The organism is Streptomyces sp. NPDC040622 (assembly GCF_055593965.1).
The window spans coordinates 27,558-137,848 of the sequence record NZ_JBVIXD010000008.1; the positions used below are offsets into that span (position 1 = coordinate 27,558).

Here is a 110,291-nt window from a genome sequence, read left to right on the forward strand (position 1 = left end):
CCAAAGCGCTGGGTGCGGGGGGGGAAAGAGGTTTGTAGGGGAGAAAGCGGAGGGGGGCGGGGGGGGGGGGAAGGCCTGGCCCCCGACCCCCGGGCCCCCGCGCCGAGAGCCGGCGCTCAGAGCTGCACGGCCTCCAGCGCCTCGGCGATCGCGATGTGGAAACGGGTGTGTTCCTGTGTGCTGGGCGGCAGTTCGGGGTTCCAGGGCAGGGCGGGGACGCCCGGCCCCAGGGCGTCGCCCAGCGGTTCGGCGTTGCTGCGGACGTCGATGAGGACGAGGTCCGGTTCCAGCGCGGCCGCCTCGGTCCAGGTCGTCGTGGCCCAGTTGGCACCCTGTCCCGGGGCCGGGTCGACCAGGCCGACGCCGAGGCCTGCGAGCGCGGCGAGGTCGGGCCAGGCGTACGGGCGCGCCAGATGGACGGAGTCGGGCCCGGCCGGGGAGAGGGCGAGGACGCGGGGCCGTACGGGTGCGGCAGCCGCGAGGGTCAACCGGGCCTCGGCGGCGACGAGTTCGGCATCCGCGTCGGGCGACGCGGGGGCGCCCAGGCTGTGGGCGAGGGCGGTGAGGCGGTCCCTGATGCCCGCGAGACTGCGGCCGCCGCCGACGTCCAGCACCACCAGGGGGACCTGTTCCTCCAGGTGCTTGGCGGCCTCCGGGTCGATGCCGTAGACCTGGCCGCCGCCGTAGGTGAGCGCCACGACCAGGTCGGGGCCGGACGCGAGAAGGGCGTCCAGGTCGAGTGCGGAACCGGCACCGAAGTAAGGGAGGTCCGCCGGAAGGGCGCCGGCCTTGGCGGGATCCGGCCGGGCCGGGTCGTCGTGCGCGGAGCCGAAGACACCAGCCGGGTGTATGCCGTGATCGTGCAGTGCCGCGCCGGTCGGCAAGTAGGCGACCGGCCGGGACGGGCGATGGGCGCTCCTCACCAGGTGATCCCGGTCGTCGGTGAACTCCCAGTCCCGGGCCGCGTCTTGTGCCATGATGTCCGACTCCTCCTCCTGCCGTGGCCTGCCCTGCCGTGGCCGTTCCGGTGCTACCTGCCCGGGCGCACCCCGGAGTACACGGGCCGATCACGCGCGCCGCCCACCCGGCCGCCCCCGCGGGGACCCGGGGTGCGGCCTGCGACCGTCCTGCGGGCGACGGTACGGAGGCGCTTACCGTCCGTGCATCTGCCGGACGACCGGGGCGGGCTCGGCCGGTCGTCCTAGTCCCTGCGCAGGTACCGATCCCGGTCGCGCGACAGATGCGGTGGCCGGGACCGTCCTCGTAGCTTCGTCGGTGCCGGAGGACGGCAACAACGAGCCGAGGAGACAGCCATGAGCGACGTCCAGCAGATCACCACCGCCGAGCGGGCCGACACGGGGCGCGGCCCGGCGAACGGCGAGCCCCTGAAGGTGGCCGTCATCGTCGCGAGCGTCCGGGAGGGCCGCTTCGCGCCCACCGTCGCCAGGTGGTTCACCGGGCAGGCCGCGCACCGCTCCGACCTGGACATCGACGTGATCGACCTGGCCGAAGCGCGCCTCTCGGACACGCTGTCCCAGCGCCTCGCCCCGCAGGCAGCCGGGATCACCTCGCGCATCGACGCCGCCGACGCGTTCGTCGTCATCACCCCCGAGTACAACCACAGCTTCCCCGCCTCGCTGAAGACCGCCATCGACTGGCACTACGCGGAATGGCGCGCGAAGCCAGTGGGCTTCGTCAGCTACGGCGGGCTCTCGGGCGGCCTGCGCGCCGTCGAGCACCTGCGGCAGGTCTTCGCGGAGCTGCACGCGGTGACGGTGCGGGACACCGTCAGCTTCCACGGCGCGAGTGCCTGCTTCGACGCGTCCGGCGAGCCGGCCGATCCGACGGGCCCGGAAGCCGCCGCCAAGACGATGCTCGACCAGCTCACCTGGTGGGGCCGCACCCTGCGCGAAGGCAAGGCGGCCCGCCCCTACGCCACCTGACCACCCGCCACTCCCCTGCCCCCCCGTACACACACATCAAGGAGTTGTCACCGCCATGCGTATGACCGCTGCCGCGCTGTCCGCCCATGGACCGCCCGAGGTGCTCCGGCCGACGGAACTCGACGTTCCGGAGCCGGGGCCCGGTGAGGTGCGCGTCCGGGTGAGGGCCGCCGGTGTGCAGCCGTTCGACCTGGGGGTCCGGGAGGGCCGGCTGCCGCCGGGGGCCGAGCCGGGGTTCCCTGTCGTTCCCGGCAACGAGTTCGCGGGCGTCGTGGACCGGATCGGCGACAGGGTGGGCGACTTCGCCACGGGCGACGAGGTGCTCGGCTACTCCCTGCTCGGCGGATACGCGCAGTACACAGTGGCGCGCGCCGAACAGCTGGTGCACAAGCCGGCCGCGATGCCGTGGACCGTGGCGGGCGGTTTCTCCGGGAACGGCCAGGGCGCCCATCTGGCCCTCACCCGGCTGCGCGTGCGCCCCGGGGACACTGTCCTCGTCGGCGCCGCGGCCGGAGCGTTCGGCACCTTCTCGGTGCAGCTGGCCCGGGCGTGGGGCGCCACCACCGTGATCGGTACGGCCAGCGAGCGCAACCACGACCACTTGCGGGCGCTCGGCGCGATCCCGGTGACGTACGGCGAAGGCCTCGTCGACCGGATCCGGGCCGTCGCTCCCGAAGGCGTCGACGCCGCGCTCGACGCGGCGGGCCCGGAGGGACTGCGGGCCGCGGTGGCCGTGGCCAAGGACCGCGACCGTGTCATCACGATGGTCGCCACGGAGGAGGCGGCCCGCCTCGGCCTGCCCGACTGGGGCGGCGCCCGGTCCGCGGCCCGCCTCGCCGAACTCACCGCGCTGTACGAGAAAGGGGCGGTGGACGTGCACCTGCGGGCCACGTTCCCCCTGGAACGCGCGGCGGACGCCCACCGCCTGGTGGCCACCGGGCACGGCCGCGGCAAGGTCGTCCTCACCGTCGGCTGACGGGCTCCGGTCGTCCCCGCCACCGTGGTGCGCTGACGACCCGAACCGAGCCCTGATGCCCGCTTGTCCGTCTTGCCGGCCTCTCGCGCGTCAGTCCGGCAGCCAGCGCAGCTCGTGCGCCAGGGCTTCGGCGACGGCACGCGTGCGATGGTGCAGCGGCGACTGCTCGCGTGGGAGGACCAGGTGGATCGTCAGGCCGGGCGCGCCCCGCAGCGGTCGCCAGGTGAGACCGGCCGGAGACGCCGCGAGCGCGGCTTCTCCGGCCGGGGCGAGGGTGACCCCGTCGCGCAGGTCGTGCTGAGACATGTCGAAAGAGACCGCGGGCGTGTGGAACCGGGGGTGTGGCCGGGTGTCTCGGAACAGTGCGGAAAGCTGATCGTGGATCACGGGGTTGGCCGCTCGGTCCGGGAGTCGCAGCGGATACGCGGCCGCGTCGGCGAGCTCGATCTCCGGGTGTTCGGCCAGCGGATGGTGCTGCGCCAACTGGACCCCGACGCGCATGCGTCGCAGCAGGAACCGGCGCACGCCACGGCCCGGCTGTTCACCGCGGGTGATCCCGGCATCGATGCGGCCGTCGGCGACCGCGGGGGAGATCTCCGGTGTCGCCATCGGGACCGCACCGACCTCAAGTCCGCTGTTTCCGCGCATCAGCCTGTCCACCAGGGCCGGTACCGTCTCGGCCCCGGTGCTGAGGCTGTGTCCGATACGCAGTGTGCCCAGTTCACCGGCCGCCGCGCTCCGGGCGGTGTCCCAGGCCCGGTCAAGTGCCGCCAGCGCGGGTGGCGCGGACTCCGCCAAAGCCGTACCAGCCGTGGTCAATACGACGCTGCGCGTGTTGCGGGCCAGCAGGGCCGTGCCGAGTTCCGCCTCCAATCGGCGCATCCGGGAGCTGAGCGCGGGCTGTGCGATGCCGATCCGTGCGGCGGCGCGGGTGAAGTTCAACTCCTGTGCCAGCACCAGGAAGTACCGCAGGCTCACCGTGTCCGGCGCCACGTGTCCTCCCTGCCGATTGATAACGATCCGTGCTGACCCTAGCCCGGACCGGTCTTTCCCTCGACCGCACATCAAGCTCTAACCTGCGCCTATGGCGGTTCAACCGGCCGCGGTACCCGTCGCCGGCAGCGATCGATCCGCGTGTCGATTCGAAGTCGGACGTGTCCGGCCCAACACAGGAGGTTTCCATGGCCAAGGGCTACTGGGTCAGCGTCTACCCCGCCAACTCCGGACCCGAGAACCTGACCGCCTACGACGAGTTGGCCGGTCCGGCTGTCCGGGCCGGGGGCGGGCGCGTCCTCTCCCGGATCCCGTCCCAGGGCGGTCGAGTCGTCGCCCACGAGGCCGGCATCACGCAACGCGTCGTTCTGATCGAGTTCGACAGCTTCGAACAGGCCGTCGCGGCCTACGAGAGCGAGGCGTACCGGAAGGCACTGGTGGCCCTCCCCGACGGCGTCGAACGCGACTTCCGCATCATCGACGGCATCGGCTGACGGACGGTCCCAGCCGTCACTGAGCATGCGCAAGCGGGCCGCCGAGCCACACCGCAGGCACGGCAGGCACCGCAGGAGCCGCAGGCGCTGCCCTCACCCGAAAGCTCGGGCAGGGCGTCGCCGTGCCCGCTCGTCGCACTCGGCCATGAGCCCGTGGTGGCTTCTTCGGTCTCGGAGGTTTCCATCGTCCCGCCGTCTGCGGCCGCGTGCTTCCGGCGCGACCGCGTCCGCGGTGAGTGGCCCGGCCCGGTGGACGGCCGCGAGTCCGTTGACTACGTGGTCGTACTCCATCTGCCGGGCCGGCAGCAACACCTCGATCAGAGCCCGGGTGGCCGCGGCCTCGCCGTGGGCCGCGCGGACGACAGCCCCCACTTGCCACGGGTCTCAGAGCCAGCGTTCCGCCGCCCCGACGCTGTCGGCGGCAGCGCTGTTGAACGCGATGGCCGCCTGCGGCGCGTGACGCCGGATCAGGTTCACGATCTGCTCGAAGAGCAGCAGCAGTTCCTCGGTCTTGCGGATGCCGCCGCCGACGACCACCACGTCCCAGGGTCGTTCGGTGAGCGACGCGACGAGCGTGGCCTCGGCCTCCCGGCCGAACGACACCACGGTGATCGCGGCATCGATGCCGCGCTCGCCAAACCGGCTCAACTCCTCGTCCAGGGCTGCCAGAACGACCTCGGCGTCGGTGCCGGGCAGGGCCTTGGGGTCGTACCCGACGACAAGTACGGAAGACATGCGCCTCAGCGTAACAACAGCAACAACAGCCTCCTCGCGCCCGCGCCGCGTCCGGCGACACCGAGGCGCGAGCGGCGGTCGGTTGCCTGGCCAACGCGCTGGGGCAGATGCCGACCGCGGCCTGCACCGCGGTCGACCCCGAACTGAGCTTTCTGGGTAGCTCGTTGGACGGCGACCCCGCACTCCTGGAGCTGATCCGCACGGCGGTGACGGACGCGGCTCCCACCGTGCACCGCTGAGGCTCCACCGCCGACCCGCCTCACATCAACGGCTCCGCATGCGCGCCTACTTCTTCTCGCAGAGGGCGTCGTCGATGAGCCGCTCGGTGCGTTCGTCGCGCCGCTCGTCGTTGAGGTTGGTCGAGCGCATCACGATGACCCCCTTCTTGCCCTTGTCCACGAAGCCGTTGGCGTTCAGGTGACCGAGCGTGGTCCCGCCGTGCCCCCAGTAGCCGCCTCCGCAGCTGAGCTCCGTCCGGAAGATGCCCAGGCCCGCCGACTCCTTGACCACCGTGCTGCCCTCTTCGGGGGCGGGCACCGTCTTGAGCATCTGGGCCATCTGCCGCGGCGCGAGCAGTTTGCCGCCGAGGAGCCCCTGCCAGAAGTGCGCGAGGTCGTTCGAGGTGGTCACGAGGTCCCCCGCCGAGCCGCCCCAGGTCATGCTGACCTCGGTGCTGTCGACCAGCCGGCCCCCGGGTTCGAACTGCTGGTAGGCCTTGGCGTGCGGCCGGGGCAGGCCGGTGCGCGATCCTGCGGAGAACGTGTGCTTGAGGCCGAGGGGTTCGATGACCCGGGTACGGACCTCGTCGCTCCAGTGATGTCCCGTCACCTTCTCGATGATCATCCCGGCGAGTATGTAACCGGTGTTGGAGTAGCCCCAGCCCTTGCCGGGCTCGAAGAGGGGGCGGTTCCGCAGGGCCAGGTCGACCAGTTCACGCGGCTCGTAGTGGTCCAGGCGGTGCTTCTGGAACTCGTCCTCGTCGAAGACGGGCAGGCTGTCGTCGTAGTCGGGCAGGCCGCTGGTGTGCTGCAGCAGCTGCCGCACGGTGATCCGCCTGCCGTCGTTGCCGTTGCCCTCGACCACGCCGGGCAGCCACCGGTCGACGGTGTCCTTGAGGCGTATGCGCCCCTCACCGACGAGTTGCAGCATGACGGTCGAGACGAAGGTCTTGGTGTTGCTGCCCATGCGGAAGTAGCCCTGCCGAGGCATCGGCCGGTCGGTGCCGAGTTCGGCGGTGCCGCTGCGCGCGGAGCGGCGTTCCTTGCCGTCGACCAACGTACCCTCGGCGCCCACGACTCCGCCCTTGTGGACGATGTCGTCCAGCCCCTTCTGGAGGTCGGACCGGCTGTACCCGGGCGGCACGGAACCGGACTGGGCCCACGCGGCGGAGACCGGCATCGCCAGTGTCGCCGTGACCGCGATCGCGGCCACGGCCCCCAGGGTGGCCCTGCGGCGCGTGAAAGCGGGGCGGGGGCGGTCGCCCCGGATGTCCCGACCGTCGGGGGTGTCACGGCTGTCAGGGGCGTCAGGGGTGTCAGGGGTGTCAGGGGTGTCAGGGGTGGCGTTTCGCAGCTGCGTCATGGTGGTTGCCTCACATCGCTGGAAGACGTCCGACCGCACCCAACCCCCCTGTGGGTCCGGGGCGTTGAGATGTCGACCGGATGGCCGGGCAGTGCGCCCGTCCCGTGATCATTGAGCCATGTGGAGACAGCGCCGGACCATGGAGAGGCCCCCCTGACGCGGGGTACGGACAACCCCACCTCGGCAGGGGGGGGCTCCCTGCGAGGAGGGCTCGGCGCACGGCTGCTGACGGCGGTCGGAGTTCCGCGTCTGCGTGCGCGACGAGGGAACGCGGCGCCCCGAAAGGGGCGCCGCGTCATGGAGGAGTTCAAGTTCGGGCCACGGGCCGCCGGTCGGCGGCCCGAGTCACCGGCGCAGCCAGGCTCCCGCGCCCCTCACCCACTCGGTGAACAGCACCTCGTCGCCCAGGACTTCGATGCCGTCGGCGGGGGTCGGGGTGCGGCGCCCGTAGAGGAGGAGGAGCATGTCCGTCAGCGGGCCGCGTACCGCGGTGGTCGCCTTCTTGTGCGCGTGGGTCCAGGTGACCGGCGCCTCGGTCAGGTCGATCAGCCACTCCCCCGCCCCCTCGGGGGCATCCGTCGCGTGGAAGTGGAGCGTGCGGTCGGGGGCGAGCAGCGTGCGGTACACGTCCTCCGACTCGTAGGCCTGGGGCAGGGTGCTGAACTCGATCCACTCGTCGAGGCCGTCGAGGGCGACGTCCGCGTCCAGGGTGTACGTCCCGCCGACGGCCGCCGTCGCGTCGAAGCGGTGGACGACGGTCTCGTACGTCATGCGACGGGCCCAGAAGAGCGGGGTGCCGCCGGGCGCGACGGTCCACACCGGGACCTCCGGCCCCGCTTCGCGCAGCGTGTCGGCGAAGCGGGCCGCTCCCTCCGTAAGCCAGGCGGAGAGCGCGGGAACGTCGTCGTCCGCCTGGGGCGTGACGAGGTTGACCTGCTCGTCCGGCACGGGGCCGGTGGCGCGGGTGCGGACCACCGTCTCGGCCCAACGGTGCGTGCCGCCGACGTGGCGCAGCAGGTGGGCGAGGGTCCAGCCGGGACAGCCCGGCACGGGGGCGGTGGCATCGGCGCCGGCGATGGACTCGGTCAACAGGGCTGTCTGGTCGATGATTCGGTCGGCAAATCGGTTGTGGACCGTGCTGCGGCTCGGGCTCGTCATGTCGTCACGGTAGACCACGTGACGCAAGGTACTGGGCACGAACCAGGGGCTGTTGAGGACGGACGGAGGGGGAGCGAAGCGGCCACCCGGGGCTCGCGACGCAACCGGCATCGAGGGCCGTGGCAGCGGGGGTGTCGGTCGCGGGGGTGTGAGTCGCTGAGGAGCCGGTCGCGGAGGAGCTGGTCGGGGAGGCGTGGGTCCGTCGGTCATGCCGACGTCGCCAGGAACTGGGTCGCCGCCAACTCGCCGTACAACGGATCCGCCGCCACCAGCTCTGCGTGCGTGCCCACCGCGCGCACCTTGCCCGCGTCCATCACCACGATCCGGTCCGCCAGCGTCACCGTCGACAGGCGGTGGGCGACGACGAGGACCGTGACCTCGCGGGACACCTCGGCCACCACGTCCCGCAGCGCGAGTTCGTTGACCGCGTCCAGCTGCGAGGTCGCCTCGTCGAGGAGCAGCAGCCGGGGCTTCCTGAGCAGCGCCCTGGCGATGGCCACGCGTTGCCGCTCGCCGCCGGACAGTTTGGATCCCCGGTGGCCGACCACCGTGTCCAGCCCCTCGGGCAGGCGCTCGACCACCGCGTCGAGCCGGGCGCGCGCGAGCACGTCCCGTATCTCGGCGTCGGTGGCACCGGGCGTCGCGAAGAGCAGGTTCTCGCGGAGCGTGCCCGCGAGTACGGGGGCGTCCTGCTCGACGTACCCGATGGCCGCCCGCAGCCGCGCCAGCGGCCACTCCCGCACGCCCTTGCCGTCGACGAGGACCCGGCCGCCCGTCGCCTCGTAGAACCGCTCGATCAGGGCGAACACCGTCGTCTTGCCCGCGCCCGAAGGCCCGACGAACGCGGTCATGCCCGGCCCCGGCACGTGGAAGCTCACGCCGTGGTGGACCGGGGGAAGGTCGTCGCGGTAGCGGAAGCTCACGTCGTCGAAGGTGACCGAGGCCGCGCCGGTCGCCGTGCGACCAGCCACGCCCGCCCCCGCTCCCTCGGTCGCGACTGTCGCACCTATCTCCTTCGTCTCCTCTGCCCCGTCCGTCTCCTCTGCCCCGTCCGTCTCCTCTGCCTCGCCCGTCTGTTCTGCCTCACCCGTCTCCCCCATCTCGCTCGTCTCCAGCTCCTCCGTCTCCAGGCGTTCCGCCTGCACGATCCGCGCGATCGCCGCCGACCCCACCTGGTACTGCGAGGCCGCCTCTACCAGGCGCGACACCGGGTCGATCAGATAGAAGAGGAAGAGCAGGTACGCCACGAGCGTCGAGACGGAGATGGCGCCCGACGCGACCCGCGCGCCACCGATCCCGAGCACCGCGAGGAACGACACCTGCACGGCGAGGCCGACCGAACTCCACGCCACCGACTGCCATTTCGCCGACCGCACGCCGTGCCGCCACGCCTCCTGCGCGGCGGCCTCCACCGCGGCCGACTCGCGCTGCTCGGCGCCGGAGGCCTTCAGCGTCCTGAAGGCGCCGAACGCCCGCTCCAGAGCGGTCGAGATCGTGCCCACCGCCTCCTGCGCCCGCTGCGTGGACCGTGCGATCTTCGGCATGACCAGCGCCACCGCGCTCCCGATCACCACGATCACGCCCAGCGTGACGCCGAGCAGCACCGGGTCCATCAGCCCCATCATCACGACCGTCGCGAGGAAGGTGAGACCGCCGGAGGCCGCGGAGACCACCGACTGCGTCGTCACGGCCCGCAGCAACGTCGTGTCCGAGGTGACACGCGACATGAGGTCGCCCGGCTGGGTCCGCTCCACCTCGGCGAGGCGCAACCGCAGCAGCCGACCGATCAGGGTGCGCCGGGCCGCGAGCACCACGGACTCGGCGGTGCGCTCGAGAACGTACGCGCCCACGGACTCGATCGCGGTGCCGAGTACCACCAGCGTGGTGAGGAGCAGCAGGACGCCGGTGATGGACTCGTCGCCGCCCAGCCGGTCCACGAGCGACTTGGCCGCCAGCGGCTGCGCGAGCCCGGTCGCCGAGCCGATCAGCGTCAGGAAGGCACCCAGGGCGACGACACCGCGGTGCGGGCGGAAGTGGCGGTAGAGAGCACGCCAGGTTTCCTTCGCGGGCAGCCGCTCGGGCTTGTCCGCGGCCTGGACCGCCTTGGCATCGGGGGCGGACCCGGCGGTGGTGGCGGTCCCGTCGGGAGTGGGTCTTGGAGAGGATCTTGGAGTGGGTCTTGAGGTGGGGGCTGCGTCGGTCACGTCTGGCAGGACGCAGTGCGGCGTGATCCACCTGACTGACGCGCCCGGGACCCGCACAGGGATGCGACGCGTAGCTGTCCCGCATGATTCGGCTCGACGCTTCACTACCCCGGGTGTCCCAGCGGAGTTAGCCGATCAGCCGCATGCGGTGCAGTGACGATTCTGCACCGGGTCGGCGGCACGGGGCGGGCGGCGAGGCTCGCGGTGGTGAGGCAGGCGAGCGGGAGCTGGTGGGTGTGCGAGTACGGGGTCACGCGGAGGCCACCGGGAGGCCGGAACGATCCGTTCAAGGGGCCGGGAGGCCGACTGCGGCAGGCTTGACGGCGGCCGGGCGGGGCGCCGGGGGCGGCATGGTCGGACGAGCGGATGAGCTGGCCGCACTCCGCAGGATGCTCGCCCAGGGCAGGTTGGTGACGGTGGTGGGCGGCGCGGGCGTCGGCAAGAGCCTGCTCGCGGAGCACGCGGCCGCCGCGGTGGCCGGGTCGATGCAGGACGGAGTGGTGCGGGTGCGCTGGTGGGACGGCGGCGCTCCGTCGCGGCGGCGGTCGGTCGTGCAGGCGGTGGTGGAGGCGATGGACGGCGAAGGTGTGGTGGGCGGGAGCGGGGCCGCGCACCCGGCGGTCCCCGCGGACCCGGCGGACCCGGCGGACCCGGCGGACGATGGCGGCAAGGGCGCCGACGCGTCGGACCACGCGGGCAACAGCCCCCACCCGGCGGTCGACGAGGGAAGAGCCACCAACCCCCCAGTGGGTGGCGGCCACAGCTCCCACCCAGCGGTCGACGCAGCCAGAGCCGCCAACTCGACGGGCGACGAGGGCAAGGCCATCGACCCGGCGGAGGAGGATGAAGGCAAGGGGCTCCACTCGTCGGACCACTCGGGCAACGGCCCCCACCCAGCAGCCGACGGGAGCCGAGCCGTCGATCGCCGGGTCGGCGGGAGCGGGGCCACCGACCCGGCGGTCGACGGAGGCAACGGCCCCCGCCCCGCGCCGGACGGCGTCGCGGAGCTCGCGGCTCGGCTGCGGTCGCGGCGGATGCTGGTGGTGCTCGACGACTTCGACCCGGTACGGGGCGAAGTCGTGCGGCTCGTCCGGGCGCTCCTCGAAGGGGCGCCGGAGGTCCGGGTCCTGACTACAGGACGTCATCCGCTGGGTCTCGGCCAGGAGGTGGTGCTGCGGCTGGGGCCGCTGGACGTCGGGGAGGGCGCGGGCCCGGACAGTGGCGAGGACGCCGACACAGGCACAGGCCCTAGCAGGGGCACAGGCACCAGCACCAACACCGGCCCCGGCAGGGACACGGGCACCGGCAGCGGCACCGGCACCGGCACCGGCACCGGCACCGGCACCGGCACCGGCACGGGGACGGGGACGGGCACCACCCCAGGCCCCGCCGTCACCCTCTTCCTGGACCGGGTACGTGCCGCTCGGCGCCGTGCGGGCGCCCGCGATCCGCTGCGCGGGCGTCACGACCCCACGCGCGGTGCGCACGCCGAGGAGCTGCGCCTCGCGCAGGTGATCTGCCGCAGGCTCGAAGGCGTGCCGTTGGCCGTCGAGTTGGCCGCGGCCCAGGCGGCGCAGTATCCGCTGGCGCAGCTCGCCCGCATGTTGGAATCGGGGCAGGGCTGGCTCGGTGTGGTGGACGCACCCCTGCGCAGGCACCGGTCGCTGCGCGCGGCCGTCGGCGCCGGGTACGCGCTGTGCGGCACGGCGGAACGAACCGTGTGGGCCCGGCTGAGCGTGTTCACCGGGTGCTTCGACCAGGAGGCCGCGGCCTATGTGTGCGCGGGCGGCGGGCTGGCCGCCCAGGACGTGCCGGCCGCGTTGGCCCGTCTGGTCCTCGCCTCGGTCGTGGAGCCGGTCCGCGATCCCGGCGGGGTTCTCCCTCCGCGCTACCGAATGCCCGCCGCGGTCCGCGGGTTCGGCGCCGAACGGCTGCAGTCCGCCGGGGAGACGGCCGCGGTCACCGGACGCCATCTGTACTGGTACGGCCATGTCGCCTCCACCGCCCACCACTTGTGGAGCACGGGGCTGCACGGGAGGGCCGCCTCGCTCGTCCGTGAGGAGGAGGCCAATCTGCGCGCCGCGGTGACCCGGGAGCCCGGCGACGCCGACCAGGCGTCGACTTCCCTCACGGTGGCGGTGGACCTGTGGTTCTGGTGGGCGGTGTGCGGTCGTGCCGAAGAGGGACGCGCCCTGCTCCACCGGCTGCTGCCGCTCGTTCGGCCCGAAGCCCGCGTGTGCGGGCAGGCACTGTGGCTGGCCGGCTGGCTCGCGGTGTGCACCGACTCCCCGGATGCCGCCGAACTCCTCGGCCGGGCCTGGCGCGTGGCGGTGCTGTCGGGCGACGACGCCACGGTCGGGCGGGTGTCGCACGTGCTGGGCGCACTCGCTTTGGAGGAGGGCAGGACGGAGCGGGCCATCGAGCATCTGCGGGAGGCGGCGGACACCATTCCCGTGCACGCGGAGCACGGTCCTCCGGTGGCCGTCAGCTGGGCGCTGCTGGCCGTGGCGCAGGTCAGGGTCAGACCCGCCGACGCGTGGCGCAGCGTCCGTCGCGCCTCGGCGGGACCGCACCCGCGGCACGACCTCTGGACGCGGTCGATGACGCAGTACGCGCAGGCACTCGTCGACCACTTGCGGGGGCGCCGGAGCCGGGCCTGGCGCCGGGCCCACAAAGCGCTCGCCGGAGCCGTCGGGGTGGCGGGCGCCGCACACGCCTCTGCCGTGTCCCTGTGCGCAACGGCGTTGCCCGGCGGAGATACCGCTGACTCCCCCGCGGTCACCCCCGTGGCCGGCCCGCCGGCCGCCGCACTCATTCATCAGCTGATCGCGGACATCGAGGCGGGCGCGCCTCCCCGCTAGTTCCTCCGTTCCGAGGGGTCAGCTGTCCTTTGCCGGTGCCGGCGAACCCGGTCGATGCCGCCCCGTCGCCCCGGCACACCCACGTGAGCGGAGCCGTCGACGCGGCTCCTCCGCAGCCTCCACGGCTGCCCCATTTGCCGCAAGAACCTGCTCAAGAAGCCACGCGGGCAGGGAAAATGCAATATCGACACGTCTCGCGGAGGCAGCTACCTTCATCTCGTCCCCGGTGGTCAGCCGCGGTGGCACGGGGGTTCCTTCAGACTGAGCCGGCCGTGACGGGACGAGTCGGTCACGCCCCACGCCTCCCCGCCCCCGCGCAAGCCACCGGACCGGGCCCACACCAAGCAGTCCCCACCAGGGAGAGACGCATGTCCCAGCTTGCTCTGTACACATTCGGCGTCCTGAAGTCACCCCTCGCCGATTCCACACCTCTCACGCGCGAGTTCTACGACATCGGTGGGGCCGTCTACCAGAAGATCAGTCAGCATCCCGGATACCTCGCTCATGCCGAAGCGGCGGACGGTGACCGGGGGCTGCTCTTCGAGGCGGACTGGGGTGCATGGGGAACGTTCGCCGTACCGGCCTGGTACGACAAGGGCCGCACGGTGGAAACCACCGCCCTGGCCGCGACCCTCTCCCTCTGGACCGGCGTGCGTCCCGCTTTCGACGCCATCTACACCGGTCTGCACCGCGAGGCACTCAACAGGCGTTACGACTGGTTCGAGAGGACAGGCAACCCGAATTACGTGTTCTGGTGGGTCGCCGACGGCGTGATACCCACCTGGCAGGACGGGGTCTCCAGACTGGAGCACCTCCGCGACCACGGCTCCACGCCGGACGCCTTCACCTTCCACCACTCGTTCGCCCCGGACGGAACTCCGGCCAGGGTCAAGGACATCGGGACCAAGAGCGACAAGGTTCGCTGACAAGGAAACCGGAGCGCGTGCGTCAGCGGTCCCGCCGCTGACGCACGACGACCACGGCGAGACAAATGACCACCACTGTCGCGGCCATGATCTGAGCCCACTGCGGAACCAGGCCCCACCCCTTGTACGCGATGACCACGACGCCTCCCTCGTCCGATGCCGACCGGTGCCGACCGGTGCCGACCGGTGCGCATCGTTTTCCCCCGGCGCAGACCGACATGCCACCGGACGCTCTCCGGCCTCCCCACCCCTGCGCCCGCGGCGCCCGGCCAGAGCTGGAGGTGGCGGCTCAGTTGCCGAAGCCGACGATCGCGGTGACGCGGATCTCCACCCGCATGGCGGCGAGGCCGAGGACCGTCACGCCGGTCTCGGTCCAGATCGGCGCACGGCCCTCCAGGCGATGGCGGAACTGCTCGGCCATGACCGCGTTGTGGTCGTCACCGATGGCCTCATCCCCCGGTGCGACCTTGTGGTACGAGTTGACGTGGATGACGTCCTTCCATGTCGCGCCGACCGTGGCGAGCGTGCGCTCCACGTTGTCGAAGGCCTGGATGATCTCGTCCTCCAGCGAGTCGGGGATGACCAGGTCGTCATCCACCCCCGCCTGGCCGGAGGTCTCGACCCGATCGCCGACGCGGACGGCCCCGCTGTATCCGAGGGCTTCGTGCAGCTTCTCGCCGAAGCCCGGCGTGATGCCGAAGGTGACGGTGCTCATGATGCTTCCTCTTCCCGTCCATAGGGGTGCGTGTCCTCATGCATGACTTCACGCGTAAAGTGAAACTAGCAAGCGATGACTTCAAGCGCAAAGCAATGGCGAGCTTCGCCGGACAGGCGGGAAGCTCCATGATCAGCACGGGAGGGCTCATGAGCGGCACGGGCGGACACACGGACGACGAGGAGCTGCGATGGCTCGACGAGCAGGAGAAGGCTGCGTGGACGGGGTTGATCTCCCTGGTCCTGCTGCTGCCCGCCAAGCTGGAGTCGCCACTGCGACAGGAGCACGGCCTGACCCTGTTCGAGTACCTCGTCCTCAGCCACCTCTCCGAGGCACCCCGGCACACGCTGCGGATGGGAGAGCTCGCCTTTCTCGCCAGCGGCTCGCTTTCCCGGCTGTCCAACGTCGTCAAACGCTGTGAACAGCGCGGCTGGGTCGCGCGGACACCCGACCCCGCCGACGGTCGTTACACCCTCGCCGAACTCACCGACGCCGGCTTCGACATCGTGCGTCTGGCGGCGCCCACCCACCTGGACGCCGTACGCCGCACCGTCCTCGACTCGCTCAACACCGCCGACCAGAAGGCCCTCGCCCGCATCGCGCAGAAGCTCCGCATCGTCCCCGACGACTTCGGCTGAGCCAACTGCCCGTCAGGGAACGTCCTGGCCGATCGCCCGGAGCACGTCGGCAAGCCACACCAAGTGGTGGCTGGCCCAGAGGTCCCCGTTGAGCGTCGCGGTCCGCCGACTGACGCCTCGACGTGCCGGGGTGCCGCGTCGAAGGCGCGACGGAGTTGATCGATCGGTATCTGCACGGGTTCGCCGGCCATGGACACCGTCTTCACGCAGTCACGCCGGCACCGAACCACCGGTCGGGCCCTTCACCGCGCCCCCCTCCCCTCCAACACCACCCGCCAGTCCGGCACCGTGGACGTCGACGACTCCGTGCCGGAGGGGGCGGTGCGGCGGCGGCCGCCGCGGGTGAAGAAGTCGGCGAGAGGCAGCGTCGCCGCGCCCACGGTGACCGCGTCCGGGCCGAGTTGGCCGAGGTCGACGACGGCGCGGGCGGCGGGGTGGCGCAGCGCGTACGCGTCGGCGTACTCCCGGATCGCGGGCAGCAGGTGCGGGCCCAGCTGGAGGCCGGCCCAGCCACCGACAAGGACGCGTTCGGGGCCGAAGAGGTTCACGAGGTCCGAGATGCCCGCGCCGAGGTATTCCGCGGTCTCGTCGAGCACGCGGACGGCGACCGGGTCGGGGGCGGCGCCCTCCTGCGGATGGGCGGCCGCGAGGAGGGCGCTGACCGCGGTCTCCTCGTCGGCGCCCGGCGGCACCTGCCCGCCCGCCTCCTGCCAGCGCGCGAGGAGCGCCTCGGCCCCCGCGTACGCCTCCAGGCAGCCCCGCGCCCCGCAGCGGCAGCGACGGCCGCGGATGCTGACGGTCAGGTGGCCCCATTCGGCGGGGCCGCCCCGCGCGCCGCCGTGGATGACGCCGCCGGTGACGACGCACGCGCCGACGCCGGAGCCGATGAGGACGATCGCCGCGTCGCGGGCCCCGCGCCCGCCGCCGAACCACATCTCGGCCTGGCCGAGGGCCCGTGCGCCGTTGTCGATGAAGTAGGCGGTGTCGGCGGGGAGTTCGACGGCCCCGCGCAGCATGTCCTCCAGCGGGACGGCGTCCCAGCCGATGGTCTGGCCGTGCACGACCGTGCCGCCCGTGTCGTCGCGGTCGACGATGCCGGGCACGCCCACGCCGACGCCGATCAGGGAGCCGTGCGGGGCGTCGGCCACGATGCCCGCCTCGGCCGTCACCTCCGCCACGCCCTCCTTGATGTGCCGGACGATCGTCGCCACGTCGTAGCCGGAGTCCGCCAACGGGCGTTCGGTGCGCGCGAGTTCCTTCATCCCCAGGTCGAAGGCCTCGACACGGACCCGGGTCTCCCCCACGTCCACGCCGATGAGCCGTCCACTGGAGGGGGCGACGCGCAGCAGGGTGCGCGGGCGGCCACCGTCGGACTCGACGCTGCCGGCTTCCTCCAGCACGCCGTCCGCGGTGAGTTCGGCGACGACGTTGCTCACAGAGCCTGAACTGAGCCCGGTCGCGGGGCCGAGCGCCTGCCGGCTCATCGGCCCGCCGAAATACAACCGTTGCAACACCGCGGCGCGGTTGCCCACCCGCAGGTCGCGCACCGTTCGACTGCCCCGCTCGGCCATGTGGCTCCTCTCCGATCGGCAACATACCCGTGCGCGACCCCTTGACGCGACTATCTCTCAGGTTTTAACTCACGTCCTAAATTAAGTCGTGAATCCGTTCGGACACCGAACTCGGCGCGCTCTCATGCCTGTTCTCATTCCCGTTCATCCACCACGAAAGGGACGGATCCGCCATGCGCAGACTCCGAACCGTGGCAGCTCTTGCCACCGTCACCGCTCTCACCGGCGCCGCAGCCACGGCATGCGGCGGCGGTAGCAGCACCGGGAGCGAGGGCAGCAACTCCTCCCCCAAGACGCTCACGTACTGGGCGTCCAACCAGGGTCCGAGCATCGAGGCGGACAAGAAGATCCTCACCCCCGAGCTGAAGAAGTTCGAGAAGCAGACGGGGATCAAGGTCAAGCTGGAGGTCGTGCCCTGGTCCGACCTGCTCAACCGGATCCTGGCGGCGACCACGTCGGGCCAGGGCCCCGACATCCTCAACATCGGCAACACCTGGTCGTCCTCGCTCCAGGCCAGCGGCGCCCTGCTCCCCTGGGACGCCAAGAACTTCAAGGCGATCGGCGGCAGGGACCGCTTCGTCGACGCCGCGCTCGGCTCGACCGGCACCGCGGGCAAGGACCCGGCGGCGGTCCCGCTGTACTCGCTCTCGTACGCCCTCTACTACAACAAGGCGATGTTCAAGGAGGCGGGCATCAGCAAGCCCCCGGCCACCTGGGACGAGCTGGTCGCCGACGGCAAGAAGATCTCCAAGGGCGGCAAGTGGGCGCTCGGGGCCGAGGGTTCGAACCTGGTCAACAACATCCACCAGGCCTTCGCCCTCGGCAAGCAGCACGGCGCCGACTTCTTCGACGCGCAGGGCAAGCCGACCTTCACCTCGAAGGGCGCCGTGGCCGCCGTGAAGCAGTACGTCGAGTTCATGGCCAAGGACAAGATCATCGCGCCGGGCAACGCCGAGTACGCGCAGAACCAGTCCCTGCGCGACTTCGCCCAGGGCAAGACCGCGATGGTGCTGTGGCAGGCCGCGGCGACCACGTTCGAGGCGCAGGGCATGAAGCCCGACGAGTGGGGCGTGGCCCCCGTGCCGGTGCCGTCGGGGAAGCCCGGCGCGGACCGGCAGGTCAACTCGATGGTCGCCGGCATCAACCTCGCCGTCTTCAAGAACACCGACAACATCGACGGCGCCCGCAAGTTCGTGAAGTTCATGACGAGCGACGCCGAGCAGGCCCACCTGAACAAGGCCTACGGGTCGATCCCGCCGGTCAGGACGGCCCAGGAGGACGCCGCCTTCGACCGGGCCGACACGGCCGTGCTGCGCGACACGCTCCGCAAGAGCGCGGCGCCACTCCCGCAGGTGGCCAACGAGTCGCAGTTCGAGACGTCGGTGGGCACGGCCATCAAGAAGCTCTTCGCCGACGCGGCGGCGGGCAGGCAGGTCACCACCGACTCCGTGACGGCCGAACTGTCCAAGGCCCAACAGCAGATGCCGAAGAGCTGAGAGCCTTTCCATGACCACCCTCACCACACCCCCCACCCCGAAGGAGCGGGCCGCGCCGCCCGACGGCGGGCGCCGCCGGCCGCGCCTGCGACTGCCCGCGCGCCTGCGCCGCGTCTCGCTCCCCTACCTGCTGCTGCTCCCCGCGCTGCTCCTCGAACTCGTCGTCCACCTCATCCCGATGGGCGTCGGCATCGTGATGAGCTTCAAGGAACTGACGCAGTTCTTCATCCGGGACTGGGGCGCCGCGCCCTGGACGGGCCTGGACAACTACAAGCTGTCGGTGGACTTCGACGCACCCGTCGGCGAGGCGCTGCTGCACTCGTTCTTCGTCACCGTCGCGTTCACCGTGCTGTCCGTGGGCCTGTGCTGGCTGATCGGCACGACAGCTGCGGTCTTCATGCAGGACAACTTCCGCGGCCGTGGGCTGCTGCGCGCCATCTTCCTGACGCCGTACGCGCTGCCGGTGTACGCGGCCGTCATCACCTGGTCGTTCATGTTCCAGCGCGACACGGGACTGATCAACCACGTCGTCCACGACCAGCTGGGACTCACCGACAGCCCGCCGTTCTGGCTCATCGGCGACAACAGCTTCATCGCCCTGCTCACGGTGTCGGTGTGGAAGGGCTGGCCGTTCGCCTTCCTGATCGTCATGGCGGGGCTGCAGAACATCCCCAAGGAGCTGTACGAGGCGGCGTCGATCGACGGCGCCGGGATGTGGCAGCAGGTGCGGCGCATCACGCTGCCGTCGCTGCGGCCGGTGAACCAGGTCCTGGTCCTGGTGCTCTTCCTGTGGACGTTCAACGACTTCAACACACCGTACGTCCTGTTCGGCAAGTCGGCGCCCGAGGCCGCGGACCTCATCTCCATCCACATCTACCAGTCGTCGTTCGTCACCTGGAACTTCGGTACGGGCTCCGCCATGTCGGTCCTGCTGCTGCTCTTCCTGCTCCTGGTGACGGCCGGCTATCTGCTGGTCACCTCGCGGGGAAGGAACACCGCCGATGTCTAAGACCCTTGCGGCGCCCGCCCGTTCGCTGCCGGCACGCTCGCCCAGCGCCCCGCCCCGCTCGTTCCTGTGGGCGCGCCGCGTGTTCCTGACCCTGCTGACCGGCTTCGTGCTGCTTCCCGTGTACGTGATGGTGAGCAGTTCCCTCAAGCCGCTGCAGGACGTGTCCGGCTCGTTCCGCTGGATGCCCAGCGGGTTCACCGTGCGGCCCTACATCGACATCTGGAAGACGGTGCCGCTGGCGGACTACTTCGTGAACTCGCTGATAGTGGCGGGCGCGGCGACGGTCTGTTCCGTGGTCATCGCGGTGTTCGCCGCGTACGCCGTCAGCCGCTACCGCTTCCGCGGGAAGCGCGTCTTCACCGTGACCGTCCTGTCGACGCAGATGTTCCCCGGCATCCTCTTCTTGCTGCCGCTCTTCCTCATCTACGTCAATGTCGGCAACGCCACCGGCATCGCGCTGTTCGGCTCGCGCTTCGGACTCATCCTCACCTACCTCACGTTCTCGCTGCCCTTCTCCATCTGGATGCTGATCGGCTACTTCGACTCCGTTCCGAGGGAACTGGACGAGGCGGCGCTGGTCGACGGGTGCGGGCCGCTGCGCGCGCTGTTCCGCGTCGTGGTGCCCGCCGCGATACCCGGCATCGTCGCGGTCGCCGTCTACGCCTTCATGACCGCCTGGGGAGAAGTGCTCTTCGCCTCGGTGATGACCAACGACGCCACCCGCACGCTCGCCGTGGGCCTGCAGGGCTACGCGACGCAGAACGACGTGTACTGGAACCAGGTCATGGCCGCCTCGCTCGTCGTGAGCATCCCCGTCGTCGCCGGCTTCCTGCTCCTGCAGCGCTATCTCGTCGCCGGGCTCACCGCGGGCGCCGTCAAGTGAGTCCGCACGCGCTCCTTCCCGACACGCACCCCTTTTCGAAAGGAACTCCGTGACCGACCCCTCCCCCACGACCGACCCCTCGTACCCGGACCTCTCCGCGCTCCCCCCGGACTTCACGTGGGGCGTGGCGACCTCGGCGTACCAGATCGAGGGCGCCGTCGACGAGGACGGCCGCACGCCGTCGATCTGGGACACCTTCGCGCGCACCCCGGGTGCGATCGACGGCGGTGACACCGGCGACGTGGCCTGCGACCACTACCACCGCTGGCCCGAGGACATCACCCTGATGCGGGAGCTCGGCGTCGACTCCTACCGGTTCTCGCTCGCCTGGCCGCGCGTCGTGCCCGGCGGCGACGGACCGGTCAACGCGGCGGGGCTCGACTTCTACGACCGGCTCGTCGACGGGCTCCTGGAAGCGGGCATCACCCCGAACGCGACCCTCTACCACTGGGATCTGCCCCAGGCGCTGCAGGACCGCGGCGGCTGGCCCGAGCGGGAGACCGCGGAGCACTTCGCCGCGTACGCCTCGGTGGCGGCCGAGCGGCTCGGCGACCGGGTCCCGTACTGGGCGACGCTGAACGAACCGCTCTGCTCCGCCTGGATCGGCCACCTGGAGGGCCGCATGGCGCCGGGCCTCACCGACCTGACGGCCGCCGTGCGCGCCTCCTACCACCTGCTGCTCGGGCACGGGCTCGCCACGCAGGCGATCCGGACCGCGGCGCCCCTCGCGCAGATCGGCGTCGTCAACAACCTCTCCCCGGTGGAGCCCGCCTCCGACCGGCCGGAGGACGTCGCCGCCGCACGGCGCGTCGACGGGCACACCAACCGCTGGTGGCTCGACCCGCTGCACGGGCGCGGGTTCCCCGCCGACATGCGGGAGGTGTACGGCGTGGACCTGCCGGAGCGGGCGGGCGACCTGGCGACGATCGCGCAGCCGCTGGACTGGCTGGGTCTCAACTACTACTTCCCCGCGATCGTCACCGACGACCCGGCGGGCCCGGCGCCGTTCGCCCGCCAGGTGTACCGCCCCGACGTGCCGCACACCGGCATGGACTGGGAGATCGACGCGAGCGGCATCGAGAGCCTGCTGATGCGGCTGACCGAGGAGTACGGGGCACGCAGGCTGTACGTCACCGAGAACGGCTCGGCCTACCCCGACGTGGTCCGCGCCGACGGGGCGATCGACGACGCGGAGCGCACCCAGTACCTGCGGGAGCATCTGGCCGCGTGCGCCCGCGCGGCCCGCAGGGGCGCCCCGCTGGCCGGGTACTACGCGTGGTCGCTCCTGGACAACTTCGAGTGGGCGTACGGCTACGACAAGCGCTTCGGCCTGGTCCACGTCGACTACGCGACGCAGCGCCGCACGGTCAAGGGCAGCGGCCGGTACTACGCGGACCTCGTCCGCACGTACCGCCACCGCTCGGCCCGGGCGGCCTGACGGCGTGCGCGGCGGATGCCGTCCGGCCTCAGCGGCGCAGGCCGGACAGCATCCGCACCTCCCCGATGCGCAGCACCCGCGCGAGGGCGAGATAGCCGACCGCCATCGTCACGGCCCCGGCCGTCAGGGCCGTCGCCGTCGCAGCGGTGCCGGCCGGTGACACCTCGGCGCCGGCGCGGGCGGCGCCCCAGCCGAGGGCTCCGGCGAGGGCGGACGCCAGGATCAGCTTCCCGTACGTGCGGGCCAGCCGGCGTCCGTCGAGGCGGCCGCCGAGACGTCGGCGCATCAGGCGTGCGGTGAGCAGCAGCCCCACGGCGTAGGAGAGGGTGTACGCCCCGGCCATGCCGGTGACCGCCCAGCGTGCGGGCAGCAGGTGATGGCAGGCGGTGGCCAGGGCGATGTTCGCGCCCGCCACCCAGACCGCCATCCAGAACGGGGTGCGGGTGTCCTCGAACGCGTAGAACCCGCGCAGCAGCAGGTACTGCGCGGAGAACGGGATCAGCCCCAGCCCGAACGCCTGGAGCATGTGGCCGAGGGGCTCGGTGGCCCCGGCGTCGGACGCGCCGTGCGCGAAGAGCAGTTGGGCGGTCCGCGGACCGAAGGCGAGGAAGAAGAACCCGGCGGGCACGATCACGGTGCCGGTGACGCGCAGGGCACGCGACAGTTCCCCGCGCAGGTCGGCGGTGCGGCCCTGGGCCGCGGCCTTGCTCATCCGCGGCAGCAGCGCGGTCACCAGGGAGACGGTGACGATGGACTGCGGCAGGAGCCAGATGGTCTGGGCGTAGGAGTACGCCGTGTAGCCGACGCCGTCCTTCGGCAGGCGCTGGTCGGCGGCGTTGGCGTAGTTCGCGACGACGGTCAGCGCGACCTGGTTGGCGAGGACGAGCAGCAGCGTCCAGCGGGCGGCGCGGGCGCTCTTGCCGAGGCCGGTGCCGCGCCAGTCGAACCGGGGCCGGAACCGCAGCCCCGCGGCGCGCACGAAGGGCACGAGCGCGAGGGCCTGCAGGGCGATGCCGCAGGTGGTGCCGATGCCGAGCAGTCTGACCTGCGCGTCGGTGATGTCCCCGACGTTCTCGGGGATCGTCATCGTCGCCAGGTAGAGGCCGAACATCGCGACGAGCACGACGTTGTTCAGGACGGGCGTCCACATCATCGCGCCGAACTTCTCGCGCGCGTTGAGGACCTGTCCCAGGATGCCGAAGAGCCCGTAGAAGAAGATCTGCGGCAGCAGGAACCGGGCGAAGACCACGGTGAGTTCGAACGCCTCGTGGTTGGCCTGCGTGTCCCTCATGTAGAGGCCGACGATCTGCGGCGCCGCCCACACCGCGAGCGCCGTGCCGACGCCGAGGACGCAGACGACGAGCGTGATGAGGCGCTGCTCGAACGCGCTGCCGCCGTCGGGGTCGTCGGCCCGGGCACGCACCAGCTGGGGCACGAGCACCGCGTTCAGGGCGCCGCCGATGAGCAGCGTGTAGAGGCTCGTGGGAACGGTGTTGGCGGTGTTGTACGTGGAGGCGAGCTGGCCGGTGCCGAGGGCGGCGCCCTGGAGCACCTGCCGGATGAGCCCCGTGGCGCGGGAGACGATGGTGCCGAAGGCCATCAGGAGCGAGGAGCGTGCGAGGCCGGCCACGTCAGGGGCACCTCGTGCGCGGTCCGGCCTGCGTGAAGTCGCCGCCGCGTATTCGGTCGACGCGGAACCGCGGGACGTCGCGGTCGGGGTCACAGTGCATGCACGGGATCTTCGCACGCGAGTACGACGACGAGTCACGCGCGTCCGACGACGCCGCTCGCACCCCCCGGGGAATCGGCCGACCGGCCCGGATCACCCGTACGCACCACTGCCATGCACGCGTGACCAGCCCACCTCGCCGTAACGTCCGCTTCATCCCCACGCTCGCACCCCCCACGCGAAGGCTCTCCATGTCGACATCCGCGCCCACCCCCACGGCGCCGGTCCACCGCGGCGGTTCGCCGGCCCGGACCCGCTTCGTCACCCTCTTCCTCCTCCCCCTGCTGGCCGCGGTGACCGCGGTGAGCGGATTCCTCGTCACCCCGGGCCAGGCCCGCGCCGCCCAGCCGGCCGCCCCGCACCGGACCGTGGCCGCGTCGGTCGCCTCCGCCGCCGAGCCGTGCACGAGCAACGATCCCGCCGTCTGCATGATCCGGGAGATGACTCCGGAGCAGCGCGAGCAGGCGCGCGAGACCCGGATCCGGTACCACCGGCTCCTGGACGACATGGAGCTCGTGGCCGAGAGGATGCACGCCGAGGGCAGGTCGGACGAGGAGATCGCCCGCACCCTGGTCGCGATGCGCAACGAGGCGAAGGACATCACGCGCGCGGGCATGTCACCCGAGGCCGTGCGGGCCCTGGAGGAGCGCAACATGAAGAAGTACGGCAATCCGCTGGGCCCGACGGCCGATCAGCAGTTCGCCAAGTACGGCAGCTGGAGCGCGGTCATCGAGGCCGCGACCAGGAGCAGCGCCGCCGTGGACCGGGAGCTCGGTCTGGAGCCGCGCGGCCGATGACGACCCTGGCGGACTACGACCGGCACGGGCGGGTGTGGGACCTGACTCCCGCGACGGGACTCCTCTCCCCCGCCCCGGCCGGCCCCTGCCACGGCTTCGCGCACCTGCCCGGCGACGGCGAGCACGCGCCCGCCGCCCTGTACGCGGAGGGCTCCGACGGCGGGGCGCTCTGGCTGCAGTACGGGGCGCGGCGCTGGGACTGCGCGGAGGTGTCCGTCCGCCAGGAATGTCGGCCGGACGGCAGCCGCCTGTTCGTCGTGACAGGACCGGACGAGGGACAGGGCATCGAACTCCCTTATCCGGCACCGGATCCCGGCCCCCTGGACCCGACGTACGACTGGGTCGACGCGCTCGGTGACGACTTCTTCCTCTGGGCGGCGGACCGGCTCGCCGCGGCCGACGCGCGCCGGGCGCTCCTGGACCATTTCCGGGCCGGTTTCCCCGTCACATGAAGTCCTCCCGGACGGACGCGTGGTGGCCCCGCGCGCGCGGGTCCGGCCGGGACGCGCGCAGGATGCCCGCCGTGCAGGCGGCGACCACGCAGAACGCGACCGGCAGGAAGAACGTGAGGTTGAGCGGCATGAAGTGGGTCAGCGGGCCGATGACGGCGGGGCCCGCGAGCATGCCGAGGTAGCCGAGGCCGGCGACGCGCGAGACGTTGGCCCCTGCGGCGTCCCGGTCCGCGTGGCCCGCGGCGCTGAAGAGCTGCGGGATACAGCCGGACAGGCCCGCGCCGAACACCGTCCAGCCGAGCAGGGCGAGCGGGATCCAGGGGGACAGAGCCGCCACGGTGAGGCCGATCGCGGCCACGGACGCGCCGTACCGGAGGATGGCCACGGGACCGAACCGTGCGGCCACCCGGTCGGCGAGCAGCCGGCCGAGGGTCATGGCGGTGGCGAAGGCTCCGTAGGCGAGAGCGGCGGCCGAGGCCGGCGCGTCCAGGACGTCGCGCAGGTGCAGCACGCTCCAGTCGTTGGCGACGCCCTCGCAGAGCATGAGCATCAGGGCGAGGGCGGCAAGTGCCCAGATCCGCCGCGGAGTTCCGCTCCGTGACGTCGCTGCGGCTTCGCTCCGCGAACCGTTCTCGTTCCCGTTCGCGGCCCCGTTCTTGGCGTTCGTGGGCTCGGGTCGCAGCAGGGCAGGAGCGGACAGTGCCGCGGCGAGGACGCCGAGCAGCGCCACCGTGCCGAGGGTCGCCGCCGGGCTCCAGCCCCAGCTGAGCGTGCGGGCGCCGACCAGTGCGGCAAGGACGCCGCCGATGGAGAACGTGGCATGGAAGGCGGACATGACGGGCCGCCCGTAACCCCGCTCGACCTGTACGGCGTGGGCGTTCATGCTGACGTCCAGGCAGCCGTTGCCGAGGCCGAGCGCCAGCAGTGCGGCGCCCAGCGTCCACACGTTCGTGGCGAGACCCGGCAGGACGACCGCGGCGGCGCACAGGCCGGCGCTGACCGGGACGACGGTCCTGGCGCCGAGCCGGTCGGTGAGCGGCCCGACGATCTGCATGCCGGCGAAGGCGCCCGCGCCGAGCAGCAGCAGGAGCCAGCCGAGCACGGCGTGGCTGATCCCGGCCCGGTCCTCGACGGCGGGGATGTGGACGATCCACATCCCCATGAGAAAGCCGTTCAGGGCGAAGTAGGCAAAGGTGGCCAGCCGGCCGTTGCGCAGGGTTCTTTCCATGCGTTCGAACATAACGAACAGATTCGATGTTCGGAAGATTGCTTTTCAAACATCTTGAATGTTTACTGTGCGTGTGGCCAGTACAGATCGACTGAGGCAGATCACCGATGCCGTGCGCGAGGCGGGGCGGCTCGGCGTGGCCGAGCTCGCCGAGCTCACCGGCGCCTCCGAGATGACCATCCGCCGCGACCTGGAGGCCCTGGCAGGACAGGGCGTCCTGGAGCGGTACCGGGGCGGCGCGCGGAGCCTGCTGCTGCGCGGCGAGGAGCCGCCGTTCGCGCTGCGGGAGCAGGAGGGCCGGGCGGGCAAGCGGCGCATCGCCGCCGTCGTGGCCGACCTGCTCTCCGACGGCGAGTCGGTCGTCGTCGACAGCGGCACCACCTGCCTGGAGGTCGCCCGCGCGCTGGCACACCGCCGCATGACGGTCATGCCGCTGTCACTGCACGCGGTGAACGCCCTGTCGGGCGCGCCGGACGTGACCCTGCTGGTGCCCGGCGGGCGGCCGCGCCCCGGTGAGCTGGCCCTCACCGGTCCGCTGACCACCGCCTCCCTGGCCGCCCTTCGCTTCGACACGGCCGTGATCGGTTGCTGCGGACTGACCGCGGCGGACGGCCTGACCGCCTATGACCTCGACGACGCGGCCGTCAAGCGCGCCGCGATCGGCTCGGCCCGCCGCGTCATCGCCGTCGCGGACGCCGCCAAGCTCTCCCGTACCGCCCTGGCCTCCGTCGCCCCCGCCTGCGCCCTGCACGCCGTCGTCACGGACGACGCCGCGCCGGACGAGGAGATCGGCGCACTGACCGCGGCGGGCGTCACCGTACGAAAGGCATGACCCCGTGAACCACCGTCCCCAGCCCTCGGACCGCGCTCCCCAAGGTGTCGCCGTCGACCACGGCATCGTGCTCTTCGACATGTTCGGCGTCATCGCGCGGCACCAGTCCAAGGACGGCAGAGACCGCCTGGCCGCGCTCGCGGGTGGGCCCGAACCAGCCTTCTGGGACGCCTACTGGGGGCTGCGCCGGCCCTACGACCGCGGGGACGTGAGCGGTCCGGAGTACTGGCGGCAGGTGGCCGACGCGCTCGGCGCCGACTTCGACGACGCCCGGGTCGCGCGGCTCGTCGAGGCCGACCTCGCCAGTTGGCGCGCGGTCGACCCGTCCATGGTGGCTCTTGTCGAGGAGCTGGCGGCGGCCGGCCGGCCGGTCGCACTGCTCTCCAACATCCCGGAGGAGCTGGCCGCCGACTACGAAGAGCGCCATTCCTGGCTCAAGCACTTCCAGGTGTGCGCCTTCTCCTGCCGTATCGGCCACGCCAAGCCCGAACCCGGCGCCTACCGCTGGTGCCTGACCGCACTGGACACAGAGCCGGAGCGCGTCCTCTTCGTCGACGACCGCGAGGAGAACATCCGGGCCGCCGAGGCCCTCGGCGTGCGGGGCCACCTCTTCACGGCACCCGCCACGCTGCGCGCGGCCCTCGGCCTCAGCGTGTGATCGCACCCAGCAGCGCCTTGGCGCACAGGTCCCGCACCTGTTTTCTCGTCAGGTCCGGCTCCTCCAGCCACTCCAGGCAGACCGCCACCATGAACGCCAGCCAGCCACGGACGGCCAGGCGCAGCGCGGGCACGTCCTGGGTGATGTCCGCGGCGTCCGGGTCCGCGGCGAGCGCCGCGAGGATCTGCCGCTCCTGGGCGGCCAGGCCGTTGCGGTAGACCTCACGCACCAGCGGATCGCCCGCCGCCTCGGCCCGGTGGAAGGCCCGGAAGCCCTGCGCGTGACTCTCCACGTAGCCCAGGAAGGCGTCGAGGCCGGCGCTGATCTGATCGCGCACCGGCAGGCCGGGCTCCGCCGCGGTCAGGCGCAGCATGCGCTCGCTCTCGCGCCGTACGACGGCGGCGAAGAAGTCCCGCTTCGTCGGGAAGTAGTGGTACAGGAGGCCTCGCGAGACGCCGGCGATCTCCGCGACGCGCTCGATCCACACGTCGTCGTAGGGCTTCTGCGCGAAAAGCCGCGCCCCGACCGACAGCAGCTGTTCACGCCGCTCCTCGGTGCTCAGTCTGCGGCGCGTGCGCTCCGGGGGGTTCGCGGCCATGCAGGCACCTTACTTGACGCGAATTCAATAGCGGTACCAGACTGGGATCTCCTGTTGAATCCACGTACAACAAGCCCAACGGGCGCGTCGGACAAGGGAGATGGGCACATGGCGCAGACGACGCGGTCCGCGGCGGCGAACGGCCCCGACGGACAGGGCATACCCATCGCTCCCCCGAAGGGGTTCCGCAGCGCCGAACTCGGCTGGCCCGAGCTGCACCGGATCCCGCACCCGCCGCGCAGGCTGCCGCTGCTCGGCGACGTCCTGGGCGCCAACGTCCGCACCCCGCTGCAGGATTCGATGAAGATGGCCCGCGAACTCGGTCCGATCTTCCGGCGCAAGGCGTTCGGCAAGGAGTTCGTCTTCGTGTGGGGCGCCGAGCTCGCCGCGGACATGGCCGACGAGTCGCGGTTCGCCAAGCACGTGGGGCTCGGGGTCGCCAACCTCCGCCCGGTCGCGGGCGACGGCCTGTTCACCGCGTACAACCACGAGCCCAACTGGCAGCTGGCGCACGACATCCTCGCGCCGGGCTTCAGCCGTGACGCGATGGCCGGCTACCACCCGCTGATGCTGGACGTCGCGCGGCAGCTGACGGCGCGCTGGGACGAGCGGGAGTCGGCGGGCCGGGCGGTGGACGTGCCGGGCGACATGACGAAGCTGACGCTGGAGACGATCGCCCGCACCGGATTCGGCCACGACTTCGGCTCCTTCGAGCGCTCCGCGCCCCACCCCTTCGTGACGGCGATGGTCGGCACGCTCTCCTTCGCCCAGCGCCGCAACGTCGTGCCGCCCCTGCTGACCCCGCTGCTGCTGCGCGGCGCCGACCGGCGCAACGACGCCGACATGGCCTACCTCAACCGCACGGTGGACGCGGTGGTCGCCGCCCGCCGCGCCACGTCCGGGTCGGGCGGACACGGCGACCTGCTCGACCGCATGCTGGAGGTCGCCCACCCCGACACCGGGGAGCGGCTCACCGCGGAGAACATCCGCCGACAGGTCATCACCTTCCTGGTGGCCGGGCACGAGACGACGTCGGGCGCCCTGTCGTTCGCGCTGCACTACCTGTCGCGCTCGCCGGACGTGCTCGCCCGCGCGCGGGCCGAGGTCGACGAGGTCTGGGGTGCCGAGGAAGAGCCCGCGTACGAGCAGGTGGCCAAGTTGCGTTATCTGCGCCGGGTGCTCGACGAGTCGCTGCGCCTGTGGCCGACGGCTCCGGGGTTCGCCCGCGAGGCCCGCGAGGACACCGTCCTCGGCGGCGTCCATCCGATGCGCCGCGGCGCGTGGGCGCTGGTCCTGGCGACGATGCTGCACCGGGATCCGGCGGCGTGGGGCGAGCGTCCCGAGGAGTTCGACCCGGACCGGTTCGCCCCTTCGGCCGTACGCGCGAGGCCCGGCCACGTCTTCAAGCCGTTCGGTACCGGCGCCCGCGCCTGTATCGGACGTCAGTTCGCGCTGCACGAGGCGACCTTGGTGCTCGGCCTGCTGCTCCGCCGTTACGACCTGCACGCCGATCCCGCCTACCGGCTGCGCATCGCCGAGCGTCTCACCTTGATGCCGGACGGACTCACCCTGCGGCTCACCCGCCGCGCACCGGCCGGGTAGGACGCCGTTGTCAGACCCGTGCGCCAGAGTGGAGGTGGCATCCCCGATGCCGTCATCGCCATCCAGCGCAGAGGAGTCGCTCGACATGACCGGCACGACGTCCGACGAACTGCTCGCCGCCCAGGCCTGCCTGCGCCTGCTGCACACCGCGCGCGCCGCGCTGTCCGACTCCGCGTCGGGCTCCCCCGTGGCCGCGGCGACGCTCCTCGCGGGGCCGATCGCGGAGGCCGACGAGGCGTTGCGCCGCGCGGGCCTCGCGGGCAACGAAGCGGTGCTGATCGACCGCATCTACGATCTCGCGCCTCCCCCGCGAGCGGCCGACCCCGCGCCCCGGGTGCCGGTCTCGCGGTCCTGCGCGTGCGAGGGGAGCCAGTCATGAGCGCGACGCGGGAGAACGGGGCGGACGGCACGACGGCCCCGGACGGCTCCTCCCAGGGCAACGCCTCTTACGGGCACAAGGAGTTCAAGCGGTCCAAGAGCCACTTCGCGGACCGCATCACCGCGGCCGGCGCGGACGGCTGGCCCGTCGAATCCGGGCGCTACCGCCTGGTGGTGAGCCGAGCGTGCCCCTGGGCCGGGCGGGTGCTCATCGCGCGGCGGCTCCTCGGCCTGGAGGACGCTCTGTCCCTGGCCGTCACCGATCCGATCCAGGACGACCGGAGCTGGCGGTTCACCCTGGACCCCGACGACCGCGACCCGGTCCTCGGCATCCGCTTCCTCAGAGAGGCGTACGAGGCGCGGGAGACGGGCTACCCGGGCGGCGTGAGCGTCCCCGCGGTCGTGGACGTGCCGAGCGGCAAGCTGGTCACGAACGACTTCCAGCAGATCACGCTGGACCTCGCCACGGAGTGGACGGCACTGCACCGCGAGGGGGCGCCCGACCTGTATCCCGAGCCGCTGCGCGACGAGATCGACACCGTCATGGAGGGCATCTTCCGTGACGTCAACAACGGCGTGTACCGCGCCGGTTTCGCCCCGGACCAGGCCTCTTACGCGGCAGCGTACGACGATGTCTTCCGCCGTCTGGAGCTCACCTCCGAGCGCCTGTCGAGCCGCCGCTACCTCGTCGGCGACACGATCACCGAGGCGGACATCCGGCTGTTCAGCACTCTGGTGCGCTTCGACGCCGTCTACCACGGCCACTTCAAGTGCAACCGCTGGAAACTGGCCGAGGAGCCGGTCCTGTGGGCGTACGCGCGCGACCTGTTCCAGACCCCGGGCTTCGGCGACACGATCGACTTCGACCACATCAAGCGGCACTACTACCAGGTGCATACCGGCATCAACCCGACCGCGATCGTGCCGAGGGGCCCTGACCTGTCCGGGTGGCTGACGCCGCATCACCGGGAGGCGCTGGGCGGGCGCCCCTTCGGCGACGGTACGCGGCCGGGGCCCGTGCCCGCCGCGGAGGAGGTGCCGTCGACGGGACGGCCCTGAGTCCACGGCCCACCCCCGTGGGCGCCGGCCGCCCCTGGCGCGCCGGCGCCGGCTAGCTCCTCGCGCTGCCGGGGTCCTCCACGAGCGGCTCCTGGGCCGGGTCCAGGAGCCGCTGCGCGCCCTCGTCCGCGCCCGGGCCCCCGTCCGTCTCCTCGGTCGGCCCCCAGGTGAACTTGTCGCCGCCCACCCAGAGCACGGCGTCCGGGTCGTCGAGGTCGTGCACGGTGATGCCCGCCATGGCGGCCGCGTCGAGGACGTCCGTGACGTTCTTCGCCTTGCCGGCGATCTCTCCGTCGATCTGCACGATGCGGAACGGCGGGTGGCCGGGCTGGACGCCGAGGACCGTGATCCGGGGATGTGCCATGTACAGGTACGTTTCGGTCATGCCTGGAACTCTTCCACGGTGACCGGCACGGCCGCCTCGCCAGTCGGCCGCTCGGGCTACGCCGGCGCCCCGCCCGGTCGGCCGGGCCCGGCTCCGACGAGCCGTGCCGCCGCCGACCGCGCGGAGGCCAGGGCACTCCTGCGGTCGGCGCCCCGCTGGCCCAGCACCACGCGGGTGCTCAACCCGTCGAGGAGCGCGAGCAGTTCACCGGCGCGGTCCGTCCCGTCGTCGACGGCGAAGACGTCCGCAGCCGCGCCCTGCGCGAGGATCGCCGCCAGGTCCTCCTGCCACCCCCGGTCGAGCTCGTCCTGGGCGGCGCGCAGGGGATCGTTCGACCCCGCACGCGCCCAGAGCTCGATCCACAGCATCCAGCGGGGGTCGCGCGGCCCCTTGGGCAGGTACAGCCGCAGAAAGCGGTCCAGTTTGCGGGCGGGTGCCGACCGGCCCGCGAGCAGGGTGCGGCGCTCCTCGGTGAGCGCCGCCTCGCTCCAGCGCAGGGCCTCCAGGAGCAGCCGGTCCTTGCTGCCGAAGTAGTACAGGATGTGGCCGCCGCTGGTGCCGAGGCGGTCGGCGAGCGCGGACATGGTGAGCGCGGCGAGGCCGTTCTCCGCGATGGCCGTCATCGCCTCGTCCAGCATCCGGTCGCGCGCGACCTGCCCGTCCCGCCTCCGTGCCACCTGTGCTCCCGCCCGCGTACCTGGTCCGTCCGTGTGCGCCGACCCTATCCCTGCCCGTCACCCTGCCGATTTCGCCGAAGGTCTTGACGGCGCCGGGGCGCGTGCCGCACTTTGAATGCCGTTCTAAATCATAGAACGGCATTCAAACTCTGGATGCCGGAGAGCGAGGTCCCGCATGGCGCAACAAGCCCCGGTGTCCGCCGGGATGAGTACGGGAGTCACCAGCGACGAGGTGTTCCGGGTCGAGACGCACGGCATCGACCCGATCCCGGAGGCGGACCGGCACGGCAGCGCCAAGGACCTGTTCTGGCTCTGGTTCGGCTCCAACCTGACCTTCACGTACGTGATCAACGGCGCCCTTGCCGTCTCCTTCGGCCTCAGCTTCTGGCAGGCGGTGACCGTGGTCGTCATCGGCGGCCTGTCGTTCCTCGCCATCAGCGCGGCGGGCCTCAGCGGTGTCCGTACCGGCACCGCGACCCTCGTGATCTCCCGGGCGGCGTTCGGCGTCCTCGGGAACTTCCCCGCGGGGCTGCTCAACTGGATCGTCTCGATCGGCTACACCGTCGTCAACACGGTGGTCGGCACACTCGCCCTGGAGGCCCTCTTCACCGATCTCGGCCTCGACGGCGGGAACACGGCACGCGCCCTGGCCCTCGCGGTCACCCTCGCCATGACGTTCACGGTCGCCATGTGGGGCCACGCCACGGTGCAGCTCGCCGAGCGGTGGATGGCGTACGTCCTGGCGGCGGGCTTCGGCGTCCTGCTGCTCCTGCTCCTGCCGGACGCGGACCTGGGCGGCACCGGGGGCGGAGCGGGGCTGTCCGGCTGGACGCTCGCCTTCGTCGTGATGCTGGCGGGCCCCTTCTCCTACCTGCCGATGCCCGCCGACTACACCCGCTACCTGCCGCCGGACACCTCGCTGCGCTCGATCACCGTGGCCGGGGCGCTCGGCGGTTTCGTCTCGTCCGTCGCGCTCGGCGTGGCAGGCGTCGCCGCCGCGAGCCAGGCCGACATGACGGACGCGGTCGCCGGGGTGGAAGGGCTCCTGCCGGGCTGGTTCCGGCCGGTGTTCCTGATCCTGGTGCTCGGCGGCTCGGTCACCAACTCGATCCTGACGCTCTACTCCTCCAGCCTCAACCTCCAGGTGCTCGGCATCCCGTGGAGCCGCGCCAAGGCCATCGTCATCAGTGTCGTCGTCACGGCGCTCGGCTCTCTGGGCGCCCTGTTCCTGACGGACTTCACCGAGTCGCTGCTCAGCTTCCTGTCACTGCTGATCATCGTGTTCGCGCCGTGGGGCGGTGTGTTTCTCGCCGACATGCTGTTGCGCCGCTGCCACTACGACACCGATGCCCTGCACGAGCCGGGGCACGCGGGAGCGTACTGGTACCGCGCCGGTTTCCACCCGGCCGGGCTGACCGCGCTCGTCACCGGCATGCTCTTCGCCACCCTGACCTGCGACTCCGAGCTGTGGACGGGGCCACTGGTGGCGCCGCTCGGCGGGGGCGACCTCACCCTGCTCGGCTCGGTCGTCGCCGGACTCACCTACTGGGTGCTGGCCCGCCGCACCGTCACCGCACCGGCCCTCGCCCAGCCGGGCCGCACGCCCCGCCGCCCCCGCCCCGACCCCGACTCCCCTCCCCGGCCCCGCTCGACATGAACCACCCGCACCAGCCCAGGAGTTCACCCCTCATGGCCCGCACCACCACCTTCCCCTCCCCCGCCGACCTGGTCCTGCGCAACGCCCGGATCCACACCGTCGACCCGGACCTGCCCGCCGCCCAGGCGCTCGCCGTCCGGGACGGCCGCATCCTGTGGCTCGGCCCCGACGCCGAGGCCGACCAGTGGACGGGAGCGGACACGCGCGTGATCGACGGCGGCGGGCGGCTCGTGCTGCCCGGATTCATCGACGCGCACAACCACGTCCGGCTCGGCTCCGACGACGCCTGCGTACAGCTCGCCGGCGTGCGTACCCTCGACGAGATCCACGAACGGATCCGCGCCTGGCGGACCGCGCACCCCGGCGCCGAGTGGATCGAGGCGGAGGCCTTCGACTACTCCGCGATCCCGGACGGCCGCATGCCCCGCGCCACCGATCTCGACCCGGTCACCGGCGACACCCCGGCCTTCGTCCTGAGCTACGACGTGCACACCGCCTGGCTCAACACGGCCGCCCTGCACCGCCTCGGCATCGACCGGGACCACACGACGCTGCCGTTCGGCCGCGCGGAGACCGACCCTGCCACGGGCGAGCCCACCGGATTCGTCAAGGACTTCGCGATCCGGGGCCTGAGCCGCGAAGGACACCGGGCGCTGCGCGCGCTCGGCGTGCCGTGGGCCTCGCCCGACCGGCAGTACGGACGCCTCGCCAAGAGCCTGGACGACGCGATCGGCTACGGCATCACCACGGTCGTCGAACCGCAGAACTCGCTGGACGACCTGGCGCTCTTCGAGCGTGCGCGCGACGAGGGCCGGCTGCGCTCGCGGATCGTCGCCGCCCTCTTCCACCCGCGCGGCACCACCGACGCCGACCTGGACGACTTCGCCGGAGCGGCGGACCGCCACGCCGACGACCGGCTGCGGGTGGGCCCGCTGAAGCTGTACATCGACGACGTCGTCGAGCCCCGCACGGCCGCGCTCCTGGAGCCGTACGCCGGCTGCGGGCGCCACCGGGGCGACACCTTCTACCCGGCCGAGGAGTTCGCGGAGCTGCTGGCCAAGCTGGATGCCCGCGGCTTCCAGTGCTTCGTGCACGCCACGGGCGACCGAGGCATCCGCACGGTCCTGGACGCGGTGGCGCACGCCCGCTCCGTGAACGGCCCGCGCGACGCCCGCCACCAGGTCGTACACGTCGAATGTCTGGACCCGCACGACACCCCGCGCTTCGCGGAGCTCGGCGTCGTCGCCTGCATGCAGCCCCGGCACTGTGCCCCCGAGATCGCGGGCCCCGGCAAGGACTGGGCGCAGAACATCGGTGCGGACCGCTGGCACAAGGCCTGGCCGATGCGCAGCCTGCACGAGGCGGGCGCGGTGCTCGCGCTCTCCAGCGACTGGAACGTCGCCGAGATGGACCCGATGGCCGGCATCTACACCGCGGTCACGCGTCGCCCGCTGGGCGGCGGCGCGCCCTGGCAGTCCGAGGAGACCCTGGACGTGGCGACCGCCGTGCACGGCTACACGATGGGTTCGGCGTACGCCAACTTTCTTGAGGAAGAGCGCGGTTCGCTGACCGTCGGCAAGCTCGCCGATTTCGTCGTGCTCTCCCGGGACATTCTGCGCGCCCGCCCCGAGGAGATCCCGGGGACCGTCGCCGAGGTCGTCGTGGTGGGCGGGGAGACGGTCGTCGACCGACGGCTCGGATGAGACAGCGGGCTCGGGTGAGACAGCGGGCTCGGGTGGGACACCGCGCCCGGTCGGTCACCGCGCCCAGGCCGGCGTCCAGATCGCGCCGTCGCGGCCGCCGGACCGGGCTGCCGCGAGGTGCTCGCGCAGCGTCGTGAGCGCGGGGTGCGGGTTGTCGGCGCGCCAGATCAGGGAGTGCGGGTAGAGCGGCGTCGGCTCGTGCAGCACGATGCGGCGCAGATCGTCGTCGGCGGGCCGGACGAGCCGGGTCTGCTCGCCGACGAGGGTGGCGAGGCCGGGCGAGTCGGCGATGGTGTCCAGGAGCGGCTCGGTGCCGAAGTCAGGGCCTGTCGCCTCGATGGTCAGCCCGAACGCGTCGGCGAGCGCCTCGTAGTAGGCGGCCCACTCGGTTCCCGTGACGATGCCGGGCATCCAGATCCGGTGGCCGGCGAGCCGGTCCGGGGCGACCGTGCGGACCCCCGCCAGGGCGTGTTCCGGTCCGGTGAGGAGCTGGATGGGCTCGTCGTGGACCCGTACGGCCTCGATGCCGTCCGGCAGGCGGCTCGCCGGCCGGGTGACGGCGCGGAACGCCGCGTCGATCGTGCCTGCGCGGACGGCGGAGATGGCAGCCTCGGCGTCGAAGAGCGTCACGACGTCGAGCGGGGTGCCGGGATGCGCGCGGTGGAAGCCGCGCAGCAGGTCGGCCGGTGCGAGCCGGCGGCCGATCACGTCGACGCGCAGCGCGCGGCTGCCGGGCCGTACGGAGGCGGCCGCGCGCTCCTCGGCCTTGAGCAGGTCACGGGCGTGGGGCAGGAACGCCTGTCCGTCGATGGTGAGCCGGACCCCGCGCGCGCTGCGGGTGAACAGCCGCACCGCGAGGTCCTTCTCCAGCCCGGCGATGCGTTTGGAGACGGCCTGCTGGGTGATCGCCAGGTCGACGGCGGCGCCCTGGAACTGCCCCGCGTCCGCGGCGGCGACGAAGGCCCGCACTGCACCGAGATCCATGCCCGCCACCCTAGAGCGGCGCCTCGGACGCACGAGCACGCGCACGGCACAACGGATGGTTGTACCTCAGGGGCAGGGCGGTTGTTTGCCCGGGCGGCCGACCAGTCGCTTGGATGTCGCGAGGGCGGCGCGAGGTCGACCCGCGGGTTCCGTGAGGAGGACGTGAGGCATGGCGGGGAGACGGTCGCTCGGGCGGCGGTTCGGGTGGCTGTGGGCGGCGTACACGGTGAGCACGTTCGGGACGCGACTCGCCTTCGACGCGTTCCCCCTGGTCGCGATCCTGGCGCTGGACGCGGGGACTACGGAGGTGGCGATCCTCGCCGCAGCGGGCCTCGCGGTGGGGGCGGTGGCGGCGGTGCCGCTCGGACCATGGGTGGAGTTCCGCCGCAAGCGGCCGGTGATGGTGGCCATGGACCTGGTCCGGTGCGCGGTGCTGCTCAGCATCCCCGCGGCGTACGCACTCGACGTGCTCGGCTTCACGCAGCTGCTCGTCGTGTCGGTCGTCGTCGCCGCGGCCGACATCACGTTCGGCGCGGCGAGCGGCGCCTTCCTCAAGTCGCTGGTCCCTCCGGAGGACCTGCTCGTCGCGAACGGACGGTTCGAGTCGACGGCCTGGACGGCCACCATGCTCGGGCCGCCGCTCGGCGGCGCCGCGGTCGGCCTGTTCGGGCCCGTGATGACGGTGCTGGCCGACGCGGTCAGCTATCTGCTCTCCGCAGTGGGCATCCGTGCGATCGGCGGCAGGGAAGCTCACCCCACGCGCGCCGAACAGGCGGCGCCTCCCCGCACCGGTCCCAGGGCCGCCGACCTGCTGGACGGCTGGCGGTTCATCCTGGGCGACTCCGGGCTGCGGCTGCTCTTCCTCAACACGGTCCTGGTGAGCGGCCTGATCATGGCGGCCATGCCGCCGATCGCCGTCCTCATGCTCGGCCCCCTCCACTTCGCGCCCTGGCAGTACGCACTGGCCTTCGCGCTGCCCTGCATCGGCGGCCTCGTCGGCTCGCGGCTGTCGAGCCGGCTGGTCGTCCGGTTCGGGCGCCGCCGCATCATGCTCACGGTCGGTGCGCTGCGCGCCTGCTGGTCCGTCGGGCTCGCCTTCGTGCACCCGGGTGTCACCGGGCTCCTGCTCGTCATGGCCGTGGAGTTCGGTCTCATCACCTGCATGGGGGTCTTCAACCCGCTGGTCGCCACCTACCGGCTCGACCGCACCCCCGCGGACCGGGTCGCCCGCACCCTGTCCGCGTGGTCGGTCTCCAGCAAGCTCAACACCGCGGCCATGACGGCCCTGTGGGGGCTCCTCGCCGGTGTCGTCGGCCCTCGGGCGGCGATCGCGACGGCCGGTGTCCTGATGCTGGCCACGCCACTCCTGCTGCCCCGGGAACGGAGTGCCTCGGAGCACCACCCTCAACCTCAGGTCTAGGGTGAGGTCTACCCTCGGGTTCACCTGGACCTTGAGGACTCCGCGGCCGCTGCGCGTCGCCGGCTCACGTCAGCTGACGCAGCAGGTCGGCGCAGGCCGTCGCCTCGTCCGCGTGCCGGGCGAGGGGGTGGTGCCCGCCTCGTTCGTACACCCCGACCTCCCACGCCCCGCCCGTCACCCTGCGCAGGTAGACGAAGTCGGGAGGCGTGGGAGCCGGTTCGTGGACGCCCTCGATCCAGTAGTAACCGTCGGCCACCTTGGCGGCGCGCAGGGCCGCCGCCGCTTCCCGGACATCCACGGAACCCGCGCCCGCCTCTCTCCTCGCGCTGCAGACAGGGGTGTGAAGACAGGCCCTAGTCGTTCGCGGGCGCCAGGTAGCCGTGGTCGAGGAGCCACTTCACGTTCAGGCGCTGCCCCTCGCCCGGGTCCAGGAAGATCGGGTCCAGCTTGATCTGCTGACCGCCGCCGGGCTGCTCGAACCAGGGAGCGATGCTGCCCTGCCAGACGTAGAACGGCTTGCTCACCTCGTAGACGCGGTAGTCGCAGGCGAACGCGGCATCTCGGGTGTTGAGGTTCTGCGGCGGCAGGGCGCGCTTCGCGTACGCGTCACCGGCGGGCGCGAGGTAGCCACCGAACTCCGAGCCGAAGCGGTCGAGGTCCTCGCCCTTCTCCAGGAGCTCGGGGTGCTTGTCGACCTGGCCGTTGACGGTCCCGAAGCCGTCGTTGGGCGGGTACTTCCAGCTGCCGGTCTCCGCCGGGCCCTCCCAGTACTTCTTCAGGAAGGCCTTCGGTGCGAGCTTGCCCGTCCGCTTCCAGTTCTTCAGGAGCGGGCCGACGGGCCGCTGCCCCTTCTTGGGAAGCCATTTCGGACCGAGCCGGGTGTCTCCGTGGAATTCGCCCGTGCACGGGTCGTGCGCCGCGGCGGCGGACGTCGGCGGTGCGGGCGCGGCGACAGCCGTGGCGCTCGCGGCGGGCGCTGCCGCCATGGCGCCGGCGACACCGAGCGCGGCCAGGACGGTACGGATCCGGATCACACGGCTGTGGTCCACTCAGCGACTCCTCGGGCGTCTACGTGCGGTCAGCACTCCGCGCGCCGCCCGCACGTTGTACGTGGGCGGCGCCAATAGCTCGCACACCGTATCGGAGTCGTGGCTCTCGGTGGTCAAGTCGGCTGGCGATGCGCGCTAGTTGGCGCAATATCGGCTCTTCGGCCGACACTCCCCGGATGCGGCACGCCGACGCACCCCCTCTTGTCCCGCCTCTCGTGCAGGAGGCACTGTGTCTGTCACATACGTCACTACCGACGCACGAGGTGCAGCCATGAACGGTGGAGCGGGGTCGGCCACGGGTGCCGGGAGCGGCCCGGGGCGACGGCGGTTCCTGGGTGCGGTGGTGGGCGCGGCCGCGACGGGGATCGTGTCGGCCACCTCGGCCTGTGCCTCGTCGGGGCCTGCGGAGCGGGAGCGCCCGGCCCCCGCACACCGGGGTGAGGCGTCCTCCGCGGCGCACCGGCCGCGCGCCGACGGCCGGTTGTTCCTGGGCACGTACACCTCGCAAGAAGGGGGTGGCACAGGCATCGGCCTGGCCACGTACGACGACGCGACGGGCCACGTCACCGGTGCCGGCACGATCACCGGCGTCCCCGATCCCTCCTACCTGGCCGTGCACCCTTCGGGCCGCACGCTCTACGCCGTCGACGAGCGGGAGAACGGCGGCGTGACCGCCGTCGCGCTGTCCCCCTCCGGCGGGCACGAGGTCCTCGGCACGCGCGACACCGGCGGAGGCGGCCCCTGTCACCTCTCCGTGCACCCCGGCGGGCGCTGGCTGCTCAGCGCGAACTACGGGACCGGCAGCGTGGCCGTCCACCCCATCGAGGCGTCGGGCGCGCTCGGTGAGCGCACGGACCTGGTCACGCACTCCGATCCGGCGCCGGGCCCCGGCCAGACCGGGCCGCACGCCCACCAGATCAGCACGACGCCGGACGGCCGCCACGTCCTGGCCGTCGACCTCGGCAACGACACCGTGTACACGTACCGCCTCGACGAGAAGGCGGGCACGCTGAGCGGCGTCTCCCGAGCGGGCCTGCGGCCGGGCGCGGGTCCGCGCCATCTGACCTTCCATCCCTCGGGGCGCTTCGCGTATCTGGCCAACGAGCTGGACAACACCGTCGTGGTCTGCGCGTACGACCCCGAGAACGGCCGCCTGACGCCCGGTGAACCGCAGTCGACGGGCACGGGAAGCGGCACCAGCTACCCGGCGCAGATCGTGGTGACGCGCGAGGGTGGTTTCGCCTTCCTCGCCAATCGGGGGCACGACAGCATCACGCGGTACGCGATCGAGGGCGACGGCGCCCGGCTGCGCCTCCTGGACACGGTCCCCGTCGGCGGAGAATTCCCCCGCCAGCTGGCCTTCTCGCCGTCCCAGCGGCTGCTGTTCACCGCGAACCAGAAGTCGAGCTCGGTGAGTGTCTTCCGGGTCGACGGCGGCAGCGGCGCACTGAGCCTCGCGGGCACGCCGTTCGCGGCGCCGATCGCCGTGTGCGCGCTGCCGCTCTGACGGATTCGCTGCCACACCGGCAGGTCCGCCCGCCTATCGCCGGTAGCCGCGGATGCGGTAGCGAAGGCCGGTCGTCGAGAGCAGCCAGTCCGTGTCCTCGGCGACCTGCCACCGCGGGTCGAGAGTCGGGGCGTACGTGTCGCCGGTCACCGGAGTGTCGATCTCCGTCACCGAGAGCTCGGTGGCGTGCTCCAGGGCGGCGCGGTAGATCTCCCCGCCGCCCATCACCCAGACCGAGCCGGAGGCGGGCTGTTCCGACGCCCGGCCTGCGAGGTCGAGGGCCTCGGTGATGGATCCGGCGCGCACCGCGCCCTCGGACTCCCACCCCTCGTTGCGCGTCACCACGATGTTGCGCCGGCCCGGCAGCGGACGGAAGCGCACGGGCAGCGACTCCCAGGTCCGGCGGCCCATCACCACGGGGTGGCCGAGGGTGGTCGCCTTGAAGTGCGCCATGTCCTCGGGCAGCCGCCACGGAATGGTGTTGTCCGCGCCGATCACGCCGTCGACGGTCTGCGCCCAGATCAGCCCGATGTTCATACGGCGACCTGGGCCTTGATGGCCGGGTGGTGCTTGTAGTCGAGGACTTCCACGTCGGTGTACGCGTAGTCGAACAGGGAGTCGGCCTGGCGCAGGTTCAGCTTCGGGAAGTCGAACGGGGTGCGCGAGAGCTGCTCGGTGACCTGCTCGACGTGGTTGTCGTAGATGTGGCAGTCGCCACCGGTCCAGATGAAGTCGCCGGGTTCCAGGCCGGTCTGCTGCGCCACCATGTGCGTGAGCAGGGCGTAACTGGCGATGTTGAACGGGACCCCGAGGAAGAGGTCGGCACTGCGCTGGTACAGCTGGCAGGAGAGCCTGCCGTCGGCCACGTAGAACTGGAAGAACGCGTGACAGGGCGCGAGCGCCATCTTGTCCAGCTCGGCGACGTTCCACGCGGAGACGATCATCCGTCGGGAGTCGGGGTCGCGGCGCAGGGTGTCGAGCACGTCGCTGATCTGGTCGATGTGGGTGCCGTCCGGGGTGGGCCAGCTGCGCCACTGGACGCCGTAGACCGGTCCGAGTTCGCCGTTCTCGTCGGCCCACTCGTCCCAGATGCGAACGCCGTTCTCCTTCAGCCAGCCGACGTTCGAGTCGCCCCGCAGGAACCACAGCAGCTCGTACACGATGGACTTCAGGTGCACCCTCTTGGTGGTGACCAACGGGAACCCCTGCGAAAGGTCGTACCGCAGTTGGTGCCCGAAGACACTTCGGGTGCCGGTGCCGGTCCGGTCGGCCTTGGCCGTCCCCGAGGTGAGCACTAGTTGCAACAGGTCTTCGTACTGGGTGTCCGCCACGGGCGACGAGTCTACTGCTCTCCGCAGGTGCTCCGATCCGAGTGTATACCTTGACAGGCATATACTCGGATCGGAATATAAGGGAATGGTCCCCGATGCGTTCACCGTGCTGTCCGAGCCGACCCGCCGCCGGATACTCGCCCGGCTCCTGGAGGCCGAGAGCAGTGTGAACGACCTGGCCGACTCGCTCGGCCTCAGCCAGCCCACGGTCTCCAAGCAGCTCAAGGTGCTCAGGACCGCGGGCTTCGTCACCTCGCGCACCGACGCGCAGCGGCGGATCTACCGCATCGACGCGGGCCCCTTCCAGACGCTGGACGACTGGCTCCAGCCCTATCGCACCTTGTGGGACCGCCACCTCGACGCCCTGGAGCAGCCATGAGCCCCGACCCCTACCGTCCGAGCCCGCTCGGCCCGGTCGACTGCGAGACGTCCGACGGCCGCTGGACCCTCGTCCTCACCCGCGACCTGCGACATCCGCCCGAGAAGGTGTGGGCCGCGCTGACCGAGCCCGATCAGCTCGCCGCGTGGGCTCCCTACACCGGGGACCGCAGCCTGGCCGAGGCGGGCGCCGCCACGATCACGATGATCGACGACGAGGCTCCTCAGGACATGCCGGCCGAGGTCGTGCGCGCCGAGCCCTCGACGCTGCTGGAGTACACCCTCGGCACCGACCTGCTCCGCTGGGAGCTCACGGCCACGGACACCGGCTCCCGGCTGGCACTGCGGCACACCGTCGCGGAACGCGACTGGATCCCGAAGGTCGCGGCAGGCTGGCACCTCTGCCTGGACGTGGCCGAGGCCTTGCTCCAGGGGCGGCCCATCCCGCCCATCCGGGGCGCGGCGGCCGTCGACTTCGGCTGGTCGGAGCTGAACGACCGGTACGCACGCAAGCTCGGGATCCCCAACACCGGCATGCCCGACCACATCAAGGACGAGATCAAGGACGAAGAGCCGCCGCTCCAGTGACAGCGCGTCCCGTGGGATCGCGCCCGCCGCGACCAGTCCCGCCGGGCGCCTCAGTAGGCTGCCCGGCATGATCAACTCACCTGCGGTCTCGACGAGTTCCACCGACGCCGACGTCGCGACAGCGAGCGTCCGCGCCGGCGCCGACGTGGTGCGCGGCCTGTACGGGCAGCGCCTGGCCCGCGTCGACAAGGGCGGCGGGGACTTCGCCACCGCCGCCGACGTGGCGGCCGAGAAGGCGATCCTGGACGTCCTGCGGGCGGCTCGGCCCGAGGACGCGGTGCTCGGCGAGGAGGGTGGGCAGCGGGGCGCGGCCGACGCTCCGCGCCAGTGGCTGGTGGACCCCTTGTGCGGCACCTTGAACTACGCCGTCGGCACCATGCTGGTCGCCGTCAACGTCGCCCTGCGCGACGGGGCGGCAGCGGTGGCCGACCCCTTCACCGGCGAGGTCTTCTGCACCGACGGCACGGTGGCCTGGATGCGCGACGGCGACGCCGACACCCCGCTGGTCCCGACGTCCTCGTCGCGGCTGGTCGACGTCAACCTGGATCCGCCGTTCCCGGGCGCACCCGGCTTCCGCGCCGTGGACCTGCTGGCCCGCCCCGACTTCGTCGAGCACTTCCGGCCCCGGGTCGGCTCCACGACGCTGGCGCTGGCCTGGGTCGCGGCGGGCCGACGGGCCGCGTACGTGACGGACGGCGGAGACCTTTCGCGGAGCGTGCATTTCGCCGCCGGGATCTCCGTGTGCCGGGCAGCGGGCTGCGTGGTCACCGGGATCGACGGCGGGCCGGTCGGACGGGATGGCCGCGGGCTCGTGGTGGCGGCCGACGCCGAGACCCACGCCCTGCTGATGTCGATGATCCGCGGCTGAAGCCCGCGGCCCCGCCTCGGCGCCACGCGGCACCGGCGGGCTTCCGGGGGAACACAGCCGCCGAGCGGGGGTCAGGCCGTGTCCGTGCCGGTTCCGGGGCGTTCATCCCGTTATGGCGCACCGCCGTGACCACGGCACGGACGCCACCGCACCCGGTCCGCACGGCCGGGGCGTCGACCCGAGAACCGCCTCACACGGGGAGTCACCATGTTCAGCGTCCCTCGCCGCTACGCCGCCATGATCGCCACCGCGGGCACCCTCGCGGCCCTCGGCCTCGCCGCCCCCGGGGCCGCGCGGGCCGACACCGCCAAGGCTCCGGAGAAGATGACGTTCACCGTCCAGGGGTGCACCTTCGACGTCACGGCCCCCGCGCAGGACCGGCCCGGCCACGTCGGCGCCGGGGCCTCCAGCTCCGGCTGTGCCAACAACTGGACCTTCACCGCCCAGCTGCAGAGCTCGCGCTGGTGGGGCTGGGCCAACGACGCCGAGGAGCGCTGGGTCGGCAGCGCGGGCCGAGGGCTCGGCGCGGGCTGTGCGGGCGTCCACGACCACCGCGTGATCCTGCACTGGAGCAGCGGCCCGGTCAGCGGCACCAAGATCGGCCCGGTCGCCAACCTCAACTGCGGCTGACCGCAAGGGGAGCGACCCAGCCCGCGTTCGCCCTCCCCGCACACCCACCCGCCCAACCGGACTCCTGCGTACCGTCCTTACGGTGGTGGGCGGAGCAAGGGGAGCAAGGGGGCGGGTGGATGGGCGGGAGCGGACTCGGGGGCCGGCTCACGGCCGCGGTGCGGGACCGGGACGCCGAGGCGGTGCGGTCCCAGCTGGCCGAGGGCGCGGATCCGGACACGGCGGATGCCGACGGGCTGCCCGTGCTGTGCGCAGCGGTGGCGGCGTACGACGCGCCCGTGGCCGAAGCCCTGGTGGAAGGCGGAGCCGATCCCGACCGGGTGCTGCCGGACGGCACGACTCCGTTGTGGCGTGCCGTTGACGGTGGCTCGCCCGCGCTCTGCGCGGCCGTGCTCGGCAAGGAACCCCGGCTGCGGCTGCCGGTGGCCGCCCGTGAGCGGCTCCTCGCCCTGGCCCGTGGCTGGTACGAGACGGGAGCGGCCGAAGAGCTGCGACGCAGGACCGGCGCGACGGGCCCCGCGGTCACGGCCCGCGTCCCGGACGACGCGTGCGACTGGGTCGAACTGGTGTCGCTGGGCGGCCACGTCGTACGGGCCGGCCACGGTGCCGTCCTGACCTCGCTCGAAGAGGCCTTCCTCGTCCTGACGCCGGTCGACGCACTGTTCGCCCGCGCCCTGCGCGAGCCGGACCGCGAGCATGTGGACTGGTGGGCGGCCTGTTCCGTCCTCGCCCGGCGCCGGAGCGAGGCGACCTGGTCGGCGGTGGTGGCCCACCGGCGTCACCCCGATCCGGCGCACCGCCTCTTCGTGGCCGACTATCTGCGGACGCGCGCGTTCTGCGACACCGGCCATCCCCGGTCCGGGGCGCGGGAGAGCGAGTTTCTGCTCGACTGGGCCGCCGAGGAGACGGACAGCGCGCTGCTCGCCATAGTGCTGGAGGCGCTCTCCGAGTACGAGCACCCCGGTCAGGAAGCCATCGGACTCCGCCACGTCGGCCATCCCGACGCCCGCGTGCGCCGCGAAGTGCCGTACGCGTTCGTCCAGGACAACCACCTGCGCTCGGCGGCGGCCAGGGAGGCGGTGCTCACCCTCGTGCGCGATCCCGACCCGGACGTGCGGCTCCGGGCCTGCGAGGTGGGCGTACGCGACGCCACGCTCCTGCCGGAGGTCACCCGGGCACTGATCGCCCTGGTCGACAGCCCGGACGCCCGCGTGCGCGGGACGGCCGGGGCGACGCTGGCCGCCTCGCCCGGCCACGCCCCCGGCGTCACCGACGCCTTGATGTCCCTGCTGGACGACGAGGACCGGATGCTGCGCCTGGAGGCCGCCTGGGGACTGGCCCGACGGGACGACCCGCGTACCGAAGAGGCGTACGAGCGGGCCGGCCACCTCGGTCCCGGCTTCGAGCACGACCACCGGGCCCACGGGCTCAGGCAGTGGCGGCTGCGGAACAGCACGAAGGCCGGGTGACGGACGGCGGAGGGGCGGGCCGCCGGGGCCGCGCCTCCGCCGCTACGCCTTCGTGAATCCCAGCTCCGCCGCCCGCGCGATGATCTCGACGTCGCTGCCGAGTGACCACTCCGCGACGCGCGACACCGTCGCTGCGGGCACCACGTCGCTGATGCCCGCGGCGGCCGGGATGTCGTACGTGCCGTGCGCGTCGTGCGGCAGAACGACGCGGAAGCCCAGATCCAGCGCGATGGCGGCCGTCGCCCTGACGCACATCTCCGACATCACGCCGCACACGGCCAGTTCCTTCACGCCGGCGTCGCGCAGCAGCTCCTCCAGCCGCGACTCGTGGAAGCCGTCGTCCACGGTCTTGCGCAGGACGACCTCGCCCCGGTCGGCGTCGACGTGCAGGTGGAGCTCCCAGCCGGGAGTGCCCGTCTCGTCCTCGGCGCCGGGCTCGCCGTCGTTCTGCAGGTGGACGACGAGCGCACCGCCCTCGCGCGCCCTGGCCAGCAGACCCTCCACCCGCTCGAGGAGTCGTTCCGCGTGGGGCACGGGGGTGTCACCGCCGACGAAGGCCGACTGCATGTCGACGAGGATCAGGGCCTGGGCGGGTGCCACGGGCTGGAGGGGCACAGGGGACTGGGCGGGCTTCGTGGGCATCGGATGCTGTGTCACTCCGCCATCATGCCTACGGGACGCGGGACCTCAACGTGATTAACGTGGGGGTATGAGCACGGAACTGGCCGTTCTCCTTGTCGGCGCCGCCGTTCTGGTCGCCGCGACGCTCGCCGTCGCGGTCGTGTTGCTCGTACGTCTCGTCCGGACCCGCCGCGCCCTGCGCAGAGCCGGACTTCCCGTCGAGCGACAGTGGGTCTTCTGGGGCGCGATCGCCTATCTCGTGCTGCCCGCGGACCTGTTGCCCGATCCCATATTCCTGGACGACATCGGGGTGCTGGTGCTGGCACTGCGGTCGATGCGGTCAGCCTCCGACGGGGCGGCCGCGCCGCGTGGCTGACAGGCGGGCCTTCATCAGGAGCGCGTGCATGCAGTCCGTCACCTGTGTGACGTCCTCGACGACGTGGTGGAAGGGGAGCCGGACGTCGGCCTGGCCGCGGGCGCGCTCCAGACGCAACGAGATGCCGTACCGGTCGAGGGCGAGCGGTCGCACCCGCACCACACCCTGCAGGCTGTCGGGGCTGATGAGGCGGGTGAGTTGCTCGACGGCGTCCGGGTGGGCGTCGGCGAGGTGGGTGAGCAGCCGCGACTCCGCCTCGGCGAGCGGATCGGGCACGGTCAGGGCCAGTTCGTCGAGCTCGACCCCGTGGCGCTCCCCGCCGGAGTCGTGCAGCACGGCGCAGGTCGGCTCGAAGACGAGGTGCTCCCCGTCGTACGCCAGGGACCCGGACAGCCAGAGCCGTGCGCGGATCCGGTCCCTGAGAGGCACGGGTGCGACGTCGGCGAACTCGACCAGGGTGGACGGCTCACCGCGCGGGGCGCAGATGAGCGCGGCGGCGAGCGCACTGTCCTCCGGCGGGGACAGCCGGATCCTGCCGTCCTCGGTGACGCTGTGCGCGCCCACGAGTTCGTCCCTGCCGATTTCCGTGGTCACCGCGCAGGACCATGCGGTGGCGAGCACTGAACGAGCGCGTGCCGCCGCTGTGGGCACGGTCGTGCTGCTGTGACGGACACCCATCCTCAACCTCCATTAGGTAAGCCTTGCCTAACTTATCTGAGATTGCGGAACAGGGCCAGTACGTCTCATGGCCCCGCGCGGCGAACCACGCGGGGCCATGAGACGTACGCCAGTTGACGGAACGGGGAGGTCAGTGACCTCGGGCGAGCCACTCCTCGAGGTGCGGCGCCTCGGCGCCCACCGTGGTGCTGTCCCCGTGTCCGGTGCGCACCACCGTCTCGCCCGGCAGCGTCAGCAGCCGCTCCTTGATGGACTCCACGATCGTCGGGAAGTCGCTGAAGGAACGCCCCGTCGCACCGGGGCCGCCGGCGAAGAGCGTGTCGCCGGTGAAGACCGTGCCGAGGGCGGGGGCGTGCAGGCTGACCGCGCCTCGGCAGTGCCCCGGCGTGTGCAGCACCGTCAGGACCGTGCCCGCGACGGTCAGTTCCTGCCCGTCGGCGAGCTCACCGTCCGGGGCCCGGTCGGGGTGGGTCTGCTTCCACAGCTCCGTGTCCGCCGGGTGGAGCAGGATCGGCGCGCCCGTGCGGGCGGCGAGCGCCGGGGCCGCGTCGATGTGGTCGTCGTGGGCGTGCGTGCAGACGATCGCGACGAGGCGCCGCTCCCCCACCGCGTCCGCGATGGCGTCCGCGTCGTGGGCGGCGTCGATGACGACGCACTCGCTGTCGTCGCCCACGATCCACACGTTGTTGTCGACCTCCCAGGTCCCGCCGTCCAGCGAGAAGGTCCCCGACGTGACGAGGTGGTCGACGCGCACTCCGGGCGCGGTGGCTTCGGCCGCCATCAGAGCATCACCACCGAACGCAGGACGTCGCCGTGGTGCATGCGCTCGAAGGCCTTCTCCACGTCTTCGAGGGCGATGGTCTCCGTGACGAACGCGTCGAGGTCCAGGCGCCCCTGCTGGTACAGGTCGATGAGCATCGGGAAGTCGCGCGAGGGCAGACAGTCCCCGTACCAGCTCGACTTGAGCGCGCCGCCCCGGCCGAAGACGTCGAGCAGGGGCAGCTCGATCTTCATCTCCGGGGTCGGTACGCCGACGAGGACGACGGTGCCCGCCAGATCGCGGGCGTAGAAGGCCTGCTCGTACGTCTCCGGGCGGCCGACCGCCTCGATGACGACGTCGGCGCCGTTGCCGTCGGTCAGCTCGCGCACGGCCGCGACCGGATCGGCGGAGCGGGAGTTGACGGTGTGGGTGGCGCCGAGGTTCTTCGCCGTCACCAGCTTCTTGTCGTCGATGTCCACGGCGATGACCTTCGCCGCGCCCGCGAGGCGGGCTCCCACGACGGCGGCGTTGCCGACGCCGCCGCAGCCGATGACCGCGACCGAGTCGCCCCGGCCCACGTTTCCGGTGTTGATGGCGGCGCCGATGCCCGCCATCACGCCGCAGCCGAGGAGCCCGGCCGCGGCGGGCGAGGCGGCCGGGTCGACCTTGGTGCACTGTCCGGCGGCGACGAGGGTCTTCTCGGCGAAGGCCCCGATGCCGAGCGCGGGCGACAGCTCGGTGCCGTCGGCCAGGGTCATCTTCTGCTTCGCGTTGTGCGTGTCGAAGCAGTACTGGGGGCGGCCGCGCAGACAGGCGCGGCACTGGCCGCACACCGCGCGCCAGTTCAGGACCACGAAGTCGCCGGGCGCGACCTCGGTGACGCCGTCACCGACGGACTCGACGACGCCGGCCGCCTCGTGCCCGAGCAGGAACGGGAAGTCGTCGTTGATGCCTCCCTCCCGGTAGTGGAGGTCGGTGTGGCAGACCCCGCACGCCTGGACCTTCACCACGGCTTCTCCCGGGCCCGGATCCGGCACCGTGATCGTCTCGATCCGCACCGGCTCGCCCTTCGCGCGGGCGATCACGCCCTGCACCTGCTGCGCCATGACTTCAGCCTCTCTGTCTCTGCACGTCTTACCCGTCACATCGTTACAGGTCGAGCGCCCCGACACAGCACGTCCCCCTCCCCCGCACGGGCAGAACTCCGACGCGCCTGTCACCGGCGCCGAGCGATCCGGCAGGTCCTAGGGTGAGCCCGTGCGTCCCCTCGCCGCCCAGGCCCTGCTGCCGGTCAACACCGCTCTCGCCGTCACCCTGCTCGTGCTGCTGCTCGCCGCCGCGACGACGGCCGCCGTCCGCCGGCTCGCCCCCGACGGATCGCGCGGGCGGGCCCGCGAGATCCTGGTCGCCGGGGTGCGGGCCACCGCCCAGCTGGGGGCCGTCTCTCTGGTGATCGGCTGGGTCGTCCACCACACGGCGGCCCTGTTCGGCTTCCTGCTGCTGATGTTCGCCGTGGCCGCCCGCACGGCGGGGCGGCGCATCACGGCGAACGGCACCTGGTGGTGGGCGGCGCTGCCGATCGCGGGGCCCGTCGTCCCGGTGGTGACCGGCCTGGCCCTCGCGGGACTGCTGCCCGTGCGCGGCATCGCGATGATCCCGGTGACCGGCATCCTCATCGGCGGAGGGCTCACGGCGACGGTCCTCGCGGGCCGCCGCGCCCTGGACGAACTGAGCAACCGGTTCGGCGAGTTCGAGGCCGGCATCGCCCTGGGCCTGGCCGACCAGGACGCCCGCATGGAGGTGATCCGCCCGGCCGCCTCCGACGCGCTCCTGCCCGGCCTCGACCAGACCCGCACGGTGGGCCTCGTCACCCTGCCCGGCGCGTTCGTGGGGATGCTCCTGGGCGGTGCCTCACCCGTACTCGCCGGTGCCGTGCAGCTCTTCGTGCTGATCGCGCTGATGGCCGTCCAGTCCGTCGCCGTGGCCCTCACGGTCGAGCTGGTCGCCCGCGGCCGGCTGCACCGCGGGGCGTAGGCTCGGCAACTATGTCTGTCTACGAAGAAGAGATCGGTGCCCTGCAGGGCGGCCCCGCCGACCTGCGCCAGTACGAGGGCAAGGCCGTCCTGGTCGTCAACGTCGCCTCCAAGTGCGGGCTGACCCCGCAGTACGCGGGCCTGGAGCGGCTCCACGAGCAGTACGCGGCGCGCGGCTTCAGCGTGCTCGGCGTGCCCTGCAACCAGTTCATGGGCCAGGAGCCCGGCACGTCCGAGGAGATCGCCGAGTTCTGCTCGGCGACGTACGGCGTGACGTTCCCGATGACGGAGAAGGTCGACGTCAACGGCGCGGACCGGCATCCGCTCTACCAGCGGCTCGTCGGCACGGCGGACGCGGAGGGGCACACGGGCGATGTGCGGTGGAACTTCGAGAAGTTCCTGATCGCTCCGTCGGGCGATGTCGTGGCGCGCTTCTCCCCGCAGACCGAGCCCGACGCCGCCGAGCTCGTCACGGCCCTCGAGAAGCACCTCCCCGCCTGACGGTCCCGGCAGGCACCGGCCAGGGAACTCCGGCGTCCCGGCGACTTTGGTCCGTCCGTCGTCGACTTTCGGACGATTCTCACGCGGGGCCCGCCGCCTGGCGTCGAAGCATGGCTTCCACCGGGCGGCCGGTCCCCGCCGTCGCGCTCTTCCTGCTGGCCCCGTTCGTCGGCGAGTTCCTGCTGGGCAACCTCACGGCGGCCGAGTTCGGCCTCGGGATCGTCGTCGCGCCGCTGTACGGCTGCGGCGCCCTCCTCGTGCGGGAGACGGCCCGCCGGTACGGGGGCGGGTGGCCCGCCATGGCGCTGCTGGCCGTCGCGTACGCGCTGATCGAGGAAGGACCCGTCGACCAGCTCCTGTGGAACGACTCCTACGCGGGCCAGGATCTGCTGCACGGTTCGTCGTTTCTGCCGGGGATCGGCATGAGCGTCGAGCTCACCCAGGCGATCCTCGCGCCGCACACCGTGTGGAGCGTCCTGGTACCGATCGCCCTCATGGAGACCTGCGTCCCCGGGCGCCGGACGACACCGTGGCTGGGACGCACCGGCTACACGGTGCCCGCCACGGTGTACCTGCTCGGCGCCGGACTCGTCTTCTGGGGCAACTACGCGGAAGAGCACTTCCTCGCGTCCCCCGCCCAACTCGCCGCCGTCGCCGCGGTCATATCGCCGCCCTGGTCGTACTCGCCCTCAGGGCCCGCTCGTGGCGGCGGCCCCCGGCCCCCGGGAACGCGCCCCGTCCCTGGCAGGCCGGTGCCGCGTCGCTCGCCGGGACGAGCCTCTACTGGGGGCCGTCGGTCCTCGTGACGTCCGACGCTTACGCATGGGTGGGCGCCGCGGTGTGGTGCCTCGTCGCGGGGTGCGGCACCGCCGGTGTCCTGCGCTGGTCGCGGCGGACGGGGTGGGCCGCGGCACGTCTTCGCGCTCGCGGCGGGGGCGCTGCTCACCTACATGTGGACGTCGTTCCCGGTGCGCCCGGAGAGCGGCGGCTCCAGGGCGGTCGACCTGGTGAGCAACGGGGTGTGCGCGGTGATCGCAGTGGCGGTGCTGCTGGAGGGCGCCTCGGTGCTCCACGCGGAAGACGCACCCAAGGGACCGCCCGGCGGCCCGGATCCCGGTCGGCGGGTCATCCCCCCGAGGCCCCCGGCCCCGCCCGCACCACGTTCTCCCGCAGCCTGATCCACCCGGCGAGGACGGCGCCCGCGGCCAGGCAGACCGCCGCGGTGATCAGCAGGGCCGTATCGGCGGCCGCTTCCGCACCCGCACCACCGCCCCGGTCGGTGACGGCCCCGGCCAGGCCGACGCCGAGGCCGGCGGCCACGGTGATGACCGTCTTGGTGACTCCGGACGCCTCCCCGGCCCGCTCCGGCCGGATGACCGCCTGGGTGGCGATGAGCGTCAGCGCGTTGGCCACTCCGAGGAGCGCACCGCCCACCGTGGCCACCGCCACGTACCAGGTGAGGGAGGAGGTCCGGGCGAGGCACGCAAGGACCGGAGCTCCCCCGAGGAGGCAGCCCGCCATCATCCGTACCGCGGCCCGTGGCGCCACCCGCCCGGCGAACGGCCCGGCGAGCGCCATGGCAAGCGCGGGGGCGAGGAACGCGGTGCCCGCGAGGACGACCGGGAGGCCCCACCGGCCCTGGAAGGTCAGGGGCACGACGAACAGGAACATCACCGTGGCGGTGTTGGCCGCCGCACCGGCCAGGGTGAGCGCCACGTACGGCCCGTTGCGGAACAGGCCGAGCTCCACGAGCGGACGGGACGCGGTCCGCTCCCGCCGTACGAACAGGATGAGCAGGACCGCCGTGACGGTCCCGCCCGCCGACGTGGCGGGCCACGACCAGTGCGGCCCTCGGTCGATGACGACGCAGAGCGCGGCGAGCGCGGCCGTGGCACAAGCCAGTCCCCGCAGGTCGACGTTGCGGGACCCACTCGTGTCGCGGCTCTCGGTGCTGCGCGAGGCGCAGACCGCGCCGAGCGCGGCGAGCGGCACGTCGAGCCAGAACAGCGCGCGCCAGGACACCGACTCGGTCAGGGCGCCACCGATGAACGGACCGCAGGCGGTGGCGATCCCGCCGATGCCGATGGCCGACCCAATGGCACGGCCTCTCAGCTCGGCCGGGTAGACGTTGGTCAGCAGGGACAGCCCCACCGGCATGATCATCGCGGCCCCGGCGCCCTGGACCACCCGCGCGCCCACGAGTACGGGCAGGGTCGGGGCGAGGGCGCAGCCCAGCGACGACGCGCCGAACACGGCGAGCCCCGCGACCATGAGCCGCCGCCGGCCGAGCAGATCACCGAGCCGTCCCGCCCCCAGCATCAGCGTGCCGGTGGACAGCAGGTACGCGCTGATCACCCACTGGAGACCGGCGCCGCCCGCGTGCAGGTCGCGGCCGATCCGCGCCAGGGCGAGGTTCAGGCCGAACGAGTCGAGCTGGATGCAGAACACCCCCACGGACAGGGCGAGGAGTGCCCACCGCCGGGTGGCCGTCGGCGTTTCCGCGCCGCCGGCACGGTCCCCCACCGTCGCGTCCTTGCGCACGATGCCCCACTTCTCCTCATGGTCGGGGCCCCTTCGAGGCCTGTCCAAGGGCGCTCCTGGACACGGAGCGCCGATGCGGGAAGGGGGAGGAGACGAAGAAGTGGAGCCGGGGTGGAAGGGCTGCCCACGGAAGTCCGAAGTGCCACGTCGAGGCGATCGCCGCGTGGCTGAGGCACGCAAGCCGCCGGATCGCCGGGCGGTCGGGACGAGATCACCGTAACTGGCCCCAGGGGCCTTGCCAACCCGTGCCCGAGAGCCCTCTGAGAGCCCCGGCGGGCTCGCCCGGCTCGGCCCGTGCTCGGAAAGGAACCCCGCTCCAGGGCCATGTGACGCGCCATCAGGCACGACGGGCGGACACCCCGGCCGGAGCAGCGATACCCCAGCCGGTCCAAGCCGATCTGCGGACTCCGGGCAGCGCTCCTACGGTGACTGAATGGTCATCAGGTACCTTTCGCGCTCCTCCTCCGTACGCACCGCGGCCCTCACGCTCGGTGCCCTGGTCCTCCTGTCCTCACCGGTCTCGGCCACCGACGCCCCCGCCGAACCGGCGCCGCCGCGGCCGATTCCCGCGTACTCCTCCACCCTCCTGGACCGGCCGGGCACCCAGGTGCGGCCCGGCCCCGGCGCACCCGGTCTGCCCGGCAACGTCTCCGCCCTCGCCTGGGTGGTGGCCGATGCCCGTACCGGAGAGGTGCTCGCCGCACGGAACGCGCACCGCCCGCTGCCGCCCGCCTCGACGCTCAAGTCGCTCTTCGCCCTCACGGCGCTCCCCCGCCTCGACGCCGGCACGCGGCACGTCGTCGCCGACCACGAGCTGGACAAGGTGGGCGAGGGCAGCAGCATGGTGGGCGTGGCGGAGGGCCGCGCCTACCGCGTCGCCGACCTGTGGCGGGGCGTCTTCCTCAGCTCGGGGAACGACGCCGTGCACGTCCTCGCCGGGCTCAACGGCGGGCTGCGGAAGACCGTCCAGGACATGCGGGACAAGGCCCGTGAGCTGGGTGCCCGCGACACCCACGTGGTGTCGCCGGACGGCTACGACGCCGCCGGGCAGGTCTCCTCCGCGTACGACCTGGCAGTCTTCGGCAAGGCAGGGCTCGCCAACCCGGAGTTCGCCCGCTACTGCTCGACCCGCGTCGCCCGTTTCCCCGCCGGCGGCTGGTCGTACCCCATCCAGAACACCAACCGCCTGCTGACCGGCGCCGACGGCGTGAGCCCCTATCCGGGTCTGCTCGGCGTCAAGAACGGCTACACCACCAACGCGGGCTCCACCCTGATCAGCGCGGCCCAGCGCGGCGGGCGCACGCTCGTCGTGACGGTGATGAACCCTCAGGGGGGCGGCGGGCGTGCCGTGTACGAGGAGACGAGGTCGCTGCTCGACTGGGGATTCTCGGCCGCCGGGAAGGTGCGGCCCGTGGGATCCCTGATGCCGCCGCCGAAGGCCTCCAAGACGGCGCCCGGGCCCGCGCACGCGGCCGGGCAGGCCGCCCTCGCCATGGAACCGTCCGCCGACTCCGACTGGCCCGCCGTGCTGATGGTCGTGGCGGGCTCGGTCGTCCTGCTCGTGGGCTGCTTCGTGGTGGTACGGCGGCGGGCGGCTACGGTGGCCCGACGCGCGGACGCGGGACGCGTCGTCGACTGAGCGGACACAGGGAGGCCGTCGGGTGAGTGATCTGTTGGGGGTGGCCGTGCTCGGCGCGGGCCGCATGGGCGCCGATCACGTGCGGCGGATCGGCGGCACGGTGGGCGGGGCCCGCGTGGTGGCGGTCGCGGACCCCGACACGGCGCGGGCCGAGGCGGCGGTGGCGGGGCGCGAGGGAGTCTCCGTGCACCGTGAGGCGGCGGCCGCCGTGAGCGCGCCCGGGGTGGAGGCGGTCCTGGTGGCCTCGCCCGAGGCGGCGCACGAGGAGGTGCTGCTCGCGGCCTGCGCGCGCGGCCTCCCCGTGTTCTGCGAGAAGCCCCTCACGCCCGACTCGGCCTCGGCCCTCAGGGTCGTGGCGGCGGAGGCCCGGCTGGGCCGCAGGCTGATCCAGGTGGGCTTCATGCGCCGGTACGACACCGAGTACGCGGCCCTGAAGTCGCTCCTCGACTCCGGTCGACTCGGCCGCCCCCTGTTGCTGCACTGCCGCCACCGGAACGTGTCCTCGCCCCCGTACTTCACGTCCTCGATGCTGATCAGCAGTTCCGTCTCGCACGAGATCGACGCGACGCGCTGGCTGCTCGGCCAGGAGATCACGGCGGTGACGGTGGTGCGGCCGACGCCGTCGGCGAACGCGCCGCAGGGGCTGATCGACCCGCAGCTGGTGGTCTTCGAGACGGCCGCGGGGGCCGTCGTCGACGTGGAGATCTTCGTCAACTGCGGATTCGGCTACGAGGTGCGGTGCGAGGCGGTCTGCGAGCGCGGCAGCGCCCGGCTCGGCGAGGCGCACACGATGGTCGTCCGGTCGGGAGGCACCGCACACGAGGAGGTGCCGCAGGACTACCTGACGCGGTTCGCCGACGCGTACGACCGTGAGGTGCGGGCGTGGGTGGCCGCCGCACGGGAGGGCCGGGCCACGGGGCCCGGCGCGTGGGACGGGTACGCGACGACGGTGGTGGCCGAGGCCGGCGTCGAGGCACTGCGCACCGGCACACGCGTCACCGTGGAGATGGCCGAGCGGCCCGCACTGTACGCCTGACTCCGACCGGTCCGCGTGTCGCGGTCGCCAGTGGCCCACGCGGCGATCGGGTGGGCAGTCCTTGCATGATGCGTGCGCGTGTGCGCGGCGAGGGCGCGGGACGTCGAGGACGCCGCCGCCCCGGCCACGCCCCCGGCATCCGCGAGCCCGGACGATCACTCAGACGCTGCCGAGCAGGCGCGAAAGCCCCTCGTCCAGCGCGAGGTCCTCCCCTTCGCCGCCCGCGGGCACCACGGCGTACGACCGCACGAGGAAGCGGCGCAGCGCCATCGTGTCGAACTGCACCAGCGCCAGACCCTGGTGGGAGTGGAACTCGAGAACCGTGCGCGCGCGCCCGCAGGGCCAGATATGGACGTCGCCGCTGCCCGCGGGGGCGCCGAACCCCTCTTCCAGGAGTTGCCGAGCGAAGATCCAGGTCACCTCCGCGCCGTCGAGCGACGCCTCCGAGGGAAAGACCATCTGGATGGCCAGGGGATCCGCCGCCGAGTAGCGCAGGACCACGGGCAGCGCGCGCTCGCGGCCCTCAGGGGTGACGAGACGGGCACGAGCGGGCTGTTCGAGGGTGACGTCCATGGGGGGGCTCCACTTCTGGCGGTGCGGTGTATCGGCGTTCCAGTTCTCGGCGGTCCGGTCCCCGGCATTCCGGTTCCGGGCATTCCGCTTCCGGGGACTCCAGTGCCCTTTTGACCCCGCGCCAAGGGCTGTCATTACGCCAACACGCCAAAAGATCCATGTGACCTACGCCACTCCCCTTTCATAAGTCAGATATTTTTCGCTTAATGGTGCGAACTCGTCTCAAACCCTCGCAGTGGGAACAGGAGAGTGTCCTGCCATGACCGACGTCCCTGCCGACGTCCCCTCCGGCATATCCGGCGCGCCGGCCGCCGAGACGCCGACCGACGCGGCCGAGCGGGCCACCACGCCCGCCCGAGCACCCGCCACAGGCGAGTACACCCGCGTCTTCGAGGAACAGCAGCCACGCCTCGTGGCCTACGCGCGCTCCCTCACCGGCAACGCCTGGGTAGCCGACGACCTCGTCGCCGAGGCGCATTTCCGGGTGTGGCGGCGGCTGTCCGCCGGCCACGAGATCGAGAACGTACCGGCGTACCTGATGACGACCGTGCGGCACCTGGCGGCGGCGGTCGGCCGGGGTGCGGCGGGCCGGGAGACCCCACGCGATCCGCAGGCCCCCGAGACCGTCTGGGCCGGCGGCGCGGGGGACTCCCCCTTCGGCGCGAGCGGCGCGGAACCGGATCCCGCGGTGCGCGTCTCCTCCGTCGACCTGCTGACGCGGGTGCTGGGGCAGCTGCCCGAGCGGTGGGTGAAGGCACTCTGGCTCGCGGAGGCCGAGGGACAGCCCCTCGACGCGATCGGGCAGCGCATCGGTGCCGGGCGCGGCGCCACGGCCGTGCTGCTGCACCGGGCCCGCGAGGGCATGCGGCAGGCCTTCCTGCGCGCCCACCCCGGCTCGCCCTCCGACCCCGCCTGCGAGACGCACTGGGAGCGCATGCCCGGCCACGTCCGCGGCGAGGCGTCACCCCGCCAGTCCGAACGGCTGCTGGCCCACCTCGGCGACTGCGAGGACTGCCGCGCGCGCCTCGCGCTGCTGAGCCGGGCCAACGACCGGCTGCCGGCCATCGCGGGACCCGCCCTGCTGGTCTTCGTGCTGGGCGGCGCGGGCAGGTTCCTCGTGCCGTCGGCAGCGGGGACGGCCGCGGGAACGGCGGCCGCCGGGTCCCCGGGCCACGGCGGCGGGCTTCTGCACGGCATACGGCACGTGCTCACCGGTGGCGGCAAGATGTCCGCCGTCACTGCCGGGGCGGTCGGCGCGACCGTGGCGGGTGCGGCCGTCGCGGCGGGGCTCGTCCTGAGCGGAACGGGTCAGCCCGCCGTGCCGCAGCAGCGGGTCGCCACGGCGGAGAGCGGGGTGCCGCGGCCGTCGGCGCCGCCGTGGTGGGCTGCCGGGCAGGCGCCTGCGCCAGGGGATGCGCCTCGGGATACGGCTCGGGATGCGCCTCGGGATGAGGAGGGCGGCGGTGGACGGGCCGGCGCGGCGGACGTACCGGCCGCGCGTCCGCCCCGAGCCGCACCGGCACCGACACCGACACCGACGCCTGCGGCGGAGCGGCAGCAGGCTCCCGGGCAGGTCTCGCCCTCGCCCGATCAGGCCGCGCCAGAAGAGGCGACGGAGCCCGCCCCGGAAGCGCCGACCACTCCCCCGGTGACGCGGACCCCGACGGATCCGCCGACGGATGCACCGACGCAGCCGCCCCCGCCCCCGCCTCCGCCGACCCCGACCCCGACCCCGACCGACCCTGCACCCGTGGAGCCGACTCCGGTCGAGCCGAAGCCGACGGCCCCCACGCCCGTGCCACCGACCCCGGTCGACCCCACCCCCGTAGACCCCACCCCCGTAGACCCGACCCCGACGGACCCGCCGTCCCCCGAACAGCCCGACTGCGAACGCTGGATCGGACCGATCTACATCTGCCACAGCTCGTAGCTTGCCCCTGACGGTCCGCGTGGGCTCGTTCGCGGAGAGGGAGTGGTCACTGGATCAAGTCGGTGTGCGGATGTTCGGGGGAGGCCGGGCAGACGTAGATCTGCATGTTGTCCGCGCTGCCCACTTCCACCCTGGTCGGCTGCGAAGGAAATTGACCCGCGCACGAGGAGCGGGCGCGGGCGGCGGCCTGGTCTTCCTGCGGCGCCCAGCTGTGGCCTTCACCGCCGTCCCATTCCCAGGAAGCGATCGTCAGTAGCGGGACCATCCGCGCCTCACACACAGCGCAGTGGCGACGGACGGGGTCGGTGCGGCCCCACGGGGGCCAGCCGCCGACCTTCCAGCCGGGTGCGTTGCCCAGATGAGTGGAATAGAAGTCACTCGGGTCCTCCGCGTAGGAGCTGTCCACGCCGGCGCCGGCTGCCTGCCACCTGTCCCAGTCATCGAGCATCCGCCGCAGTTCCGGGCTCAGGTCCAGACTGTTGGGGTACTCGGTGATCGCTTCCGGCGCCAGTACGCACGGCTCTGGCACGTAACCCGGATAGTCCGCCTCGTACGGCTCCGGTGGTGTGGCGAGGACGTCGCCGACCTCCGCGGTGGACCGCCAGAACAGCCTGGTCGCCGGTTTGCCATCCGGTTCGTGCTCGTACGGACACCAGAGAACCTGAAGGAGATCGGCCTGCCCGGGCGGCTGCAGCAGGGGTACGTCACACAGGAACAGCTGAGCCACCGGCAACAGCGGGACCGGGCATGCGTCGGGCCGGGGAGGACCGGCGTCGAACCGTTCGGCGAGCCACGCGGCATTGCGCTCCTGGAGCGCCGCCTCCTCGGGCGTGAGCGCGGGAGCCGGCCCATCAGGGCTCAGCCGGGACTGCAAGCGCCTCTCGAGCCGCACCTCGGTCGGTGACCGGCGGAATCCGGTGTCCCTGTGCAAGTGCGCGTCTTCGCAGTGCGGCCACGGCTCCTCGGCCGGCCACAACAATGGCCCACCGACCGAGCTGTCCCTGAACGAAGGCGACCCCGGGCGCGGATGCAGCCGCAGCGCGGATCGTGCCAGGGGAACCAACTCGGGGAAGACCGCGGTCACTTCCACGGGCCGCGGCGGAGTGGTGCGTAGGAGACCCATGCCGGTGATCCTGTCACCAGCCACTGACAGTTCCCCGCGGACGCGGTCCACGAGAAGTGGCCTGGCGATGACTGCCTTGGCGAGGGGCCGGATCTCACGATGGGTCTCCAAGGCATGCGGGGGAACGGGGGTTGCCGTGGAGGGGCGAGCGCAAGAAGCGGTTCGGCGAGAACATCAGCTTCGGGGTCACCGGCCACCCGTTGTGGCTGGTCCCCGCCACCGATCCTGAGCCTGCGCGCGAGGTGCACATCGCCTTCGCCGGGGCCGGCCGCGCCGCCATGGACGTCTCCATGCGGCGGCGCTCGCGACGGCTGCCGAAATCCCGCACGCGCCCCGGCTCCGACCCGAGTACCACGAGTCCTGCTACAGAGCTTTCGTCCGCGACCCCGGCCTTCGTCCGCGACCCCGACGGGAACAACATCGAGGCCGTCTGCCCCCAGCCGTAAGAGGATCCACGGCCGCGGCAAGGGGCTCGCGTGGGCCATGGACGGAGCCCCGGCCGGATCGCTGGACGGTCAGGTCCCTCTCCGACCAATGCCCTAGGCCCCCGGCCCTCCGCCCCGGACCCGCCCCACGTCGTCCGCAAGTCCGATGCTCCCTCCCGGGCGCGCGAGACACCATGCCGGTGAAGGGCCGCCGACCGGTCAAGACCCGCCGCTCGACGGCGAATCACCAGGTGACTCAGCGCAGGGACTCAGTGCCGCAGGGACCCACTGGCTCGGTCACTCAGCGAAGGAGCACGTCATGTCGTACTCGGAAGACCTCGTGTACCCGAAGCCCCGGTACCACGGCGCCAGAGGTGAGGTGAGCGCGAGTTTCCGCACGGCCGACACCCCTCCGGAGGTCTCCTCACCCGGCGGGGCGACCCACTACCTCGCCACCCACGAGTCGACCGGTGGCGAGTTCGGTCTCTACAAGGCGGAGTTGGGCCCTCGGTCCGCCGGGGCACAGACCCACTTCCACCGGGCGATGTCGGAGTCCTTCTACGTCCTCTCCGGCGAACTGGAGCTGTTCGACGGCGAGAAGTGGGTCACCGGCCGCGAGGGCGACTTCCTCTACGTCCCGGTCGGCGGCCTGCACGCCTTCAAGAACGTGACCGACGAGCCCATGTCCATGCTCATGCTCTTCTCCCCGGGCGCCCCGCGCGAGGAGTACTTCGAACAAGTCGCCGAGGTGGCGCGGCGGGGCCCCGAGGAGCTCAAGGAGTTCCGTGTCCGCCACGACAGCTACTTCGCCGAGGACTTCGGGCCCGAGGCGGAATGAGGATGTGCGCGTGAGTCCGGATTCCGTGATCTTCCGCCCCACAGCCACGTCGGACCTCGATCGCTTCCTGCCGCTCATCGTCGCCGAACCCGTCAGTGTTCTGACCGCCGAGACCTACCGGTCCCGGCTCGCCGACGGTCAGTACCGGCGGCTTCATGGTGCCGTCGTGGCGCCGTCGAGCAACCAGAACAGCGCGGCGATCGGCTGTCTCGGGGTACTTCTGCTCTCTGATCACCGGGTGGCCTCCGCTACGACAGCACCGGCCACCGCTCGCCCTGTCCGCCTTCCGATGATGTCCGGACACCCGACGCCACGGCCCCGTCTGCCCCCGCCACTCCGGCCGGCCCCGTGACCATGCGCCACGCCCGGCCCCGATGCACGATGGGTTCATGCTCCTCGCCCGGCTCGCGCACGTCTCCAAGGAAGTGGCCGCCACCTCGGCTCGGTCCCGGAAGATCGCCCTGCTCGCGGAGCTGTTCCGGGCCGCCGAGCCGGACGACGTGCCGATCGCCATCCCCTATCTGTCGGGACGGCTGCCGCAGGGGAGGCTCGGCATCGGCTGGAGCGTGCTCAAGGACGGGCCGCCGCCCGCCGGCGAGGCGACGCTGACGGTACGCGGCGTGGACGCGGCGCTGACCGCCGCCGGTGCGGTGTCCGGCAGTGGCTCGCAGGCCGAGCGGCGGCGCCTGGTCGGGGAGTTGATGGGTGCCGCGACCGCCGACGAGCAGCGGTTCCTGACCGGGCTGCTCACCGGCGAGGTCCGGCAGGGCGCGCTGGACGCCGTGGCCGTCGAAGGGCTCGCGGTCGCCACGGAGACTCCGTCGGCAGCGGTGCGGCGTTCGGTGATGCTCGCCGGTTCGGTGAGTCCCGTGGCCCAGGCGCTGCTCGCGCGCGGCCCGGCGGCGCTGGACGAGTTCCGGCTGACGGTGGGCCGTCCCGTACAGCCGATGCTCGCGCACAGCGCCGCGTCGGTCGACGCGGGCATCGACAAGGTGGGGGCGTGCGCGGTCGAGGAGAAGCTGGACGGCATCCGTGTGCAGGTCCACCGGAACGGTGACGACGTACGCGTCTACACACGCACCCTCGACGACATCACCGACCGGCTGCCCGAGCTGACCGCCGCGGCGCGCGGCCTCGCGGGGTCCGCCTTCATCCTGGACGGCGAGGTCATCGCGCTGGACGACAGCGGGCGGCCCCGGTCGTTCCAGGAGATCGCGGGGCGCGTCGGCTCCCGCGTCGACGTGACGGCGGCGGCCGCGGAACTGCCCCTCTCCCCCGTCTTCTTCGACGCCCTGTCCGTGGCCGGCCGTGACCTGCTCGATCTGCCGTTCACCGAACGTCACGCGGAACTGGCGGCCCTGGTGCCCGAGCCGATGCGGGTGCGGCGCGCCCTCGTCACGGACCCGGCCGACGAGCGGCTGCGCGGTGAGGCCCAGGAGTTCTTCGAGGCCACGCTGGGGCGCGGTCACGAGGGGGTCGTCCTCAAGGCGCTCGACGCCCCGTACAGCGCGGGCCGCCGGGGCGCCTCCTGGCTGAAGGTCAAGCCCGTCCACACGCTGGACCTGGTGGTCCTGGCCGCCGAGTGGGGCCACGGCCGCCGCACCGGCAAGCTCTCCAACCTGCACCTGGGCGCCCGGCGGCCCGACGGCACGTTCGCCATGCTGGGCAAGACCTTCAAGGGGATGACGGACGAGATGCTCGCCTGGCAGACGGTGCGTCTCCAGGAGCTGGCCGTCGACGAGAGCGGCTACGTCGTCACGGTGCGCCCCGAGCTCGTCGTGGAGATCGCCTACGACGGCCTGCAGAAGTCCACCCGCTACCCGGCAGGTGTCACTCTCCGCTTCGCCCGGGTCGTGCGCTACCGCGAGGACAAGTCCCCCGAGGAGGCGGACTCGGTCGAGACGGTCCTGCGGAGCGCACCCGGCGCGGGGCCCGGCACCGAGCCCGACCCCGCGTAACTCATGATCTTGTGTCGCGTTGGTCCGCGCGGGACCGTGCGGACGTCGCCGTGGCGGTGGACCCCGGCCCCGCAGGACACCAACCGACAGCACCCCGTGCCTGGTCGCGGGGCCATGAAGAAGGCTTGAGGGTCGCTCGCCATGCAGAACATCACCAAGAAGCTCGCCGCGGGAATCGGGGCCGTGGCCGCGGCCCTCGGCTGCCTGATCGCCACGGGCCCTTCGGCGGCCGCCGACGGCAAGTGGTGCAACAACGCGGTCTGCATCGAGACCTATGACTCCGGGACCTACCTGGGCCGGGTCGAGGTGTCGGTCATCAACACCAACCAGCCGCACCGCATCAGCGCGCGCGTGTGGACCACCAACGGCTGGAGCGCCAACACCAAGGTCGAGGACGTCGACAAGTTCAGAACCTACCGGGACCAGGCCTACCCCCAGCGGCACTTCCCGGCCGGCACCCGGCTCTGCGCGGAGGGCTTCCGCGGCGGCGAGAGCGTGGGGCTCCCCTGCGTCACCCTCACCGACTGACCCACCGTCCTCTCCCCCGGTCCGTCCGGCCGGCGGCACCGCCACGGCGCGGGGGCCGCCGGCCGGACGGGCCCTGGCGGCATCGGCGGGATTTTGCCAATCCTTGGCCCCGATAGGGTGACAGCGGGGGATGATCATCCATCACGCAAGGGGAGAAGCCGTGCCCGCTTCACGACTCAGCCGTACGCCGCTTCCAGGCATCGGCATCCGTTACGACCTCACGACCCGAGAACAGCAGCGCCTCTCGGTGGTCGCCCACCGGGACGGCGCCCGGACACTGAGCGCCTACCGTTCCGACGATCCGGACGAGTGTGCCCTGTCCACGCGACTGAGCTCGGGCGAGGCGGACGCGCTGATCGACGCCCTGATGCCGTCGCACCACAGCCCGAACCTGCTCCACACCACCGACCTGGGGCTGGTCGCCGAGCGCGTGCTGCTGTCGGCGACGTCGCACTGGAACGGGCGGCTCCTCGGCGAGACCCGGATGCGTACCGAGACCGGCGTCTCCATCGTGGCCGTGCTCCGGCGGGCCGACGCCATCCCGTCACCGGCCCCGGACTTCCGCCTCGCCGGCGGCGACACCCTCATCGTCATCGGGACGCGCGAAGGCGTGGAGACCGCGGCGACGATACTCGGCAGGGAGTGATCGCGTGCATTCCGCTGTCTTTCTGATCGAATTCGGGGCGATCATCCTCGCCCTGGGACTGCTCGGCCGGTTCGCGGGCCGCTTCCAGTTCTCGCCGATCCCGCTGTACCTGCTGGCCGGACTCGCGTTCGGCGAGGGCGGGCTGCTGCCGCTCGGCGCGAGCGAGGAGTTCGTCGCGATCGGCGCCGAGATCGGCGTCATCCTGCTGCTGCTGATGCTCGGCCTCGAGTACACGGCCAGCGACCTCGTCAGCAACCTCAAGACCCAGTACCCGGCCGGGCTGGTCGACTGCACGCTGAACGCCCTGCCGGGTGCCGTCGCCGCGCTGCTCATGGGCTGGGGCCCGGTCGCCGCCGTCGTACTCGCAGGCGTCACCTGGATCTCGTCGTCCGGCGTCATCGCCAAGGTCCTGAACGACCTCGGCCGGGTCGGCAACCGCGAGACCCCCGTCATCCTGAGCATCCTCGTCCTCGAGGACCTGGCGATGGCCGTCTATCTGCCGATCATCACCGCCCTGCTCGCGGGTGTCGGCCTCGCCGCGGGCAGTCTCACCCTCGCCATCGCGCTGGGCGCGGCCGGGATCGTCCTGTTCATCGCGGTGCGCTACGGGCGGCTCATCTCGCGGTTCGTCTCCAGTGACGACCCGGAGAAACTGCTCCTCGTCGTCCTCGGTCTGACCATCCTCGTCGCGGGGATCGCGCAGCAGCTCCAGGTGTCCGCCGCCGTCGGCGCGTTCCTGGTCGGCATCGCGCTGTCCGGTGAGGTCGCCGAGGGAGCGCACTCGCTGCTGGCACCGCTGCGGGACCTCTTCGCCGCCGTCTTCTTCGTCTTCTTCGGGCTGCACACCGACCCGTCGAGCATTCCGCCGGTGCTCCTGCCCGCGCTCGCGCTCGCCGTGGTCACCGCGCTGACGAAGATCGCGACCGGCTACTGGGCGGCCCGCCGTGCCGGCGTCTCGGTCAAGGGCCGCTGGCGGGCGGGCGGCGCGCTGGTGGCGCGGGGCGAATTCTCCATCGTCATCGCGGGGCTCGCGGTCACCGCGGGCATCGAGCCGTCGCTGGGGCCGCTGGCGACGGCGTACGTCCTGATCCTCGTCATCGTCGGCCCCCTGACCGCCCGTTACACGCAGCCCATCGCGGGCTACGTGGGCGGCGTGCTAACCCGCCGGAGCAAGACCGCCGACACCGGGTCCGGTGGTGGGACCGCGGCCCCGCAGGTCCCCGGGCCGCGGGAAACGGTCGAGGCCTTGGACGGACGGGACGCGACCGACCGGTCCTGACGGCCGACCGCTCCCAGCTACCGGCCGCTCCCAGGAGCAACGCCCCGCGGACGGCACGCGGAAGGAGATCCCCGTGCCGTCCGGGACGGCTGCCCGCGCCGACCGGGGCCCTCGTCGCACCGTTGGGCATGCGGTCACCCAACGCCGGGCATGCGGCGGCGAATCGGGACAGTACCGCACACTTCGGGCGCCTTGAGGACTTGCCGACCGCGGCTCCGCCGCCGCCTGGCACGATGCTCCCCATGACCTCAGGGCCCGCCTTCCGCCTCGCACGAGCCGCGGTGTTCGCGGCCGTGTGCGTGGTGGCGACGGCCCTCGGCCACGCACTCATGTCCGGTGCCGCACTGCCCTGGTGGGCGGTGGGATACGCGTTCGCCGCCACGGCGGCCGCCGCGTGGTGGCTGACCGGGCGCGAGCGCGGGGCGTCGACCGTCATCGGCGCGACGGTCGCCGCGCAACTGTCCCTGCACGAACTCTTCTCCCTGGCACAGCGGATGGGCACGTCGACGGGCACGGGCGCGTCGCCGGTTCGCGGCGGCGACGGCATGAATCACGTGAACCACCCGATGCCGAACACCATGCCGTCGTCCGGCGCCGGACTGTCCGCCGCTTCGCCGCACTCCGCCACCATGCCGGACGAGGGTGCCGCCCACTGGATCATGTCCGTGTTCGGGCACGGCGGTTTCGGCATGTTCCTCGCCCACGTCCTCGCCGCCCTGCTCTGCGCCCTGTGGCTGTGGCGCGGCGAAGCGGCCGTCTTCCGTACCGGTCGCGCGCTCGCCGCGGCCCTCTTCGTACCGCTGCGATGCGTTCTCGCGACCCTGGTCGCGGCCCTTCCCCCGGCGCCGCCGCACGTCGGCGCACTCGTCCCCGTGCCGCGGCTGCGCGGGGTCCTTCTTCAATACGTCGTCTCCCGCAGAGGTCCACCGGTCCTTCCGGTCAGTTCCTGAAACCGCCCGCACCCCTCGGTGCCGGGCGGATCTTCGGCGTCCACGCACGCGGGCACTGACCCGCCGTGCGTCCGCGCCGCATTCCCGGACTCCCTTCACCGAAGGACCTTCTGCGATGACTCCTGCCCTTGTCCGCTCACGTCCCCACGCGGACGCGGCCCATGACGACCTCATCACCCAGTGGGCGCTGGCGGCCCGCGACGGCGACAACCAGGCGTTCGAGCGTTTCGTGCAGGCCACCCGGCGCGACGTCTGGCGCTTCGTGGCCCACCTCAGCGGCGACGTGCACGGCGCCGACGACCTGACCCAGGAGACGTACCTGCGGGCCCTGACCGCGCTGCACGGATACGCCGCCCGCGCCAGCGCGCGCACCTGGCTGCTCGCCATAGCGCGACGGACCGTCGCCGACCGCTTCCGCTCGGCCGCGGCCCGGCCCCGGATCGCCGACACCGGCGACTGGCAGGCGGCCGCCGAGCGGGCCCAGCCCCGCGGCGTACCCGGGTTCGAGGAGGGCGTGGCCCTGCTCGATCTCCTGGAGACGCTCGACGCGCCGCGCCGTGAGGCGTTCGTCCTGACCCAGCTCGCCGGCCTGCCGTACGCGGACGCGGCGGCCGCCGTGGGCTGTCCGATCGGCACCGTGCGCTCGCGGGTGGCACGGGCCAGGGAGCGCGTGAGCGAGCTGCTGCTCGCGGCGGACCGCACGGCCTGACAGGTCCCCCGCCGTGCCGGGGCCTTCCCTCTCCGAGGCCCCGGCACGGGGGCGAAGATCCCCGGTCGCGCCACCCGACCAGGGCGTTTAGCGTGGGGCGGGGGTATCTGGAGGCCACCATGGACCGTGAAGCCGTGCCCGCGCCTGACCCCGTCCCCACGCCGGGACCCGCGCGCGGGTCCGAACCGTCGAGCGGCTCCGTGCCGTACACCGGCGGCGGGCGTCACGAACACCGCTGGCTGATCCTCGCCGTGGTCGGCATCGCCCAGCTCATGGTCGTCCTCGACGCGACGATCGTGAACATCGCGCTGCCCTCGGCCCAGCGCGATCTGGGGTTCAGCGACGGAAACCGGCAGTGGATCGTCACGGCGTACGCGCTCGCCTTTGGCTCCCTGCTGCTGCTCGGCGGCCGCATCGCCGACCTCGTGGGACGCAAGATCGTCTTCCTCGCGGGACTGGCCGGGTTCGCGGTGGCGTCCGCGATCGGCGGCGCGGCGAACAGCTTCTCCATGCTGGTGGCCGCCCGCGCCCTGCAGGGTCTGTTCGGCGCGCTGCTCGCGCCGGCGGCCCTTTCGCTGCTCACGACCACGTTCACCGACGCCCGCGAGCGCGCCAAGGCGTTCGGCATCTACGGCGCGATCGCCGGCGCGGGCGGTGCGGTGGGCCTGCTGCTCGGCGGTGTCCTCACCGAGTACCTGAACTGGCGCTGGTGCCTGTACGTGAACCTCGCGTTCGCCGTCATCGCCATGATCGGCGGAGCGCGCCTGCTGCACGCGGGCGCTCCCCCGGACCGGCCCAAGCTGGACGTGCCCGGCACCGTGCTGGTGTCGGCGGGCCTGTTCTGCATCGTCTACGGCTTCTCCAACGCGGAGACCCACGCCTGGAGCGACGTCCAGACCTGGGGATTCCTGGTCGTCGGCGCCGTACTCCTGATGGCGTTCGCGTGGTGGCAGACGCGCGCCACGCACCCGCTGCTGCCCCTGCGCGTCGTCCTCGACCGGGACCGCGGGGCGTCGTTCCTCGCGATGTTCATCTCGGGCGCCGGCATGTTCGGCGTGTTCCTCTTCCTCACGTACTACCTCCAGCAGATCCTGGAGTACACCCCCGTCAAGACCGGTCTGGCCTTCCTGCCCATGGTCGCGGTGATGGTCGTGGCGTCGGTGGTGACCACCAACAACCTGGTGCCGCGGATGGGCGCGAAGCCCATCGTGCCGCTGGGCATGGGGCTCGCCGCCGCCGGCATGGCCTGGCTCACCGCCCTCGACGTCACCAGCGGGTACGCGGCCCACGTGCTGCCGCCGCTGCTCGTCGCGGGGCTCGGCCTCGGCCTCGTCTTCGCCCCGGCGATGAGCATGGCGACCGCCGGGGTCGCGGCCCACGACGCGGGCGTGGCCTCCGCCATGGTCAACACCAGCCAGCAGGTGGGCGGTTCGATCGGCACCGCCCTGCTCAACACGCTCGCGACCACGGCCGCGTCCAACTACCTGGTGGGCAAGCAGCCCTCACCCCAGGTGCAGGCACAGGCGGCGATGCAGTCGTACTCGACCGCGTACTGGTGGTCGGCTCTCTTCTTCGCGATCGGCCTCGTCGTTACCGTCGTCCTGTACCGCAGAGGTGCGCCGGTGCCGACGGAGACGGACGGCGGCGCGGTCCACATGTAGGGCGGGTGACGCGATGGCTTCCGGTCCGGTCCCGACTCCGCGCGCGGCCCCGGCCCCCGAGGGCGGTGTGGCGCTGGCGTCCGCCCGCGGCCGCTGGGTCCTCGCGTGCGCGGTGCTCTCCTCGGGCATGGCCATGCTCGACGGCACGGTCGTCAACGTCGCCCTGCCGACCCTCGGCAGGGACCTCGACACCTCGATCTCCGCGCTGCAGTGGGTCGTCAACGCCTACATGCTCACGCTCTCGGCCCTGCTGCTGCTCGGCGGGGCGTTGGGAGACCGCATCGGGAGGCGGCGCACGCTCGTCATCGGCGTCGTGTGGTTCGCGGCCGCGTCCGCGCTGTGCGGGCTCGCGCAGGACGCCGGGACACTGATCGCGGCCCGTGCGCTGCAGGGCATCGGGGGCGCGCTGCTGACGCCCGGTTCGCTCGCGCTCGTCCGCGCCTCGTACCGGACCGAGGACCAGGCCCGCGCGGTGGGCGCGTGGTCGGGGCTCGGCGGTGTGGCGGGGGCGATCGGTCCGTTCCTGGGCGGCTGGCTGATCGACGGGCCCGGGTGGCGGTGGATCTTCCTGATCAACGTACCGCTGGCCGCGCTGGTGCTCTTCGCGGTGCGGCACGTGCCCGAGAGCCGCGACGAGGAGGCGGCCCGGCGGCCGTTCGACGTGCCCGGCGCGTGCCTGGCCGCGCTCTTCCTCGCGGGCGTCAGCTTCGCGCTGATCGGGGCGTCCGGCGACACGTCGACGGCGGGCACCGTTCTGCCGGGGGTCCTGGGCCTCGCGGCGGGCCTCGCGTTCCTCGTGGTCGAGCACCGCAGGCGCGCTCCGATGATGCCTCTCGAACTGTTCCGCTCGCGCCTGTTCACCGCGGCGAACATCATGACGCTGTGCCTGTACGCGGCCATCGGCGGCATCCTGTTCATGCTGCCGGTACAGCTGCAGACGACGCTCGGGTACGACGCGCTGCAGGCCGGCACGGCGACGCTGCCGATCACCGTCCTGATGCTGCTCCTTTCCGCGTCCGCCGGTGACCTCGCGCGGCGCCTCGGCCCGCGACTGCCGCTCGTCGCGGGGCCGTTGGTGGCGGCCGCCGGGGTGCTGCTGATGCTGCGGGTGCGGCCCGGCGCGGGGTACGTCACCGAGGTGCTGCCCGCGGTGGTCGTCCTCGGCCTCGGCATGAGCCTGTTCGTCGCGCCGCTCACGGCCACCGTGCTGGCCTCGGTGGACGCGAGCCGCGCGGGGCTCGCCAGCGGCGTCAACAACACGGCGGCGCGCATCGCGCAGCTCCTCGTCGTGGCCGGACTCCCCCTCGCGGTCGGCCTGTCCGGCACGGCGTACACGGACCCGGACGCGCTGAACACCTCGTTCGGCAAGGCGGCCGTGGGCTGCGCGGCGCTGTTCGTCCTCGCCTCGGCCGCCGCCGCGGTCTTCGTCCGGCCGCGCGCGGACGCCTGGCACGGGGAGCGCGGCAACGAGCCGCAGTGCAAGACCTGCCTGGGCGTCCAGGCTCCGCCGCTGGAACCCGGAGGCCGTGCGCAGAGGTGATCCGGGAGGGATACACCGGGCCGTGTTTCCGACGGCTCGGGTGGCGCGCCTCGGCGTGTTACCGCGGCATCTCGCGGACGAACAGCGTCACCGACACGCTCGCCTCGAAGCCGTTGCGCCGCATCAGGGCGGCCGACGCCGTGTTGCGGGACTCGACGTCGGTCACGACGGCGCTCGCGCCCGCCTCCGTGAGCGTCGCACAGCAGGCCTTCACCAGACGGCTCGCGATGCCCCGTCCCTGGTACTCAGGGGCGCTCGCGATCCACTCCAGGTTGCCCCAGTCGGGGCGGTGGTCGAAGCCCATCGATCCGAGGACGAACCCGGCCAGGCGCTCTCCGTCCATCGCGACCCAGCAAGCGGACGCCTCGTCGTCCATGTGCCCGGCGATCGCCGACAGGGACCAGGACGTGTACGGCTTCACGGAGGTGTCGTAGACCCGGCGGCCCAGGGCGAGGACGTCGGCCAGATGGGTGGCCGCCATCGGCGCGAGGCCGATCGCGGGACGCTCCGGCGCGTCAGGGGTCGACATGGGGCCTCCCAGGGGCGGACACGGCGCTCGGCCGTCGCTTCGTGCACCTCACGCTATGAGGCGGCCGCCGCCGGCGCATGCCGAGACGAGCAGGCGGGCGCGCCCCGCGCCCCGGTCGGTACGTCCTCCGGCGCTCGGCAGGTCCCAGGTGCCACGCCCCCACGGCGCCCCGCGGACTCCCCCGGCGCCCCCGGCAGGCGCGCCCCCACGTGGCGCCACGTCCGCCCGCCGCACACCAACTCCCCCGCACCGAAGGTCCTTTGATCAGTTGGACGCCTGTCCGAGGCACCCCTCGGGAGCCCTTATCGTGGAGCACATGTCCGTTCCTGAGCTCATCCGCATCGTCTCCCGCTCCTCCCCCATGGCCCTCGCCCAGGTGGAGCGCGTCCGCGCCGAACTCGCCGCGCTGCACCCGGGCGTCCGTACCGAGGTCGTGCCGGTCACCACGTCCGGGGACCGCTGGATGGGCGATCTGGCGGCGCTCGGCGGCAAGGGAGCCTTCACCAAGGAGGTCGACGCCGCGCTGCTCGCCGGAGAGGCGGACCTCGCGGTGCACTGCGTGAAGGACGTGCCCGCGGACCGGCCGCTGCCGGCGGGCACCACGTTCGCGGCGTTCCTGAAGCGGGACGACATCAGGGACGCGCTCATCCACCCCGGCGGGCTCACCCTGGACGAGCTGCCCGCGGGGACCCGCATCGGCACGTCCTCGGTCCGCCGCGTGGCGCAGCTGGCCGCCTCGCACCCGGAGTTGGAGTGCGTTCCGATGCGGGGCAACGCGGGCCGGCGGCTGGCGAAGCTCGCCGCGGGCGACGCCGACGCGCTGCTGCTCGCCCAGTCGGGCCTGGACCGCATCGGCCGTCCCGAGCTGGCCAGCGAGATCCTGTCGGTGGAGACGATGTGCCCGCCGATCGGTGCGGGCATCCTCGCCCTGCAGTGCCGCGAGGACGACACCGCCACCATCGACGCCGTGTCGGACCTCGGCGACCGGGCCGCCTGGCGGGAGGCGACCGCCGAGCGCATGTTCCTGCACGTCCTGCAGGGACACTGCAACTCGCCGATCGCCGGGTACGCGCGTTCGGAGCGCGGTGGTGACCTCTCGCTGCGCGCCTGCGTGTTCACGCCCGACGGCAAGACGGTGCTCAACGCGCACGAGTGGGCGGGCCCGCTCGACCCCGCGACCCTGGGCACGTCCGTCGCCGTCGCGCTGCTGCGCCAGGGCGCTCGCGACCTGATCGACGGCATCGCCCACTGACACACCGCGCGGGCGGCGCGGCGGGAGGCCTCCGGCAGCCTCGCTCCGCCCCCTCCCCGGGGACGAGGTGCCTGGCCGCTGATTCCGTCATATCGTGCAAGGCGGCACAGAAGGCCACATAGAACACCTCGTCCGGGAAGGGCCCCCATGCAGCGCTCACTGACCTCCGCCACCCTGGCCGAGCTGCGGAAACCGCGCCCCTACCCCGCCGTCACCGTGGTGCTTCCCACGCACCGCAGAGAGCCGGACAACGCACAGGATCCGGTGCGCCTGCGCAACCTCGTCGCCGAGGCCAAGGAGCGGCTGCGGGCCGACCCTGCCGTCACCGCCGAACGTGCGGCCGACGTCGCCGGGCAACTGGACCAGGCGCTGGACGAGGTGGACCTGGTGCACGCCGAGGAGGGCTTGGTCGTCCTCGCGGCGCCCGGGGAGCACCAGGTGTGGTCCCTGACCCGCACGGTGCCGGCCAGGGTGGTGCTCGCCGACACGTTCCTGACCCGCAATCTCGTCGCGGCCCAGGCGGCCGAGCGCCCGTACTGGGTCCTCGCCGTCTCCGCGGACCGCGTCACGCTCTGGAACGGCACCCCTGAGCGCGTCGCCGAGCACCGGGCGGACGGCTTCCCGCTGACCCGCAGCCTCGAGGACCCCGACGCGCAGCGCAAGGAGCGGATCGGCGACCTGCCGAGCACCTTCCAGGGCGAGCAGACCCGCGCGTTCCTGCGCGAGGCGGACCAGGCCCTGGCGACCGTGCTCACCGCGGATCCGCGGCCGCTGCTGGTGGCGGGCGAGGCGGCCGCTCTCGCCCTGCTCGGCGATGTCGGCACGGCCACCCACAAGGCCACGCAGATCCGGCACGGCGGTCTGGCGCGGGGACCTGCGGCGGCGGTCCACGAGGCCGTGCTCCCCGCGCTCGCCGACCGCGACAGGAGCGAGGAGGAGGCGACGCTCGAGGCGTTGGACTCCGCCCAGGGCCGGAAGCAGTACGCGGCCGGGCTCGACGAGGTCTGGCAGAACGCGATGGGCAACCGCGTCGAGCTGCTGGCCGTCGAGGACAGCTACCGGGCGACCGTACGGGATCAGGGCGGGCACCTGGTGCCCGCCGAGAGCGGCGACCTCGACGCCCGGGACGACATCGTGGACGAGATCGTCGAGCGGGCCCTGGACGGCGGGGCCCGGGTCCGCTTCCTGGCCGGGGGCACGCTCACCGACCGGGGACGGATCGCCTGCGCCCTGCGGTACTGACCTGCGACCTGTGGCACTGGCCCGCGCCCCGCGACGCTGAGGGGCCGCACGCCGAAGGACGCGGCGCCCGGGGGATGATGGCGCCATGGACGTCCGGCAGTTGGAGTACTTCCTCGCCATCGTCGACGAGGGCGGATTCAACCGGGCCGCGTCGCGGTTGTACGTGTCCCAGCCCGCCCTCTCGCAGGCCGTCCGGTCACTGGAGCGCGACCTGGGCGGCGAGCTCTTCCACCGGATCGGCCGCCGCGCCGTCCTCACCGAGGCGGGTCACGCGCTGATCGAACCGGCACGAGCTGCGGTCCGCAGTCTGCGTACCGCACGCGCCAGTGTCGCCGCGGTGCACGAGCTGCGCGAGGGGCGCCTCGACGTGGCCGCGATGCCGTCCCAGGCGGTGGAGCCGCTGACCACCATGATCCGCGCCTTCAGCAGACGTTGGCCCGGCGTGGCAGTCGCCGTCAAGGCCGCCTTCACGTCTCAGGACGTCGTCGACATGGTCCGCACGGGGGCCGCCGAGCTGGGCCTCCTGGCAGCGCCGGGTCCCCTGCCCGACGGACCGACCGGCAAGGACGTGGTGTCGTACACGGTGGGTGAACAGCGATTCGTGCTGGTGGCCCCCGGTGACGGGCCCTTCGCGGGCCGTCGCTCGGTGCGGTGCGAGGAGCTGTCAGGGTGCAGGCTCATCGTCGGGCAGCCGGGTACGGGCATGCGCGCCTACGTGGACTCGCTGCGGGACAGCGGCGTCGCGTTCACCATCGCCGCCGAGACCGAACACCGCGTCGCCATCCTGCCGTTGGTGCTCGCGGGGGTGGGGGTGGCCGTGGTGACGGAGTCCTGGCGCACGATGGCCGAGCAGGCCGGTGCCGCAGTACTCGACATCGAGCCGATCAGCACGCTCAGCGTCGCCCTGGTCAGCCGCCGCACCGGACTCGCCCCCGCCGCGCAGGCCTTCGTGAAGACCGCGCTCGCCGCGACGGCCGACACCTCGACCGAGGCGCGATGAGCGATGAGCGACGGGCAACGGGCGATAGACCGTGGGGCAATGGCCGACAAGCGATAAGCGCGCCTTATCAGCGATATCGACACGGCGACTTGGACGGCGCGACGGCCGCGTTGCTGCAATCGACGCATGACGAACCACCGCATTGCCCTGATCCCCGGCGACGGCATCGGCACCGAGGTTCTGCCCCCGGCACAGCAGGTCCTCGAAGCCGTCGGACGCCGCCACGGCTTCGGCTTCTCCTGGACCTCCTACGACGACTGGTCCTGCGAGCGGTACCTGCGCGAGGGCTCGATGATGCCCGCGGACGGCCTCGACCGGCTGCGTGACAAGGAGGCCATCCTGCTCGGCGCCGTCGGGCGACCCGACGTGCCCGACCACGTCTCGCTGTGGGGGCTGCTCATCCCGATCCGGCGCGGCTTTCGCCAGTACGTGAATCTGCGCCCCATCCGTGTCTTCGACGGCGTCGACGGGCCGCTGCGCACGGCGGCGGCCGGAGAGGTCGACTTCGTCGTCGTGCGGGAGAACGTCGAGGGCGAGTACAGCGAGATCGGCGGGCGCCTCCATCGGGGACTGCCGGAGGAAATGGCCGTGCAGGAGGCGGTGTTCACCCGTGCCGGGGTCACCCGGGTGCTCGACTTCGCCTTCGGCCTCGCCGCGCGCCGCGGCGGGCGGCTCACCTCGGCGACGAAGTCGAACGGCATCGTGCACACCATGCCGTTCTGGGACGAGCTCGCCGCCGAGCGTGCCGCCGCGCATCCCAGGGTGCCCTGGGAGCAGGAGCACATCGACGCGCTGGCCGCCAAGTTCGTCCTGGATCCGGCCCGCTTCGACGTGGTCGTGGGCTCCAACCTCTTCGGCGACATCCTCAGCGATCTGGCCGCCGCCGTGGCGGGTTCCATCGGCATCGCGCCGGCCGCCAATCTCAACCCCGAGCGCGAGTTCCCCTCGATGTTCGAGCCCGTGCACGGCTCCGCGCCCGACATCGCCGGACGCGGCATCGCCAATCCGCTCGGCGCGATCTGGTCGGCCGCGATGATGCTCGATCACCTCGGCCACCCGCGGGCCGCCCGGGACGTCACCGACACCATCGCAGCGGTCCTCGCCAAGAGCGATGTCCGTACGCCGGATCTCGGCGGGAGCGCGACCACGGCCCAGTTCACCGAGAAGTTCCTCGAACTCCTCTGACCGTCGCCCCTTCCCTCAGGCATCCCTTCGGCATCCCTTCGGCATCTCTTCGGCGTCTCTTCGCCCCCCTTCTCGTCTCGCGGGGAAGTCACGCCGGTCCGGGCCCGCACATCGTTCCTCGACGAGGAGTAACGCCATGGCAGCACCCGCGCCCTCCGCCTCCCCACCGCCAGCGTCCGCAGCCGATCTCCCGTCCCGGCCCAAGCCCTGGTACCGGCAGCTCTACTTCTGGGTCCTGAGCGCCATCGTGTCCGGCATCCTCACCGGGTGGCTGTGGCCCGGCGTCGGGACCGCGATGGAACCGGTCGGCACCACGTTCGTCTCCGCGATCAAGATGCTCATCACGCCGATCGTCTTCCTGACCGTCGTGGCGGGCATCGGCAGCGTCGACAGTCTCGGCCGCGTCGGTCGCGTGGGCCTCAAGTCGCTCGTGTACTTCCAGGCCGGCACGCTGACCGCGCTGCTCGTGGGCCTGGTCGCCGTCAACGTGTTCCAACCGGGCGCGGGCGTCCACGCCGACCCCGGCGAACTCCGCCTGGAAGGTGACGCGGCCCAGTACGTCAAGGACGGGCAGGACCAGAGCTGGTGGCACTTCCTGACCGACCTGGTGCCCTCCAGCGCCGTCGGCGCCTTCGCCGAGGGCAACATCCTCCAGGTCATCTTCTTCGCGGTCCTGTTCGGCGTCGCCCTGAAGGCCGTGGGCCCGGTCGGCGAGCCGATCGTGGACGGCATCACGCGCCTCGGCGCCGTGGTCTTCAAGATCCTCCATTACGTGATGCTGGCCGCCCCCGTCGGCGCGTTCGGCGCGATGGCGTACACCATCGGCACGTACGGCGTGTCCACGCTCACCAGCCTCGGCCGGCTCATCGCGCTCTTCTACGGCACGTCGGCGTTCTTCGTGATCGTCGTCCTCGGCACCGTCACCGCCCTGCTCCGCATCAACATCTTCCGGCTGCTGCACCACCTGCGCGAGGAGTTCCTGCTCGTCCTCGGCACGTCGTCGTCGGAGAGCGCGCTGCCCCGGCTCATGGTCAAGCTCGAAGACCTCGGCATCCGTCGTGACATCGTCGGGCTGACCGTGCCGACCGGCTACTCCTTCAACCTCGACGGGAGTTCCCTCTACCTCTCGCTGGCCACCCTCTACATCGCCCAGGCCACCGACACCCCGCTGAGCCTCGGTCAGCAGCTGGGACTGCTCGCCGTCATGATCCTCACGTCCAAGGGATCCGGAGGCGTCACCGGCGCGGGCTTCATCGCGCTCGCCGCGACCCTCTCCACGGTCGACACCGTCCCGGCCGCGGGCGTCATGCTGATCTTCGGCATCGACAAGTTCATGTCCGAGTGCCGCGCGCTCACCAACCTCGCGGGCAACAGCGTCGCCACGCTCGTGGTGGCCCGCTGGGAGAACACCCTCGACGCACCACGCGTCAACGCCATCCTCCGCGGCCACAGTCCACGCGCAGAGACCCCGGCTTCCGAGAGGAGCGCGCCCGAGGGCATGGGCGAGCCGGCCACGACGCTCACCAAGGCGACGTGACCCGCAGCGATCCCTGTACCTACTGGTATGTACAGTGATCGTGTCACCTCGCAGACCAACCCTGGAGGCACCATGCCGCTCGTCCGTATCGACGCCATGCACTGCGACGCACCGCGGTTGAAGGCACTGGGACGGGCCGTTCACGAGGCGCTCGGGGAGATCATGGGGTTCCCCGACGACGACCACTTCCAGATCCTGAACGGGCACGACGGGCAGCACGGGCTGCTGCGTCACGGGACCTACCTGGGCGTGCGGCGCGATGACGGCATCGTGTACGTGGCCATCACCCTGCGGTCCGGCCGGCCGGACTCGCAGAAGCAGGCGCTGTACCGGCGCATCGCCGAGCTCGCCGAGGAGTACGCGGGTACCGAGCAACGCAACATGTTCGTCGTCCTGACCGAGAACGACAACGCGGACTGGTCACTCGGCAACGGCGAAGCCCAGTACCTTCACCGGCAGCCGTGATCTCTGTGCGTGCACGACCCCTCGGCGGATCTCAGTCGAGCCGTTCGGCCAGGCCGCCGACGATGCCCTCGGGGCCGCGGACGTAACAGAGCCGGTAGGCCACAGCAGCCGCCCGACTCCGCGACAGAGAGACAGAGAGACAGAGAGACGGAGAGGTGGGGGGTGGAGAGGTGGGTGAAGAGGTGGAGAGACAGAGCGGATGACCTCAGGACTTCCAGCCCTCCAGGAAGGGCCGTTGGTCCCGAATTCCGGCCGGGAAGCCGGGCACCAGCCTCTTGCACCGGTTACTCCGGTCGCCGGGCTCGCCTGGCGGCTCCTCGGCGTGTGGGCATGCTGAGGAGGGGTACCGGAAGCGTCCGAACGACTTCGAAAGTGAACGGAAGGTAGCACCGTGGGCGTCATCGCCTGGATTCTGGTCGGCTTGATCGCAGGGGCGATCGCGAAGGCACTGACTCCGGGGAAGGACCCGGGCGGAGTGATCGTCACGATGCTGATCGGCATCGTCGGCGGACTGCTCGGCGGGTGGCTCGGCAAGGTGATCTTCGGGGTGCACTCGATCAACGGCTTCTTCCACCTCTCCACGTGGATCGCCGCCGTCGTCGGCGCGGTCATCGTCCTGTTCGTGTACCGGATGGTGTCCGGCCGCACCTCCCGCTGAGCGAGGAGCGGGCCGACGCCGAGGCACGGCATACGCAGGCGCCGACCCGCGAGCGGCACGCCAACCGCACAGCACCCACCGCACTGCACTGCACTGCACTGCACTGCACTGCACTGCACTGCACCAAGGAAAGGCAACGTCATGGCTGACAACACCCTCGACGGCCGGCGCGTTCTGGCGATCGTCACCAACTACGGAGTCGAGCAGGACGAGCTGGTGGTGCCCGTGCAGCACCTGCGCGACCGCGGCGCGCACGTCGATGTCGCCGCCGTGTCGGACGAGGAGATCCACTCCCTCGTAGGTGACAAGGACCCCGGCAAGACCGTCCGCCCCGACCTCAAGCTCGCCGACGCGGACGCGTCCTCGTACGACCTGCTGCTGGTGCCCGGAGGGACCCTCAACGCCGACAGTCTGCGGCTCGACGAGACCGCCGTGGGGATGGTCCGCTCCTTCGCCGAGTCCGGCCGCAAGGTGGCGGCGATCTGCCACGGACCGTGGCTGCTGGTGGAGGCCGATGTCCTCGAGGGCAAGACCCTCACCTCCTACGCCTCGGTCGCCACCGACATCCGGAACGCCAAGGGCACTTGGGTCGACAAGCCCGTCATGCACTGCGGCGCCAACGGCTGGGACCTCATCACGTCGCGCACGCCCCACGACCTCGACGACTTCCTGGGCGACATCGACAGCACCCTCGGGGCGGCAGGCTGACGCGCCGCTCCCTGGACGTAGTCCCAGTGGCCGGGAGGCGACTCCCGGCCACTGCTGTGTCCGCCACCGGACACTCCGGCGTCGGCCGCACTCGACCGAAGCATTCAAATATTCCTTGACACGAATATTCGTATTGGCGAATACTCGTGGACATGGACGCACTCCTCACCGCGCTGGCCGACCCGGCCCGCTGGCGACTCGTCACCCTGTTGGCCGAGCGGCCCCGCCCGGTCGGCGTGCTGGCCCAACTCGCCGAGGCGCGCCAGCCCCAGACGACCAAGCACCTGCAGACGCTCGAACGGGCCGGCGTCGTCACCTCGCAGCGCACCGGCCAGCGTCGTATCTACACGCTCCGGTCCGCTCCGCTGCGCGAGTTGGCGGCCGCGCTCACCCGGCTCTCCGACACCGCGGAGCGTGCCGACGGCCCGCACACGACCCACGAGCGCCACGGGCAGACCCTGCACACCGAGCGGATCGCCGCCCAGGCCGCGGGATGGGCCGACGGCCGCTCCTTCCGGTTCGTCCGCTCACTGGTGGGGCGCCCCGAACTGGTCTGGCGCCACCTCACCGAGGCCTCCCTGCTCGCCCGTTGGTGGGCGCCCGACGACCTCCGCGTCTCCGAGCTCGTCTTCGAGGCACGGGCCGGCGGGCGGATCGTCCAGGAGTACCGCGACGTTGAGGACACCGACGGCTCCGACGCGGTGGCCGGACGCGCGGAAGGGGTCGTCGACGACGTACGTCCGGGCGCGCGTCTGACCTACCGGCTCTCCCCCCTGCTCCCCGACGGGACGCCCGCCTTCACCGCCCGTGTCGACCTCGGTCTGCGGCCCACCGGTACCGACGCGGCCACCGGCACGGACCTAGAGGCGATCTGGCACATCACGGACAGCACCGTCGACTCCGCTGACTTCGTGGCCGGCATCGAGATCGGCTTCGGCCAGAGCCTCGACAAGCTCGCGGCCGCGCTCGACGAGGAGGCGTAAGCCACCACCGAGGCAGCGTCACACCCGAGCGCAGACCCGAGCACATCCTGACCGCACACCCGACCGCACGCCCAGGGAAAGGCATACAGCCATGACCGAGTCGACCGCACGCAAGGTGACAGCGAACATCGCCCTCACGCTCGACGGCCGGTACAACGGCCCCGCCGGTCCTGGCGACCTGGGCTCGATCGTCCGCTACGCGACCACCGAGGTCGCCCGGGACCATCTCAGCCGTGTCCGGCAGGACGCGACGACGGCCCTGCTCGGCCGGGTGAACGCCGAGGGGTTCCTGGGGTTCTGGCCGACGGTCGCCGAGGACGAGAACGCCGATCCGCGTGATCGCGGGTACGCGAAGTGGCTGACCGAGACGGAGAAGGTGGTCCTGTCGACGACCTTGACCGAGGCGCCCTGGGACCGCACCCGCGTGGTGAACGCCCCGGTCGCCGACGTCGTCGCCGAACTCAGGGCCGAGGGCAAGGGCGACATCCTCGCCAACAGCAGCCCGACCGTCATCAAGGCGCTCCTCGCCGCTGACTTGCTCGACCGTTTGTACCTCTTGGTCTGCCCGGAGATCGCGGGCGGTGGTCAGCGCCTGTTCGAGGACGGCCTGCCGGGCTCGCGGTGGAAGCCCACGCGCCAGGAGACCGGCGAGCTCGGTGAGACGGCGCTGGTGTACGACCGGGTCCGCTGAGCCGCCACCGGTCCGCCCACCTCTCGCCTCCCCGGCCCTGGTTCAGCGGCTGACCGCCGGCGCGCCCTCCGGGGCGCTCAGCAGGTCCGGGGGCAGATAGGCGGACCGGACGCGCAAGTCCCAGCCGTGCACCTGGACGGCCAGCGCGACAAGGGCGACGGTTTTGTGCGGCAGCAGGCTGCGGGGCTCCGCGTCGGCCGGTGCACTCTCCCGGAGCCGGTCGAGGCGGTCCGCCAATGCCTCTTCGAAGGCCGACTGGTCGTCCTCCACGAGCACCCGCAACAGTCGCTGATCCGGCGTCAGCGCGCCCAGCGCGTTCAGCCGGAGGGCCGCGTCGAGACGCTCGTCGACCTGCGGCATGCACAGCGTCACCGACGGCCGGTCCCGGGGCAGATGGCCACTGGCCGGGGTCAGGTAGGAGGAGAGGCTCTCCATCTCCGCCCGCTCCCCCGGGTCCGACTTCGATTCCAGCCGCGAGTAGGGCACGCCCTCGATGATCGTGGACACGTGATCACGCAGCAACAGCCCGACCACGCGGTCCCGTTCCCAGACCATCCCGCTGATCACGCACAGCGCGAAGGCGTCGAGCCAGTCCCCCGCCGTGGACGCGTGCTCGACCGCGGCCTCGAAGTCCTTGTCCTCACTGCTGATGCTCTCGTCGATGAGCGGGAAGCGGAGCTCCTGGTCACCGTTGGGATAGCAGCCCAGCTCCAGGAAGCCCAGGGAGCACTCCGCCGCCGTGCGCAGCACGGCGGGTGACGGCGCGTCGAGCCCACCGCGCGCCACCTTGCGGGCGGCGACGTGGTCGAGGAGGTCGTCCCGCATCGCCAGCAGCTCCTCGTCGGAGTAGCAGTCGTACTCCAGCGTGTGCCAGTGGCCGCGGGTGCGGGACTCGATGCCCTCCAGGGCCCGTTCGATCCGCCGTGCACTCACGTCGTGCCGGGCCACGTCCTTGATCGTCATGAGCTCAATCCTGGCACCCGCCACTGACATCACGAACACCCGTCATGCGTGCGGGGTTCCCTGCCCGTGCGTGGTCGTGAAGCGTCTGCGGTACTCGCTCGGCGTGCTGCCCACGTGCCGGGCGAAGGCGCGCCGCAGGCTCTCGTCGCTGCCGAGGCCGCTGTGCTCCGCCGCCGAGGTGACGGCGTGTCCTTCCAGGAGGAGGCGCTGGGCGTGGTCGAGGCGGACGCGTTCGACCCAGCGGGCGGGGGTCGTGCCCAGTTCGGTGCGGAACAGGCGGGTCAGGTGCCGGGTGCTGACGGCCGCGGACGCGGCCATGGCGGGCAGGCTGTGGTCACCTGCCGGGTCGGCGAGCACGGCCGCGATCAGGGCGCGGAGCACATCGCTGCGGGCCGGCGGCGTCGTGATGGCCGTGGAGAACTGGGACTGGCCGCCCGGCCGCTGCATGAACACGACCAGCTCGCGGGCGATGTCCCGCGCGACGTGCGCGTCGTGGTCGTCCTCCACCAGGCCGAGCGCCAGATCGATGCCCGCGCTGATCCCCGCGGAGGTGACGTACCGCCCGTCGCGGAGGTAGAGGGCGTCCGGCTCCACCCGCACCCGCGGATAGCGGTGGGCAAGCGTCTGGGCGTGCCGCCAGTGTGTGGTCGCCCGGCGCCCGTCGAGCAGGCCGAGCGCGGCGAGCACGAAGGCGCCGCTGCAGACGGAGGCGACGCGGGCGGCCGGTGCGGCGAGGGCTCCCGCCGCCGCGAGCAGTTCGTCCTCGATGGGCCGGTCGGCGAGCCGGTCGGCGCCCGCCACCACGACCGTGTCGAAGGAGCCGGCGTCGGCGACCGCGGTCGAGCCGCCCAGCACCATCCCCGAGGAGCTCTGCACGTCGCCGCCGAGCGGAGAGACCAGCACCATGTCGTAGGGGGAACCGAGCCGGCCCGCCTGGTGCAGCACCTCTCCCGGGCCGCTGACGTCGAGCAGGGTCACACCGTCGAACACCAGGAAGGCCACCCGCTCCGTCATGGCGGAGCTCATGTCTGAACCCATGTCTGAATCCGTGGTTCACCTGGCCGAATGGACATGGCACCAGGCTACGCCGTCGGGCGACGGTGGAGGCACACACCGAGCAAGCACGGAAAGGCGCACATCATGAGCGAGACGATCGCGGGCGTGCGGATCCCCGACAGCACCCTGGCGCGCGAGGCGACCGAGCTGGTGCGCGAGGCCGCGTCGCCGCTGGTCTTCGACCACTCCCGGCGCGTGTTCCTCTTCGGGGCGCTGCGCGGCCGGGCACAAGACCTGACCTTCGATTCCGAGCTGCTGTACGTGGGGGCGATGTTCCACGATCTGGGGCTCACCGAACGGTTCCGGCGCACGGACCAGCGTTTCGAGATCGACGGCGCCGACGAGGCCCGCCGCTTCCTGCACGCGCACGGCATCACCGGCGAGCGGGCCGACCGCGTCTGGACGGCCGTAGCCCTGCACACCACCCCCGAGATCCCCCTGCACATGACCCCCGAGGTGGCTCTGGTCACCCGCGGCGTGGAACTGGACGTCCTGGGCCTCGGCTACGACACCGTCTCCGACGAGCAGCGCGCGGCGGTCGTCGCGGCCCACCCCCGCCCGGACTTCAAGAACCGGATCCTCGCCGCGTTCACCGACGGCATCAAGGACCGACCGCAGACCACCTTCGGCAACGTGAAGGCGGACGTGCTGGCCCACTACGTCACCGGTTTTCACCGCGGTGATTTCGTGGAGGTCATCAAGAACTCCGACTGGCCCGAGTGAACCCCCGCAGTGTCGACAGCCACATCTGGCACCACAGCACGCCCTGCACCACGCCCAGGGCCCGCGTACGGCAGGCTTCGTCCGTGATCTCGGGCAGCGCCTTCCCGATGACGGGCAGCATGTCATCGGCGAAGGCGGAATCCGGTCCATAGGCGAGGTATCTGCTCCTGCGGGTGGCAGGCTCCACGGCGGCCTGCCCCGCATGGCGGTGCCGCGTGTCGGCGTCCGTCGACTCCAGGAGCTGCCGTGCCTGCTCGACGGTGACCTCGCGCAGAGCGCACGCGGCTGTCGTGTCGCCGTCGTGCCCGTGGGCGAGGCAGCGGGCGCGCAGCGTCTGTGCCAGGAGGCGGGCCGGATCGGTGGACAGGGCCTCTCGCACGTACACGTCGAAGTGCTTCGCCGCCCCGGCGACGACGAACGGCTCCACGTGGAGCAGGAGGTCCTGGAGGGCGAACAGCCCCTCCGCGCCGCCTTCCCGCACCCGCCGCGCCCGCTCGTCGAGGACCTCGGCCATCAGCTCCCGGAGCGGCTCCAGTGCGGCCACCCGCTTGGTGACCTTCGGCAGCGGGGTCAGGCGGTGCCGTGTGACCGTGTATCCCAGGCTCCCCCGTACGTCCTCCGTCAGTTCGGCGCGGATCTCGTCCCGGAAGGCGGGATCGGCCAGGACGGTTTCGACGCCATCCGTCCCCCGGCGCTGGATCCACTGCAGGGCGCAGACGCGCTGCGCGTCCGTCGGTTCACCGAGCGGCATGCCCACCCGCTTCATGAGGGCGAGCAACCCGAGGTCGGTGCCGGTGCGCCGGAAGTCACCGCCCAACGACTCGCTCTGCAGCCCGAGGAGCGGGTCACGGGTCTGGCCCGCCGCGCGCGTGCGGGCCGCGACGGCCGCGACCACCGGTTCCAGGCCGGCCACGGGCTGCCGCAGTCCCGCGTACCGGCTGAAGAACCGCGTCAGCCAGGCGTTCGCGCGCTTCACCGAGTCGGCGCGGACCGGTTCCGTTCCGCCGGTGAGGCCCTCCAGAAGGCCGACGCGCGCCAGCAGGGCGAGCCAGGCCTCCGCGGCGCCGGTCTTCGCCGTGGCCGAGGTGCCCCGGGGCTCCGGCAGGTGCCCCAGCATGTGCTCGGCCGTGTCGGGATGCTCGGCCACGTCCCGTTCCAGAGGCGCCGCCCATGCCTCCCACACGGCTGCGGACGCCTTGGCCAGGCCGCCGTTGCGCAGCAGGAGGTGGAAGATCTCGGTGTTGGTGTCGTCGGCGGGCAGGGGGCCCTCCGTGCCCTCCGCCAAGTCGACGGCGAAGGACGCGGGGATGTCACGCTGCCGGTAGTGCGTGACCGCCTCCCTCACGACGGCGATGGGGATCCCCTTCTCCCTGCGGCACCAGGCGCGGACGAACCAGCGGTACGTCTCGTACGCGGCGCTCGCCGACGAGCGGGCGGCGATGTCGTCCCGGTACTGCCCGAGCAGCTTCGCGTCGACGACGCCGAGGACGCGGAACTCCCAGACGAGGTCCCGCAGAGCGCGCTCGTCGATGCCGCCCAGCCGCTTCTCGGCGGCCCTCGCCTCGGCGTAGAGCGGCCCGGCCATCGCCACGCTGCCCGCCGCGGCCACGATCCGCGCGCCCTCGTCCAGGGCGTACGGCAGGAGCTCGGGGTGAGGTGCGGTCAGTTTCTGCAGGCTCGCACGGAGTTGGGTCGCGGCCCGTCCCGGCTTCGTGTCGGCCGTCTTCGCGCAGCTGCGCAACGGGGCGAGCAGCTCCACGGCCCGGCGCGCGAGGTCTGGATGCGCCCGGCAGACGCGGGACAGGAAATCCAGGGGCCGCTCGGCCGCCCTGCCGACCGGCTCGGCGTCGCCCGCGTCCGGTTCCAGGCCGAGCGTCCGCGCCACGGCGTCCTGTCCCCCGACCGCGCGCGCCACCACGAGTCGTACGAAACGCTCGTCGTCCGCGAGCAGCGGTGAGCCGTACCGGCGCGCGACCAGCCGCTCCTCGTCCGGGCCCGCGGGCTCGCCGGCCGGCACGGCACCCGCGCCGAGGAGCTGTCGTGCGTCGGCGGGCTCCCGGTAGCTGGGGGCCTCGGCCTGTGGCGCGCCCGTGGTGGCGTGCTCCGCGCAGGCGACGAGGAAGGACTGGTAGCTGTCGGCGGAGCCGTCCGGCAGGGGACGGCAGGCGCTCCTCTGGACGGGCTCCCGTGCGTCGTAGAGGGCTGCCATCACTCTGACGCCCTCGGACCAGACGGGCCGGGGCACCGTGTCGTACGTCCCCGTCCCCTGCCGCCCCCTGGTGTCGGCGAACCAGAAGTCGTGCACCTGCACGGGGGCCACGGGGCCTTGATGACGCAGGTCGGCCACCATGTCGTAGCTGCGTCCTTGGTGGCCGAAGGTGAAGCCGGCACGCTCCCCGCCGATGCGTCCGCCGAACCGCGTCACCAGGCCCTCCAAGCGCGCCCCGGATTCGTAGGTGGCGCCGTTGAATGCTCCGATCCCCCTTCCCGTGCTCCGTGCTGTCGGTGACGGCGGTGCCGGCGAACAGTCGGGCCGGGTGTACACGGCGCGGTGCAGTTGCTCGATCCCCTGCTCCCCGCCCAGCGGGTCGAGCAACTGCCGCCAGCGTGCGAGCAGTCCGGTGCCGCGCGGGTCGAGCAGCACGGGATGCGGGATCACCACGACGGCGTCGTCCAGCTCCCGTTCCCCGTCGAGTCCCGTCACCAGCAACGCGCCGCCCGGACCCGGCGCGACACCGGTGAGGATCCCGGCGCGCCCCGCCTCCGCCTCGCCCGCCCGGTCGTCCGCTCCCTCGCCCACGCCGCCGTACGGTGCGATCACCGCGTAGCGCAGCGCGCGCCGCCAGTAAGGGTCGGGCCACACCTGCCGGATCAGCACGGCGGGTACGGGCAACGATTGCGTCATCCACCGCTCGACCCGCGTCAGCGCCTGGGCCGCATGGTCGCCGATCCAGTCCGCGAGGGCGGTCAACTCCCGCGCGAGCGGCTCGGACTTGAGCGCGCCCGGCACCTTCTTCAGCTCGCGCCCCGCCCCTGTGCGGCAGCGGAGCACCGGCTTCGGCTCGGCCCAGGGGTCGAGCGCCAGCTCGTAGTCGCCGGTGGCCCTCCAGACAGTGGTCGAACTCATGGCGTGTACCCCCGTGGTGCAACAGTCCCCGTACGTGTCCGCACGTGCCCGAGCAGACGATCACAAACTACCGGGAGCCACTGACAACACACCCCGCACCACCCGTGCGCCCGCTCACCGGGACGCGCGCCGCAGGACTTCGTGCTGCTCGTCGGCGGCACGCGCGCTCACGGTGTGCCGCTCGCCTTCGAGGAGGTAGGTGGCGAACGTTCCCCCGGTCCGCACCACGCTGACCGTGTTGCCCCCGCCCTCCGGAGCCTCGGTATTGGTCAGGACGTACGAGACGGCTTCGTCGCCCGCGGCGACCGCGGGCAGCGGATCCACCCTGAACCCGTAGGTCCAGCCCCGCTCGGAGGTGGCGGTGAACTCCTCGCAGGCGGTGCGGGCGGTCTTCAGCTCGCTCATCCACTTCTCGGCCTCGCCACGGGCGTGGCTGGACAGCGACAGACTGCCGCTCGCCGCCGCACCCTTCCCGTCGAGCGTGGCCCACGCCACGGCCTCGCGCGGGTGCTTCGGGCGCACGCTCATCATGTCGGCGATGGGCCGGCAGGCGGGCTCGTCCACGGTCAGGACGTCCTGCTTCTCCAGGAGCGGACCGCTCTGCGCCTTCGCGGTGAAGCCGGGGAGGTCGTCGGCGGTGGGCAACGCGTCGCTCAACTCCGCCGCTCCGAGAGGATCCTGAGAGGGCTCCGAAGAGCCGCAGGACACGGTGGCGGCGATCGACACGGCGACGAACATCAACGGTATGGCTCTGCGCACGGACAGCCCCTTCATGCCGGTGGGGCTGTTCCCCTTCCGTCAGAACAGCTGATGTTCGCAGGAGACGGGCCGCTGATCCACTGGATTGAGCAGGGGAATGCCGTCACTTCGCTCCCGCCGCGCCCTCCAGAGCCTCCAGAGCCTCCAGAGCCTCCAGAGCCTCCAAGACACGATCCGGCGTGATCGGGAGCTCGCGCTGCCTGTGGCCGGTGGCGTGGTGCACCGCGTTGCCGATCGCGGCGGCCGTGCCGACGATGCCGATCTCGCCGATGCCCTTGCTGCCCATCGGGTTGAGGTGGGGGTCGTCCTCCTCGATCCAGTGCGCCTCGATCGCGGGCACGTCCGCGTGGGCCGGCACGTGGTAGGAGGCGAGGTCGCTCTCCGGGAAGTCCCCGAAGGCCGTGTCCATGGTGCTGCCCTCCGTCAGCGCCATGCCGAGCCCCATCGTCATCGCCCCCACGAACTGCGAGCGCGCGGTGCGGGCGTTGAGGATCCGGCCCGCCGCGTAGACGCCGAGCAGGCGGCGCACCCGGACCTCGCCGGTCACCCTGTCGACGCCGACCTCGGCGAAGTGGGCGCCGAACGCGTGCCGGGCGTAGTCGTCCTCGGCGTCGGCGGTGCCCGCCGTGTCGGCGCTCTCGCTCAGCCCTTCCGGGGGAAGGTGCCCGTCCGCCCGTCCTGCCAGGCTCGCGGCCAGTCGCGTACAGGCCTCGTGGACGGCCCAGCCCCAGGACGCGGTGCCCGAAGAGCCGCCGGCGAGGGGTGCGGACGGGAGGTCACTGCTGCCGATCTCGGTGCGTACGCGGTCCAGCGGAACGCCGAGCGCGTCCGCCGCGACCTGGGCGAGCACGGTACGGGCGCCCGTACCGATGTCGGTGGCGTTGACGCGGACGACGAACGTGCCGTCGGGGTGGGCGTGGGCGCTCGCCCTGGACGGCGCGACGAGCGTCGGGTAGGTGGCGGCGGCGACTCCGCTGCCGATCAGCAGGTCGCCCTCGGCGGACGAGCGCGGGCGCGGGTCGCGCGCGGCCCAGCCGAACCGTCGGGCGCCCTCGCGCAGGCACTCGGCCAGGTGGCGGCTGCTGAAGGGTTTGCCGGTGTCGGGCTCGGTGGAGGTGTCGTTGCGCAGGCGCAGTTCGACGGGGTCGATGTCGAGGGCCTGGGCGAGTTCGTCCATGGCGGATTCGAGCGCGTACATGCCGGGCGCCTCGCCCGGGGCCCGCATCCAGGAGGGCGTGGGGACGTCGAGCGGCACGGCGCGGTGGGTGGTGCGGGCGTGCGGCGAGGCGTACATGACGCGGGTGGCGGCCGCGCCCGTCTCGACGAACTCCTTGACGCGGGAGGTGTACGCGGTCACTTCGTGGATGACGGTGGTGAGGGTGCCGTCCGCCTCCGCGCCGAGCCGCACCCGGTGCAGTGTCGGGGAGCGGTGGCCGACCACGGTCGCCAACTGGCGCCGGGGAAGGACCAGTTTCACCGGCCGTCCGGTCGCCCGGGCGGCCATCGCGGCGAGCACGACCTGCGGGCGGGGCGTTCCCTTGGACCCGAACCCGCCGCCTACGTGCTCGGAGACGACCGTGATCCGTTCCTCGGGCAGCTCGAACATTCCGGCGAGGACCTCGCGGACCGTGGTGGCGCCCTGGCTGGAGTCGTGCACGGTCAGCCGGCCGTCGTGCCACCGCGCGGTGGCCGCGTGCGGTTCCATCGGGTGGTTGTGCAGCGGCGGGACCCGGTAGGCCGTGTCGACGCCGACCGGGGCGGCGGCGAAGGCTTCGTCGGGACCGCCGCGGACGTGTTCGCCGGAGGTGCCGTCGCTGTCCTCCGGTACGTAGGCGTCGGGGTGGTCGGCGCGCAGGGTGACGTCGTGGGGCTCTTCGTCGTAGGTGACGGGCAGCGCGGCGGCGCCTTCGCGTGCCGCTTCCAGGGTGTCGGCGACCACGAGGGCGACGTACCAGCCGCGGTGCGGCACGCTCGGATTCTGCAGGAGGAAGAGCGTGGCGTCGTCCGGCTCGGCCAGTCGGGGGGCGTCGAAGGGGGTGAGGACGTGGACGACTCCCGGCACGGCGAGGGCGGGGGCGACGTCGATGCCGGTGACCTTGCCTCGTGCCACCGCTGCCGGGACGGGCCAGGCGTAGGCGCAGCCTTCAGGCGTGTGTTCGGCGGCGTACCGTGCGGCCCCGGACACCTTGTCGGGGCCTTCCCTGCGTTCCGCGGGCGCGCCGAGCGAGGGGGCGTTCTGCGGCATGGCGTTCTCCCTGGGTCCCGCGAGGGGGCGGGGTCGGCTTCGGGCGGGGTCAGGCGTGGGGCGGCGGGCCGGCGAGGCGCCGCAGGACGTCGCACGCGAGGTTGCGGGCCAGGCGCGTCTTGTACGCGTTGTCCCGCAGGGGTTCGGCGGCGGACAGTTCGGCGTCGACGGCCGCGCCGAACGCGTCGTCGCCGGGCGGGCCGCCCGTCAGCGCCTGTTCGGCGGTCAGGGCGCGCCAGGGCCGGTGGGCCAGGCCGCCGAACGCGATCCGGACGTGCCGCACGACGGAGTCCTCGACGTCGATGACCACGGCCACGGAGGCGAGCGCGAAGGCGTACGAGGCCCGGTCGCGGGCCTTGCGGTAGGCGGAGCGCCGCCCCTCGGAGTGCGGGGGGAGCAGGACGCCGGTGATCAGTTCACCGGGCGCGATCTCGGTGTCCAGGTCGGGCCGGTCCCCCGGCAGCCGGTGGAATTCGGCGGCGGGTACGGTACGCCGGCCCTGCGGGCCGGTGAGCTCCACCCGTGCGTCGAGCGCGGCGAGGGCGACGGCCATGTCGGAGGGGTGGGTGGCGATGCACTGCGGTGAGTGGCCGAGGACCGCGTGGTCGCGGTGGACCCCTTCGCGCGCCGCGCAGCCGGTGCCGGGTTCCCGTTTGTTGCACGGTTTGCCGAGGTCCTGGAAGTAGGGGCAGCGGGTGCGCTGGAGGAGGTTGCCGGCCGTGGTGGCCACGTTGCGCAGCTGCCCCGAGGCGCCGGAGAGCAGTGCCTGCGCCAGGACGGGATGGCGGTCCCGTACGAGGGGGTGGGCGGCGAGGTCGCTGTTGCGCACCGTCGCGCCGGCGCGGACGCTGCCGTCGGGGAGCTCCTCGACCGTGTCCAGGGGCAGCGCGCTGACGTCGATCAGTGCGCTGGGCCGGGCCACGCCGAGCTTCATCAGGTCGACGAGGTTGGTGCCGCCGCCCAGGTAGCGGGAGCCGGGCCGCTCGGCGTGTGCGGCCAGCGCCTCCTCGACGCTGCGGGCGCGGACGTATGCGAAGGGCTTCACCGGGCCACGTCCTCTACGGCCTGGACGATGTGCGGGTAGGCGCCGCAGCGGCACAGGTTGCCGCTGAGCCGTTCCCGGATCTCGTCGCCGGTCAGTTCGACGGGTTCGCCCGGTGGTGTGACGTGGGAGGCCCGCCCGGCCTCGGCTTCGGCCAGGGCGCCGACGGCAGAGCAGAGCTGGCCCGGGGTGCAGTAGCCGCACTGGAAGGCGTCACGCTCCAGGAAGGCCCGCTGGAGGGGGTGCGGTCCCCCGCCGTCCGGATCGTGCAGGCCCTCCACCGTGGTGACGTCGGCGCCCTGGTGGGCGACGGCCAGGAGCAGACAGCCGTTCACGCGGCGGCCGTCGACCAGCACGGTGCAGGCTCCGCACTGTCCGTGGTCGCAGCCCTTCTTCGCCCCCGTGAGGCCGAGTCCTTCGCGCAGCACGTCCAGGAGCGTGGTGCGGTGGTCGACGGTGAGGCGGTGGTCGGTGCCGTTCACCGTCAAGGACAGCTCCGAGTGATACGGATCGGCTCTCATGGCGGTTGGCTCCCTCGGGTCGGACGTGGGCGCGGGTGTGCTGCGTCGCCGCGTCACCAGCCTGAGTCAGATCAGGCGTTCCGGCATGCGGGAGAGGTGCCGGGCGGCTCGTCGTCCGGCAGTTCCACCGTGGTGATCACGCGGGTCAGCGAGGGCTCGCGGGGCACGGAACCGAAGCCGAAGCGGACCGGAGGATCCACGGCGGTCAGCGCCCCCAGGTCCTGGCCGTCCCAGGTGGCGCGGGCCTCGGTGATGACGCGCAGGTCCCGGGCCGCGTACCACTCGCGGCGTCCCGCGCCCGCGCTGCCGCGGGTCCGCACGCCGGGCATCAGCAGGCGGGCCGGTACGTCGCACAGCGCGGCCCAGCCGGGACTGCTCGCAAGGCGGCCCGGGACCGTCCGCAGCAGCCGTCCGAGGACGGTGGGCCGGCCCGGCCGGAAGGCGAGCCGCAGCGGTCCCGCCGTCACGGTCCACCGCTCGCGGGCGGGGACGACGGCGACGGGGCAGATGACGACCTCGTCGAAGCGGTACGTCGCGGCGACGAACTCCGCCACGCGCTCGGACGGCGCGAGCAGCACGCGCCGTCCGTCGGCCCGCTCCGCCATGACGTCGGCGAAGGGGCCCAGAGGGGACTCCGGCCAGTAACCGACGACCAGGCGCACGCCGGCGGAGGTGCCGAGGCCCGCGATCCACCCCTCGAAGCGCATGCGGTGCGCGGTCCTCATCGTTCTCCTCAGCTCCCTGGTCGTCGGTGGACCGCTTCTCAGTCCAGTTGCTCGGCCAGTCCGACGATGATGCCCTCCGGGCCGCGGACGTAGCAGAGCAGATAGCTGTCCTCGAAGCGGGCGATCTCGCCGAGGACTTCGGCGCCGTGAAGGCGCAGGCGGGCAACCGTGTCCTCGAGGTCGTCGACGGCGAACATGACGCGGTGCGTGCCCAGAATGTTGTGCGGCTTGTTGCGCGGCCCGGAGCTGATCGCCTCGGGGCTGCGGTACTTCGCCAGTTCGAGCCTGCTGTGACCGTCCGGGGTCCGCACCATCGCGATGTCGCAGCGGACGCCGTCGAGTCCGGTGCACTGGTCGGCGACGAGGCCCTCGACCTGCGCCGTGCCCTCCAGCTCCATTCCGAGTTCCACGAAGAACGCGACGGCGGCGTCCATGTCCTCGACGACGATGCCGACATTGTCCATCCGCTGAATCGCCATGCTGGCTTCTCCTTCTTCTTCCTCGTGCGGCCGGTGGTGGCCGCTGATGGCCCTGGGACGGAGCCGGTGGCACGTTCTCGACATCCTCGGACCACTGAAACCCAGAAAAATCTGGGCCGCGTCCCAGCACCACCGCAAGTCCGGAAAGGACGGGTGGCACCGACCGTGCCACGGCCGGGCTCCTAAGCCTGGCGTCCACGGCGACGCGGCCGGGTGCTGACCCGGACCGTACGCGGCCGTCTACGCCCGACAGGTCCGCGGGTTGCCGTGACCGAACCCCTTGGGGCATTGTGCGGCGGTGCGGGGGCAGCAACAGTGAGAACCATCCGCATCTCCCGCGCAGGAGGCCCGATTGACCGACGACAGCCGGCGAGACGCAGAGGAGGCGACCGGTGCGGACAGCACGGTCGCCGATCTGAGGGAAGAGGTCGCCCAACTCAGGCAGGCTGTCCACTCTCACGCGACGGTGGACCAAGCGATCGGGATCCTCGTCGGCGTCGGACAGATCACCCCTGACGAGGCCTGGGACGTACTGCGCGATGTCTCCATGAACACCAACACCAAGCTCCGCGACGTGGCCGAGACGCTGATCGACTGGGGCTGCACACGGGCCCTGCCCACCGAGATAGGCCGCGAGCTCGAACGGCGCCTGACGCTCCAGCGCAGCAGGAGCCAGTGCGCCGAACCCGAGCCCCCGCCCGCCTGACGTCACCGCCGGACGTCATCGGCCACACATAACCCGCATGTTCTGCCTGCGCTTGTCGCGCCCCCTCGCCACTCGGCGAGGGGGCGCGAGGCGAGCTCACTGCCGAACCCTCCCGGGAAGGCTCGGTTGCTCGCTCCGTGCCGGGTTGCCCGGATCATGGGGCTGAAACCGTGACCGCCGTGCGGGTACGCAATTCGCTCCCGCGGCCTCTCCCGCAAGCTCCCGCGGCCTCTCCGGTATGACTGATCCGCCCGCACGGGTGACGTGACCCCGCTTTCTCTGCGGCTGCCGTCCGGCGACGGCTATCACCACAGCATGCTCAAGACCTCGCTGCGCGCCCTCGCCGCAGTCCCCCTCCTCGCCCTGCCGGCCCTCGCCGCCGCGCCCGCCCACTCCACCTCCGCCGAGCCCGGCCCGCACCGCCTCTCCCTGGCCGCCGCCGTCGACGCCCTGCCGCTCGCGGCGGAGGCGCACGAAGGCCACGAACGCAGGGGTTCCGGGCACCGGGTGGGCGCCGAACACGAGCGGTGCGGCACCCGCGCCAAGGTGCTCATCAGCGAGTCCCGTACCGAGCCGGTCGTCGTGGGCCGGTGCAAGGTCGCCAGGGGCACGTGGTTCTCGTACTACGACGGCGAGACGCGCACGAACCCCGCCGGCATCGCCGTCGACTCCATGGTCCCCGCGGCCGAGGCCTGGGACTCGGGGGCGTCGCGGTGGAGTGCCGCCCGCCACGACGCCTTCGCCGGCGACCTCGACGCCGAAGGCAGCCTGGCCGCGGTCACCACCGAGGTCCACCGGGCCAAGGCCGCCCAGGATCCGGCGCAGTGGCTGCCCCCGCTCGCCGACGCCCGCTGCACCTACGCGGCCGACTGGACGGCCACCAAGCTGCGTTGGGGGCTGACCGCGGACAAGACGGAGGTCGCCGCACTGAAGGGGCTCGCCGAGGGCTGCGGCCGCCAGGAGGTCGAGTACACGACGGCTCCGGAGGACGCACGGACCACCTGACCCCGGCGCCTGCGGCGGGACGGCGGGGCCGGCGAGCACGCGGGGCGGCGATCGCTCGGGGACCGCAATCGCGCGGGGCACGGTCAGCAGAGGATCCTGCTCGGGTTCGGCACCCCGTACGAGTCAAGGGCCGGCTTCGCCGCGCGGTGCATCGCCATGACCTCCGGAGTGATCTCGGCGGCGAGGCTTGGCCGTTTCCGGAGGCCCACGCCGTGTTTCCCGGTGCCCTTGCCGTCCCCAGCGCGATCGCGTCCGCGATGATGTCGGCGAAGGCGGCCCGGGCCCGGGTGCGCGCGGCGTCGTCGCCGGGCTCTGTGAGCAGCAGCGGGCGCGGGTTCCCGTCCCCGACCGTGCGCGATGTCGGTTATACCGGTGATGTCGGTGATGAGGATGTCTTACCGGTCCGCGGCCCGCTCGATCCTTCCGAGCGTCTCCGGGATGTGTTCCTTCAGCACGCGGACGTCCTCCCTCAGGACCGGGCCCGGGCGTTCCAGCACGGGGTGGGCGAGCCGGCGCGCCTCGAACAGGGCGTCGGCCTCGTGCCGGCCGGTGGAGCGCTCCGCCCAGCCGGCACCCGCCCCCCCGGCAGCAGTCGACCATCTGCTCGGCCCGCCGGGTCGGTGCCCGACTCCCACGGGGGCCTGCTCGCCGGACCGGGCTACGTGTCTCCGCCACCCGTATCCGGTGACGATCCGCGGTCGCCCCAGCGCTCTTGCCGGGTGATCACGGCCTCACACGGTGAGGTGCCGCCCGGTGCCTGAGGCGTCGGCGGCGGGCTCGGGGATGCCGTGCCGGCTCGTGCCGTGCTGCTCCTCCTCCGGACGGCCCTTCTTGGGCAGCAGGAAGGTGATCGCGAGGAAGACCACCAGCAGGCACGCCTGGACGATCAGTGCGCGGTGGAAGCCGCCGGTGAAGTCGCCGCTCTCGGCCCGGGCGAAGAACACCGAGCCGAAGACCGCGACACCGACGGAGCCGCCGACCGCCTGGACCGCCGACAGGACACCGGATGCGGATCCGATCTCGTCGTCGTCGACCGCGGCCAGGATGAAGCTGAACAGGGCGGCGATCACCATGCCCGCGCCGATGCCCGCCACCGCCACGCCGGGCACGATGTCCCAGATCGAGAACGAGGCGGCATCCAGGCCGTCGAGCTCGAACCACAGCACGACCGCGCCGGCCAGCTGGACCAGCGGTCCGATCTGGAGCACCTTGCGGCCGATCCTGTCGGCGAGGAACGCGCCGCTGATCGCGCCACCGATCGCAGTTCCCACCGCGAGGGGCAGGTTGCCGAGGCCCGCGTCACCCGCGGTGAAGTGCCGGCCGATCTGGAGGAACAGGGTCAGCACGAGCTGGGTGCCGATGAGCCCGCCGAAGAACAGGGCGATGCCGCCGAGCCCGACGGTGAAGGCCGGCTTGCGCAGCAGGCCCGGGGTCACGAGCGGCTCGCGGCCCGCGGCGGCCGTGCGGCGCTGCTGGAGGGCGAAGAGGGTGAAGCCGACCGCCGAGGCGGCCATGGACAGCCACGTCCACAGCGGCCAGCCGTTCTCCTGCCCCTGGTTGAGCGGCAGCACCAGCAGGGCGCAGGACATCACGACCAGAGCGGCGCCGGTCATGTCGACCCGTACCGCGGGGTCGCCCGCCCTCTTGGGCACGAACTTCGCGGCGACGATCAGCGCGGCCAGGCCGATGGGCAGGTTGACCAGGAACACCGATCGCCAGCCCAGGCCGAAGAAGTCGCCCTCGATGAGGAAGCCGCCCAGGACCGGGCCGACGATGCCGCCCAGGCCGAGGACGGGGCCGAAGACCGCGAAGACCTTGGTGAGTTCGGGCCCGGAGAAGTTCTCCCGCAGCAGGCCAAGGCCCTGGGGCAGCAGCATCGCTCCGGCGGCGCCCTGGAGCAGCCGGAAGGCGATCAGCGCCTCGATGTTCGGCGCGGTCGCGCACAGCAGCGAGCTCGCGGTGAAGGCCGCCAGACCGAAGAGGAACATCCGGCGCCGCCCGTGGCGGTCGCCGAGCCGGCCGCCGAGCACGAGCCCGGCACCCAGGGTGAGGGCGTAGCCGCCGATCACCCACTGCAGGCCGACGGAACCGGCGCCAAGGGACTTCTCCAAATCCGGTCCGGCCACGTTGACGATCGAGGCGTCCAGGAGATCCATGATCTCCGCGACGATCATCACCGCCAGGATCAGCCATCGCCATCGGTAGGGCCCGGTCGTCTCGTCAGGGGTGGGGGACGGGTCACGCACGCCAGATACCTCCATCGTGAAGTAATTCCACCGTGAAGGTAAAGTGGTGGCGGTAGGTTGTCAAAGCGCGGTGACCGTGGGGGCCGCACACCAGCAGAGAAAGACAGAGGGATCCGCATGGAGGAAGCGATGCGCGACGGCCTCGCGGAGCAGCGTGAGCGGCTGATGGAATCGCTGAGGGCCTACGGCGGCCACTACGCCGAACTCAGCCGCCGCTTCGCCGCCTGGCTCGGCCTGCACTCCACCGACGCGACCGCGGTACTGGAGATCGCCGCCGCCGAGGAACGCGGCACTCCCCTGTCACCGGCGCGGCTGAGCGAGCGCATCCCCCTGTCCACGGGAGCCACCACCGCGCTGCTGAACCGCCTCGAAGCGGCGGGGCACATCACCCGCGTGCGCGAACACGCCGACCGACGCGTCATCACACTGCGCAGCGGCGGCCACATCCAGGAACGGGCGGACGAGTTCTTCGGCCCGCTCGCGCACCGCCTCGACGCCGCGATGGCGCACTACCCGCCGCAGCTCCTGGAACAGTTCGAAGCGTTCATGGCCGATCTCAACTCCGCCATGGACGCCCACCTCTCGGACTAGACACCACCCATCACGGACACGACGACACCTCCGCGCGTGCGACCTGGTGCACCCGGCGCGGGTGTGCTGAGGTGCTCAGTGCCCCGGAACACCCGCCCCGCGCCACCGGAGAGACCTTGCGCAGCTTGACCTTCGTCATCGGTACGGGCCGCAGCGGCTCCACCGCGCTGTCCCGCATCCTCAACTCCCACCCCGACGTGCTCAGCCTCAACGAGTACATGGCGTCGGTCGGCGACGCGGCCTTCCCCGAAGGCCGCGTGTCGGGCGCGGAGTTCTGGGAGGCCCTGTTCCGGCCCACCCCCTACTTCGCGAGCATGATCCGCAGCGGGGTGCTGATGCCGGAGTTCCTCTACACCCGCGGCCCGGGGCGGTACCGGGCGGAGACCGACGGCATCCCCGCACTCTCGCTCATGGTGCTGCCCCACCTCACCGACGACCCCGACGGCCTGCTCGACGAGATCCGTGCGGCGGTCCTCGACTGGCCCGACCGCACCGCGGCCCAGCACCACGAGGCGCTCTTCGCCTGGTTCGGCGCACGGTTCGGCCGTACCGCCGTGGTGGAACGCTCCGGCTACTCGACCGGCTGGGCGCCGGGACTCCTGGCCACCTTCCCGTACGCGAAGTTCGTGCACCTCTTCCGGGACGGTCCGGACTGCGCCCTGTCGATGAGCCGCCACCCCGGATACCGCACGATCACCCTGCTGCGCGAGATCAGGGAACGGACGGGCGTCGACAGCTTCGGCGACCTGACGGAGGAACAGGTGCGGTCCCTGCCTCCGCACCTGGCGCCGCTGCTCGGCGACACCTTCGACGCCGCCCTCGTACGGGACCGGGAATTCCCCCTGCGCCGGTTCGGCGACCTGTGGTCCGAACTGATCGTGCAGGGCACTCGGTTCATCGATGGCCTGCCCGCCGACCAGCGCATGACACTCGCCTACGAGAACCTGCTCGACGCACCCCGGGAGGAACTCGCCCGCCTCGCCGCGTTCGTCGGGGTCGACCCTTCCCCGCGGTGGCTGGACGGCGCGTGCGCCCGCCTCGACGGCGGTCGCCGCGGCTCCGCCCGCAAGCACCTGTCGGCAGCCGATCTCGACGACCTGAGGGACAGCTGCGCCGCGGGCACCCGGGCACTGGAGGGGCAGCCGAACTAGCGGCCCGAGCGCGACGGCTCGTCGGACGGGCGGCCTCGATCCTTCGGTGACATCCACCTCCGCAATTCCCCTCGCGTTCCCGCGTGTTGCCCGTGCGCGTGGCCCGGGGATGGTGCGGGCATGACAAATCTGTCGTGCCCCCCATGTGACGCAGGAGACCGAAGTGAAGCCGAGCAGAGCCATTCGCAGAACGTCCTTGTCCGTCGGCGGCGCCCTCGCCCTGGTGGTCGCCTTTGCCGGATCGGCCGTCGCCGATCCGCCGCCGTTCCTGCCCGCCCACGCCGACGGCACCGAGCAGACGTTCCAGCCCGCGTACGACTACGACGGCGATGGCTGTTACCCGAGCCCCGCCATCGGCCCCGATGGAACCGTCAACGGCGGCCTCAAGCCGAGCGGCGCCGTCAACGGCCAGTGCCACGACGCGAGCGATCTCGGCAACACCAACGGCTACGCCCGTTCCAAGTGCAACAACGGCTGGTGCGCCGTCCTCTACGGCCTCTACTTCGAGAAGGACCAGGCCGTGGCCGGCAGCGGGCTCGGCGGCCACCGGCACGACTGGGAGCACGTCGCGGTGTGGGTGAAGGACGGCCGCGCCGAGTACGTCGCCACCTCGGCCCACGGCAGCTTCAAGATCTACCCCCGCGACCAGATCCGCTGGGACGGCACCCACCCGAAGGTCGTCTACCACAAGGACGGCATCGGCACTCACTGCTTCCGCCCCGCGACCGCGAACGACGAGCCGCCGGAGAACCACCGCGGCGCCTGGCAGTTCCCGGCCCTCGTCGGCTGGAACGGCTATCCGGCGGGCCTGCGCGACAAGTTGACCGCCTACGACTTCGGCAGCGCCAACTTCGGCCTGAAGGACGCCAGTTTCCCCAGCCACCTGGCCGCCGCACTGCCGTCCGGCGTGCCGTTCGACGTCAACGCCTGACGGCCACGGGACGGTCCGGGCGGGCGTCGCGTGCGGGGCCCGCCCGGCCGACCCCACCCTCCCGTACAGCTGGCGCTTCGATTTCAGAAGCACTACTCTCGCGGCATCGATTCGGAAATCGAAGCACCGGAGGCCCTCGTGCCCGAACGGATACCGCCGCTGGAGGCGCCCTACCCGCCCGAAGCCGCGTCCGTACTGGGGCGGATGATGCCGAACGGCGAGACACCCATCGCACTGTTCCGCCTGTTCGCGAACCATCAGCAGCTCGCCGAGGCGCTGCACGGGTGGGGCTCCTACCAGCTCAGCCGCCGGCTCAGCCTCGGCCTGCGCGAGCGCGAGATCGTCATCGACCGCACCTGCGCGCTGTGCGGCTGCGAGTACGAATGGGGTGTGCACGTCGCCCGGTTCGCGGAGCGCGCCGAACTCACCACCGGCCAGGTGGAGTCACTGACCTTCGGCACGAGCGCGGACCCCTGCTGGACGGCCGGGCGCGACCGGCTGCTCCTCGACGCCACGGACGCCCTGCACACCGGCCACGACATCGACGACGGCCTCTGGGACCGGCTCGGCGCGGAGTTCACCCCTCAGCAACTGCTCGATCTGTTCATGCTGTGCGGCTGGTACCACGCCATCAGCTTCACCGCCCGCGCCACCCGCATCACACCGGAACCCGGCGCACCGCGGTTCCACGACATCCGTCCGCCCACGGCGGACGGCGCCACCCGGTGAGCCCGCCGGCCCGGCCGGGGAGCCGGCAAGGCCCCGCCACTCCGTTGCGCACGGAGGAACGGGGCCTCTGCGTCAGCCGGATCGGCCGACCTCTCCCCTAGCTCTTGGGGGGATCCTGCTGCCCGTCCGAGCCGAACTGCTGCTTGAGCTTGTCCTGGGCGGTGTCGACCTGACCGGAGTACTTCCCCTGCGTCTTGCCGTCGACGAAATCACCCGCCTTGTCGATTCCCTGACCGGCCTTGTCCTCGTGGCCCTTGAGCATCTGCTTGAGCTTGTCCATGACGGACATGGGGCACCTACCTCTCCATCGCTCCCTCTCACCAGCCTCGGGGCACCACGCGAGATCCGCATCCGGGAGCGATCACACTCGAACACACGAACGAGCCTGCGGTGCGGGGCCTGCGTCCCCTGAACTTCCGTCCCGCCGTCACCGTCAGCCGTGGCCCTCGGGCGCCAGGTCCGGCCGCAGCCGGTGCCACACCGGGTGCCGCAGCCGCCCGGCCCGGGTGCGGGTGGTGTAGCTGATCTCGGCGACGAGGCGCGGCAGCACCCACCGGGCACCGGGCACGTCCGGCGGCAAGCCGAAGGGGCAGGTGTCGACGGCGGCGACGGCCAGGAGCTCGGCCAGGTCGGCCCTCTCCCGCTCGTTCCAGCCCGTGCCCACGCTGCCGGCGTAGTGCAGTACGCCGTCCCGGAACTCACCCATGAGGAGCGCCCCGGGCGGCCCCTGGGCCTGCCTGCGGACCGGGACCCAGCCGCCGATGACGGCGTCCACCGTATGGGCGTTCCTGACCTTGATCCAGGCGCGGGAGCGCACGCCCTCCTCGTACACCGAGTCCAGGCGCTTGAGGATCACTCCCTCCAAGCCGTGGGTCCGGGTGGACTCCAGCGCCTCGCGGGCGTGGCCCGGCAGTGAAACCGGCACGGACCAGCGCGGGGAGGGTTTCACCAGCCGTTCGAGGTGCCGTCGGCGCTCGGCGTAGGACTGGCGGGTCAGGGACTGTCCGTCCAGGAACATGACGTCGAACAGGACCAGGTGGACGGGGTCGTGGGCGGCGCTGCGGGCGGCGCGGGCCCGTGCGGTCGACAGGCCCATCCGGGGCTGCAGGCGTTCGAAGTCCGGGCGGCCCCGCTCGTCGAGGACGACGATCTCGCCGTCCAGCACCGCGGGTCCGGCGACGCTCCCGGCGAGGGCGTGCAGCTCCGGGTAGGCGGCGGTGATGTCGTTTCCGGCGCGGGACCTGAGCACCAGCGATCCGTCTCCGGCCAGGTAGACGATCGCGCGTTGGCCGTCGTACTTCGTCTCCACGCCCCACAGCGCTTCGTCCCGCTCCCGTGGGAGGGAGCCGGACGTGGCGAGCATGGGGGCGATCCGCGGCAAGACGGCCATGCTCCAGCCCTCACCCCCCGGGCGGGCGCTCATGCCGGACCGGCCGACATGTCGCCCGCCCGGTCCAACGGCTGCCGCTCCACGACCGGCCGTCCCCGTTCAGCCCACCGCCGCGCGCACGTCGCACCGGCGCGCCCTTGGATGGGCGGCATGGGTGTCATGGGTGTCTCAGGGGTCGCGGCTGTGCGCGCCAGGTTCGCCACGAACGAGCTGCGGGGCAGGCCGGCCGGTGCCCGTCGCGCCGGACGAGCGGGCCGCCGATGAGCGCCGCCGAAGGCCCGGAGTCCGCGCCCACGGCCACGGAGACGAAGGAAGCGCCACCGGCCCCGCACCAGGTCCTGCTCAGCCGCCCCTACCTGCGAGTGCTGCTGATCTCTCTGTGCCTCGGGGTGCCCATCGCGCTGGCCTGCTTCTTCTTCGTGGGGCTGCAGCACTGGCTCCAGCACGAGGTGTGGCGGTCCCTCCCCCGAGCCGTCGGCTACGCGCGAGCCCCTTGGTGGTGGCCCCTGCCCGCCCTTGCGCTCGCGGGAGCCATCCTCGCGCCGATCGTCGCCCGCGCGCCGGGAGGCGGTGGGCACCTGCCGGTGAACGGACTCGGCGGGACGCCCATCGGTCCCCGGGAACTGCCCGGCGTCGTCCTGGCCGCGCTCGCCACCCTCCCGCTCGGCGTCGTGCTCGGCCCGGAAGCGCCCCTGATGGCGGTGGGCAGCGCCCTCGCGATGTTCGCGGTACGCCGCTTGCGGACTGCGGACGCCCAGCAGGAGCAGACGACGGCGCTCGTCGCGACCGCAGGGTCCACGGCCGCGATCTCCACCATCCTCGGCGGCCCGCTCGTCGCCGCCGTGCTCGTCGTCGAGGCCGCGGGACTCGGCGGCATCCGGCTGGCGGCGCTGCTGCTGCCCTGCCTCATCGCGAGCGCCGCGGGCGCGCTGGTCTTCACCGGCTTCGGCGAGTGGACCGGCCTGTCCATCGGAGGTCTCGCCCTGCCCGCCGTCCCGCCAGGGGCCAACCCCGACGCCGGGGACTTCCTCTGGGGCATCCCGCTCGCCGCACTCATCGCGTGCGGCGTCTTCCTGGCCCGGCGCCTGGGCCGCACGACCGGGCGCTGGACCGGCCGCCGTCGGACCGCGGCGCGCACCTTCGCCTGTGCCCTCGCGGTCGGCGTCTGCCTCACCGCGTACGCCCTGCTCACCGACCGTTCACCGGAGGAGGCCGCGCTCTCCGGGCAGGCCACCCTCGGTGAACTCGCCGCACACCCCGGTACGTGGTCCGTGGCAGCACTGCTCGCACTCGTGCTCTGCAAGGGCCTCGCCTGGAGCATCAGCCTCGGCAGCCTGCGCGGCGGCCCCATCTTCCCCGCGCTGCTGCTCGGCGCCACGACCGCACTCGCCTGCGCCGGACTGCCCGGCCTCGGCACGGCACCGGCTCTGGCCCTCGGCATCTGCGCCGCGTCGACGGCCGTGATGGGGCTGCCGCTGTGCAGCGCGGTGCTGACGGTGCTGCTGATGGGCGACGACGCGCACGACCAGATGCCGCTGATCGTGATCACCGCGGTCGTCGCGCATCTGACGGTGCTGGCGCTGAACCGCCGGAGCGCGGCGCGTGCGGACGTGGCTCCCGCCGGGTGAGGCGGGTACGAGGAGGCGACCGCCGTGCGCCCGTACCCGGGGCCGGCGGACTCAGCGGGCCAGCAGGTCCCGGATCGCTCCAGTGATCTCGTCGGGCGCCTCCTCGGCCATGAAGTGTCCCGCTCGGGTCAGCCGGTGGGTCAGGTCCGGCGCCCATGCCCTCCACACCCCGGCCGCGTCGTAGCCGAGCCGCGCGCCCCAGTCCTGCTGGACGACCGTCACCGGCATGGCCAGTTGGGATCCCGCGTCCAGATCCGCCTGGTCGTGGGTGACGTCGATGCCCGCGGAAGCCCGGTAGTCAGCGACGATCGAGGGCACCGCCGCGGCGCTCGCCCGCAGGTACGCGGCGCGTACCTCCTGCGGGAGGGCGGCCGGGTCGGCGGCCCAGGCGTCGAGGAACGAGCCGAAGAACGCGTCCGCGCTGTGGCCGATCATCTCTTCCGGCAGGCCGGGCGGCTGCGCCATGAGGTAGAGGTGGTAGCCGACCGCCGCGGAGACCCCGTGCAGGACGTTCCACATGTCGAGCGTCGGCACCACGTCGAGGATGCCGAGGTGCGTGACGGTCTCGGGGTGGTCCAGGCCCGCGCGGAAGGCGACCAAGGCGCCGCGGTCGTGGCCGACGAGGGCGAAGCGCTCGTGGCCGAGCGCGGCCGCCAGGGCCACGACGTCGGCGGCCATGGCGCGCTTGGCGTACACGTCGGGAGTGGCGGCAGGCGGCTTGTCGCTCGCGCCGTAGCCGCGCAGGTCGGGGCAGATCACCGTGTGGTCATCGGCGAGCCGGGCGGCGACGTGCCGCCACATGAGGTGGGTCTGGGGGAAACCGTGCAGCAGTACGACGGGGCTGCCGCTGCCGCCGACCGAGGCGGCCAGCTCCACACCGTCCGTGCCGGGCAGGCGGACGAGGTCGAATCCGGTGATGGCGAACGTCATGAAGGGGCTCTTCTCTCTGATCGGGGTTCGGGGGCCGGGGGGGGCCGCGGACTGACGGGATCAGCGTGGACGCCACCGATCAGCAGCCGATCAGCACGGTGCGGCACGGCGGACGCGCGGCCCGCAGGATGGGGGCATGCGAATCGATGTGCTCGGTGCCGTGCGGGCGGTACGTGACGACGGCGGCCCCGTCGAGCTGGGCGGCCCCCGCCACCGCGAGGTACTGGGCCGGCTCGTCGCCGCCGAGGGACGGGTCGTCACCACCGACACCCTGGTCGCGGATCTGTGGGCCGAGCCGCCGGTCCGCGCCGTCGGGGCACTGCGTACGTTCGTCGCCGCGCTGCGCCGGGCCGTGGAGCCCGACCGGCCGCCCCGTACCGCGCCACGCGTCCTCGTCACGGAAGGCTCCGGCTACGCGCTGCGGCTGCCCCGCACGGCGGTGGACGCCCACCGGTTCCAGGACACCCTGGCCCGCGCCCGCCGCGACCCCGGTGCGGTGGGCGACCTGGGCGCGGCGCTCGCGGACTGGCGCGGGCCCGCGTACGCCGACGTGCCCGAGGCCGCGTGGGCGCAGCGCGAGCGGACCCGGCTGACGGAGCTGCGGCTGGAGGGGGTGGAGTTGCACGCCCGCCACCTGCTCGACCGCGGCGAGGGCGCCGAGCTCGTCGCCGGTCTGGGGGCCCACGTGGCCGAGCACCCGTGGCGCGAGCCGGCCTGGGCGCTGCTCGCCCGCTCGCTCCACCGTGCGGGGCGCCAGGCCGACGCGCTCGCCACCCTCCGCCGGGCGCGTTCGATGCTGGTGGATCAACTGGGGCTCGACCCGGGTGCCGAGCTCCAGCGCCTGGAGACGGACATCCTCAACCGGTCCGCGGCTCTCGAAGGCCCACCCGGCGCGTGCCCGGTCCCCGGTGCACGGCTCGGCCGGCAGCTCGGCCCGAGGACCACCGTGGACCTGGCCCGCACCCTCGCCCTGGCGGGCGGTGACGCCCTCGTCCACTCGCGGCGCGACCGCCTTCTCGCCGTCGAGGCGGCGGAGCGCACGGGCGATGTCGCCCTGACCGCCCGGATCATCGGGGCCTACGACGTGCCCGCCCTCTGGAGCCGCGCCGACGACCCCGTGCAGTCACGTGCCGTCGTCGCGGCGGCCGAGCGCACGCTCGCCGCACTCGGCGCCGACGGTCCCGCTCACCTGCGTGCCCGGCTGTTGGCCACGGTCGCGGTCGAGGGCCGCAGCGCCGACCTCTCGCGCACCGGTCTTGAGCGGGCGCGACGGGCGGCTCGGGAGGCCGAGGCGCTGGCGCGAGGCCTCGACAGCCCCGCCCTGTTGGCGTTCGCCCTCAACGGCGTCTTCCTCCAGTCGTTCTCGCGCCCCGGGCTCGCACCGGAGCGGGACGCGATCGGCGCAGAGATCCTGGACCTCGCCACCCACCACGATCTGCCGGCCTTCGCCGTCCTCGGGCGACTCGTCCGCCTGCAGTCCGCCTCGGCCCTCGGCGATCTCGCCGCCGCGACGGAACACGAGCGGGCCGCCGAGCAGCTCGCCGTCACCGCCGAGTCGCCCCTCGTACCCGTCCTCACCGCGTGGTTCAGGGCCCGGGCCACCGCCGCCCGCAGCACCGAACCCGCCGGACCCGGTGCCGCCACGGCAGCCGCGCGCTACCGCGCTGCCGACAACGCCCTCGCCCGTGCCGGCATGCCGGGCCTGCACCGCGGCCTTTTCCCGCTGGCCCTGCTGGGTCTCCGACTCCTGCACGACCGCCCCGCGCCCACCGACGCCCACCTCGACTGGGGCCCGTTCCTGCCTTGGGCGCAGCCCCACTTGCTGCTTGCCCACGACCGCGCCGACGACGCCCGCCGTGCCCTGGCAACCGTGCCCGAACCGCCGCACGACCACGTGCAGGAGGCCCTGTGGTGCCTCACCGCCCGCGCCGCCGTACGCCTCGGCAACCCTCAGGTCGCCGCGCGCGCCGCGACAGCCCTGCGCGGCGCCCGTGCCGAGGACGCAGGCGCCGCCAGCGGCATGCTGACCCTGGGCCCGGTGGCGCGGTACCTGGCAGAGGCGGAGGCCTGCGCCGCGGCCGGATGAGCACGGCTCCCCCGCCCGCGTACACGTGCCGTCGCCACCGGTCCTCGGCCTCGACCGAGGTGCGGACCGGCGACGACGGCCGCCGTCGTGGGCGGATCTCCCCGACGACACGGAGGGGCCAACAACCCGACCGGGGTCAGGAGTTGCCCGCACCCGCGGTCTGCGTGACGGGCGGCTGGAACCGCATGGGGGTGATCTGCTTGACGTCGTAGCGGCTGCGCATGCGCTTCACCGCTTCGGGGTCCACCGAGTCGCCGGTCGACCAGATCTCCGCGATCTCCTCGAAATACAGCTCGTGATCGGGTGACGGAGAGCTCTGGAAGAGCATGCGCACCGGCTGATCCGTGGCGTTCCTGAAGGCGTGCGGGGTGTTGGGCGGCACGAACATGCTGCTGCCCGCGCTCGCCCGCACGACCCGGTCACCGTCGACGGACTCCCAGTCGAGCCAGTCGTCCGTACGCTCGGCCGGCTCGAAGGCCAGCAGCTCCAACTCGCCTTCCAGGATGTAGAAGAACTCCTCCGAGTGCTCGTGGAAGTGACCGCCCGTGTCGAACCCGGGCGGCACGACCACCTCGAAGATGGACGCGGAGGAACCCTGCGCCCCCGTGGCCTTGAAGGTCACTTCCTGCGCCTTCGTGACCAGCTTGCGTCCCTCACCCGGCAGACGAATGAGGTCGCTCATGCGATCAACTCCTTGCGTAGACGGTAGTGATCGCAGCCAAGCTACGCCCCTTACCTCAAGGGGGACTCGGGCTGACCTCCAGCTCAGGCCTCCGGCTCAGGCCCCCGGCTCCGCTCGCCCCGCGTCCACGATCCGCAGCAGATACGTGTCCATGATCCAGCCGTGCCGGGCGCGCGCCTCGGCCCTCATCTGCCGGATGCGGCCGGCCACTTCGCGCAGCGGCCCCGCGACCAGCAACTCGTCCGGTGTACCGAGGTAAGCACCCCAGTAGATCCAGACGTCGTCCCCCTCCACGTCGGTGAACGACTCGTGCGCGTCCAGCATGACGACGATGTCTCCGTCGTCGTTCTGCCCCACGTCACCGAGGCGGCGCGCGGGGGTGATGTGCAGCGGGCGGCCCACCTGGTTCAGCGGGATGCGGTGCCGTGCGGCGAGGGTGGAGACACTGCTGATGCCGGGGAAGACCTCGACGGCCATGGAGAAGGCGCCGCGCGCCTCGATGTCGGAGAGGATCCCGAGGGTGCTGTCGTACAGCGAGGGGTCGCCCCACACGAGGAAGGCCCCGGTCTCCTCCGGCTCCATCTCCTCACGCATCACCCGCTCGAAGACGTCGGCGCGCCGGGTCCGCCAGTCCTGTACGGCCGAGGCGTAGTCGGCGCGGTCCATCGGGCGCCGCTCCCGGCTCGGGTCGTCCACCTCCACGACGCGGTACGGGCCCTGCGCGTGCTCCTCGATCATGCGGTGGCGCAGATCCGTCAGGGAGGACTTGTCGGGGCCCTTGCCGATGACGACGAAGACGTCGACGCGCCGCATCGCCTTCACGGCGCCCAGCGTCAGGTGGTCGGGGTCGCCGGCGCCGATACCGATGACGAGGATGGTGCGCTCTTCCGTGCTCATGCCCCGCAGTCTCGCATTGGCCGCCTCCTGCCCGGTGCCCCGCACTCCCCCGCCGACTCCCCGCCGCCTCAGTGCTGGATCAGGCTGCCGGCCTGGACGGGAGCGACGTGTCCTGCCGCCCGGCAGGGTCCACACCTTGGCGCAGTCCGGCTTCACGGCCCCTCGCCCAGGTCTCGGCGCACACGCCTCGATTGCCCAACTTCGGTGTGCCAGGACCGGGTTGTTGGCTAGTGTGGAGCCGTCATCGTCCCTGGCAGGGTGGGTCGGACACGACAGGGGGCTCGCGTTGGATCGCCTGGCCGGAGTGGTGCTGGACGTCGGTCGCTGCGCGGTGGGCGCGTGACCGGCCGACCGGAGTCGCCGGTGCTGCCCCCGTCGCTGCGCGCGCCTCTCGGGCTGATCGCCACGCTCGCCGCACTGGTGGTCGTCGCGATCGGCGTCCTGTACGCCGGCCACAGCGAGCCCGGCAGGGTGGACCGGTGGATCATCCGGCCGACGGCGGACAGTGTGGGCCCGCCGTGGCGGAACGTCGCTCTGGCCACTGACTTCTGGGGAGAGCCCGCCGGAGCGGCCCTGCTGGTCGTGGCCGCCGTGGCGGGGTGCCTGGTACTGCGGCGTCCCCGCGCCGCGGTGCTCGTCGTCGCCGGTGTCGTCATGGCGGTGGGGGCTGCGACGCTCATGAAGCACCTGGTGGGCCGGACCATCCACGGCGACGGGAACCTGTCCTATCCCAGCGGGCACACCGCTTTCCTCACCGCGCTCGCCCTCATGGCGGCCCTGCTCGCGACCGGTCGCCTCGGCCTCGGAAGGGCAACAGGGACGGTGCTCGTACTCGCCGCGGCGCTGGTGGCAGGCGCCGCCATGGGGTGGGCACAGGTCGCCCTCGGCGCGCACTACCCGACCGACGTCCTCGGCGGCTGGTGCACCGCGCTGGCAGTGGTGCCGGCGACCGCACGGCTGGTCGACCGGACGGCCGACCGCCGCACCGGCCGGGCGACCGCCGCCGGCCGTCACGAGCACCACTGACGTCACGTCACCTCAGCCGCTCGCCGCACGTCGTCTCAGGCACTCACCCCGCACGTCGCCTCACGCCGAGCGGCGGAACACCGGCTTCACCGGTCGCCCGTCCATCCATGGCGTGGGGTCGGCGGCGTCCAGCGCCTTCCGGTACACCGCACACGCCTGGGCCACCACGTCGACCGTGCGATCGATGTCGGCGTCGTCGAGCGCACTGCTCACCACGAACGACGGGGCGAGCACCCCGCCCGCGAGGAGCCGGCGCAGGAACAGCGTGCGGTACTCCTGCGAGGGCTGCCCGTACTCGTCGAGGGTGGCGAAGACCAAGTTGCTGGCGCGCCCCCGGACGACGATGTGGTCGCCGACGCCCGAGCCCGCCGCCACCTCGCGGACACCGGACGCCAGCCGCTCGCCGAGGGCGTGCAGCCGCGCGGTGACGCCCTCCTCGGCGTAGGTGGTCTGCACGGCCATCGCGGCGGCCAGGGAGTGGGTTTCCGCGCCGTGCGTGGTCGAGAGCAGGAACACCCGGTCCCCGGAGTGGCGCAGCCCGCCCCGCTCCATCAGGTCGCGGCGCCCGGCCAGCGCGGACACGGCGAACCCGTTGCCCAGCGCCTTGCCGAAGGTCGAGAGGTCGGGGACGACGCCGTACAGGCCCTGGGCGCCCGCCTCCGACCACCGGAAGCCCGTGATCATCTCGTCGAAGATCAGCACGCAGCCGTGCCGGTCGGCCAACTCGCGCAGGGCGGCGAGGTATCCGGGCGCCGGTTCCGTATGGCCCGCGGGTTCGAGGATCAGGCAGGCGATCTCGTCCGGATACCGGGTCAGCAGTTCCTCGGTGGCGGCCAGGTCGCCGTAGGGGAACGCCACGGTGAGCTCGGTGGTCGCCGCCGGAATGCCCGCCGACATCGGTGTGGTGCCGATGAACCAGTCGTCGACGGAGAAGAACGGGTGGTCGCCGCAGAGGGCCACCCGCGGGCGCCCGGTGACGGCGCGGGCCAGGCGTACCGCCGCGGTGGTGGCGTCGGAGCCGTTCTTGGTGAACTTCACCATCTCGGCGGTCGGCACCGTGGCCAGGAAGCGTTCGGCGGCCTCGACCTCGACGATGGAGGGCCGCACGAAGTTGCTGCCCCGGTCGAGTTCCCGCCGCACCGCCTCCAGGACGCGGGGGTGGGCGTGGCCGAGGCTGACCGACCGCAGTCCCGAGCCGTACTCGATGTAGCGGTTCCCGTCGATGTCCCACACGTGGGCGCCGCGGCCGTGGCTGATGACCGGGGCCAGGTTCTCGGGATACTGGTCGTCGCCCTTGGCGTAGGTGTGTGCGCCCCCGGGGACCATCTCGTGCAGTCGCTCGTTCGCAAGGTGCGACCGGGGCAGGCGGAATTCTTCGGTGTCCACGTCCCTCTCACTTCTCTCCGTGCTTCAGGACCTCGTGCCTCAGGACTCGTGCTTGAGGCCCTCGTGCTTCACGACCTGCGCTTCAGGACCTCGGCGAGGGTCGGCGCCTCCCGGTCCCGCCGGGACATCGAGGTGACCGGCAGCGGCCAGGGAACGGCGAGCTCCGGGTCGTCGAAGGCGATCGTCACGTCCTCGGCCGGGTCGTGCGGACGGTCGATCCGGTAGGAGGTGTCGGCCGTCGGGGTCAGCGCCTGGAAGCCGTGCGCGCATCCCGCCGGGATGTACAGGGTCGCCTGCGTCTCGTCGGACAGCTCGAAGAACCCCCGGTTGCGGTACGTCGGCGAGTCGGGCCGCAGGTCCACGACGACGTCGAAGATCCGCCCGTACGAGCAGCGCACCAGCTTGGCCTCGCCCGCGCCCGAGCGCAGGTGCAGGCCGCGCACCACGCCCTGGGCGGAGCGGGACAGGCTGTCCTGGAGGAAGGCGTTCGGGTCGAGGCCCACCGAGCGGGCCACGTCGGCGTCGAAGGTGCGGCAGAAGAAGCCGCGCTCGTCGGCGTACGGCGTCGACTCGAACAGGAACGCCCCGGTGATCGCCGGGACTTGGGTCGCTATCAAGGAGTCTCCCGCAGGGCGTGGGCGTGGATGTGGTCGGTCGCAGGGAACAGGGCGGCGGTCAAGGCGGTGAACTGGTCCTCGAGTTGCCGGGCGACGACCAGGTTCCGCTCGGCGAGGGTCCGCCGCAGCTCCGCCGAACACCGCTCCAGCTCCCGGAACTGTGCGAGCAACCGGTCGGCGTCCACCTCGCGGGCCGGGTGGCAGTACGCGTCGAGACCCATCCGGGCCATCAGCGCCTCGCTCTTCGCCGCGTAGCTGAGGGCGAGTGTCGGCGTACCGGCCTTCAGCGCGCAGACCAGGTTGTGGTATCGGGTCGCGACCACGGCGTCGGCGGCGGCCGTCTCCTTCATGAGGTCGGCGAGCGAGTCCGCCTTGGCCGCGGTGACCAGCGGCGAGTCCACCGCGTCGAGGATCGCGGCGACCACCGGCGCGTCGCACTCGTCACCGGTGAGCAG

110 protein-coding genes and 1 pseudogene (1 of these 111 only partly in view) are annotated in these 110,291 nt (G+C 72.4%); 64 read left to right on the forward strand and 47 right to left on the reverse strand.

The annotated features are described in order from the left end of the window. Positions 1–116: 116 nt before the first annotated feature. Complete coding sequence (locus ACZ592_RS23345; protein WP_471583544.1) at positions 117–977, reverse strand: substrate-binding domain-containing protein; 861 nt, start codon at positions 975–977, stop codon at positions 117–119. A gap of 336 nt (positions 978–1,313) precedes the next feature. Here ACZ592_RS23345 and ACZ592_RS23350 point away from each other — a divergent pair, with 336 nt between their 5' ends. Together ACZ592_RS23350 and ACZ592_RS23355 are read left to right on the forward strand one after the other, a co-directional pair. Beyond that, positions 1,314–1,943 carry an NADPH-dependent FMN reductase gene (locus tag ACZ592_RS23350; RefSeq protein WP_471583545.1) on the forward strand — a complete coding sequence of 210 codons (630 nt, stop codon included), beginning with the start codon at positions 1,314–1,316 and terminating at the stop codon, positions 1,941–1,943. A gap of 55 nt (positions 1,944–1,998) precedes the next feature. Then, complete coding sequence (locus tag ACZ592_RS23355; protein WP_471583546.1) at positions 1,999–2,919, forward strand: NADP-dependent oxidoreductase; 921 nt, start codon at positions 1,999–2,001, stop codon at positions 2,917–2,919. A 90-nt stretch (positions 2,920–3,009) separates the two neighbouring features. On the opposite strand, the gene ACZ592_RS23360 is transcribed toward ACZ592_RS23355, so the two are convergent. Then, positions 3,010–3,912 (reverse strand): LysR family transcriptional regulator, encoded by a 903-nt coding sequence (locus ACZ592_RS23360; protein WP_471583547.1) that lies wholly within the window; start codon positions 3,910–3,912, stop codon positions 3,010–3,012. A 188-nt stretch (positions 3,913–4,100) separates the two neighbouring features. Between ACZ592_RS23360 and ACZ592_RS23365 the strand changes: the two genes are divergently transcribed. Then, the gene (locus ACZ592_RS23365; RefSeq protein WP_471583548.1) at positions 4,101–4,406 is read left to right on the forward strand and encodes a DUF1330 domain-containing protein; all 306 of its coding nucleotides are present in this window, start codon (positions 4,101–4,103) and stop codon (positions 4,404–4,406) included. Positions 4,407–4,790: 384 nt separating this feature from the next. Here the strand turns inward: ACZ592_RS23365 and ACZ592_RS23370 are convergent, their stop codons facing one another. After that, positions 4,791–5,141 carry a hypothetical protein gene (locus ACZ592_RS23370; RefSeq protein WP_471583549.1) on the reverse strand — a complete coding sequence of 117 codons (351 nt, stop codon included), beginning with the start codon at positions 5,139–5,141 and terminating at the stop codon, positions 4,791–4,793. Positions 5,142–5,248: 107 nt separating this feature from the next. Here ACZ592_RS23370 and ACZ592_RS23375 point away from each other — a divergent pair, with 107 nt between their 5' ends. Next, positions 5,249–5,380, forward strand: a complete 132-nt coding sequence (locus ACZ592_RS23375; RefSeq protein ID WP_471583550.1) for a hypothetical protein — start codon at positions 5,249–5,251, stop codon at positions 5,378–5,380. 46 nt (positions 5,381–5,426) lie between these two features. Here the strand turns inward: ACZ592_RS23375 and ACZ592_RS23380 are convergent, their stop codons facing one another. The 3 genes from ACZ592_RS23380 to ACZ592_RS23390 form a co-directional block, all read right to left on the reverse strand. Further along, on the reverse strand, positions 5,427–6,572 hold the full coding sequence (locus ACZ592_RS23380; RefSeq protein ID WP_471583551.1) for a serine hydrolase domain-containing protein: 1,146 nt from the start codon (positions 6,570–6,572) through the stop codon (positions 5,427–5,429). A gap of 495 nt (positions 6,573–7,067) precedes the next feature. Continuing rightward, positions 7,068–7,880 (reverse strand): maleylpyruvate isomerase family mycothiol-dependent enzyme, encoded by an 813-nt coding sequence (locus ACZ592_RS23385; RefSeq protein WP_471583552.1) that lies wholly within the window; start codon positions 7,878–7,880, stop codon positions 7,068–7,070. Positions 7,881–8,086: 206 nt separating this feature from the next. Further along, positions 8,087–9,952, reverse strand: coding sequence for an ABC transporter ATP-binding protein (locus ACZ592_RS23390; protein ID WP_471583970.1), 1,866 nt, complete (start codon positions 9,950–9,952; stop codon positions 8,087–8,089). 482 nt (positions 9,953–10,434) lie between these two features. Between ACZ592_RS23390 and ACZ592_RS23395 the strand changes: the two genes are divergently transcribed. Together ACZ592_RS23395 and ACZ592_RS23400 are read left to right on the forward strand one after the other, a co-directional pair. Then, entirely contained in the window at positions 10,435–12,945 is a 2,511-nt protein-coding gene (locus ACZ592_RS23395) for an ATP-binding protein (RefSeq protein WP_471583553.1), read from the forward strand. A 368-nt stretch (positions 12,946–13,313) separates the two neighbouring features. Next, entirely contained in the window at positions 13,314–13,871 is a 558-nt protein-coding gene (locus ACZ592_RS23400; protein ID WP_471583554.1) for a DUF3291 domain-containing protein, read from the forward strand. Positions 13,872–14,160: 289 nt separating this feature from the next. Here the strand turns inward: ACZ592_RS23400 and ACZ592_RS23405 are convergent, their stop codons facing one another. Next, the gene (locus ACZ592_RS23405) at positions 14,161–14,586 is read right to left on the reverse strand and encodes a Rid family hydrolase (protein ID WP_471583555.1); all 426 of its coding nucleotides are present in this window, start codon (positions 14,584–14,586) and stop codon (positions 14,161–14,163) included. A 128-nt stretch (positions 14,587–14,714) separates the two neighbouring features. Here ACZ592_RS23405 and ACZ592_RS23410 point away from each other — a divergent pair, with 128 nt between their 5' ends. Next, positions 14,715–15,224 (forward strand): MarR family winged helix-turn-helix transcriptional regulator, encoded by a 510-nt coding sequence (locus ACZ592_RS23410; RefSeq protein WP_471583556.1) that lies wholly within the window; start codon positions 14,715–14,717, stop codon positions 15,222–15,224. 242 nt (positions 15,225–15,466) lie between these two features. Here the strand turns inward: ACZ592_RS23410 and ACZ592_RS23415 are convergent, their stop codons facing one another. Further along, positions 15,467–16,795, reverse strand: a complete 1,329-nt coding sequence (locus ACZ592_RS23415) for an ROK family protein (RefSeq protein ID WP_471583557.1) — start codon at positions 16,793–16,795, stop codon at positions 15,467–15,469. A gap of 173 nt (positions 16,796–16,968) precedes the next feature. On the opposite strand from ACZ592_RS23415, the gene ACZ592_RS23420 reads away from it, so the two are divergent. From ACZ592_RS23420 to ACZ592_RS23435, 4 genes are read left to right on the forward strand one after another with little or no spacing between them, the layout of a single operon-like run. After that, the gene (locus ACZ592_RS23420) at positions 16,969–18,291 is read left to right on the forward strand and encodes an ABC transporter substrate-binding protein (RefSeq protein WP_471583558.1); all 1,323 of its coding nucleotides are present in this window, start codon (positions 16,969–16,971) and stop codon (positions 18,289–18,291) included. A gap of 10 nt (positions 18,292–18,301) precedes the next feature. Beyond that, entirely contained in the window at positions 18,302–19,300 is a 999-nt protein-coding gene (locus tag ACZ592_RS23425) for a carbohydrate ABC transporter permease (protein ID WP_471583559.1), read from the forward strand. Continuing rightward, positions 19,293–20,183, forward strand: a complete 891-nt coding sequence (locus ACZ592_RS23430; protein ID WP_471583560.1) for a carbohydrate ABC transporter permease — start codon at positions 19,293–19,295, stop codon at positions 20,181–20,183. The genes ACZ592_RS23425 and ACZ592_RS23430 overlap by 8 nt, the downstream gene beginning before the upstream one ends. A gap of 49 nt (positions 20,184–20,232) precedes the next feature. Further along, positions 20,233–21,621, forward strand: coding sequence for a GH1 family beta-glucosidase (locus ACZ592_RS23435; RefSeq protein ID WP_471583561.1), 1,389 nt, complete (start codon positions 20,233–20,235; stop codon positions 21,619–21,621). Between the two features lie 28 nt (positions 21,622–21,649). Here the strand turns inward: ACZ592_RS23435 and murJ are convergent, their stop codons facing one another. Continuing rightward, positions 21,650–23,221, reverse strand: a complete 1,572-nt coding sequence (gene murJ, locus ACZ592_RS23440) for a murein biosynthesis integral membrane protein MurJ (protein WP_471583971.1) — start codon at positions 23,219–23,221, stop codon at positions 21,650–21,652. 320 nt (positions 23,222–23,541) lie between these two features. Between murJ and ACZ592_RS23445 the strand changes: the two genes are divergently transcribed. Both ACZ592_RS23445 and ACZ592_RS23450 read left to right on the forward strand, forming a co-directional pair. Continuing rightward, positions 23,542–24,147, forward strand: a complete 606-nt coding sequence (locus ACZ592_RS23445) for a hypothetical protein (RefSeq protein WP_471583562.1) — start codon at positions 23,542–23,544, stop codon at positions 24,145–24,147. Next, complete coding sequence (locus ACZ592_RS23450) at positions 24,144–24,599, forward strand: hypothetical protein (protein WP_471583563.1); 456 nt, start codon at positions 24,144–24,146, stop codon at positions 24,597–24,599. The genes ACZ592_RS23445 and ACZ592_RS23450 overlap by 4 nt, the downstream gene beginning before the upstream one ends. Here ACZ592_RS23450 and ACZ592_RS23455 read toward each other — a convergent pair. Continuing rightward, positions 24,592–25,827, reverse strand: a complete 1,236-nt coding sequence (locus tag ACZ592_RS23455; RefSeq protein WP_471583564.1) for an MFS transporter — start codon at positions 25,825–25,827, stop codon at positions 24,592–24,594. The genes ACZ592_RS23450 and ACZ592_RS23455 overlap by 8 nt on opposite strands. A 73-nt stretch (positions 25,828–25,900) precedes the next feature. Here ACZ592_RS23455 and ACZ592_RS23460 point away from each other — a divergent pair, with 73 nt between their 5' ends. Together ACZ592_RS23460 and ACZ592_RS23465 are read left to right on the forward strand one after the other, a co-directional pair. Further along, positions 25,901–26,659 (forward strand): DeoR/GlpR family DNA-binding transcription regulator, encoded by a 759-nt coding sequence (locus ACZ592_RS23460; protein ID WP_471583565.1) that lies wholly within the window; start codon positions 25,901–25,903, stop codon positions 26,657–26,659. A gap of 4 nt (positions 26,660–26,663) precedes the next feature. Continuing rightward, positions 26,664–27,317, forward strand: a complete 654-nt coding sequence (locus ACZ592_RS23465) for an HAD family hydrolase (protein WP_471583566.1) — start codon at positions 26,664–26,666, stop codon at positions 27,315–27,317. On the opposite strand, the gene ACZ592_RS23470 is transcribed toward ACZ592_RS23465, so the two are convergent. Continuing rightward, entirely contained in the window at positions 27,307–27,915 is a 609-nt protein-coding gene (locus tag ACZ592_RS23470) for a TetR/AcrR family transcriptional regulator (RefSeq protein ID WP_471583567.1), read from the reverse strand. The two genes, ACZ592_RS23465 and ACZ592_RS23470, sit on opposite strands and share 11 nt — an antisense overlap. Before the next feature lie 108 nt (positions 27,916–28,023). Between ACZ592_RS23470 and ACZ592_RS23475 the strand changes: the two genes are divergently transcribed. The 3 genes from ACZ592_RS23475 to ACZ592_RS23485 all read left to right on the forward strand — a co-directional run bounded on the left by ACZ592_RS23475 (position 28,024) and on the right by ACZ592_RS23485 (position 30,954). Further along, positions 28,024–29,517: a cytochrome P450 gene (locus ACZ592_RS23475; protein ID WP_471583568.1), complete on the forward strand. Its 1,494-nt coding sequence runs from the start codon at positions 28,024–28,026 to the stop codon at positions 29,515–29,517. Between the two features lie 85 nt (positions 29,518–29,602). Continuing rightward, entirely contained in the window at positions 29,603–29,896 is a 294-nt protein-coding gene (locus tag ACZ592_RS23480; RefSeq protein ID WP_471583569.1) for a hypothetical protein, read from the forward strand. Beyond that, on the forward strand, positions 29,893–30,954 hold the full coding sequence (locus tag ACZ592_RS23485) for a glutathione S-transferase family protein (protein ID WP_471583570.1): 1,062 nt from the start codon (positions 29,893–29,895) through the stop codon (positions 30,952–30,954). Before ACZ592_RS23480 ends, ACZ592_RS23485 begins: the two co-directional genes overlap by 4 nt. 163 nt (positions 30,955–31,117) lie before the next feature. On the opposite strand, the pseudogene ACZ592_RS23490 reads toward ACZ592_RS23485, so the two are convergent. Together ACZ592_RS23490 and ACZ592_RS23495 are read right to left on the reverse strand one after the other, a co-directional pair. Continuing rightward, positions 31,118–31,318 (reverse strand): annotated as a pseudogene (locus ACZ592_RS23490) (hypothetical protein); the annotation flags it as partial. Positions 31,319–31,395: 77 nt separating this feature from the next. Then, positions 31,396–31,977 carry a TetR/AcrR family transcriptional regulator gene (locus ACZ592_RS23495; RefSeq protein WP_471583972.1) on the reverse strand — a complete coding sequence of 194 codons (582 nt, stop codon included), beginning with the start codon at positions 31,975–31,977 and terminating at the stop codon, positions 31,396–31,398. 214 nt (positions 31,978–32,191) lie between these two features. On the opposite strand from ACZ592_RS23495, the gene ACZ592_RS23500 reads away from it, so the two are divergent. Then, positions 32,192–33,673 (forward strand): purine-cytosine permease family protein, encoded by a 1,482-nt coding sequence (locus ACZ592_RS23500; RefSeq protein ID WP_471583571.1) that lies wholly within the window; start codon positions 32,192–32,194, stop codon positions 33,671–33,673. Between the two features lie 32 nt (positions 33,674–33,705). Further along, the gene (locus tag ACZ592_RS23505) at positions 33,706–35,376 is read left to right on the forward strand and encodes an amidohydrolase (RefSeq protein ID WP_471583572.1); all 1,671 of its coding nucleotides are present in this window, start codon (positions 33,706–33,708) and stop codon (positions 35,374–35,376) included. Positions 35,377–35,430: 54 nt separating this feature from the next. Here the strand turns inward: ACZ592_RS23505 and ACZ592_RS23510 are convergent, their stop codons facing one another. Then, positions 35,431–36,360: a LysR family transcriptional regulator gene (locus ACZ592_RS23510; RefSeq protein ID WP_471583573.1), complete on the reverse strand. Its 930-nt coding sequence runs from the start codon at positions 36,358–36,360 to the stop codon at positions 35,431–35,433. 169 nt (positions 36,361–36,529) lie between these two features. On the opposite strand from ACZ592_RS23510, the gene ACZ592_RS23515 reads away from it, so the two are divergent. Continuing rightward, positions 36,530–37,780 carry an MFS transporter gene (locus ACZ592_RS23515; protein ID WP_471583574.1) on the forward strand — a complete coding sequence of 417 codons (1,251 nt, stop codon included), beginning with the start codon at positions 36,530–36,532 and terminating at the stop codon, positions 37,778–37,780. Between the two features lie 64 nt (positions 37,781–37,844). Here ACZ592_RS23515 and ACZ592_RS23520 read toward each other — a convergent pair whose 3' ends face one another. Further along, positions 37,845–38,078, reverse strand: coding sequence for a hypothetical protein (locus ACZ592_RS23520; RefSeq protein ID WP_471583575.1), 234 nt, complete (start codon positions 38,076–38,078; stop codon positions 37,845–37,847). A gap of 55 nt (positions 38,079–38,133) precedes the next feature. After that, a complete protein-coding gene (locus tag ACZ592_RS23525; protein ID WP_471583973.1) occupies positions 38,134–38,766 on the reverse strand; it encodes a TNT domain-containing protein in 633 nt (210 codons plus the stop codon). A gap of 334 nt (positions 38,767–39,100) precedes the next feature. Between ACZ592_RS23525 and ACZ592_RS23530 the strand changes: the two genes are divergently transcribed. Further along, positions 39,101–40,336 (forward strand): lactonase family protein, encoded by a 1,236-nt coding sequence (locus ACZ592_RS23530; RefSeq protein WP_471583576.1) that lies wholly within the window; start codon positions 39,101–39,103, stop codon positions 40,334–40,336. A 33-nt stretch (positions 40,337–40,369) separates the two neighbouring features. Here ACZ592_RS23530 and ACZ592_RS23535 read toward each other — a convergent pair whose 3' ends face one another. Both ACZ592_RS23535 and ACZ592_RS23540 read right to left on the reverse strand, forming a co-directional pair. Further along, positions 40,370–40,873, reverse strand: coding sequence for a dihydrofolate reductase (locus tag ACZ592_RS23535; RefSeq protein ID WP_471583577.1), 504 nt, complete (start codon positions 40,871–40,873; stop codon positions 40,370–40,372). After that, positions 40,870–41,667, reverse strand: a complete 798-nt coding sequence (locus ACZ592_RS23540; RefSeq protein ID WP_471583578.1) for a thymidylate synthase — start codon at positions 41,665–41,667, stop codon at positions 40,870–40,872. The genes ACZ592_RS23535 and ACZ592_RS23540 overlap by 4 nt, the downstream gene beginning before the upstream one ends. 85 nt (positions 41,668–41,752) lie before the next feature. Here ACZ592_RS23540 and ACZ592_RS23545 point away from each other — a divergent pair, with 85 nt between their 5' ends. The 5 genes from ACZ592_RS23545 to ACZ592_RS23565 all read left to right on the forward strand — a co-directional run bounded on the left by ACZ592_RS23545 (position 41,753) and on the right by ACZ592_RS23565 (position 45,600). Continuing rightward, on the forward strand, positions 41,753–42,046 hold the full coding sequence (locus ACZ592_RS23545; protein WP_471583579.1) for an ArsR/SmtB family transcription factor: 294 nt from the start codon (positions 41,753–41,755) through the stop codon (positions 42,044–42,046). Further along, a complete protein-coding gene (locus ACZ592_RS23550) occupies positions 42,043–42,633 on the forward strand; it encodes an SRPBCC family protein (RefSeq protein ID WP_471583580.1) in 591 nt (196 codons plus the stop codon). Before ACZ592_RS23545 ends, ACZ592_RS23550 begins: the two co-directional genes overlap by 4 nt. 67 nt (positions 42,634–42,700) lie before the next feature. Then, positions 42,701–43,501 carry an inositol monophosphatase family protein gene (locus tag ACZ592_RS23555; protein WP_471583581.1) on the forward strand — a complete coding sequence of 267 codons (801 nt, stop codon included), beginning with the start codon at positions 42,701–42,703 and terminating at the stop codon, positions 43,499–43,501. A gap of 207 nt (positions 43,502–43,708) precedes the next feature. Further along, positions 43,709–44,131: a hypothetical protein gene (locus tag ACZ592_RS23560; protein WP_471583582.1), complete on the forward strand. Its 423-nt coding sequence runs from the start codon at positions 43,709–43,711 to the stop codon at positions 44,129–44,131. Between the two features lie 119 nt (positions 44,132–44,250). After that, on the forward strand, positions 44,251–45,600 hold the full coding sequence (locus tag ACZ592_RS23565) for a HEAT repeat domain-containing protein (RefSeq protein ID WP_471583583.1): 1,350 nt from the start codon (positions 44,251–44,253) through the stop codon (positions 45,598–45,600). 42 nt (positions 45,601–45,642) lie between these two features. Here ACZ592_RS23565 and ACZ592_RS23570 read toward each other — a convergent pair whose 3' ends face one another. Then, entirely contained in the window at positions 45,643–46,242 is a 600-nt protein-coding gene (locus tag ACZ592_RS23570; RefSeq protein ID WP_471583584.1) for an isochorismatase family protein, read from the reverse strand. Between the two features lie 67 nt (positions 46,243–46,309). On the opposite strand from ACZ592_RS23570, the gene ACZ592_RS23575 reads away from it, so the two are divergent. Next, on the forward strand, positions 46,310–46,597 hold the full coding sequence (locus ACZ592_RS23575) for a DUF1232 domain-containing protein (protein WP_471583585.1): 288 nt from the start codon (positions 46,310–46,312) through the stop codon (positions 46,595–46,597). Here ACZ592_RS23575 and ACZ592_RS23580 read toward each other — a convergent pair. The 3 genes from ACZ592_RS23580 to ACZ592_RS23590 all read right to left on the reverse strand — a co-directional run bounded on the left by ACZ592_RS23580 (position 46,562) and on the right by ACZ592_RS23590 (position 49,141). Continuing rightward, positions 46,562–47,275: a DUF2470 domain-containing protein gene (locus ACZ592_RS23580; protein ID WP_471583586.1), complete on the reverse strand. Its 714-nt coding sequence runs from the start codon at positions 47,273–47,275 to the stop codon at positions 46,562–46,564. The genes ACZ592_RS23575 and ACZ592_RS23580 overlap by 36 nt on opposite strands. A 130-nt stretch (positions 47,276–47,405) precedes the next feature. Beyond that, entirely contained in the window at positions 47,406–48,056 is a 651-nt protein-coding gene (locus ACZ592_RS23585; protein WP_471583587.1) for an MBL fold metallo-hydrolase, read from the reverse strand. Continuing rightward, positions 48,056–49,141 (reverse strand): S-(hydroxymethyl)mycothiol dehydrogenase, encoded by a 1,086-nt coding sequence (locus ACZ592_RS23590; RefSeq protein WP_471583588.1) that lies wholly within the window; start codon positions 49,139–49,141, stop codon positions 48,056–48,058. Before ACZ592_RS23590 ends, ACZ592_RS23585 begins: the two co-directional genes overlap by 1 nt. A 151-nt stretch (positions 49,142–49,292) precedes the next feature. Between ACZ592_RS23590 and ACZ592_RS23595 the strand changes: the two genes are divergently transcribed. From ACZ592_RS23595 to ACZ592_RS23605, 3 genes are all read left to right on the forward strand, one after another. Continuing rightward, on the forward strand, positions 49,293–50,069 hold the full coding sequence (locus ACZ592_RS23595) for an ABC transporter permease (protein WP_471583589.1): 777 nt from the start codon (positions 49,293–49,295) through the stop codon (positions 50,067–50,069). A gap of 11 nt (positions 50,070–50,080) precedes the next feature. Further along, positions 50,081–50,569, forward strand: coding sequence for a glutathione peroxidase (locus tag ACZ592_RS23600; protein WP_471583590.1), 489 nt, complete (start codon positions 50,081–50,083; stop codon positions 50,567–50,569). A 110-nt stretch (positions 50,570–50,679) separates the two neighbouring features. Beyond that, the gene (locus ACZ592_RS23605) at positions 50,680–51,375 is read left to right on the forward strand and encodes a hypothetical protein (protein WP_471583591.1); all 696 of its coding nucleotides are present in this window, start codon (positions 50,680–50,682) and stop codon (positions 51,373–51,375) included. 140 nt (positions 51,376–51,515) lie between these two features. Here the strand turns inward: ACZ592_RS23605 and ACZ592_RS23610 are convergent, their stop codons facing one another. Both ACZ592_RS23610 and ACZ592_RS23615 read right to left on the reverse strand, forming a co-directional pair. Next, positions 51,516–51,659, reverse strand: coding sequence for a hypothetical protein (locus ACZ592_RS23610; protein WP_471583592.1), 144 nt, complete (start codon positions 51,657–51,659; stop codon positions 51,516–51,518). Positions 51,660–51,694: 35 nt separating this feature from the next. Next, positions 51,695–53,158, reverse strand: coding sequence for an MFS transporter (locus ACZ592_RS23615; RefSeq protein ID WP_471583593.1), 1,464 nt, complete (start codon positions 53,156–53,158; stop codon positions 51,695–51,697). A gap of 385 nt (positions 53,159–53,543) precedes the next feature. On the opposite strand from ACZ592_RS23615, the gene ACZ592_RS23620 reads away from it, so the two are divergent. Both ACZ592_RS23620 and ACZ592_RS23625 read left to right on the forward strand, forming a co-directional pair. Beyond that, complete coding sequence (locus ACZ592_RS23620) at positions 53,544–54,749, forward strand: D-alanyl-D-alanine carboxypeptidase family protein (RefSeq protein ID WP_471583594.1); 1,206 nt, start codon at positions 53,544–53,546, stop codon at positions 54,747–54,749. Between the two features lie 22 nt (positions 54,750–54,771). Beyond that, positions 54,772–55,785 (forward strand): Gfo/Idh/MocA family oxidoreductase, encoded by a 1,014-nt coding sequence (locus tag ACZ592_RS23625; RefSeq protein ID WP_471583595.1) that lies wholly within the window; start codon positions 54,772–54,774, stop codon positions 55,783–55,785. 159 nt (positions 55,786–55,944) lie between these two features. Here ACZ592_RS23625 and ACZ592_RS23630 read toward each other — a convergent pair whose 3' ends face one another. Further along, positions 55,945–56,358, reverse strand: a complete 414-nt coding sequence (locus ACZ592_RS23630; RefSeq protein ID WP_471583596.1) for an SsgA family sporulation/cell division regulator — start codon at positions 56,356–56,358, stop codon at positions 55,945–55,947. A 259-nt stretch (positions 56,359–56,617) separates the two neighbouring features. On the opposite strand from ACZ592_RS23630, the gene ACZ592_RS23635 reads away from it, so the two are divergent. Continuing rightward, positions 56,618–58,288, forward strand: coding sequence for a sigma factor (locus tag ACZ592_RS23635; RefSeq protein WP_471583597.1), 1,671 nt, complete (start codon positions 56,618–56,620; stop codon positions 58,286–58,288). A 46-nt stretch (positions 58,289–58,334) separates the two neighbouring features. On the opposite strand, the gene ACZ592_RS23640 is transcribed toward ACZ592_RS23635, so the two are convergent. Continuing rightward, on the reverse strand, positions 58,335–59,411 hold the full coding sequence (locus ACZ592_RS23640) for a hypothetical protein (protein ID WP_471583598.1): 1,077 nt from the start codon (positions 59,409–59,411) through the stop codon (positions 58,335–58,337). Between the two features lie 131 nt (positions 59,412–59,542). Between ACZ592_RS23640 and ACZ592_RS23645 the strand changes: the two genes are divergently transcribed. The 10 genes from ACZ592_RS23645 to ACZ592_RS23690 all read left to right on the forward strand — a co-directional run bounded on the left by ACZ592_RS23645 (position 59,543) and on the right by ACZ592_RS23690 (position 69,945). Then, complete coding sequence (locus ACZ592_RS23645) at positions 59,543–59,857, forward strand: VOC family protein (protein ID WP_471583599.1); 315 nt, start codon at positions 59,543–59,545, stop codon at positions 59,855–59,857. Between the two features lie 298 nt (positions 59,858–60,155). Continuing rightward, positions 60,156–60,674 (forward strand): cupin domain-containing protein, encoded by a 519-nt coding sequence (locus ACZ592_RS23650; protein WP_471583600.1) that lies wholly within the window; start codon positions 60,156–60,158, stop codon positions 60,672–60,674. 389 nt (positions 60,675–61,063) lie between these two features. Then, on the forward strand, positions 61,064–62,632 hold the full coding sequence (locus tag ACZ592_RS23655) for an ATP-dependent DNA ligase (RefSeq protein WP_471583601.1): 1,569 nt from the start codon (positions 61,064–61,066) through the stop codon (positions 62,630–62,632). A 141-nt stretch (positions 62,633–62,773) separates the two neighbouring features. Then, positions 62,774–63,160: a hypothetical protein gene (locus ACZ592_RS23660; RefSeq protein ID WP_471583602.1), complete on the forward strand. Its 387-nt coding sequence runs from the start codon at positions 62,774–62,776 to the stop codon at positions 63,158–63,160. Positions 63,161–63,290: 130 nt separating this feature from the next. Beyond that, positions 63,291–63,806 (forward strand): cation:proton antiporter regulatory subunit, encoded by a 516-nt coding sequence (locus ACZ592_RS23665; RefSeq protein ID WP_471583603.1) that lies wholly within the window; start codon positions 63,291–63,293, stop codon positions 63,804–63,806. Positions 63,807–63,810: 4 nt separating this feature from the next. Beyond that, a complete protein-coding gene (locus ACZ592_RS23670; protein ID WP_471583604.1) occupies positions 63,811–65,085 on the forward strand; it encodes a cation:proton antiporter in 1,275 nt (424 codons plus the stop codon). A gap of 242 nt (positions 65,086–65,327) precedes the next feature. After that, positions 65,328–66,035 carry a hypothetical protein gene (locus tag ACZ592_RS23675; protein ID WP_471583605.1) on the forward strand — a complete coding sequence of 236 codons (708 nt, stop codon included), beginning with the start codon at positions 65,328–65,330 and terminating at the stop codon, positions 66,033–66,035. 115 nt (positions 66,036–66,150) lie between these two features. Beyond that, entirely contained in the window at positions 66,151–66,744 is a 594-nt protein-coding gene (locus tag ACZ592_RS23680) for a sigma-70 family RNA polymerase sigma factor (RefSeq protein WP_471583606.1), read from the forward strand. Positions 66,745–66,863: 119 nt separating this feature from the next. Further along, positions 66,864–68,405 carry an MFS transporter gene (locus ACZ592_RS23685; protein ID WP_471583607.1) on the forward strand — a complete coding sequence of 514 codons (1,542 nt, stop codon included), beginning with the start codon at positions 66,864–66,866 and terminating at the stop codon, positions 68,403–68,405. 13 nt (positions 68,406–68,418) lie between these two features. Then, complete coding sequence (locus tag ACZ592_RS23690; protein ID WP_471583608.1) at positions 68,419–69,945, forward strand: MFS transporter; 1,527 nt, start codon at positions 68,419–68,421, stop codon at positions 69,943–69,945. A gap of 58 nt (positions 69,946–70,003) precedes the next feature. On the opposite strand, the gene ACZ592_RS23695 is transcribed toward ACZ592_RS23690, so the two are convergent. Then, entirely contained in the window at positions 70,004–70,474 is a 471-nt protein-coding gene (locus ACZ592_RS23695) for a GNAT family N-acetyltransferase (protein ID WP_471583609.1), read from the reverse strand. 316 nt (positions 70,475–70,790) lie between these two features. Between ACZ592_RS23695 and hemC the strand changes: the two genes are divergently transcribed. The 10 genes from hemC (at position 70,791) to ACZ592_RS23745 (ending at position 80,195) form a co-directional block, all read left to right on the forward strand. Then, a complete protein-coding gene (hemC, locus tag ACZ592_RS23700; protein WP_471583610.1) occupies positions 70,791–71,726 on the forward strand; it encodes a hydroxymethylbilane synthase in 936 nt (311 codons plus the stop codon). A 147-nt stretch (positions 71,727–71,873) separates the two neighbouring features. After that, a complete protein-coding gene (locus ACZ592_RS23705) occupies positions 71,874–72,968 on the forward strand; it encodes a baeRF3 domain-containing protein (RefSeq protein ID WP_471583611.1) in 1,095 nt (364 codons plus the stop codon). Positions 72,969–73,053: 85 nt separating this feature from the next. After that, a complete protein-coding gene (locus ACZ592_RS23710) occupies positions 73,054–73,968 on the forward strand; it encodes a LysR family transcriptional regulator (protein WP_471583612.1) in 915 nt (304 codons plus the stop codon). Positions 73,969–74,094: 126 nt separating this feature from the next. After that, positions 74,095–75,153 carry a tartrate dehydrogenase gene (locus ACZ592_RS23715; protein WP_471583613.1) on the forward strand — a complete coding sequence of 353 codons (1,059 nt, stop codon included), beginning with the start codon at positions 74,095–74,097 and terminating at the stop codon, positions 75,151–75,153. 136 nt (positions 75,154–75,289) lie between these two features. Beyond that, positions 75,290–76,690, forward strand: coding sequence for a C4-dicarboxylate transporter DctA (gene dctA, locus ACZ592_RS23720; protein ID WP_471583614.1), 1,401 nt, complete (start codon positions 75,290–75,292; stop codon positions 76,688–76,690). A gap of 72 nt (positions 76,691–76,762) precedes the next feature. Next, positions 76,763–77,155, forward strand: a complete 393-nt coding sequence (locus ACZ592_RS23725) for a tautomerase family protein (protein ID WP_471583615.1) — start codon at positions 76,763–76,765, stop codon at positions 77,153–77,155. Positions 77,156–77,546: 391 nt separating this feature from the next. Beyond that, positions 77,547–77,813 carry a GlsB/YeaQ/YmgE family stress response membrane protein gene (locus ACZ592_RS23730; protein WP_471583616.1) on the forward strand — a complete coding sequence of 89 codons (267 nt, stop codon included), beginning with the start codon at positions 77,547–77,549 and terminating at the stop codon, positions 77,811–77,813. A gap of 141 nt (positions 77,814–77,954) precedes the next feature. Continuing rightward, on the forward strand, positions 77,955–78,521 hold the full coding sequence (locus tag ACZ592_RS23735) for a DJ-1/PfpI/YhbO family deglycase/protease (RefSeq protein WP_471583617.1): 567 nt from the start codon (positions 77,955–77,957) through the stop codon (positions 78,519–78,521). 152 nt (positions 78,522–78,673) lie between these two features. After that, positions 78,674–79,504, forward strand: coding sequence for a metalloregulator ArsR/SmtB family transcription factor (locus ACZ592_RS23740; protein WP_471583618.1), 831 nt, complete (start codon positions 78,674–78,676; stop codon positions 79,502–79,504). Positions 79,505–79,595: 91 nt separating this feature from the next. Further along, positions 79,596–80,195: a dihydrofolate reductase family protein gene (locus ACZ592_RS23745; RefSeq protein ID WP_471583619.1), complete on the forward strand. Its 600-nt coding sequence runs from the start codon at positions 79,596–79,598 to the stop codon at positions 80,193–80,195. 42 nt (positions 80,196–80,237) lie between these two features. Here the strand turns inward: ACZ592_RS23745 and ACZ592_RS23750 are convergent, their stop codons facing one another. Beyond that, on the reverse strand, positions 80,238–81,158 hold the full coding sequence (locus tag ACZ592_RS23750) for an immunity 49 family protein (protein ID WP_471583620.1): 921 nt from the start codon (positions 81,156–81,158) through the stop codon (positions 80,238–80,240). Between the two features lie 42 nt (positions 81,159–81,200). Further along, positions 81,201–82,196: a GlxA family transcriptional regulator gene (locus tag ACZ592_RS23755; RefSeq protein WP_471583621.1), complete on the reverse strand. Its 996-nt coding sequence runs from the start codon at positions 82,194–82,196 to the stop codon at positions 81,201–81,203. A 102-nt stretch (positions 82,197–82,298) separates the two neighbouring features. Between ACZ592_RS23755 and ACZ592_RS23760 the strand changes: the two genes are divergently transcribed. Beyond that, on the forward strand, positions 82,299–82,937 hold the full coding sequence (locus tag ACZ592_RS23760; protein WP_471583622.1) for an HD domain-containing protein: 639 nt from the start codon (positions 82,299–82,301) through the stop codon (positions 82,935–82,937). Here the strand turns inward: ACZ592_RS23760 and ACZ592_RS23765 are convergent. The 7 genes from ACZ592_RS23765 to ACZ592_RS23795 form a co-directional block, all read right to left on the reverse strand. Beyond that, positions 82,912–86,064 (reverse strand): DUF4132 domain-containing protein, encoded by a 3,153-nt coding sequence (locus ACZ592_RS23765; protein WP_471583623.1) that lies wholly within the window; start codon positions 86,062–86,064, stop codon positions 82,912–82,914. The genes ACZ592_RS23760 and ACZ592_RS23765 overlap by 26 nt on opposite strands. A gap of 114 nt (positions 86,065–86,178) precedes the next feature. Continuing rightward, positions 86,179–86,823: a hypothetical protein gene (locus ACZ592_RS23770; protein WP_471583624.1), complete on the reverse strand. Its 645-nt coding sequence runs from the start codon at positions 86,821–86,823 to the stop codon at positions 86,179–86,181. Between the two features lie 103 nt (positions 86,824–86,926). Then, positions 86,927–89,068, reverse strand: a complete 2,142-nt coding sequence (locus ACZ592_RS23775; protein ID WP_471583625.1) for a xanthine dehydrogenase family protein molybdopterin-binding subunit — start codon at positions 89,066–89,068, stop codon at positions 86,927–86,929. A gap of 49 nt (positions 89,069–89,117) precedes the next feature. Further along, the gene (locus tag ACZ592_RS23780; RefSeq protein ID WP_471583626.1) at positions 89,118–90,113 is read right to left on the reverse strand and encodes an FAD binding domain-containing protein; all 996 of its coding nucleotides are present in this window, start codon (positions 90,111–90,113) and stop codon (positions 89,118–89,120) included. Then, the gene (locus tag ACZ592_RS23785; protein ID WP_471583627.1) at positions 90,110–90,631 is read right to left on the reverse strand and encodes a 2Fe-2S iron-sulfur cluster-binding protein; all 522 of its coding nucleotides are present in this window, start codon (positions 90,629–90,631) and stop codon (positions 90,110–90,112) included. Before ACZ592_RS23785 ends, ACZ592_RS23780 begins: the two co-directional genes overlap by 4 nt. 71 nt (positions 90,632–90,702) lie before the next feature. Beyond that, the gene (locus ACZ592_RS23790; RefSeq protein WP_471583628.1) at positions 90,703–91,356 is read right to left on the reverse strand and encodes a hypothetical protein; all 654 of its coding nucleotides are present in this window, start codon (positions 91,354–91,356) and stop codon (positions 90,703–90,705) included. 38 nt (positions 91,357–91,394) lie between these two features. After that, positions 91,395–91,835, reverse strand: a complete 441-nt coding sequence (locus tag ACZ592_RS23795; RefSeq protein ID WP_471583629.1) for a VOC family protein — start codon at positions 91,833–91,835, stop codon at positions 91,395–91,397. Between the two features lie 352 nt (positions 91,836–92,187). Between ACZ592_RS23795 and ACZ592_RS23800 the strand changes: the two genes are divergently transcribed. Together ACZ592_RS23800 and ACZ592_RS23805 are read left to right on the forward strand one after the other, a co-directional pair. After that, positions 92,188–92,541, forward strand: coding sequence for an ANTAR domain-containing protein (locus ACZ592_RS23800; protein WP_471583630.1), 354 nt, complete (start codon positions 92,188–92,190; stop codon positions 92,539–92,541). Positions 92,542–92,805: 264 nt separating this feature from the next. Continuing rightward, on the forward strand, positions 92,806–93,546 hold the full coding sequence (locus tag ACZ592_RS23805) for an HNH endonuclease (protein ID WP_471583631.1): 741 nt from the start codon (positions 92,806–92,808) through the stop codon (positions 93,544–93,546). Between the two features lie 83 nt (positions 93,547–93,629). Here ACZ592_RS23805 and ACZ592_RS23810 read toward each other — a convergent pair whose 3' ends face one another. From ACZ592_RS23810 to ACZ592_RS23820, 3 genes are all read right to left on the reverse strand, one after another. Next, positions 93,630–93,938 carry an FAD-linked oxidase C-terminal domain-containing protein gene (locus ACZ592_RS23810; RefSeq protein ID WP_471583974.1) on the reverse strand — a complete coding sequence of 103 codons (309 nt, stop codon included), beginning with the start codon at positions 93,936–93,938 and terminating at the stop codon, positions 93,630–93,632. A gap of 3 nt (positions 93,939–93,941) precedes the next feature. Continuing rightward, entirely contained in the window at positions 93,942–94,181 is a 240-nt protein-coding gene (locus tag ACZ592_RS23815; RefSeq protein ID WP_471583632.1) for a hypothetical protein, read from the reverse strand. Positions 94,182–94,277: 96 nt separating this feature from the next. After that, positions 94,278–95,807: an MFS transporter gene (locus tag ACZ592_RS23820; protein ID WP_471583633.1), complete on the reverse strand. Its 1,530-nt coding sequence runs from the start codon at positions 95,805–95,807 to the stop codon at positions 94,278–94,280. 102 nt (positions 95,808–95,909) lie between these two features. Between ACZ592_RS23820 and ACZ592_RS23825 the strand changes: the two genes are divergently transcribed. The 4 genes from ACZ592_RS23825 to ACZ592_RS23840 all read left to right on the forward strand — a co-directional run bounded on the left by ACZ592_RS23825 (position 95,910) and on the right by ACZ592_RS23840 (position 99,194). Next, positions 95,910–96,383, forward strand: coding sequence for a MarR family winged helix-turn-helix transcriptional regulator (locus ACZ592_RS23825; RefSeq protein WP_471583634.1), 474 nt, complete (start codon positions 95,910–95,912; stop codon positions 96,381–96,383). 116 nt (positions 96,384–96,499) lie between these two features. Further along, complete coding sequence (locus ACZ592_RS23830) at positions 96,500–97,534, forward strand: sulfotransferase (RefSeq protein WP_471583635.1); 1,035 nt, start codon at positions 96,500–96,502, stop codon at positions 97,532–97,534. A gap of 163 nt (positions 97,535–97,697) precedes the next feature. Beyond that, on the forward strand, positions 97,698–98,465 hold the full coding sequence (locus ACZ592_RS23835; RefSeq protein WP_471583636.1) for an NPP1 family protein: 768 nt from the start codon (positions 97,698–97,700) through the stop codon (positions 98,463–98,465). 138 nt (positions 98,466–98,603) lie between these two features. Next, entirely contained in the window at positions 98,604–99,194 is a 591-nt protein-coding gene (locus tag ACZ592_RS23840; protein WP_471583637.1) for a carboxymuconolactone decarboxylase family protein, read from the forward strand. A gap of 97 nt (positions 99,195–99,291) precedes the next feature. Here ACZ592_RS23840 and ACZ592_RS23845 read toward each other — a convergent pair whose 3' ends face one another. Together ACZ592_RS23845 and ligD are read right to left on the reverse strand one after the other, a co-directional pair. After that, complete coding sequence (locus ACZ592_RS23845; protein WP_471583638.1) at positions 99,292–99,483, reverse strand: antitoxin; 192 nt, start codon at positions 99,481–99,483, stop codon at positions 99,292–99,294. Between the two features lie 144 nt (positions 99,484–99,627). Continuing rightward, positions 99,628–100,584, reverse strand: a complete 957-nt coding sequence (gene ligD / locus ACZ592_RS23850; protein WP_471583639.1) for a non-homologous end-joining DNA ligase — start codon at positions 100,582–100,584, stop codon at positions 99,628–99,630. A gap of 260 nt (positions 100,585–100,844) precedes the next feature. On the opposite strand from ligD, the gene ACZ592_RS23855 reads away from it, so the two are divergent. After that, positions 100,845–102,212, forward strand: a complete 1,368-nt coding sequence (locus tag ACZ592_RS23855) for a chloride channel protein (protein ID WP_471583640.1) — start codon at positions 100,845–100,847, stop codon at positions 102,210–102,212. A 51-nt stretch (positions 102,213–102,263) separates the two neighbouring features. Here ACZ592_RS23855 and ACZ592_RS23860 read toward each other — a convergent pair whose 3' ends face one another. Beyond that, positions 102,264–103,142 carry an alpha/beta fold hydrolase gene (locus ACZ592_RS23860; protein ID WP_471583641.1) on the reverse strand — a complete coding sequence of 293 codons (879 nt, stop codon included), beginning with the start codon at positions 103,140–103,142 and terminating at the stop codon, positions 102,264–102,266. 136 nt (positions 103,143–103,278) lie between these two features. Between ACZ592_RS23860 and ACZ592_RS23865 the strand changes: the two genes are divergently transcribed. Next, positions 103,279–105,228, forward strand: coding sequence for a BTAD domain-containing putative transcriptional regulator (locus tag ACZ592_RS23865; RefSeq protein ID WP_471583642.1), 1,950 nt, complete (start codon positions 103,279–103,281; stop codon positions 105,226–105,228). A gap of 136 nt (positions 105,229–105,364) precedes the next feature. On the opposite strand, the gene ACZ592_RS23870 is transcribed toward ACZ592_RS23865, so the two are convergent. Both ACZ592_RS23870 and cobF read right to left on the reverse strand, forming a co-directional pair. After that, positions 105,365–105,910 carry a cupin domain-containing protein gene (locus ACZ592_RS23870; RefSeq protein WP_471583643.1) on the reverse strand — a complete coding sequence of 182 codons (546 nt, stop codon included), beginning with the start codon at positions 105,908–105,910 and terminating at the stop codon, positions 105,365–105,367. Between the two features lie 96 nt (positions 105,911–106,006). Beyond that, positions 106,007–106,807: a precorrin-6A synthase (deacetylating) gene (gene cobF, locus ACZ592_RS23875; RefSeq protein ID WP_471583644.1), complete on the reverse strand. Its 801-nt coding sequence runs from the start codon at positions 106,805–106,807 to the stop codon at positions 106,007–106,009. A 339-nt stretch (positions 106,808–107,146) separates the two neighbouring features. On the opposite strand from cobF, the gene ACZ592_RS23880 reads away from it, so the two are divergent. Further along, entirely contained in the window at positions 107,147–107,833 is a 687-nt protein-coding gene (locus ACZ592_RS23880) for a phosphatase PAP2 family protein (RefSeq protein ID WP_471583645.1), read from the forward strand. Between the two features lie 60 nt (positions 107,834–107,893). Here the strand turns inward: ACZ592_RS23880 and ACZ592_RS23885 are convergent, their stop codons facing one another. From ACZ592_RS23885 to ACZ592_RS23895, 3 genes are all read right to left on the reverse strand, one after another. After that, positions 107,894–109,219 (reverse strand): glutamate-1-semialdehyde 2,1-aminomutase, encoded by a 1,326-nt coding sequence (locus ACZ592_RS23885; protein ID WP_471583646.1) that lies wholly within the window; start codon positions 109,217–109,219, stop codon positions 107,894–107,896. Positions 109,220–109,287: 68 nt separating this feature from the next. Next, complete coding sequence (locus ACZ592_RS23890; RefSeq protein WP_471583647.1) at positions 109,288–109,836, reverse strand: dTDP-4-dehydrorhamnose 3,5-epimerase family protein; 549 nt, start codon at positions 109,834–109,836, stop codon at positions 109,288–109,290. After that, positions 109,833–110,291 carry the 3' portion of a polysaccharide pyruvyl transferase family protein gene (locus ACZ592_RS23895; RefSeq protein ID WP_471583648.1) on the reverse strand. It continues 780 nt past the right edge of the window, so the window shows 459 of its 1,239 coding nt (coding positions 781–1,239); the start codon falls outside the window, past its right edge; the stop codon is at positions 109,833–109,835. The genes ACZ592_RS23890 and ACZ592_RS23895 overlap by 4 nt, the downstream gene beginning before the upstream one ends.

Coding starts and splice junctions, on each gene's coding strand:
- ACZ592_RS23420 (WP_471583558.1), top strand. CDS start 16,969: ATGCGCAGACTCCGAACCGTGGCAGCTCTTGCCACCGTCACCGCTCTC.
- ACZ592_RS23495 (WP_471583972.1), bottom strand. CDS start 31,977: ATGCTGGACGAGGCGATGACGGCCATCGCGGAGAACGGCCTCGCCGCG.
- ACZ592_RS23695 (WP_471583609.1), bottom strand. CDS start 70,474: ATGTCGACCCCTGACGCGCCGGAGCGTCCCGCGATCGGCCTCGCGCCG.
- ACZ592_RS23400 (WP_471583554.1), top strand. CDS start 13,314: ATGTCCCAGCTTGCTCTGTACACATTCGGCGTCCTGAAGTCACCCCTC.
- ACZ592_RS23580 (WP_471583586.1), bottom strand. CDS start 47,275: ATGGGTGTCCGTCACAGCAGCACGACCGTGCCCACAGCGGCGGCACGC.
- ACZ592_RS23480 (WP_471583569.1), top strand. CDS start 29,603: ATGACCGGCACGACGTCCGACGAACTGCTCGCCGCCCAGGCCTGCCTG.
- ACZ592_RS23570 (WP_471583584.1), bottom strand. CDS start 46,242: ATGCCCACGAAGCCCGCCCAGTCCCCTGTGCCCCTCCAGCCCGTGGCA.
- ACZ592_RS23375 (WP_471583550.1), top strand. CDS start 5,249: ATGCCGACCGCGGCCTGCACCGCGGTCGACCCCGAACTGAGCTTTCTG.
- ACZ592_RS23575 (WP_471583585.1), top strand. CDS start 46,310: ATGAGCACGGAACTGGCCGTTCTCCTTGTCGGCGCCGCCGTTCTGGTC.
- ACZ592_RS23550 (WP_471583580.1), top strand. CDS start 42,043: ATGAGCCCCGACCCCTACCGTCCGAGCCCGCTCGGCCCGGTCGACTGC.
- ACZ592_RS23530 (WP_471583576.1), top strand. CDS start 39,101: ATGAACGGTGGAGCGGGGTCGGCCACGGGTGCCGGGAGCGGCCCGGGG.
- ACZ592_RS23765 (WP_471583623.1), bottom strand. CDS start 86,064: ATGAGTTCGACCACTGTCTGGAGGGCCACCGGCGACTACGAGCTGGCG.
- ACZ592_RS23680 (WP_471583606.1), top strand. CDS start 66,151: ATGACTCCTGCCCTTGTCCGCTCACGTCCCCACGCGGACGCGGCCCAT.
- cobF (WP_471583644.1), bottom strand. CDS start 106,807: ATGAGCACGGAAGAGCGCACCATCCTCGTCATCGGTATCGGCGCCGGC.
- ACZ592_RS23510 (WP_471583573.1), bottom strand. CDS start 36,360: ATGGATCTCGGTGCAGTGCGGGCCTTCGTCGCCGCCGCGGACGCGGGG.
- murJ (WP_471583971.1), bottom strand. CDS start 23,221: ATGGCCTTCGGCACCATCGTCTCCCGCGCCACGGGGCTCATCCGGCAG.
- ACZ592_RS23445 (WP_471583562.1), top strand. CDS start 23,542: ATGTCGACATCCGCGCCCACCCCCACGGCGCCGGTCCACCGCGGCGGT.
- ACZ592_RS23585 (WP_471583587.1), bottom strand. CDS start 48,056: ATGGCGGCCGAAGCCACCGCGCCCGGAGTGCGCGTCGACCACCTCGTC.
- ACZ592_RS23865 (WP_471583642.1), top strand. CDS start 103,279: ATGCGAATCGATGTGCTCGGTGCCGTGCGGGCGGTACGTGACGACGGC.
- ACZ592_RS23345 (WP_471583544.1), bottom strand. CDS start 977: ATGGCACAAGACGCGGCCCGGGACTGGGAGTTCACCGACGACCGGGAT.
- ACZ592_RS23725 (WP_471583615.1), top strand. CDS start 76,763: ATGCCGCTCGTCCGTATCGACGCCATGCACTGCGACGCACCGCGGTTG.
- ACZ592_RS23745 (WP_471583619.1), top strand. CDS start 79,596: ATGACCGAGTCGACCGCACGCAAGGTGACAGCGAACATCGCCCTCACG.
- ACZ592_RS23560 (WP_471583582.1), top strand. CDS start 43,709: ATGTTCAGCGTCCCTCGCCGCTACGCCGCCATGATCGCCACCGCGGGC.
- ACZ592_RS23870 (WP_471583643.1), bottom strand. CDS start 105,910: ATGAGCGACCTCATTCGTCTGCCGGGTGAGGGACGCAAGCTGGTCACG.
- ACZ592_RS23635 (WP_471583597.1), top strand. CDS start 56,618: ATGACCGACGTCCCTGCCGACGTCCCCTCCGGCATATCCGGCGCGCCG.
- ACZ592_RS23860 (WP_471583641.1), bottom strand. CDS start 103,142: ATGACGTTCGCCATCACCGGATTCGACCTCGTCCGCCTGCCCGGCACG.
- ACZ592_RS23795 (WP_471583629.1), bottom strand. CDS start 91,835: ATGGCGATTCAGCGGATGGACAATGTCGGCATCGTCGTCGAGGACATG.
- ACZ592_RS23750 (WP_471583620.1), bottom strand. CDS start 81,158: ATGACGATCAAGGACGTGGCCCGGCACGACGTGAGTGCACGGCGGATC.
- ACZ592_RS23355 (WP_471583546.1), top strand. CDS start 1,999: ATGCGTATGACCGCTGCCGCGCTGTCCGCCCATGGACCGCCCGAGGTG.
- ACZ592_RS23655 (WP_471583601.1), top strand. CDS start 61,064: ATGCTCCTCGCCCGGCTCGCGCACGTCTCCAAGGAAGTGGCCGCCACC.
- ACZ592_RS23590 (WP_471583588.1), bottom strand. CDS start 49,141: ATGGCGCAGCAGGTGCAGGGCGTGATCGCCCGCGCGAAGGGCGAGCCG.
- ACZ592_RS23365 (WP_471583548.1), top strand. CDS start 4,101: ATGGCCAAGGGCTACTGGGTCAGCGTCTACCCCGCCAACTCCGGACCC.
- ACZ592_RS23620 (WP_471583594.1), top strand. CDS start 53,544: ATGGTCATCAGGTACCTTTCGCGCTCCTCCTCCGTACGCACCGCGGCC.
- ACZ592_RS23790 (WP_471583628.1), bottom strand. CDS start 91,356: ATGAGGACCGCGCACCGCATGCGCTTCGAGGGGTGGATCGCGGGCCTC.
- ACZ592_RS23485 (WP_471583570.1), top strand. CDS start 29,893: ATGAGCGCGACGCGGGAGAACGGGGCGGACGGCACGACGGCCCCGGAC.
- ACZ592_RS23405 (WP_471583555.1), bottom strand. CDS start 14,586: ATGAGCACCGTCACCTTCGGCATCACGCCGGGCTTCGGCGAGAAGCTG.
- ligD (WP_471583639.1), bottom strand. CDS start 100,584: ATGGCCGTCTTGCCGCGGATCGCCCCCATGCTCGCCACGTCCGGCTCC.
- dctA (WP_471583614.1), top strand. CDS start 75,290: ATGGCAGCACCCGCGCCCTCCGCCTCCCCACCGCCAGCGTCCGCAGCC.
- ACZ592_RS23555 (WP_471583581.1), top strand. CDS start 42,701: ATGATCAACTCACCTGCGGTCTCGACGAGTTCCACCGACGCCGACGTC.
- ACZ592_RS23735 (WP_471583617.1), top strand. CDS start 77,955: ATGGCTGACAACACCCTCGACGGCCGGCGCGTTCTGGCGATCGTCACC.
- ACZ592_RS23385 (WP_471583552.1), bottom strand. CDS start 7,880: ATGACGAGCCCGAGCCGCAGCACGGTCCACAACCGATTTGCCGACCGA.
- ACZ592_RS23820 (WP_471583633.1), bottom strand. CDS start 95,807: ATGGAGGTATCTGGCGTGCGTGACCCGTCCCCCACCCCTGACGAGACG.
- ACZ592_RS23500 (WP_471583571.1), top strand. CDS start 32,192: ATGGCGCAACAAGCCCCGGTGTCCGCCGGGATGAGTACGGGAGTCACC.
- ACZ592_RS23715 (WP_471583613.1), top strand. CDS start 74,095: ATGACGAACCACCGCATTGCCCTGATCCCCGGCGACGGCATCGGCACC.
- ACZ592_RS23650 (WP_471583600.1), top strand. CDS start 60,156: ATGTCGTACTCGGAAGACCTCGTGTACCCGAAGCCCCGGTACCACGGC.
- ACZ592_RS23845 (WP_471583638.1), bottom strand. CDS start 99,483: ATGTCCGTCATGGACAAGCTCAAGCAGATGCTCAAGGGCCACGAGGAC.
- ACZ592_RS23855 (WP_471583640.1), top strand. CDS start 100,845: ATGAGCGCCGCCGAAGGCCCGGAGTCCGCGCCCACGGCCACGGAGACG.
- ACZ592_RS23515 (WP_471583574.1), top strand. CDS start 36,530: ATGGCGGGGAGACGGTCGCTCGGGCGGCGGTTCGGGTGGCTGTGGGCG.
- ACZ592_RS23425 (WP_471583559.1), top strand. CDS start 18,302: ATGACCACCCTCACCACACCCCCCACCCCGAAGGAGCGGGCCGCGCCG.
- ACZ592_RS23450 (WP_471583563.1), top strand. CDS start 24,144: ATGACGACCCTGGCGGACTACGACCGGCACGGGCGGGTGTGGGACCTG.
- ACZ592_RS23415 (WP_471583557.1), bottom strand. CDS start 16,795: ATGGCCGAGCGGGGCAGTCGAACGGTGCGCGACCTGCGGGTGGGCAAC.
- ACZ592_RS23630 (WP_471583596.1), bottom strand. CDS start 56,358: ATGGACGTCACCCTCGAACAGCCCGCTCGTGCCCGTCTCGTCACCCCT.
- ACZ592_RS23825 (WP_471583634.1), top strand. CDS start 95,910: ATGGAGGAAGCGATGCGCGACGGCCTCGCGGAGCAGCGTGAGCGGCTG.
- ACZ592_RS23410 (WP_471583556.1), top strand. CDS start 14,715: ATGATCAGCACGGGAGGGCTCATGAGCGGCACGGGCGGACACACGGAC.
- ACZ592_RS23545 (WP_471583579.1), top strand. CDS start 41,753: ATGGTCCCCGATGCGTTCACCGTGCTGTCCGAGCCGACCCGCCGCCGG.
- ACZ592_RS23740 (WP_471583618.1), top strand. CDS start 78,674: ATGGACGCACTCCTCACCGCGCTGGCCGACCCGGCCCGCTGGCGACTC.
- ACZ592_RS23565 (WP_471583583.1), top strand. CDS start 44,251: ATGGGCGGGAGCGGACTCGGGGGCCGGCTCACGGCCGCGGTGCGGGAC.
- ACZ592_RS23455 (WP_471583564.1), bottom strand. CDS start 25,827: ATGGAAAGAACCCTGCGCAACGGCCGGCTGGCCACCTTTGCCTACTTC.
- ACZ592_RS23665 (WP_471583603.1), top strand. CDS start 63,291: ATGATCATCCATCACGCAAGGGGAGAAGCCGTGCCCGCTTCACGACTC.
- ACZ592_RS23525 (WP_471583973.1), bottom strand. CDS start 38,766: ATGGCGGCAGCGCCCGCCGCGAGCGCCACGGCTGTCGCCGCGCCCGCA.
- ACZ592_RS23775 (WP_471583625.1), bottom strand. CDS start 89,068: ATGCCGCAGAACGCCCCCTCGCTCGGCGCGCCCGCGGAACGCAGGGAA.
- ACZ592_RS23395 (WP_471583553.1), top strand. CDS start 10,435: ATGGTCGGACGAGCGGATGAGCTGGCCGCACTCCGCAGGATGCTCGCC.
- ACZ592_RS23475 (WP_471583568.1), top strand. CDS start 28,024: ATGGCGCAGACGACGCGGTCCGCGGCGGCGAACGGCCCCGACGGACAG.
- ACZ592_RS23675 (WP_471583605.1), top strand. CDS start 65,328: ATGACCTCAGGGCCCGCCTTCCGCCTCGCACGAGCCGCGGTGTTCGCG.
- ACZ592_RS23535 (WP_471583577.1), bottom strand. CDS start 40,873: ATGAACATCGGGCTGATCTGGGCGCAGACCGTCGACGGCGTGATCGGC.
- ACZ592_RS23470 (WP_471583567.1), bottom strand. CDS start 27,915: ATGGCCGCGAACCCCCCGGAGCGCACGCGCCGCAGACTGAGCACCGAG.
- ACZ592_RS23760 (WP_471583622.1), top strand. CDS start 82,299: ATGAGCGAGACGATCGCGGGCGTGCGGATCCCCGACAGCACCCTGGCG.
- ACZ592_RS23370 (WP_471583549.1), bottom strand. CDS start 5,141: ATGTCTTCCGTACTTGTCGTCGGGTACGACCCCAAGGCCCTGCCCGGC.
- ACZ592_RS23785 (WP_471583627.1), bottom strand. CDS start 90,631: ATGAGAGCCGATCCGTATCACTCGGAGCTGTCCTTGACGGTGAACGGC.
- ACZ592_RS23660 (WP_471583602.1), top strand. CDS start 62,774: ATGCAGAACATCACCAAGAAGCTCGCCGCGGGAATCGGGGCCGTGGCC.
- ACZ592_RS23755 (WP_471583621.1), bottom strand. CDS start 82,196: ATGGGTTCAGACATGAGCTCCGCCATGACGGAGCGGGTGGCCTTCCTG.
- ACZ592_RS23705 (WP_471583611.1), top strand. CDS start 71,874: ATGCAGCGCTCACTGACCTCCGCCACCCTGGCCGAGCTGCGGAAACCG.
- hemC (WP_471583610.1), top strand. CDS start 70,791: ATGTCCGTTCCTGAGCTCATCCGCATCGTCTCCCGCTCCTCCCCCATG.
- ACZ592_RS23430 (WP_471583560.1), top strand. CDS start 19,293: ATGTCTAAGACCCTTGCGGCGCCCGCCCGTTCGCTGCCGGCACGCTCG.
- ACZ592_RS23505 (WP_471583572.1), top strand. CDS start 33,706: ATGGCCCGCACCACCACCTTCCCCTCCCCCGCCGACCTGGTCCTGCGC.
- ACZ592_RS23600 (WP_471583590.1), top strand. CDS start 50,081: ATGTCTGTCTACGAAGAAGAGATCGGTGCCCTGCAGGGCGGCCCCGCC.
- ACZ592_RS23350 (WP_471583545.1), top strand. CDS start 1,314: ATGAGCGACGTCCAGCAGATCACCACCGCCGAGCGGGCCGACACGGGG.
- ACZ592_RS23685 (WP_471583607.1), top strand. CDS start 66,864: ATGGACCGTGAAGCCGTGCCCGCGCCTGACCCCGTCCCCACGCCGGGA.
- ACZ592_RS23605 (WP_471583591.1), top strand. CDS start 50,680: ATGGCTTCCACCGGGCGGCCGGTCCCCGCCGTCGCGCTCTTCCTGCTG.
- ACZ592_RS23710 (WP_471583612.1), top strand. CDS start 73,054: ATGGACGTCCGGCAGTTGGAGTACTTCCTCGCCATCGTCGACGAGGGC.
- ACZ592_RS23690 (WP_471583608.1), top strand. CDS start 68,419: ATGGCTTCCGGTCCGGTCCCGACTCCGCGCGCGGCCCCGGCCCCCGAG.
- ACZ592_RS23640 (WP_471583598.1), bottom strand. CDS start 59,411: ATGGGTCTCCTACGCACCACTCCGCCGCGGCCCGTGGAAGTGACCGCG.